Source organism: Rheinheimera texasensis (assembly GCF_964031785.1).
In the GTDB taxonomy this organism is placed as follows: domain Bacteria; phylum Pseudomonadota; class Gammaproteobacteria; order Enterobacterales; family Alteromonadaceae; genus Pararheinheimera; species Pararheinheimera texasensis_A.
Map to the genome: position 1 here is coordinate 115343 of NZ_CAXIRE010000024.1, position 113787 is coordinate 229129.

A 113787-nucleotide genomic window follows, 5' to 3' on the forward strand; every position below is an offset into this window, starting at 1 on the left:
CCAACCGGCTTTAGTCACAGCAGTGCCGTCTGCGATCTGGTTGACTTACAGCAGACTCAGACTCCGTCAGAAAAAATTGTCCAGAAAAAGCCGGAGATTAATGAGCTACCTGTTGCCATTGCCAGGATCAGCTGAATTAAGTCTTTTTCATTACCCATGAAAACATGCCGGTCAAAAAGTGTTGGCCGGTTACGCAGGCTGTTGCATCACTGCGGGTTGTTTCAGGCTCATCTCGTTAGCAGATGCAGGATAAAACCGGGTCTGCTGCCATAACGCCGTTAGGGTTGACTCCCGATACCAGTCCGCCTGTACCAACCAAAGCGCAATAGCTGCCGCGACATCCGGGTAACTGACCTGCACCTGTGGCTGGAAGTGGCGTATGAATTGGTTGATAACCGCGCTGTTTAATGCTGGCTGTGCCGCAGCGAGTTGCAGCTGCTGCAGTGCCAATGCATTACTGGCCTGTTCCGGCTGACCTGCTAAAGGTTTGACCAAAATACGTTTTTGCAGCTGCAATGCTTCGCTGATGAGTTCAAAACCGGCATTGCTGATGACGGCACTGGCCTGAATTAAATCCTGCTTAAACCCCTGAACTGAAGCGGGACAACACTCGATATGGGCTAAGCCATGTGTTGGCTGGCCTACACCGTACAGCCTGAACCGGTATTGCGTTAAAGGTGCCAGCCATTGCAACACGTCTGTGGCAGCTTCAAACGGCAGATACACCAGCACCGGTTGGTCGCTGCAGTCTGGCAGATCAGCGCGCGCAACGTGGATAATGGGTGGCAGCACCAGGCGGCCTTGTTGCTGTGGATGATCAAAATGATGCCAGTGCAGGCCCAAATGAAGCCGGGCTGGGGCAAAAAAGCGTAGGATCTGCCACTGTAACAGGTCCATCCCTGCAAGTGGTGTGGGGGCGGTCAACGCATATTGATGGCCGAGCGCAATCAAAGGCGTGCCCTGGCGCCTTGCAGCCCAGGCGGTGACAGGTTCAAAATCAGTTAACACCAGGTCATACCGGCGGGTTTCCAATTGCCGGATATCTTGCCAAAGCTGACGGATATCCGCTTGCCACAGTGTTTGCCGATGGTCCACTTTACCTGCTTTACTGACAAAGCTCAGGCCTTTGCGCCATTGAAAATCGCCAAACTGTTGCATATCAAAGAGTTGGGCTGCTGGCCTGCCACTAAATAAAAAATCAATATGGATGTCGTGAGCGGCGAGTGCCTGTTGCAGCGCCCGGGCCCGGCTGATGTGACCGTTACCTGTCGCCTGCACGCCATATAACAGTCGCATCGGGTACTCCTTTATTTACCAGACCAGCTCCTTAAAATGCAGCCGGCACATTGAGACATATCTGTCATTGCCACCGATCTCGACCTGTGAACCTGCACGGGCCGCTTTGCCATCCGCGTCGAGCCGGACAACAAAATTGGCTTTACGGCCACAATGACAGATGGTTTTTAATTCAATCAGTTTGTCAGCCCAGGCCAACAACGCCTGACTGCCGGCAAAAGTTTCCCCGATAAAATCGGTGCGAAGACCAAAAGCCAGTACCGGAATGCGCAGGGTATCGACTACATCGGTGAGCTGCCGGACCTGGTTTTTCGTCAGGAACTGCGCTTCATCAATCAGCACACAATCCAGCCGGCCCAGCGATTCACGCAGTGCATTGCAGCGCGCGACAAAATCCAGCTCTTCATCAAACAACAACGCGTCCATCGACAAACCAATACGCGAACTGACTTTACCGATGCCAAAACGGTCATCAAAGGCCGCAGTGAAAATCGCGACCTGCATGCCGCGTTCCTGATAGTTGTACGCACTTTGCAATAAAGCCGTCGACTTGCCGGCATTCATCGCCGAATAATAAAAATACAGCTGCGCCATCGGGCGGACTCCGCGTCAGAAAAAAACGCAGTATACCCAAAGCTGCTGCTTTAACCCAAGATGTGCCTGTCGCGTTGCAGGCAGATGGCAGTGGCATGACATTTTGTCGTAGGCCAGCCATAGCAGGCTGGTTTCATCGCTGCGAATGCTTTAGTCTGGCGGCAAAGATCTCTGAATACAGGAATAAACTCATGGATAAGTATCTGGTCCTTATTATGTTTTTGCAGGTGGCGTTGACCAGCGGCATCATGCTGTTGATGGGAAAACGCCGTTTTGCCGCCGCCCGTAACCGCGAATTTCATCTCAATGCCTTTCGCACTATGGATTTGGCAGGAGCCAATGAAAAAGTGATCACTGCCAGTCGTAATTTCGATAATTTATTGCAAATGCCGGTGTTATTTTTCGCTGGTGTGCTGGCGGTATTGCAGCAACAACAAGCCGATGTCGTTTTTGTCTTGTTGGCGGGTGTGTATGTGGCGCTCAGAGTGTTGCACAGTCTGGTGCATGTCACCAGCAATCAGGTGCGGGTGCGTTTTAACCTGTTTCTATTAAGCTGTGTGGTGCTGTGGGCGTTCTGGCTGCGCCTGGTCGTGGTGATGTGGTAACAGGGCAGCATTATTGATGTGGAATTTATCCGGCTATGCGTTGTTGGCAGTCAGCGCTTTTACTTCAGCCAGTTTATTGCCGGGCAGCTCCGAAATCGTATTGGCGGCTTTGTGGTATCAAGGCTATGACGTCTGGTTGTTATGGCTGGTGGCAACTTTATCTAATGGTGTTGGCTCAGTGTTGAACTGGTGGTTAGGTTCCCAGGTCACCCGGTTTCAGCATAAACGCTGGTTTCCAGCCAGCCCGGAACAACTGCAGCGGGCGCAGCAGTGGAGCTACAAGTTTGGCCCATATGCGATTTTATTCAGCTGGCTGCCGGTAGTTGGCGACCCACTGACAGTGGTGGCGGGCATTTTACGATATCCGCTCTGGCAATTTATCCCGCTGGTGCTCATTGCCAAAGGCGCGCGTTATGGCGTGTTATTACTGGCGGCAGACACTCTGTTAAAAGGACTGGTTTGATGCAGACGAGATGCAACAAATGGCTGGCAGCCTTGATGCTACTGGCGTTATTGCCTGAATGGGCGTTGGCGGCTTCGGCTGAGCCACAGCAAAGCTGGCTGGATATTCCGCAGCAGCAGCTGGTGTATTTGCAGCTCAGCGATGGTGACAAAACAGTCGGGCAGGTGGTGCTGCAGCTTGCAGACCCATTCACACCAAAAACCAGTGCGCGTTTTCGTCAGCTGGTACAGGACCGTTTCTATGATGGACTGGGGTTTTACCGGGTGATTGACCAGTTTGTGTTGCAGGCTGGGTTGCCGGAAGACGAAACGCATCCGGCTAAACTGACGAAATCCTATCCGCCGTTACCGGCTGAATTCAGCTGGCCAATACGCGGCAAAGACTTTTACACGCCAGTGCAAAGCGGCGACATGCTTGCCGAAGAAACTGGTTTTAATCAGGGCTTTGCGGTAGGGCGGGCTAAAGGGCGGGAGTGGCTGATTCATTGTCCGAATCTGGTGAATATGGCGCGGGACGCAAATCCGGCCAGTGCCACCACCGACTTTGCCATTATGCAAGGGCAAGCGCCACGTCACCTGGACCAGAATATGAACGTATTTGGCCGGGTGATTTGGGGGACCGAAGTGCTGAATTTGGTACCGCGCGGCGATAAAGCTGCTGGCGGAATTTTAGGTGTGAAGGCGCGTCGGGGCATGATTGTCAGTGCACGTTTGGGCTCTGAGCTTCCCAAAGCAGCGCAATTGCCGTTGCAGCAGCAACTGACCAACAGCGACGATTTTCAGCAAATGCTGAAGCGCCGCCGGGCACGATCGGATGAGTTTTATCAGGACAAAGGCAACGGTAAGCTGGATATCTGTTATCTCGGTGCGCCGGTGCGGTTAAAAACAGCGCAGTAATAGCAGCCCGATGACAAAGCGCTGGCTGAGAGCCTTGCTTTGCGTCATCATGTGATAGCAAAAAATAACAGCAAAGGTAACTCAGTATGGAATACGCATTGTCCGCGGATGATATTCAAAAAGTCACTAAACTCGATGCCGAACAGCGCTACGAGTATTTTATTAATGCAGTGGCCGATCTGGAACAGATTTGGATCCTGACCGATGACGAAGGTTTTGTGCTGGTCACGGCCGAAGACGAACGTTGTATTCCGGTGTGGCCACACGCCGAAGTCGCCAATCTGTGGATTGAAGGCGATTGGGCCAACTGTCAGGCACAGGCGGTAGATATCGCCACCTGGCTGGATAAATGGACTGCAGGCCTCGATGGCGATGAGCTGATGGTTGCAGTATTCCCACACGCCGACGAACCAGGCATTGTAGTGGAGCCGGGTGAACTGGCCGAAACACTGCTGGAAGCGACGCAGGAAGAAAACGAGCACTGATCATTTTGTGCGCACGCTATTGATAACAATTCGCAATACTATTACAATGAACTTCGTCACCTGGTGCCGGAGTTCATATGTACGTTTGTGTTTGTAAAGCTGTCACTGACAAGACCATCCGCGCGCACGTTGCCGAGGGCATGACCTCGATGCGGGAAATGAAACAATGCTTGGGCGTTGGCAGTCAGTGTGGTAAATGCGTGCAGACCGCACAGGATGTGCTGCAAAAGAGTTTGCAGCAGCAACATTCCACCTTATATATTCCTTGTCAGGTGATCATGCAAAGACCGGCTGCTTAAGCCGGTTTTTTGATTTTATATGCAGTAAATCTGCATTTTTATTGATTCTTGCGTATTTCCTCTGCCTCAGCCGGGTAAAAACGGGCATAATACCGCTTCGTTTTGCCAAAGTCCTGAGGTCATCATGAGTACAGCCCCATCTTCTATTCGCACAGTCGCTATTGTTGGCGGCACCCATGGCAATGAATTCTCCGGTATTTATCTGGAAAAACGCTACCGTAACCAGCCCGAACTGATGGCGCGCAGTAGTTTCAGCTGCAAAACCTTATTTGCTAATCCAGAAGCGCATCAGGCGAATAAACGCTATTTGCACAGTGATTTAAACCGCCAGTTTAAAACCGCCGATTTAGCCAATCCGTTGCTGACCAATTACGAACAAAGCCGCGCCAAAGTGATTAATGCCGAACTTGGCCCTAAAGGCGCAGCAAAAACCGATTTTGTTATTGATTTACACAACACCACCAGCAATATGGGCGCTTGCCTGATTTTGACCCAGCCGGGCCGGATTTATAATTTGCTGGCCGGTTACATCCGTTTAAAAATGCCGGACGCGGTGATTTCACGTGACGAAGACCATTTTGCTGCTGAAGATCACGCGCTGCTCTGTACCGTGGGTACTTATGGCGTGATAGTTGAAGTCGGGCCCCAGCCGCAGTCGGTGTTACGGCAGGACGTGCTGGAACAGATGCACGAGATGACGCAGCATATTCTCGATTTTATCGAGCTGTACAACACTGATGCGTTACCGGCATTACCAAAACGGGTGGAAGCCTTCCGTTACCTGCATTCAATTAAATTGCCGTTAGCTGCCAATGGCGAGCGACTCGGCATGGTGCATAAAAATATCCAGGACCGCGACTATCAGCCGATAGAACCGGGTGCGCCTTTGTTCACTCTGTTTGATGGCACAGTGCTGAATTACGATGGCACTGAGGTGGTTTATCCGACATTTATCAATGAAGCGGCGTATTACGACAACAATCTGGCGATGTCGCTGAATGACAAAGTCTGGATTGAGGTGGAATGATGCTGAAAAAACAAGGCGCCATTGGCGCCTTGTTTGTTTTGTCAGTTACAGCTGCTGGTAACTGGTTTTTTTCTGAATGAGTTCAATCGCATAGTTGTCCGGGTCGCGCACAAAAGCGATTTCCGTAGTGCCGCCTTTGACCGGGCCGGGTTCGCGGCTGATCACGCCGCCACGGGCACGGATTAAATCACAGGCTGTATAGACGTTGTCGACTTCCAGTGCGATATGACCAAAGGCATTGCCGTTGTCGTAGCTGGTCACGCCATAGTTGTAGGTCAGTTCTAACACCGCGCCGCTGGCTTCATCACCATAACCGACAAAGGCCAGTGTGTACTGATACTCCGGATTGTCGGAGGTACGCAGCAAAGACATGCCGAGCACTTCTGTGTAAAAGCTGATGGAGCGCTGCAGGTCACCGACCCGCAGCATAGTGTGCAGTATACGCATTTGATGTTCCTATTCAGTTTTCTGTTTAAACTCGCACAAATCTTCCACCAGACAGCTGCCGCATTTGGGTTTGCGCGCCACACAGGTATAGCGGCCGTGCAAAATCAGCCAGTGATGCACGTCGACTTTAAATTCAGCCGGTACTACTTTGAGTAATTTCGCTTCCACTTCATCGACATTTTTACCCGGTGCAAAATTCATCCGGTTACTGACGCGGAAAATATGCGTATCGACGGCGATAGTTGGCCAGCCGAACGCAGTATTGAGCACCACATTGGCGGTTTTGCGGCCCACACCGGGCAAAGCTTCTAATGCTTCACGGTTTTCCGGCACCTGACCGCTGTGTTGGTCCTGCAAAATCTGACAGGTCTTGATGACGTTTTCGGCTTTGGTGTTAAACAGGCCGATGGTTTTAATGTGTTGTTTGACGCCTTCGACGCCAAGCGCCAGCATTTTGGCTGGAGTAGGGGCGGCGGCAAATAAGCCTTTAGTGGCTTTATTCACGCTGACGTCTGTGGCTTGCGCGGATAGCAGCACGGCAATTAACAGTTCAAACGGGCTGCTGAACTCCAGCTCAGTTTCGGGCTTTGGGTTGGCTGCGCGCCAGCGGCTTAACATCTCAATACGTTTTTCTTTGTTCATCGGTTGCGTTCGCTTAGCTGCTGCTGACCTGGGTGACACGGGCGCGCTGGATGCTGGTTTTTTGCACCTGGCTGGCTTTGCGTCGCGCTTCAATAGCATTCTTCGCGGCGATAAGACATCCCAGTACCAGGAAAGCGCCTGGCGGCAGGATGGCGAGCAGGAAGTGGCTGTCGGCCTGATACAGTTCGATTCTGAGCACGGTTGCCCAGGAACCCAATAATAAATCGGCACCGTCGAACAAAGTGCCCTGACCAAGAATTTCGCGAATGGCGCCTAAAGTGGCCAGCACAGCGCAAAAGCCAGTGCCCATCATCAGACCATCAAAAATCGACGGCAAAACAGCATTTTTTGAGGCAAAAGCTTCGGCCCGCCCAATCACGATACAGTTGGTGACAATCAGCGGGATAAAAATGCCTAAGGATTGATACAGGGCAAAAGTATAAGCGTGCATCAGCAATTCAATGGCGGTCACCACCGAAGCGATGATCATGACAAACACCGGGATGCGGATTTCATTCGGAATGTGCTGGCGGAACAGACTGATCACACCGTTGGTGGCAGCCAGCACCAGCATAGTGGCAAAACCGAGCCCAAGCGCGTTGGTCAGCGACGAGCTGGTCGCGAGCAGCGGGCACAGCCCTAATAACTGCACCAACCCTGGGTTGTTTTTCCACAAGCCGTTACGGATAATCTCTTGATATTGTTGCATATCCACCTCAGGCTGCCGGGCAACCAGCGGTTTGTGCCGCCAGTTCCGGATGCGCTTTGATGTACAGGGCGGCGCGTTTAACAGCACCAACCACAGCACGGGGAGTGATAGTAGCGCCGGTGAACTGGTCGAATTCACCGCCGTCTTTTTTCACCGCAAAACGTTTGTCGTCGGCCGACTCCACTTGTTTGCCGGCGAAGCTTAAAATCCACGGGTGGCGTTTGACTTCAATTTTGTCGCCAAGGCCCGGTGTTTCTTTGTGCGCGATGGTGCGCACACCAAGTACTGAGCCGTCGGCACGAATGGCGGCTAATAAACTGATATTGCCGCTATAACCGTCCGGCGCGACCGTTTCGCTGACGTAGACCTGCTGGCCATCGACCATAGTGCGATAGAGCCGGCTTGGCGCGACACCAAAGGCCTCTGGCGCATTGACGGCCAGGCAATGTTCCAGCAAAGCGTCGTCCTGATGATTCGGTGGCAACACTTCTTTCAGCACTTTCAGTTTTTGTGCCTGCGCCTGCTCGGCAATAGTTGCGGCCGTCAGCTGGTTGACTCCGGCGATCACCGCCACGCAGCCGACGGCAGCAAGGCCCAGCAACAACGCATTTTTACTGACAAACTTCAGCATAAGTTACATCCCCGGCTTGTGGCCGTACGCCCGTGGTTTGGTGTAGGCATCAATCAAAGGCACCGATAAATTGGCCAGCATCACGGCAAAAGCCCAGCCGTCCGGATAACCACCAAAACTGCGGATCACAAACACCAGCGCGCCGATCAATGCACCATAAATCAACCGGCCTTTGGTGGTGGTTGAAGCGGACACCGGATCTGTGGCGATAAAAAATGCCGCCAGCATAGTGCCGCCGCTGAACAGGTGAAACAGCGGGCTGGCAAAACGGTCGCTGTCTGCGAGCCACGCCAGCAGCGATAACAGCGTTAACGAACCAAGCAAAGCCACCGGAATGCGCCACTGGATCACTTTGCGTTGTAGCAGGAATAAACCACCGAGCAAAAAGCCAAGGTTAATCCAGCTCCAGCCAAGACCGGCATAGCTGTCAAACACCGGTTGTTGCAGTGATTCGGTAACGGTTTTGCCGGCGGTTAAATCGTTGCGCAGTGTATCAAGCGCTGTCGCCATGGTCTTGCCATCGACATCGGCTTTGATTTGCGCTACCGAAAATCCCTGACAACTATAACCGCTGAACACCAGGCAAATCGGGTCGGCGCCGGTCACGGCGTGATGCTGCAGTTGGGTCGGGGGCAACCAGCTGGTCATTTGCTGCGGATATGAAATCAGCAGCAGCACATAAGCGGCCATCGCCGGGTTAAATAAATTGTGCCCGAGGCCACCATACAACTGCTTGACCACCACAATGGCAAAAGCAGTGCCGAGCACCACAATCCACCAGGGCGCCGCCGCAGGAATGGCGATAGCCAGCAACAGGCCGGTGACCAATGCGCTGTGGTCTTTTAGCCGCACCAATACTGGTTTGTCGCGCAGTTTCAGCATGGTGGCTTCGCTGACCCAGGCGGTCAGCACCGCCAGCACAATTTGGATAAGCACGGCATAACCAAAAAAATACACCTGCGCCGCGATACCGGGGATGGCTGCCAACGCCACAGTACGCATCAGCGCCGGCGTTTGTGCCAGCGAGTGCTGATGCGGGGAAGAGGCAATACGAAAACTCATGACGGCTGCTCCGGCTCGGTCGGTTTAGATAGTTGTTTTGCTTTGGCTCGCGCGATAGCGGCCGCTATGGCGGCTTTTTTGGCAGCGGCCGGATCTGCTGCTGCACTTTCAGTATTTGCAGTTGCTGGATCTGCAGCAGACGTCATGACTGCCGGCACAGACTGATCTGGAGCTGACCGGACTGGAGCTTTTTGTTCAGGCGCAGCCGTCACTGGCACCGACTCTGCCTGAGCTGATGCGTCAGGCATCGCTGCCGCCTGTTCGGCTAACTTTTTCGCTTTGGCGCGTGCTATTGCCGCAGCCACCGCTGCTTTACGCGGGTCTGCTTCAACCTCCGGCTGCGCTGCAGCAGCCGATTCTGCTGGCGCTGGCTCAGACGTAGCTGAATCGGCCTGTTTTTTCGCCTTGGCGCGAGCTATAGCTGCTGCGACTGCGGCTTTACGCGGGTCGGCTTCAACCTCTGACTGCGATGCGGGGACTGTTGCAGGAGCTGATTCTGCAGGTGCTGGCTCTGGCGCAGCTGTATCGGCCTGTTTTTTCGCTTTAGCCCGGGCAATAGCGGCGGCGACTGCTGCGGCGCGTGGATCTGCCGTACTAGCTTCGTTAGCCGTTGCTACTACCGAAGCTGAGGCCGTTTCTGCCTGCTCAGCTTTAGCTGCCTGATAAGCGCGCGCTTCGGCTTTTTTCCGTTCGCGTTCTGCGATGATTTGTTCTTTGCTCAGCGTTTCATGCGGTTGTTGGTCCTGGCGCTGTTGCGCGGCCAGAATCTGTTGTTTTTGCTGCTCAGCCAACATCGACTGCCGCTGCGCGGCCAGGGCCTGATTGCGCTCTGCGCGTTGCTGTTTGTCGCGTTCGAGCCGCTCTTTGCGTGCTTCAAAGCGTGCTTTAGCCTGCTCGGCTTTTAACTCTTCCCGTGCCAGCTCGCGGATCTCGGCTTTGGCTACCCGGTAATACTGCACCAGTGGAATTTCGCTCGGGCAGACATAAGCACAGGCGCCACATTCAATACAGTCGGCCAGATTGTGTGCTTTGAGCTGGTCATAATCTTTGGCTTTGGCGTACCACACCAGCTGTTGTGGCAACAAGACTGCCGGACACACTTCAGCACAGGCGCCACAGCGGATGCAGTCCATTTCCTCGCCCGGTGCCGGTAATTCGTGCCGGGTTGGCGCAATAATACAGTTGGTGGTTTTTACCAGCGGAATTTGTAAAGTCGGTAAGGTAAAGCCCATCATCGGGCCACCCATAATCACTCGTTGCTGCGGCTCCGGCGCAAAACCACAAGCATCCAATAAAGCGCCAACCGGCGTGCCAACCAGGGCGCGGATATTCTGGCTGTGTTGCAGCGTCTGGCCGACCACAGTGACAATCCGGGAAATCAGCGGAATATCCTCTTCCACTGCCTGAGCGATGGCAAATACAGTGCCGACGTTTTGCATCACGATGCCGATATCCAGCGGCCGCCGGCCGTTGGGCACTTCTTTACTGGTCAGCAGTTTAATCAGCTGTTTTTCACCACCGGACGGGTATTTGGCCGGCACTACGCGCACCAGATAGTCGGCTTTATCGGCACAGGCTTGTTGCATTGCTGCGATGGCCAGCGGTTTGTCGTCTTCAATGCCAATAAGCACAGCTTTGGGATTGAGTAACTTACACAGAATATCGATACCGCGAACGATAGTGCTGGCTTCATGCTGCATCAGCACATCGTCGGCAGTGATATAAGGCTCACATTCGACGGCATTGATAATCAGGTAATCCACCCCAGTGCTGGCGCCGGATTTGATATGGGTCGGGAAACCGGCGCCGCCCATGCCGGCAATACCAGCCTGCTGAATACGCGCCAGCAGATGTGGCCGTTCTGTATGCAGATAATCCAGCGCATGGCGTGGTCGCCATTGCTCCAGCCCATCCGGTTCTAACACTAATGTGGGTTCTGGCAAAGCGGATGGGTGTGCCGATGGATAGGCTTCAATCGCCAGCACTTTGCCAGACGTTGGTGCATGCACCGGTATCGCCATTGCGTTGTCGGCGGCGGTTAACGCCTGACCTTTGAGTACAGTATCACCGGCTTTGACCAGCAGTTTGCCAGCAACGCCAATATGCTGGCGCAGCGGGATATACAAACGTTCTGGTAATGAAATCTGACCGATGGCCACCTGACTGGTCAGTTTTTTCCGTGCCGGCGGGTGGATGCCGCCGTGAAAATCCCACAACTGACCGGATTTAATCTGTTGAAACAATGAAGGCACTTAATTGCTCTCCACAATAGTGACCGGGATCGCCTGTAAATCCCATTTCCAGCGTTCGGTCGTGACCGCAATCGGCACCATATCAATACAATTGACCGGGCAGGGCTCGACGCATAAATCGCAGCCGGTACATTCGTTGCTAATCACCGTATGCATTTGTTTGGAAGCGCCGACGATGGCGTCGACCGGGCAGGCCTGAATACATTTGGTACAACCGATACAGTCGTCTTCGCGGATAAAAGCCACACGTTTAACCGCCGGAGTTTGTGCACTGTCGAGTGCCGGCGCGCTGACACCCAATAAATCGGCCAGCTTTTTGATGGCGGCATCACCACCTGGCGGGCATTTATTAATTGCATCGCCATTGGCAATGGCTTCGGCATAAGGCCGGCAGCCCGGGTAGCCACATTGACCACACTGGGTTTGCGGCAGAATGTCGTCAATCTGGTCGACCAGCGGGTCAGCCTCGACTTTAAAGCGCAGCGCGGCATAACCCAAAATGGCGCCGAAAACTAGAGCCAGCGCGCCAAGCGCCAGCAGGGCAGTGAACATGGACATATCAGGATTTCACCAGGCCGGTAAAGCCCATAAAAGCTAAAGACATCAGGCCCGCTGTCACCAGACCAATAGCAGCACCGCGAAACGGCACCGGCACATCAGCAGCTGCCAGGCGTTCACGCATCGCGGCGAATAGCACCAGCACCAGGCTAAAGCCGACCGCAGCGCCAAAACCGTACACCACGGACTGGAACAAACCATGACTGGCGTTGACGTTCAGTAAAGCCACACCAAGCACAGCGCAGTTGGTGGTGATCAGCGGCAGAAAAATCCCTAATACGCGATACAGTGCCGGACTGGTTTTGTGCACGACCATTTCGGTAAATTGCACGACCACTGCTATGACCAGAATAAAAGTCAGAGTGCGTAAATACGCCAGATCAAGCGGCAGCAGAATATAGCGGTCGACCAGATAGCTACAGAGTGAGGCCAGCGTCAGCACAAAAGTGGTAGCCAGGCACATGCCCAGTGCGGAATCGAGTTTGTTGGAGACGCCCATAAAAGGGCAGAGGCCGAGGAATTTCACCAACACAAAGTTGTTCACCAGGATGGTGCTAATCAGAAGTAAGAAAAATTCAGTCATGATGTGGTCTCACTGCGCAGTGATTGCAGTTTTTTAAGCCGCCAGCGCCTGTGATAAACAGGCTCTGGCAACGCCCTGAGCGTCAGGGGGCGCTATTATGCTCGGTTGTGGCGAAGCAAACAACCGTAACTGTATTGTGGCTATTGCAGCGTTAAATCGGTTGTGGTTTACCGATGTAATAACCCTGAGTACCGTCGATAAACAACGACTCCAGCATTTGTTTCTCTTCCTGCGTTTCGACGCTCTCGGCAAACACACCGACGCCGATGCGGTGTGCCAGATCCACCATTAAGCGGATGAAATACTGATTGTTTTTGTCATCGTCAATATGCCGGGTGTAACTACCGTCCATCTTGATAAAGTCCGGTTTGATGTCGCGGAAAAACTTAAACGACGTCATGCCGGTACCAAATTTTTCCACTGTCAGACGGGCGCCGTTGCGGTGCAGCATATCGATAAAACGTTTGCTGGTTTTTAAATTCTGCTGCATGCCATATTCACTGACTTCAAACACCAGCCGGCTGGCAATAGTGGCATCCTTCAGCAGACGGCGTTCCAGCCAAATCAGGAAGTGGTCGTCATGAATACAGCGCGACGACAGATTCAGACCAAAATACTGGTCCTGCAGGTTTTTGTTTTTGATCGTGCTCAAAGCGGTCTCAACAATCAGCCGGTCCACTTCAATAATTTTGTCGAGCTTTTCGGCCATGGCGAGGAAAGAGGCGGTCGGTAACAGCTGGTCTTCTTCGCTGTAAAAGCGCACCAGCACTTCAGAATAAGTTTTTGCCGTGCGGGACGCCGGTTGAATGAGCTGTACCAGCAGGTTGATTTTGTTGTTTTCCAGCACATCATCAATCACATGGCGCCAGTTCTGGTTGCCAAAACCGAGGGCATTTTGTTCAGCTGAGCCGTCGTCTTTGACCAAATGCCAGCCGTTACTCTGGCGGGTTTGCGCCAGGCTGATCGCGGTATCGGCGATGGCTAACAGCTCACCCAGCACTTTGCCGGTGGCATAATTGACCATGCCGGTATAGGCGACAGAGTCCAGTTCAGCCAGCTTTTGATATTCACTGAGCCGACTTTGCAGTTGTGCACCAAAGTTCTCCGCTTCTTTAGCAGTAATACGCGGCAGAATGATGCCGAAGTCTGAACTATTCAGGCGAAACACTTTAAAGTCGCGGTAGCCGGCTACAGCGCGCTGAATAAGCTCACTGACCGCAATGATATATTTGTCACCTTCATGGTAACCGCGGCTCTGGTTGATATTTTGCAGTTCGGTACAGCGGGTAATGGCAAAAATACCGAAATCAACGTGTTTAGTGTCGCGCAGCGTTTCTTCGTAGAACTGCACAAAACGGTTGCGGTTTGGCAGGCCGGTCACTGTGTCTTTGGCGGCGTCTTCGGTCAGCTGCTGCGCAGACTTTAATAATTCTGCCTGACGTTTTTGGTGGAAATCGGCCACTTTTAATAGCGTCAGCCGCGTTTGTTCAAAGGTATCCGGCAGCTGGATCTCCGGTTGGGTTTTGCTGTCGGTGCTGACAATCTGGTCCAGTGCACCAGCGATTTGACGCGACATTTGTTTTTGTTCGGATTTTTGCCGGACCGGCACGAGACAAAGCGGCAGGATCACTAAAAACAGCGGTAACAGCAGCGTTAACCAGAACTGAGTGACAAAGTGGCTGTCCTGCTCATCCAGGTTGGCTTTAAACACAATACTCAGTTGATTGTCGGCCGAGTTGATTGGGGCATTGTCGCGCTGATAACCAAAAGTTGCCTGCAATTGTTCTGCGCTGGAATGCAGTACTGTGGCGGTATTATGTTCATGCACAATTTTGCCGGCGGCGGTTTTCAGTTGCAGTTGCTGCGGATTCAGGCTGCTGCGGATTTGTTGTACCAGCGCTTGATAGTCTTCACCGGAAAATTGGCTTAGCAGCTGTTTAATCACTTGTTGATGCAGCACATTGACCTGCGCAATGGAACGCGCGGTGTTTTGCAGCAGACTGCTCAGTAACACCACCAGCAACAATACAGCGCAGACGAGCTGGACCAGCCATAAAACCCGGAGATTTTTCATCATTAATTATTCTTATTTCGTTGAATCTGCCATTAAACCAGTAGTCGAGGCGCGTTGCTAGAGCGTGTTGATGTTTGGCGTTTGTTTTTGCATCAACACGCTCTACGTATAACCCTAATTAAAACAAAAAACTGCTGGAAAATAAATGGTGGAACTCAGAATGGTACAAGCGCGGAAAGCAGGAAGTAATCGAAGTAGTGGCTCCCCAGGTTGGACTCGAACCAACGACCTACGGATTAACAGTCCGCCGCTCTAACCGGCTGAGCTACTAGGGAACAGAAAGGTGCGCCAAAGGCGGCTTTGTGTTTGAAGTGTCAGCGTGTGGCTCCCCAGGTTGGACTCGAACCAACGACCTACGGATTAACAGTCCGCCGCTCTAACCGGCTGAGCTACTAGGGAACGCTGAAACACAGAGTGATATTCTTGAAGTGGCTCCCCAGGTTGGACTCGAACCAACGACCTACGGATTAACAGTCCGCCGCTCTAACCGGCTGAGCTACTAGGGAATTGAGAATATCTTGGTTGCTTGAAACAGTGGCTCCCCAGGTTGGACTCGAACCAACGACCTACGGATTAACAGTCCGCCGCTCTAACCGGCTGAGCTACTAGGGAACTGTCTCTGCAACGGGGCGCAATACTAATGCTCCGAAAACAGGCTGTCAACACTTTCACCTGCGCTTTTGGGGCGTTGTGATTCAAGCGCTGCTTCTTTAGCCAAAGCGGCGGATTTGCCGGCATTTTTGTGGTGCTTTGCATAGCGATGCAGCGCAGCTTGCATAGGTGGATCGCCATGCGCTGCAGCGACGACATCGGCAAATCCAGCGTTGACGCGGGCTGGCCGATCTTACTCACAGAAACTGTGGATAACTCTGTGCATGAGCCGTGTTGCCCCTGTGTAATACCAATAAAAATGCGGCCTGCAGCCAGATCAAGATTAAATTGATAAAAAATAAAATCAATATAAAACAATGAGATATAAAACTGCGCAAATGTGAAGTGGGCTGAATAATCCACAAGCCGCTGGATATTTCAGCGATGTTTCAGCTTGTGAACTATTTTTAGGCGCGAACTGCCGGAAATGCCGCCAACACTGTTGGTTACAGAGTTTTTTCCGGATCCGGATAGAGCCGCCGCCGGCTTTTCTCTACAATGGTTGCTTTCTGGTGTTCCGCAGGTATTTATGTCCAGCACTCCCAAAGCAAAAATTGATATGACCCAGGGTGATATCCGGCAAATTCTGACCCGGATGACCATTCCAATGCTGTTTGGCATGATCACACTGATGTCGTTTAACCTCGTTGATACCTTTTTTATCAGTATGCTGGGCACCCACGAGCTGGCTGCGGTCAGCTTCACTTTTCCGGTCACTTTTACTGTGATTAGTCTGGCGATTGGCCTGAGTATCGGCACTTCGGCAGTGATCGCCAAAGCGCATGGCAGTGGCGATACCGCAATGGCGCGGGCCGATGGGCTGGCAGCTTTATGGTTGTCTGCCTATTTGGTCGCGATTTTGTCGCTGATTGGCTATATCGGGATGGAACCGCTGTTCCGGCTGATTGGCGCCACTGATGACACCTTACCTTTTATCCACGACTATATGAGCTGGTGGTTTGCCGGTTCGGTGTTGCTTATTACCCCAATGATCGGCAATGCGGTGCTGCGTGCTGCCGGCGATACCAAAACGCCCAGTTTGATGATGGCTTGCTCGGGCTTGATTAATGCCATCCTGGACCCAATTCTGATTTTTGGCTGGGGCCCGGTACCGGCGATGGGCGTCGAAGGCGCCTCTATTGCCAGTGTGATTTCCTGGGCGGTCAGTTTTAGTTTGATTCTGTATCTGATTATTGTGCGGCGCAAACTGGTGGATGCCGGTCATCAGCGTTTCAGTGAATTTATCCGCATCAGCCGGCGTATTCTGCAAATCGGTTTACCGGCAGCCGGGGCTAACATGCTGACGCCGCTGGCAATGGCAATTTTAACCGCGGTGATGGCCAGCTATGGCGCCCATGCCGTGGCGGCTTTTGGTGTCGGTGCGCGCATTGAAAGTATCGCCTGTCTGGTGGTGCTGGCGCTGTCGATGACGTTGCCGCCTTTTGTCAGTCAGAATTTAGGCGGCTGTCAGCTCGACCGGGTGCAGTCCGGTTATCAGCTGTGTATCCGCTTTGTCTTAAAATGGCAGTTTGCCGTATATGTTCTGCTGGCAGTCACTGCACCTTTTATTGCGCAGGTCTTTTCGACCGAACCTGCGGTCGAGCAGCTGATTTGCTGGTTTATCTGGATTTTGCCGTTGGGCTACGGTTTACAAGGGATTGTGATCCTGACCAATTCTTCGCTCAACGCCTTACATCTGCCAATGCGGGCACTGGCGCTCAGCATAGTGCGGCTTTTTGTATTTTATGTGCCGCTGGCCTGGCTGGGTGGCAAGCTTTTTGGTGTGCTCGGTGTCTACGGCGGGGCGCTGACGGCCAATCTGTTTATTGCGCTGATCGCTTATTTATGGTTTGTGCGTAGTCTGAACGGTTTGCAGCAAGGAGTTGCCGTCGATGTCAAAGCAGTTTGAGTTACATGCGCCTTATCAGCCCGGTGGTGACCAGCCGACGGCGATTGCCCGGCTGGTTGATGGTTTAGAAGCGGGTCTGGCGCATCAGACGTTGTTGGGTGTTACCGGCTCCGGCAAAACTTTTACCATGGCCAATATCATTGCCCAGGTCGACCGGCCGACCTTGATCATGGCGCATAACAAAACGCTGGCGGCGCAGTTGTACGGCGAGATGAAAGAGTTTTTCCCGAACAATTCGGTCGAATATTTTGTGTCTTATTACGACTATTACCAGCCGGAAGCTTATGTCCCGGCCAGCGACACCTTTATTGAAAAAGACGCCTCGATCAACGAACACATAGAACAGATGCGATTGTCAGCGACCAAAGCGCTGATGGAGCGCCGTGATGTCGTGATCATTGCGTCGGTTTCAGCGATTTACGGTCTCGGTGACCCAGAATCCTATATGAAAATGCTGCTGCACCTGCGCGTCGGCGATACGGTGGACCAGCGGTTTATCCTGCGACGGCTGGCGGAGCTCCAGTACCAGCGTAATGACATGGCGTTTGAACGTGCCACTTACCGCGTGCGCGGCGATGTCATCGACATTTATCCGGCCGAATCGGACGAACTGGCGGTGCGCGTTGAACTCTTTGATGAAGAAATTGAACGCATCAGCCTGTTTGACCCGCTGACTGGCGCCATTGACCGCATCGTGGCGCGGTACACCATTTATCCAAAAACGCACTATGTCACGCCGCGGGAAAAAATCCTCGAAGCAGTGGACAAAATCAAAGTGGAGCTGGCAGCGCGGCGCGCCCAGCTGCTGGCGGAAAATAAACTGATTGAAGAACAGCGCATCGGCCAGCGCACTTTGTTTGACTTGGAAATGATGGTGGAGCTGGGGTATTGCTCCGGCATCGAAAACTACTCGCGTTATTTGTCCGGCCGTGCCGAAGGCGAACCGCCGCCGACTTTGCTGGATTATTTCCCGGCCGACGGTCTGATGTTTATCGACGAATCACACGTCACTATTTCGCAAATAGGCGCGATGTTTCGCGGTGACCGGTCGCGGAAGGAAAACCTGGTCAATTACGGTTTCCGTCTGCCGTCGGCACTCGACAACAGACCGCTGAAGTTTGAAGAATTTGAAGCCATAGCACCGCAGCGCATTTATGTGTCTGCGACGCCGGCGGCTTATGAGCTGGAAAAATCCGGCACCGATATTGCCGAGCAGGTGGTGCGGCCGACGGGACTGATTGACCCGGTGATTGAGATCCGCCCGGTTGGCACTCAGGTCGATGATTTGTTGTCAGAGGCGATTCGCTGCGCCGGCCTCAACGAGCGGGTGCTGGTCACTACGCTGACGAAAAAAATGGCGGAGGATTTAACGGATTACCTCGCCAATCACGATATCAAGGTGCGTTATCTGCACTCGGATGTCGATACGGTGGAGCGGGTCGAGATCATCCGTGACCTGCGCCTTGGTGTATTTGATGTGTTAGTTGGTATCAACTTATTACGTGAAGGCCTGGATATTCCGGAAGTGTCCTTGGTGGCGATTCTGGATGCCGACAAAGAAGGTTTTTTACGTTCAGAACGATCGCTGATCCAGACCATTGGCCGGGCGGCCCGTAACGTCAACGGCAAAGCGATTTTATACGCCGACCGTATTACCGGCTCGATGCAACGCGCGATTGACGAAACTGACCGCCGTCGCGCCAAACAGGTGGCGTTTAACGAAGCCCATGGCATCACACCGACGCAAATTCGCAAAAAAATCGGTGATGTGATGGACTTAGGCCAGGACGACGTGGAGCTGCCGAAGGTGGCGGAACACGCCAAACTGATCAAAGGCAAGACGCCTTATCAGGTGCAGGCCGAGATCAAGAAATTGGAAGCGCAAATGCTGCAACACGCGAAAAATCTGGAGTTCGAGCAAGCAGCTATGCTGCGTGATCAGGTCCATGCATTAAAGGCTGCGTTGTTGGAGATTTAAGCAGTTATCTTTGTAACAAAACATGTATAACGCGCATTTTGGCTTGATTGAAAAATGCGCGTTGTTTTTTATCATATTGAAAATTAATAAATAAATATGAATAAATGAACGGTAATCATATTTCAGTTCATTTTCGCGTTCAGATTCAATTAAGTTTCAAAATCATAAAGTGCCCCCGACTTGTTTAACTGCCGGAGGGCACAGTATGAAATCCCGAGTTATTCCTTTTATTGTTTCCGTTTTAGCCTCAACCATCGCAGTCGGCGCCCAGGCGCAAAGTTTCCAGTTCCAGACGGATGCTGATTACAACAGCGCAGACGTAGGCCCGGCTGACGTCAACGGCATGCAAATTCGCCAGCAATATTTCCTGTCACCAATCCAGAATGGTGACAACCAGCCATGGCGCGAAGCGGCTTTTTTAAACCGCAGCAGCAGTGCCAACCTGACTTACAACCGGGTTGAAATCGACGGCGGCAGCGACGAAATGAATGTCAATGCCTGGGGTGTCGGTGGCGAATATATGAGCAACGGCCACGATTTTTATGCCGCTTTAGATGTGAATTTCTTAAACGGTGACAACAGCTTTGGCGCGACCGGCAAGCTCGGTTTCTTTGTGCAGCAAAACTGGTTAGTGGCGCTGGATGTTTATCACACCAATCCGGACAATGAAGGCAGCAGCACCGACTATGGCCTCAGCACCAAAGCCATTGTGCCGGTGATGGATGGCGACCACCTGGTACTGACCGCCAGCTACGCAGATTTTGACGAAGGCAATGGTCACGCCATCGCTGCTGATTATTACATCCGTCCTTACTGGTCTGTTGGTTTAGCCGCGCGTAACGACATGCCAACACTGCAAAACGTATTTGGTGATAGCGTTGAGCTGCGTTCAGAGTATTTTGTCACGCCACAGCTGGCGCTGCGTGGTGCGCTGAGCCGGGTTGACGTCGGTGCTGACGATGAAAACCAGTTTGCAGTAGGTGCCAGCTACCGTTTCTGATTGGTTTTTCTGAGTTCCCAAGCTGATTTTGCCCCGCATCGCGGGGCTTTTTTTGTTTGGTCATTTGCTTCGCAACGGACCAAACAAAATGCAGAAACTGAGGCAACAAAACTGTTCGCTGATCTGAAGGGAAGGACGGCAGCCTCCCTGCAAGTCGGCGCAGCAACTCACTGTTGCCCGCAACGGCGCTTGACAGTAGCTGGCCTTCGTCTGTTATGTTGACTCCTCATTTTGTTCAGCAGCTTATAGCAATTCTGATGCTGCTGTGTTCTGGCAGGATTTCTGATGACCACTCGTGTAATTTTACCTTTGATACTGCTGTCAGCCGGTGCGCTGGCGGCTGATACTTTGCCGCCGTTGTTGCCCTGGCAAGGCACTACTGAAAGCCTGATCCAGCCGAAACACCCCTGGGTGACCCCGGCGGAGCTGACGAATCTGACTGAAACGCCGGATTATGCCGCGACGGTCAGTTACCTGCAGAAGCTGGTGGCCAGCAGTGAGTTGCTGCGGATGGAATCGCTCGGTAAAAGCCCGCAGGGCAGAGATATCTGGTTAGTGAAGGCCAGTATGCAGCCAGATCTGATTGGCAAAGGCACCGGTAAAAGTGGCCGGCCAACCTTGTTGGTGCAGGCCGGTATTCACAGCGGCGAAATTGATGGCAAAGACGCCGGCTTAATGCTGCTGCGCGACATAGTGCAAGGTGGCAAACAACAACTGTTGGCACAGGTCGATTTGTTATTTGTGCCGATTTTGTCCGTCGATGCGCATGAGCGCAAGGGCAAATTTAACCGGATGAATCAACGCGGTCCGGTCGAGCAGGGGTGGCGCAGCACGGCGCAAAACCTGAATTTAAACCGCGATTATGCCAAAGCCGACAGCCCGGAAATGCGGGCTGTGCTTAGCGCAATCAATACCTATCAGCCTGATTTGTATATGGATGTGCATGTCACCGACGGCGAAGATTATCAGTACGACATCACTTACGGCTTTAACGAGCCTTTTGCCAGCCAAAGCCCGAATGGTGCCAGCTGGCTGGCAAGCGTGTACCGGCCGGCGATTGATCAGGCGTTAAGCGCTGCTGGCCACATTCCGGGGCCGTTGGTGTTTGCCGTGGACCCGCTGGATTTTAGTAAAGGCCTGCAAGGCTCAACCGCGACGCCACGATTTTCGCAAGGCTATGGCGATGTGCGGCATTTACCGACCATTCTTGTCGAAAACCACAGTTTAAAACCGTACCGCCAGCGTGTGCTGGGCACTTATGTGTTGCTGGAACAGAGCCTGCAACTGTTAGCGCAACAAGGCAAAGCGCTGCAACTGGCGAAAAAAGCTGACGAAAATGCCCGGCCGCAGCGTCAGGTGTTGTTATTTAAAGCAGCGGAACAGCCAGACCCAATCCCGTTTAAAGGCATCAGCTATGAAACGGCGCACAGCGACATCATCAACGGGCCTTATGTCAAATGGACAGGTCAGGCCAAAGATTACGACGCTTTGCCGGTGTATTGGGAAAAAGTGCCGGCGGTGGAAGTGGAAGTGCCCAAAGCTTATTGGATCCCGCCGCAGTATCAGGATGTGATAACACGGCTGCAAATTCATGGCATTGCCATGACCCGGCTGGAAAAGGCCGGCAGTCTGGAACTGCAGCAACTGAGTGCCGCCAATGCTGAGCTCGCCAACCGTTCTTTTGAAGGCCGGGTTGGTATCAAAGCCAGTTTTAGTCCGGCCTGGGGCGAGTTTGCCTTACCGGCCGGGACGGTGCGGGTCAGCACCGATCAGCCGCTCGGCGCTTTGGCGGTCGCTTTGTTGCAACCGGAAGGGCCAGATTCGTTTTTCAGCTGGGGCTTTTTCCACGGCATGTTTGAACGCACTGAGTACTTTGAGACCTACGCCATGCTGCCCTGGATTGAGCAGGAACTGAAAACCAATAAAAAGCTGGCGGTGGATTTTGCGGCGGCAGTCAAAGCCGATGCAAAGCTTGCCAAAGACGGCCAGGCCCGGCTCCACTGGTTTTATCAGCGTTCACCGTTTTATGACCAGGCTTATCTGAAATACCCGGTGCTGATTGAGCGGTAAGTCAGCATTGTTTTAAACAAAAGGCCCTGTTTTTACAGGGCTTTTGTTATTCTGAACTTAGTTTTGCGCTGGAGTATTCTCAGCGAAATACTCATGGCTGTCAGCGTTTTTCACGGCCTGCGCCGGATTACTCAGCGCCAGTGATTTGGCGGCGGACTGACCATAAGCAATGTCGTCAGTATCGGCGACAACGGTGAAATGACTGGTTTCATGCACGATAGTGCCAGCTTTGGAATCGGTGCCGGTATTGGCCGCTGACCAGAAGGCATTACACAAATAAATCTTGTACGGCTGATTCGGATAGACATAAGCGTAATAAGAGTCGGTGCAGCCACAATCAAACTGCAGCGGCTGATTATTCAGCGCGCTGTTGATTTTATTAAAGTTGCTGCTGACTGTGCTCCAGCGGCTGCTGGTGTAACTGCCAAACCAGGTTTTGTAACGCACCGAGTTGGCACGGCTGGCGCTGGGATAAGTCGACAGATAGTTGTAGGAGCCCGACGCGTAGTTTTTGGCGGAGGCAAGGGCTGTGGCAATCGACGTACGGCGGCTGCTGCTGCAGTTGGCGGCGTAAGATACTGAGCCTGCCAGCGTTACCAGAGCCGGCCACTCAATATCGCTGGCGGCTTTGGCATCCACTTCAATCTGGCGGTAAATCGCATCGGACTGCAGCGCCGGCACCGGCGTATCCACCAGCATTTGTTCGGCCGGCGTCTGTTGCTGCGGCGTCAGTTTTGGCACCACACCGTGCAGTGCCATGGCTTCGACATGATATTGAATTTGATAGTTACCGCTTGCTGGCAGGTCATAAGCGCCAGTCAGTTCAACCTGATACTGCCGGCTTTCGCCGGGCCGCAGGCTGATGTAATCCTGTGCTGAAGGCGCCTGACGTTTGACGCGTTTGCCGGTGTAAGCGGCGTCCTGACCATTCACACTGATATCAAATAAATCTTCCTGCAACCCGTCAGCAGGCGTATACCAGCGCAAAATACGCTGGGTTTTATTGGATGTATTGTGCAGCGTGACGGTCAGACGGACATCGTCGCTGGCCGCAAACTGTTGCTGTGCCGAATCAATAGTCACTGCAATGTCGCCGGCGAAAACGGTGTTTGCTGACAGAGCGGCCAGCAGCGCGGTGGAAAATAAGCTGAGTTTCATACATGTTCCTGTTTTATTGTTGTGTGATCGGGTGCATCCGCACCCGGCTGATCTGTGCTGATCAGTTACATTCAGTTACAGGCTTTTGGCGTCCGGTCTCAAGGGCTTGGGAAAAACATCAGAAAAATATCAAAACTTTCTAATATAAATGCGCATGGCTATATAGGGCCTGCCTGTGCTCGCCGCATTTGCTACCACGGCATTTGCTATCACGGAGTGCGCTTTCGCCTGCCGCTTACAGCGGAAAAAGACCGCTTAACATAAAAAAAACGCGTGCATGCCGGGGCCGCCTTAGATTGCCGCTATCAACGCGATGGCAACCACGAAGGAACCCCTGATGAACACAGCTCCGAAAATTATTGTAAAAACGTTATTGGCCAGCCTGGCGCTGAATTTATGCCCGGTACTGGGCATGACCAACCCTGAGATGCAGCAGAAAATGCAGCAGTTACTGCAACAATCCGCCAAAGCAGACCAACCGGGTTTTGCCGTGCTGGTACGCAAAGGCAAAAACGTGTTAAGCCGTGGCGGCTATGGCATGGCCAATCTGGAACTGGGCGTCCCGATGCAGGCGGATATGAAGTTTCGTATCGCGTCGCAAACCAAACAGTTCACGGCCATGGCGGTGTTGCAGCTGGTGCAGGCTGGCAAGCTGAAGCTGACGGATACGGTGGGCAGCTTGCTCAAAGATTATCCAAAGGTCGGCCGCGATATCACAGTGCATCAGCTGCTGACGCATACCGCTGGCTTGAAAAACCTAAGCCGGCTGCCGGAATTTCGGGAAAACAAACCAAAAGATGCCACGCTCGCCGAAATGGTCGCGTTGTTTTCCAGCTTGCCGCTCGAATTCAAACCAGGCACGCAATTTCGCTATTCCAACTCGAACTATGTGTTGTTAACGGCCATCATCGAGGCGGTGAGTAAACAAAGTTATGCCGATTATCTGCAGCAGCATATTTTCGGCCGGCTCGGCATGCAAAACAGTGGCTATGACAGTGCCGGTACCATTCTGCCAAAACGCGCCAGCGGTTATGAACAAGGCCCGGCCGGGCTGGTCAATGCGCGCATTATCAGTATGACGCGGCCACAAGGCGCCGGCGCTTTGTACAGCACAGTCGATGACCTCAATCTGTGGGATCAGGCGCTTTATACTGACAAAATGGTGAAACAGCCGTTGCTGCAGCAGTCTTTTGTCCGGCACAAATCGCAAGATGGCACCCCACAGCCTTATGGTTACGGCTGGATGATGGCCGATTGGGAAACAGTGCCGACGCAGGAGCACAGCGGTGGTATTGAAGGATTTTCTTCTTATATCATCCGTATTCCGTCAGAGCAGGTTTATGTGACAGTACTGGCCAACAGCGCAGAAGCCGATACTTATAGTCTGGCGCTGAAACTGGCAGCCATTGCCATCGGTAAACCTTTTGAACCCAAAGCCATCAAGCTTTCGCCTGAACAGCTAAAGGGCGTGTCCGGTAGTTACCAGTTTGCCGATGGCGCTGTGCATCACATCCGCCAGCAGGGCGATACGCTGGTGTATCAGGCACCGGAAATGCCGCAGGTCACATTAATTCCCACAGCTGAAGGGCGTTTTTATCTGCAGGGTGATTTCACTTACCTGAGCTTTAATCCGGCCGGGACTCAAATGCAGCTGAATATGCGTGGTTTTCCAGCGCAGGCTGGGAAAAAAGTTGTACCGGCACCCTAAAGGCTTGAAATAAAAAACGCCGGGCTGTGTTGCAGCACGGCGTTTTTTATTGCTTTGAGCGCAGGTAGTCGCCAGGCGCTGCGCTATAAACTCAGCTGCTGGCGCAGCAGCGTACTTTGCCGGCGTGACACTTCAACCTGCTGGCCGGAAGTCAGCACCAATAACAAGCCGCCATTGAGCCAGGCGTCGATGCTGCGAATGGCTTTGAGATTGACCAGCTGATGCCGGTTGGCGCGAAAAAATAAGCCGGGGGCTAAGCGCTGCTCGATATTGCCGAGCGAGCGATACACCAACGGGGCCTGAGCGCCAGCCCAGACTTTGCTGTAATTGCCGATAGCCTCAAACAGTTCAACATCGCCAAGACGCAGCAGAAAACAGCGCTCACCGTCTTTAACAAAAAAGCTGGCGTCAGCATCCAGTACTGGGCCTGACGGGGCCGGCTCCGCAGCGGTTTGCTCCGACTCCCTGTCAGTCGGTGCTGTGAGCGCGGAACCAGTTTCGGCAACAGACCAGCTGAGCTTCGCCAGCGCCGCCGCCAGGCGCGGTGCACTGACTGGTTTTAACAGATAATCCACCGTCGGATAATTAAATGCCTGCAGCGCATGTTCGGCAAAAGCCGTGGTGAAAATGATCCGTGGTACAAACACCAGCTGTGCCAATAAATCAAAAGCGTTGTCGCCGCCGAGGTCGATATCGAGCAGCACCAAATCGGGCTGGCTTTGTTCAATCAGGTCTTTGGCATCCGGCAGATTGGCGGCTTCGCCAACCAGCTGCAAATGCGGATGGTCTGCCAGCAGCGTTTTCAGCTCCAGCCGGGCCAGCCTTGAATCTTCAATAATCACATAACGCATTTAATGCCTGTCCTCGTTGGCCGTGGCGGTCAGTGGCAAAAACAGCTGGGCACGCACAAAATCGCCATCCTGGATTAAAAACAGCTGAGCTTCAGCGCCATACAGCAGCTGCAGGCGCTGACGCAAATTAGTTAAACCGGTGCCGGTGTTGCCTTCAGTCGTCGCGCTTGTTGCTGCCAGTTGCCCCGGATTACAGACTTCGAGCTGCCAGTGGCTTGCATCTAAAGTCCGGGCAGAGATCTGAATACAACCGCCGTCACGTTGCTTGCTGATGCCATGTTTCACCGCATTTTCGACCAGCAGCTGCAGCGCCAGACGCGGCAGCACATAGCTGCGACACTCTGGCGCCAGCTGTAGTTGCCATTGTAAACGCTGTTCAAACTGTATAAACAACAACGCCAGATAAGCATCCAAAACCGCCAGTTCACTGCTAAGCGGCACCAATGCCTGCTGGGAGGATTCCATTTGCGGCTGGATTTGATAACGCAGCACATCGGCAAAATGACTGAGCATCAGCCGGGCGCTGTGCGTGTCTTCCAGAATCAGTGCGCGGATGTTATTGATACAGTTGAACATAAAATGTGGGCTGAGCTGGGCTAACAAACTCTGAAGCTGCGCTTGCGTCATATTAACCTCCAGCGTCTGGCGCAACTGTTCGCTGCGGCGCAAATCCAGCTGCCGGCTTAAGGTCAGATACAACATACTCCAGAACAGATACAGCAGCGCCAGCAGCGGCGCTTTAGAGCCAAGCGGCTGTGCATCAAACCAGTGAAAAGCCGCAGACTGCCAAAACAATGGTAGCTGCGCCAGTGGCCATAACAACCAGTAGTGCAGCACATCGACGCTGAGTGCCGCGATGAGGGCGCTTAATACCAACAAACCAAGCGTCTGCAGCTGGCTGTGCGGCCGGCGACGCCAGTGCCGATAACAGGCCCGCAGCAACAACGAGCCACCAAAGGCTAATGCCAATAACAATAACGCCGGCAAGACATTCTGCAGCGACAACGGCTCGTCGCTGCCCACCAGCAATAGTTGCAGCGTGGCGAATAAGCTCCAGCCGGCGAGCTGATACAACCAGAAGCCACTGGCCTGTGTTGCTTTTTGTGAGTGGGCTTTAGCCACGAAGCCTGGACTTATTCATAATTCAACACGCTGCGGGCACCGCCTTCGGGTTTGGTTTCCACGTTCACGGCCTGGCCATTTTGCAGGCCGTGTTGACCGCGGATCACCACTTTGTCGCCGGGGCGTAGCGCAGATTCCACGATGTAATGCGTGTCCAAAGTCGACAGAATTTTCAGCGGCACCCGTTCGACGTTTTGCTCGCTGCTGACCTTCCAGGTGCGGAACACTTCGCCTTCCAGTTCAATGGCTTCGTTCGGCACTTTGGTGATGGTGTCGGACTGCACCTGCATATCAATTTGTTGCACCTGGCCGACCAGCAAATTACTGCGGTCCTGCGCCGGGTGGTCAAAATACAAGGTCAGATGTTCGGCTTTGGCATCCAGTTGCTGGCTGACTTCGCGTAATTTCAGTGCTTTACCCTGCAGAATAAACTGATGACGTTGCAGCTCGGCATTACTGCTGTAGCTAATCACCGGTAGCAAACACTCCAGCTGTTTATTTTGTGTCGACAGTAGCTGCATGATGGGCTGGCCTTCAACCAGCTGTGAGCCGGGCTCGGAGCTGACACTCATCACCTGCGCATCAAAAGGCGCGAAGTGGCTTAAGCGTTTGTGTTTCATTTGCGCCAGCTGCAGTTCCTGTTCCAGCCGCTGGATTTTCAGCTCAGAACTGTCGAGCTGGAATTTCAGATTATTGATGTCGCTGGCGGCGGTGAGGCCGGATTTACTCAGCCGGTTCATCCGGTGAAATTCTTCACTGGCAAAATTTTTCGCCACCCGCGCCGATTCGATGTCAGTTTTGATGATGTTGATTTGCCGCTGCAGGTAGGCGTCGTCCTGTCTGGCGACCAGCTGGCCTTTTTTCACTGAGCTGCCCACTGGCAACATTTGCAGCAGTTCGGCAGTGGCATGGCTGGAGATACGATAACTTTGTGGTGCTGTGATGGTGCAGTTGAGCGGATGCACCACGGCGGCATGGTGCGCCAGCACCACGTCGGTTAACACGGTTTTGTCGGCAGCAGCGCTGCTAAAAGCCCACAACAAGGCAGAGACGGTAACAAACCGCAAATGATCAGGCTTTAACAACACAAGGCTCCCGATGTCAGTACCACAAGGCTTCTTATACCCAAAAGAGCACTGATTGACCAGCACCGGGCGCGATGAGTTCCCGTCATCATCAGTTAGCCGGCAATTTTTTACGAAATTTCTCAGGCCGGATAACGTCCAAGCAGCGGATGCCAGTCCTGCCAGACTGGCGCTATGCCGCTATTTCTCAGCATTGACGCAATGTCAGCCGGGCTGCGCTCATCGTCGATACTGAACTGCGCCAGGCTTTGGGGGGCCACCACATAACCTCCGGGCTGGGTTTTACTGCCGGCGCTGGCGCTGCAGGCGATACTGGTCAGCAATAAATCACGAAGTGCCGGACTGTCGCGGGTGGAAATACTCAGGCTCAGCTCCGGCGCAAAGATTTTCAGCGCACACAACAGCTGCAGATAATCGCGGTCCGACACGCCGCTCTGTTGCGAGCTTTGGCCGGCACAGGGTTTTAACCGCGGCAGCGCCACCGAAAAAGCCAGCTGATACCAGTGCTGTTGCAGAAAACGCAGATGCTGCGCCAGCACCAGCACGTCGGTGCGCCAGTCGCTCAGCCCCAGCAACACGCCCATCCCGAGCTGTGTGATGCCGGCCTGAGCCACCCGTGCTGGCGCAGCCAACCGGTTGGCCATATCGGCTTTGGCACCAAAGGTATGATGGCGGGCATAACTTTGCGGGTCATAAGTTTCCTGATACAACATCACCGCATCGATGCCGGCGCTGCGCAGCTGCTGATAATCACTGACATCCAGCGGCTGCGATTCCAGCATCAGTTTGGCGACCTGCGGGCGCAGCGCTTCAGTGATTTGCAGCAAATAGTCCAGACCGGCTTTGCGCTGATGTTCACCGGTGACCAGCAGGATTTGCGCAATCCCCAGCGCCTGAATGGCGGCGGTTTCCTGCAAAGCTTCACCGGCAGTTAAAATCCGCCGTTTTACCGCGACACTTCGGGAAAAACCACAGTAACTGCATTCGTTGCTACACAGGTTCGACAGGTACAGCGGCGCAAACAACGACAGGGTACGGCCGCTGCGCTGGCGTTTTAACTGCGTGGCGCGGGCCAGCAGTTCAGGCAGAAATTCGCCGGCGGCCGGGCTTAATAACGCTTGCAGGTCAGCAAAGCTCGGTTTTGCACTGTTAAGTGCCCGTTGCACTGCCGCCCGGTCCGGCAGGCAACTTTGTGCCTTGAGGCTGTCAAACTGCTGCTGGGTCAGCTGAAAAGGCTCAGGTGCTTGTTTTGGTATTAAAAGCGGCATCAGGACAACTCCGCCAATAACCGGGCAAACCGCGGCTCTAACGGACTGCTGGCCTCGGCCCACGATTGTTTCATCCCAAGGCCACTTTGCTGTGCCAGTACACCGGCTTCCACTGCCAAACGAAACGCCTGTGCCATCAGAACCGGATCTGCGCTTGAGGCAATAGCGGTATTGACCAGCACCGCATTGGCGCCGAGTTCGAGCGCGAGCGTGGCGTCCGACGGCGCGCCGATGCCGGCATCAATAATCACCGGAATATTGGCCTGCTCGATAATAATCTCCAGCATGGCGCGGTTTTGCAGGCCCTGATTGGAGCCAATCGGCGCACCAAGCGGCATCACCGCGGCGCAGCCGGCTTGTTCCAGCTGTTTGCAATGTAGTGGATCGGCGCTGCAATAAGGCAACACGACAAAACCCAAATTGCACAGCTGCTCGGCGGCTTTGAGGGTTTCGCGCGGGTCCGGCAGCAGATATTTGGGCTCCGGGTGAATTTCTAATTTCAGCCAGTGCGTGCCGACCGCTTCACGCGCCAGCAGCGCCGCTTGCACCGCTTCTTCGGCAGTGCGGGCGCCTGAGGTATTGGGTAATAACTGCACACCAAGTGCCTGCAGCGGGCTGAATACATCATCCAGTGGCGCCCCGGGTTGCAGGCGTTTGAGCGCCAGTGTCACCAGTTCAGTGCCACTGGCCTGCACGGCCTGCTGCATCTGCAAAGCACTTTGAAACTTGCCACTGCCAAGCAGCAGGTGGGAGTGAAAGGTCTTTCCGGCAATCGTCAGCATGTTAACCTCCGGCAACCAGCTGAAAAATTTCGATATGATGGTCTGTTTCTTCCGGCAATTGGGTTTGCGCCCACAAAGTCCGCGGCAACAGTTGCCGGTTCAGCACCAACGCGACGCCTTGCTTCGGCAGCGCAAGTTGCTCCGCCAGGTCCGCCAGCGTGGCGGCTTGCAGCAGGCTTTTTTGTTGATTGATATACAGCATCAAACTGCTCCTTCTAAAGCAGAACCAACGCCGCAGCAGGCGCAATCTGGGTTCTGGTGTAGCGGATACCAGTGAAAACCGATGTGATTCTCGCTAGCAGCAAAGCGGCCGTAGTGCCCAAAGGGCAACGGATTTGCCTGCCCAAAGGGCACTGGATTTGCCTGCCCGAAGGGGATTGGATTTGCCTGCCCGAAGGGCACTGGGTTTTCCTGGCCGCAGGGGACTGCGTCTGGGGTGTCAGCGGGACCAGCCTGTAAATACTGCAACAACAGCCAGGCCAGTTGCTGCGCGGTCAAAGTCACCAGCGCCGGGTCTACACCGATGCTTCGGCAGTTTTGCAACACTTGCCAGTCGGGGTCGACCAGACACTGGTAACAGGCGCTGTGGGGATTGAGCAGATACAACTGCGCCGAAGTGCCGCTGACGGCGCCGGCAAACAGCGGTTTGCCGCTCTCTCGCGCCAGCCGGTTTAGCTGCAGCCGGGTCGGCAAATTGTCACTGCAATCAACCAGCACATCGCAGTCGGCGGCAAGTTCACGTAGCTGTTGCGCATCCGGCCGGCCCTGATGCACCAGCAGTAATGGATGCGGGTTGTGCTGGCGCAGCCGCGCTGCGGCAACTTCGGCCTTGGGTTTACCAACATCGTTGCTTTGATACAGGCTCTGGCGCGGCAGATTGGATAATTCGACGACATCACCATCAATCAGTGTCAGGGCGCCGACGCCGGCGCTGACCAAAGTGCTGGCCAGCGGGCAACCGAGCCCGCCGAGGCCCAGGACCAGCACCCGCGCTTGTTTCAGCCGGGTTTGACGTTCCAGGCCGTCATCGCCGAGCATCAGGCTGCGGCTATAGCGGATAAATTCGCTGTCAGATAATGTCATAAGGGCTTTCTCCGGCCGGTACCTGATGCCACAACTGCTGCAGTTGTTCGCAGCGCGCCCGGATATCCTTGGCTTCTACCACAGTCCGCACCATTGCCACGCCTGACAGCCCCAAAGCGCGCAGTTGCGGCAAATGCGAGGCGTCAATGCCACCAATGGCGACGGCCGGGATCTGTTGTTGCTGGCAAAGCCGTTGCTGGCGGGCCAGCAGGCGCAGACCTTGCGGGATAGAGGGCATGTCTTTGGTTGGGGTAGCAAAAACATGACCCAGTGCGATGTACGAAGGCCTCAGCTGCAGTGCCTGCAACAGCTCCAGATAGCCGTGAGTAGAAATGCCCAGACGCAGGCCGGCGTGATGGATAGCTGTTAAATTGGCTGTGAACAAATCTTCCTGGCCAAGATGCACACCATAAGCACCCAGCTCCAGCGCAAGTTGCCAGTGGTCATTGATAAACAGTTGCAGCTGATGTTGCTGACCAAAGGCAATAGCGGCCTGCAGTTGCTGGCGCAGTTGCACCGAAGTGCCCGTTTTCACGCGCAGCTGCACGGTGCGAAGACCGGCCGCGGCAACGTCCACCAGCTGACTGAAATTGCTGACGACCGGATAAATGTCCGGTGCCTGCTGCAGCGGCGCAAAGCCAGTGCTGTTGATACTGGGAGCGCCAGCCAGTGGCCCACGCAAAGTCATACGGTCTTGCGGTTGCAATGTCAGCGGCCAGCCGGCCCGGCCAAGCTGAAATGGTTTTGTCGCGGGACGCTGCAGGCATTGTTGTAAGTAAAGACTTGCCAGCACGAATGCATCAGGCAGCAACATCGGTTGTGCCAAAGCACAGGCCAATGCCGTGGCAAAGCTGCAGCCGGTGCCGCGCCAACTGCCGGTTAGCCGGTGTTTTTCCAGTTGCAGTGCGCTTTGCGGCGCGCCGGCTGACAAAGCGTTGTTCAGCGCCTGGGCCGGCCACAGTTTAAAGCTTTGCGTTGCCGCCGGATGCAGATACAACTTTTCAAAAAGCGACTCGCCACTGCCATGACCGTCTTTGCACCAGATGGCTTTGACGCCGCCGGCCAACAACAGCTGGACCGCAAGCTGTGCCTCCGCATCGGCGGGTAAACCGGCCAAAGCCCGTAGTTCAGGTCCGTTCGGCGTCAGCACGTCGGTTAGCGCCAATAAAGGCGCGAACGCGGACGGACTCAAGCGTTGCAGGGCGCCACCCGAGCTTGCCACTTGCACCGGGTCAACAATGATCCAGACCTGCGGCTGTTGTTGCCTGAAGGCATTCAGCCAGTCGATCAGCAGCTCCAGCGTAGCAAGGTCCGGCACCAGACCTATTTTTATCGCCACCGGCAGCGGTTGGCCCGGGGCCGTCAGGGCATCCAGCTGGGACTGCAGTACCGCAGGCGAAACCGGATTCACCGCCAGCACCGCCGTCTGATGCTGTGCAGTTACCGCGGTCAGCACAGTGGCGGCCGGCACTTGCAAATCCTGCGCTGTGACCAAATCCGCCTGAATGCCGGCCAAAGCACTGCAATCCGAGCCGCCGATGAGCCAGATCAGGCCGGGTTCAGGCTGGTGCATCGGCGCGCTCCAGTGGTGCTGCTGACAAAGTACTGGCTTTGACCGTTTGATTCAGTTTCATCGAGCAGAATTTTGGCCCGCACATGGCGCAAAATTCAGTGTCGGCACCTTCCGGCAATGCTGCCTGGTAATAAGCTTTGGCGGTATCCGGGTCGAGCGATAAATGAAATTGGTCCAGCCAGCGGAATTCATAGCGCGCTTTGGATAAAGCGTTGTCACGCAGCTGTGCGCCGGGATGGCCTTTGGCCAAATCAGCGGCATGCGCGGCAATTTTGTAGGCAATCAGCCCTTGTTTGACATCTTCTTTATCCGGCAGGCCCAAATGCTCTTTGGGCGTGACATAACACAGCATGGCGCAGCCAAACCAGCCGATGAGCGCCGCACCTATGCCGGATGCGATATGGTCATACCCCGGCGAAATGTCAGTGATAAGCGGGCCTAAAGTGTAAAACGGCGCGCCGTGACAATGTTGCAGCTGCTCGGTCATATTGGCTTGCACCAATTGCAGCGGCACATGGCCCGGGCCTTCAATCATCACCTGTACATCATAGTGCCAGGCGATTTTGGTCAACTCGCCCAAGGTGCGCAGTTCGGCAAACTGAGCTTCGTCATTGGCATCGGCGACACAGCCGGGACGCAAGCCATCGCCGAGGCTTAATGACACGTCATACTGGGCACAAATCTGACAAATCTCGGCAAAATGCTGATAGAGGAAATTTTCGCTGTTCTGAAGCTGGCACCACTGCGCCAGAATAGCGCCGCCGCGCGACACAATGCCGGTGATGCGTTTTGCCGTCAGCGGAATAAAATCTTTTAACACACCGGCGTGAATGGTGAAGTAATCGACGCCTTGCTCGGCCTGTTCAATTAAGGTGTCGCGAAAGAGTTCCCAGCTCAGTTTTTCTACATCACCGCGCACTTTTTCCAGTGCCTGATAAATCGGCACTGTGCCAATCGGCACCGGCGAGTTGCGTAAAATCCACTCACGGGTCTGGTGAATATGCCGGCCGGTGGATAAATCCATCACGGTATCGGCGCCCCAGCGCACCGACCACAGCAGCTTTTCCACTTCTTCTTCGATACTGGAACTGACCGCTGAATTGCCGATGTTGGCATTCACCTTGACCAGAAAATTGCGGCCGATAATCATCGGCTCTGCTTCCGGGTGATTGATATTGGCCGGCAAAATGGCGCGGCCGGCGGCGATTTCGCTGCGGACAAATTCGGCGTCGATTTGCGCCGGAATGCCGGCACCAAAACTTTCACCGGCATGTTGTGGCGCTAAATCGACGGCAGCCTGCTGCTGGGCGGCACGCGCCATATTTTCTCTCAGGGCGACAAACTGCATTTCCGCCGTGATGAGGCCAGCACGGGCGTAAGCCAGCTGAGTGGGTCTTTTACCGGGTAAGGCCTGACGCACCGCATGACTAAACTGGCCTTGCTGTGCATCCAGTTCCACCGCAAGCGCGGAAAGTGGAGAAGCACAAGGCTCTGTATCGTCACGACCGGCTATCCAGCCGGCCCGAAGTTTTGGCAGACCACGGCTGACATCGGCCTGATAAGTTGGATCACCATAAGGCCCGCTGCAGTCATAGACGGGCACTGGCGCATTGGCGCTGCCATCCGGCGATGGATGTAACGCCACTTCACGACAAGGTACCGCAACCGTGCCATCTTCACTTTGCAGGTAAATCCGGCGGGAACCGGTATAAGCAGCGGTTTTAAAATCGACAATAAACTGGCGCGCCGCTTCGCGTTTATCGCGACGATTCAGCTGTGGCGCCGTTTGTGATGTAGTTGTGCAGTCAGACATAGCAAGCTCCAATAAAGTTGAGTTGCTTGTCCGGAGTGGGGCAGATGTGTGTTGCTGTGCCGGCTGCATTGAAGCGCCGGGGGCGACACACATTTGATAGAAAGTCAGTGCAGCTGGATAAGCTCCGGGAAACTCCGGTGAAAAATCCAACAGCACAGACAACTGCAGATCTGCGGCGCGCTCGCATACAGCAACACCTTCTCTCAAAGGTTTGGCACTGTATGGATCTGTTGCAGCAGGGTTGCAGTGATCCCCTTGTTTCCCTTCGCAGGTTCTAACCTGATCAGGTTCAACGGTATCCGCTTTCGCGGTCTCAGCCCAATGGGCACTCCGACAAGTGCGCGCAGTATAAGCAAAAAAATTTGCGGCTGGCAAATGCTGTGTTGTTGCATTTGTGTATTTCGTGTTTCATATTGGTACAACAATCATCCAAGGAGAGTGGCGATGAAAGCAGGGACGAGCTGTGTTGGGATGTTGTTATTGGGCAGCCTGTTGTTTCCGCTGCAGGCGCTGACGGCAAATGCCGAGCCAGTAGGCGCAGAGTCAACAATCGCGGCACCTGCCGGGCAATACAGTTATCACGATTTATTGCAAAAAGCCGTGCTCGCGACCGGCTCTCCGGTGCGCTACAACTACTCCACAGACTCCCCCGATATCAATAGCCGGATCAAATCAGTGATCCGTCGCAGTTCTTATGATGGCAGCCGGTTTTTGTTTGAAGCTTTTGTGAAATATCCGGAGTTATTGCCGGCGCTTCGGCAGGTGCGGGACGACATGCTGGCAATGTCCCCAAAGCTGCTGGAGACCCGCAGTACCGACGAGCAACTGGCTTACTGGCTGAATTTGCACAATGTGCTGGTGATTGACCATATCGCCCATCTGTATCCGAAGAAATTCTTAGATGATTTGTACCAAGGCGAACAGCCCTGGGCAACGCAGCGGCTGTATCGGATGGGCGATGAAACGCTGAGCCTGACTGATATTAAATTTCACAAAGTACTGCCGCTTTCGGCCGGTCGCACCGACGTGATTTATGGTTTTTATGAAGGTTATATCAGCGGCCCCAGTATCCGCAGCGAGCCTTTTACCGGTAAAAAACTCAAAGTACAGCTGAAAGAAAATGCCGTCGAGTTCGTCAACACCAGTCGTGGTTCTTATCCGGAATATGGTACCAGTTTTCGCGCTTCCGGTTTTTATCAGCGCCATCAGGCGTTTTTTCCGAATTTCCCTTATGACTTAAAATCGCACCTGCAGCAGTATGTCAACGTCGATGAGCAGGATGCACTGGCCAAAACCGATGTGGTCACCGCTGATATCAACGACTGGCGTATCGCTGACATTTACGGCACCGTGCGCCGGTCGAACAGCCGAAGTTTCGATGCCGAATTTGTCATGGATACCAGCAAGCGCAAAGGCGAACTCAGTGCCATTAGTAATCCGCTGCGCCTGGACGGTAAACAAATGCATCAGCTGAAAATGCTGCGTAAACGGCAGCAGGTAAAAGAAGGCAAAGTCGATATTATCGATTTGCCGGCAGAAGAAAAAACTGCAACGGCAAAACCGCAGCAATAGACGGGTAGCCATTTGTGCACAGCAAAGGCTGTCACATTGGGGGCCTGCGAACTCCATTGACAGCCTTTTGATATTCCTATGATAAACCCCGGACTTTTTACTGATATTTTTCCAGTCACCATGCCGGATTTTTTCCCTTTGTTAGGCTCAGCAAGCAGCGTTTTGCTGCGCCTGAACATGGAACAAAGAGGCTCAATGATGAACATCAAACATAAAATCACCCCGTTTTGTTGTGTCCTGCTATTGTCTGCACCTGTACTGCAAGCCAGTGAAAGCCCGGACGCCAGGTTGCCACAGCTGAACCCTGCCAGCAGCGCTTTGATTTACAGCTACGACGAAATGTTTCACTTTGATATCGAGCAATATCTGGCCAGCCAGGCCCCGCATCTGTTGCCTTATGCGGAAGTGATCTCGCACTGGGCCGGTTACAGCAGCATCAGTCCACGGGTGTTATTAACCCTGATTGATTTGCAAAGCCAGTTGATCAGCACGCCGGATCTGGCTTTATTACAACAACCGCTGGCGGGGCTCAGTTCGGCAAATGGTTTTAGTGCGCAGTTACAGGATGTGGCGGATCAGCTGGCCACGCGGTTGTATCAACGCGAGGCCGCTGCCAGTGAATTTGCTACAGCGCCGGCCGCAGCACTGAGTTATCTGTTTGGCGCGGATAACAACAAAGGCTTAGAGGTTTCGCAGCTTCAGGCGGACAAGCTGTCGAAGTTTACTCAGCGTTATCAGCAATTATTTGCCGAAGCTTACCAGCCAGCGCCGGCTAACAGCACGGCGGATAGCAGCATGCAAAACATCACGACGCTGGCCGGTCCTGCCAATGGTTTTCTGCAATTTCCGTTTCCGCTTGGGCAAAGCTGGCATGTCGGTGGCGCTCATACCAATACCGGCAGCGGCAATTATCCGATGTCGTCGCTGGATATGAGCATCGGCGGTGGCTGGGGCAGCAATCAGTCCAATACCTGGGTGGCGGCCTCAGCGGCTGGCAGTTTTAAACGCCATTCGTCCTGTTTTGCTGAAGTGGTGCATAGCGGCGGCTGGTCGACCACTTATTACCATTTGATGAACATCCAGTACAACACCGGCGCCAATGTGGCGAAAAATACCAAAATCGCCAATCCGGCCAACACCCAGCCTCAGGCTTTGTGTAACGGCGGTTCGTCCACCGGGCCGCATCAGCACTGGAGCCTGAAACAAAATGGCAGCTGGGTGCATTTAAATACGGTGTATTTATCCGGCTGGCAAATTACCGCGACCGGCAGCAGTTATGACACCAACTGCACAAGGTTTTATCTGACGAAAAACGGCGTGAAAAAATGCTCAGGTTTTTTTAATCACTGACAGCAAAAGCAACGACCAGTTGCAATTAAAAAAGGCCTGACATTTCAGGCCTTTTTACGTTGGAACCTGTCTATCAGCGCTGTGTTGCTGCTTTCATGCCCCGGACAAAATCGCCCAGTTGTTGTAATAACACTGCAGGCTCAGCCAGGTGTTTTTCAATCAGCTGCACTATCGCTGAGCCGGAAATAGCACCGGCCGCACCTGAATCCAAAGCTGCTTTGACGTGTTCAGGTTTGGAGATTCCAAAACCGAGCAGTGCTGGCGCCGCGTGATAGCTGCTGAGTTTGCTGAGCATTGCATCGGCCGGCATTGCGGCTGCGGTTTCAGTGCCGGTGACGCCGGCGCGTGATAACAAATAGGTGTAACCACGGCCGTAAGAGGCCAGTTCCTTTAAAGTGTCGTCGCTGGCGTTTGGTGTGGCGATAAAAATTGGTGCAATATCCGATGCCAGTGCCGCCTCGCGAAAGCGCCGGCTTTCTAATAACGGCACGTCGGCAATCAATACCGAATCAACACCAGCTGCTTTGGCCTGCTGATAAAAATGGCTGATGCCACGCGCCATCACTAAGTTGGAGTAGAGCAGGAGGCCAATTGGCAAATCCGGCGCATAAGCCCGTACTTTGGCGATAATGGCAAATGCATCAGCTGGCGTGACGCCTGCGGCCAAAGCGCGGATATTAGCACCCTGAATGGTCGGGCCATCGGCGATAGGGTCAGAAAACGGGATACCGAGTTCTAATGCATCGGCACCGTTGTCCACCAGCGTTTTGATGATGTCAAAAGACAAATCTGCTGTGGGGTCACCCAAGGTCACAAATGGCACAAAAGCGCCCTGATTAGCCGCTTTTAAGCGGCTGAACATCTGGTCATAACGTTGCATCAGTGGGCACTCCCTGTAGTTTTTGCTTGTGCGGCCAGCACCGACATCACATGGCCTAAGTCTTTGTCGCCACGGCCGGATAAGTTCACCAGCAGCACCAGCGGCGCTGTCGCGGTTTTGGCCATTTTTAACGCGTGCGCCAGGGCGTGTGAGCTTTCCAGCGCCGGGATAATGCCTTCCGATTTGGCCAGTAACTGGAAGGCCTCTAACGCTTCGTCATCGTTAATGGCGACATATTCAGCGCGGCCAATTGAGGATAAATAAGTATGTTGCGGGCCGACGGCCGGATAGTCGAGGCCGGCGGAAATGGAGTAGGACTCTTCAATCTGCCCGTCGGCGGTTTGCATAATAGCGGTATAAGCGCCATGCAAAATACCAAAACTGCCAGTGGAGAGCGCCGCGCCATGCTGATGGGTATTGATGCCCATGCCGCCCGGTTCTACGCCAATCAGCCGCACACCGTCTTCCTTGATAAAATCAGCAAACATGCCGATGGCATTGGAACCACCACCAACACAAGCCAGTACGGCATCCGGCAATTTGCCTTCAGCCGCAAGGATTTGTTGTTTGGCTTCTTCACCAATCATCTTTTGGAATTCGCGCACTATGGTCGGGAACGGATGCGGGCCAGCGGCGGTGCCGAGCAGATAATGACTGGTGGCGTAGCTGGCGGACCAGTCGCGCATCGCTTCGTTGACCGCATCTTTTAAAGTGCCGGAGCCGGCGGTGACCGGAATAACAGTCGCGCCCATCAGTTTCATCCGGAATACGTTTGGTTGCTGGCGCTCAATGTCCTTGGCACCCATATAAATTTTGCAGTTAAGGCCCAAAAGGGCGCAGGCTAAGGCCGTGGCGACGCCATGCTGACCGGCACCGGTTTCCGCGATAATGTCTTTTTTGCCCATACGCTTGGCGAGTAATGCCTGACCCAGCACCTGATTGGTTTTGTGCGCGCCGCCGTGTAATAAATCTTCGCGTTTTAAATAGATTTTCACCAAAGGATTGGGGGAAATATTCCGCGTTAATGTCAGCGGCGTTGGCCGGCCGGCGTATTCGTTTAACAGCTGCTGGAACTCGGCTAAAAAGGCCGGGTCCTGCTGTGCGTCAATAAAAGCCTGCTCGAGTTGCAGCAGGGCCGGGACTAACAACTCCGGCACAAACATGCCGCCGTAGTCACCAAAATAAGGGTTAAGCTTGGGTGCTGTCATCACTGGTTTCTCCGAAACTGAAAGCTCTGATACGTTGAAATGCGCTGGTAATTTTGGCCGGATCTTTGACGCCGGGCGCCGATTCCAGACCTGAATTCATATCGAGGCCGCTGGCGGCCGTTTTTAAGGCGTGCTGGACGTTGTCGGGATTTAAACCGCCGGCCAGCATCACGGGTTTATGTAAAATGCGCTCGCCAAGCAAACTCCAGTCAAACGACAAACCGGTGCCGCCGGGAATACCGGGTTGGTAAGCATCGAGTAAAATCCGGTCGGCGTTGTGGCTAAACTGCGGCAGCGTGTCTTTCACGCGATAGGCCTGCCAAATCTCACAGCCTTTGGGTAATAAAGTTTTTAAACTGGCGATATAACTTTCGTCTTCGTCACCATGCAGCTGCACTGCCGCAAGCTGTAATTCACGCGCCACCAAGGCCACCTGCGCTGGCGCTTCATTGACAAAAACCCCGACAAAACGTAAGGAAGCGCTGTCGCGAATGGTTTTGGCTTGTTCAAGCGTGACAAAACGCGGTGACGGCGGATAAAAAATCAGCCCGCCGTACACGGCGCCGGCTGCCGCGACTTGCTGCGCCTGCTCTGGTGTCGTCAGGCCACAGACTTTATGCTCGCCACGGGTTAAGGCATGTACAGCACGGTCTAAGTCCGGCTCGGCCATTAAAGAGCTGCCAACCAAAAAGGCGGTCGCCACTTTACCGAGCTGACGCACCTGATGGTTAAAATAGATGCCGGATTCGCTGACCAAAGGCGTGGACGGCGGTACCAGCCGCGCCAGGCGGAAACTGGTGTTTAAATCCGTCTCCAGTGTGCGCAGGTTACGGTTATTGATGCCAATCAGTTCAGCTTTCAGGGCGACTGCGCGCAGCGTTTCGTCTTCGTTACTGACTTCAGTCAGCACTGTCATGTTCAGGCGATGTGCCAGTGCCGCGAGCTGCTGATACTCGGCATCATCCAGCACTGACAGCATCAGCAGGACTGCATCGGCACCGCAAGCGCGGCCGCGGTAAATCTGATACTCGTCAATGATAAAGTCTTTGTGCAGCAAAGGCTGGTCGACCAAACCGCGCATGGTTTTCAGGTAATCGTAACTGCCCTGAAAAAACTTTTTGTCGGTCAGCACCGAAATACAGTCGGCATATTTGCCATAGACGCCGGCGATTTCTTTTAGGTCAAAATTGGCGCGGATCAGGCCTTTGGATGGCGATGCCTTTTTGCATTCCAGGATAAAACGTGCGCCAGGCGCGGTCAGTGCTTTGAGGAAATTGCGCTGGGTTGGCACCACATCGGCGATAAAACTCTCCAGCGGCAGCGCGATTTTATCTTCGGCCACTTCAATGGTTTTATGCGCAATGATGGTTTGCAAAATATTCGGTTTGGCTGATGAAGCCGTTGTGGAAGCTGGTGTTGCTGTCGGATTAGTTGCCATGACTGGCCTCCCGGAACTGCTGTAAGGTGGTCATTGCCTGATCTGTTGCAAGTAGCGCAAGCACGGCTTGGGTATTGGTTGCTAAATCTTCGCCCTGGCCGCAAATTTTCAGCATGGCCGCGACATTGGCGGCGATGGCAGCCCGATGCGGCTGTGGTGCTTTGCCAGACAGAATATCGCGGCTGGCCTGGGCGTTTTCCGCCGGTTTTCCGCCGCGTAATGCTTCGAGTGGCACTGGTGTCAGGCCAAAATCGGCGGCGGTTAAACGGAACTGATGGACCTGACCGTCACGCACTTCACAAACTTCGGTCACGCCATGCAGCGCTATCTCGTCGCAGCCTTCACCATGTACCACCCAGGCGCGCTCGACGCCAAGTTGTAACAGCGCCTCTGCCAATACCGGGCACAGCGCTTTGTCGTAGACGCCGAGTAATTGAAACTTGGGCGCCGCCGGGTTTAACAAAGGCCCCAGCAAATTAAACAAAGTGCGGGTCTTCAGTGCGGTTCGCACTGTCATCGCATGGCGAATGCCGCTGTGATACACAGGCGCAAATAAAAAGCTGACACCGGCCTGTTGCAGCGTGCGGGCGGCGGTCTCTGGGCTCATCTGGATGTCGATACCCAGTTGTTCCAGCAAATCGGCCGAACCACTTTGCGACGACACACTGCGATTGCCGTGTTTGGCCACTTTTAAACCGATGGCCGCCGCCACAATAGCGGCAGTGGTGGAAATATTGATGGTATTGCTGCCATCACCGCCAGTGCCACAGCAGTCGATAACCGGCAGGCCGGTCGCTGGCAGTGGCGTCGCGGCGGCGCGAAAAGCTTTGGCGGCACCGGCGATTTCCAGCGCGGTTTCGCCTTTGAGTTTCAGCGCCGTCAGCACAGACGCCAGCACTATCGGGTCAATATCCCCGCGTGCGACGGCGGCAAAAAAGGCTTCGCTGTGCGCTTCGGTTAAGGACTCGCGGTTCAGCAATTGGCTGATGGTCGCCAGTTCGAGCTCACGTGGGGTTAAACTTTCAGTCATGCAGTGGCCCCTTGTGTCAGAAACGCCAGGCTTTGTGCCAGCAGCGGTTTACCTTGCGTGGTCAGGATCGATTCCGGGTGGAACTGATAACCCAGCGCTTTATGTTCGCTGTGCAGTACTGCCATCGGAATATGCTGATAGTTAGCAATCACCTGAAGGCAAGCGGGCACTTCGGTGGCCATTAAGGAGTGATAACGCGCCACGGCAAAAGGCTTCGGCAAACCGGCAAACAGCGGGTGATCAGCCAGTTCAATCAACGAGGTTTTACCATGCACAGTTTCACCGGCGCGGCCGACGACACCACCATAATGCTCGACTAAGGCCTGATGACCGAGGCAAATCCCCAGCATCGGAAAACGCCCGGCACACAGGCGAATGAGCTCTGGCATCGAGCCGGCATCTTTTGGCGCGCCAGGGCCTGGGGACAGCAACAGCACCACAGGTTCGCTTTCCTGACACATCTTGTCGAAGATATAAGCCGCCGGCACCGTATTGCGATACAGCTTCAGCGTGCAGCCCAGCTGCGCCAGCTCGTCCACCAGGTTGTAAGTAAAAGAGTCTTTGTTATCCAGTAAATACACCAGGCTCATAAGGCACCTCCTGTGCTTTGCGTTTGCACACTGTCGGCTGAATGCGCCGCCAGAATGGCGCTTAACACTGCTTGTGCTTTGCTGCGAGTTTCTTCGGTTTCAGCCTGTGCCACACTGTCAAACACCACACCAGCGCCGGCTTGCACCGAGGCGACGCCGTTTTGCACATAAGCACTGCGAATCACAATGCAGCTGTCAAAATCACCGTTGCCGGACAAATAACCGACGGCGCCGCCGTAGCTGCCGCGTTTTTTACCTTCGACCTGACGAATCAGTTCTGCCGCCCGCACTTTCGGCGCGCCGACAAGAGTCCCCATATTCATACAGGCCTGATAAGCATGCAGCGCATCGAGTTCTGGTTTTAAGGTGCCGACCACACGCGAGACTAAATGCATCACATAAGAATAGCGGTCGACTTTAAGCAGCTCTTTGACATAACGGCTGCCCGGCACACTGATGCGCGCCACGTCGTTACGGGCTAAATCGACCAGCATCAGATGTTCAGCTTTTTCTTTTTCGTCTTGGCGCAGTTCCAGTTCAATCCGGCTGTCGAGGTCGCGATCGAGTTGTCCTTTCGCATTAAAACCGCGGCGGCGGGTACCGGCAATGGGATAAATCTCAACCTGACGGCTGGTGGCGTCAAATTTCAGTGCCGATTCCGGTGAAGCGCCAAATAACACAAAAGCCGGGTCCTGCAGGTAAAACATATAAGGGCTGGGGTTTTGTTGTTTTAACCGCGCGTATGCGGCCAGCGGTGACGGGCAAGGCAGACTGAAACAGCGGCTGGGCACCACCTGAAACACGTCGCCGGCAACAATATTGTGTTTGAGCTGTTCGACTTGTGCGCTGAATGCTGCGTCGCTGATGTCCACTTTCAGCATGTCGGCACTGACGGCCTGACGCGCTTCCAGTACCGGATTAAATTGACAGCCACCTTGTAACACCCGATTCAGTTGCTCAAGGCGTTTACCAATGCCAAAGCAACTTTGCATCGCCTGCTCGCCACAAAATACGTTGCCAACCAGCCGGGCTTGTTGGCGTTGATGGTCGAGCACTAACAGCGTTTCGGCCAGATAAAACACAAAATCAGGGCAGGCATTGTTGCCGACCGGCACGTCCGGCAGCAGTTCGGCACTTGCGACATAGTCGTAACCGATGACGCCACCCAAAAATACCGCAAAAGGCTCATCACTGTGGCTGCATAAGCTTTGTTGCAAGGTGCGCAGTACAGACAGCGGCGTTGGTGCTAATAATCGGCTGGCTTCATCGCAGAGTGGGTCTGGCCGGCTGAACTGCACACTGAGGCTGTTGGTGCTGCGCGCTAACTGCGCCAGGCCTTGCAGTTTGTCTTCTAGAAATTGCAGCAGTGGTAAACCGTTGTCGGAGACGGCGTCGACCCGGACCTCAAGGTCCTGGCATTCAATGCGCAGCGCCGCGTCCAGCAATAACAAAGTCTTTAAATTGTCTTTGCTGTCAATTTCGGCCGATTCAAGCAGCAGGCTATACGGGCTCAGGCGGCTTAATTGCTGATAACAACCCAAAGCGTCGCTTTGGTAGGGGATGGCGGTGGCAATAGATGCAACTTCGCCTGGTGTTTGTGTGATATGACTGAAAATCATCCGGAATTTCCTGTAAACCCGCGTCTAGTTGTGCGGGCGGTCAGCTGACCTTAATAAAAACGACAATAATCCAAAGCCGGGCCACAATTGCCCTTCGAAAATTGCCACCATCGCCAGGAAATCAGTGCTGTTGTGCTCATTGTTTACTCCACGCTTTAAAAATTTGTGAGTCCAGATACGACAAAGGCCCGTTTTGGAAAACGGGCCTTTGGTTTTTTGGCATACACCACCAACACACGCCCGTTAAGGAGTATGCCACCACCAGATGATTGGCTGAGTTGTCAGCTGAATAAGGTTAAGGTGCATGGGGTATCCGGTTATTTGTCTGACATTGAGTCTTGCGTCTATAAAACCGCAATTTGCCTGCCGGCGTCAAGCAAAAATCGGCAGGAATTGAAAATAAAAGCGTAAAGACGTCTGAAAGTCTATTTATTCAATAAGCAGCAGGCGCAGCTTTTGCGCTGGATCAACACGGCAGTTGTCCCAAGGTATACAGTGAGATGGTGATCACTGAGCATGGCTTTGGAGCTGAATCATGTCTGAGCAACACCAATTGTTAGTCGATTTACAACAGCAATTACAACAACGCTTGGCCGCCGTGCAACGCGATTTACGGCAACATCATGAGGCTGACAGCGCCGAGCAGGCGCAGCAACGTGAAAATGACGAAGTGTTGCAGCAGCTGGAGCAGCAGTTGCAACGCGAGCTGTTGCAACTGCATCTGGCACTGGACCGGCAACAGCGTGGCGAATACGGTTTATGTGAGCAATGTGGCGAAGTGATTGCGCCGGCGCGGCTGAAACTCCTGCCATTTGCGCTGCGCTGTCAGCACTGTGCCTGATTGAATAGCAGGGTGTATGACATAGCCGCAGCCAAGCTTCTGTGGCACAATTGACAGCTCTGCGCGGCTGAATCAACGCGCTTCACGTCAATTGAGTCTTTCATGAAATTTGATCTGCACAGTCACACCTTTTACTCCGACGGTATGCTCAGCCCCGCCGAATTACTGGCAAGAGCCATTGAGCGCAAAGTCGATGTGCTGGCGATCACTGACCATGACACTTTATTAGGCCTGGCGCCGGCCCATGCCGCTATCGCCGAACAGCAATTACCGCTGCAGCTGGTGAACGGCGTGGAGATCTCGACCAGCTGGTACGAATTTGAGATCCATATCGTTGGCCTTGCCATCGATCCCACAGATACACAGCTGCAACACCGATTGGCCAGTCAGCAGGAACGCCGGCTGGAACGGGCCCGCGAAATGGCAAGACGCCTGACCAAACACAATGTGCCGGATTGCCTCGACGCTGTTTTGGCGCTGGCCAACGGCGGCGCTGTGACCCGCACGCATTTTGCCCGCCATCTGATGAATATTGGCAAAGCCAGCTCGATGGCCGGAGTGTTTAAACATTATCTCGCGCGCGGCAAAGCCGGTTATGTGCCAAATAACTGGGTGAGCCTGGTAGAAGCGGTGCAGTGGATCCATGACGCCGGTGGTATTGCGGTGCTGGCGCATCCTTTGCGCTACAACCTCAATGGCAAATGGCTGACCAAGTTAATGCGTGAATTTGCCAGCGCCGGTGGTGATGCCGCCGAAGTGGCGAGCTGTCAGCTGACGCCGGTGCAAAAACGTGATGTCTGGAGCTTATGCCAGCAATTTGGGCTGGTGGCTTCGCAAGGTTCGGATTTCCATCAGCCAACCGACTGGAGCGATTTAGGCCGTGGGCTTTATCTGACCGATGATATCCGCACCGTCTGGCAACAATTTCCGGCGCTTTTTCCACAACCAAAGCCGCAGCCAGAGCTGCAGCCAGAATCACCCGCTGAAAGCTCTGACAAGCCACAACTTTGCAGCTAAGCTGTAGCAACAGGCAGCAAATTCGTTTTAAGCTGCTGATCTTCAGTCATTTTCAATGCTTGCCACCGGCAATAAGGATAAAGGCATGAGCCAGTTTTTTTATGTGCATCCGGAAACGCCGCAAAGCCGGCTGATGAAGCAGGCCGTACATATCATCAAACAAGGTGGGGTGGTGATTTATCCAACTGACAGTGGGTATGCGCTCGGCTGTCAGCTGGGTGATAAAAACGCGCTGGAGCGGATCCTGCAAATCCGCCATATCAGCGGCGAGCACCATTTCACTATTATGTGCCGCGATTTAAGCGAATTATCTCTTTATGCCAAAGTGGAAAATACCGCGTTCCGGCTGATTAAAAACAACACGCCAGGCGCTTACACTTTTATTTTGCGTGGCACTAAAGAAGTGCCACGGCGTTTACTCAATGAAAAGAAAAAAACTGTTGGTCTGCGCATTCCGGATCACAAAATCGCCTTGGCGCTTTTGGCTGAATTAGGCGAGCCACTAATGTCCAGCTCACTGATTTTGCCAGGCCGTGAATTTGCTGAATCGGATCCAGAGGAAATGCGTGACCAGCTCGAGCGTCAGGTCGATTTAATCCTGCATGGCGGCATTCTGGCCGGTCACCCGACCACGGTGATTGATTTGTCCGACGACCATCCGGTGGTGGTGCGCGAAGGCGCCGGCGCCGTGCAGCCATTTTTATAGCAGCCCGGTTTATGTCTTTAACAAATCAGACCGAGGCAGAAACACTCAGCTCGCTGACCGTGCAACAAGTGTTGCCGCTGGCGTTTGTCCGCGGTGAAGCGGTGCTCGAGCGGCCGGAAGATTTGTTTATTCCGCCCGATGCGCTCGAAGTTTTGTTAGAGGCCTTTGAAGGTCCGCTGGATTTTTTGCTGTACCTTATTCGCCGCCACAAATTTGATATTGTTGATTTACCGGTCAATGAAATCACGCTGCAGTACATGGAATATATCAACCTGATGCAGGAGCTGAATTTTGAACTGGCCGCTGAATATCTGGTGATGGCGGCAATGCTGGCGGAAATTAAATCGCGGTTGCTGTTACCCAAACGTGAAGCGGAACAAAGTGAAGAAGTGGACCCGCGCGCAGAATTAGTACGCCGGCTGCAGGAGTATGAGCAGTTTAAACTGGCCGCAACCCAGCTCGATGCGATGCCACGCCAGGAACGGGATTTTTTCCAGACACACGCTGCATTGGCCGACAACTTTGCGCCTTATGTCATAGAGCCAGAAGTGAGCCTCGCTGAATTGGTGCTGGCGCTGCAGGATGTATTCAAGCGCACCAAAGATTTTCAGCATCATCAGATTAAAAAAGAACAGCTGTCGACGCGGGAGAGGATGAGCCGCATTCTCGAATTGCTGCGTCAGCAGCCGGTGCTGGCTTTTGGCCAGTGTTTTGCCGCACAGGAAGGCCGGCAAGGCGTGGTCGTGACATTTTTAGCCGTGCTGGAGCTGGTCAAAGAGAAGCTCATCACACTGACGCAGGTGGAATCTTATGGTCAGATCCACCTGAAATTGGCATAATAAGCGGCCGTTTTGGCCCACCTGAACAGGTGGCCGTGACGGGGTGAACAGAAGGTGCGCAGATGGCGACAAAAATTCAGGATGATCAGCTGGTCCAGCTATTAGAAGCCTGTTTATTTGCCAGCGAGAAACCGCTGAGCCAGACTGAGCTGCTGGACACGGTGCTGGCGGATTTTCAGCTCAGTAAAAAACGTCTGCAGGCGGCTTTGACCCGACTGGAGCAGGACTATCAGGGCCGCGGCATCGGTTTGGTGGAAACCGCCAGCGGCTGGCAGTTCCAGACCAGACCAGAGTGGAGCCCTTATCTTGCAAAGCTTTGGCCTGAACGTTCACCGCGTTATTCCAGAGCTGTCTTAGAGACGCTGGCGCTGATTGCTTATCGCCAGCCTATTACCCGCGGCGAAATTGAAGAAGTACGCGGCGTGTCGGTCAGCAGCCAGATCATGCGCACTTTGCTCGACCGCGGCTGGGTCAAAGTGGTGGGGCACAAAGAAGTGCCAGGCCGGCCCGGTTTATATGCCACCACCAAGGAATTTCTCGATTATTTTGGCGTGAAACGGCTGGATCAGCTGCCGCCATTACCGGAACTGGCCCCGCTTGGGCCTTTATTTAAATCAAATCCTGAACACTAAATCTTTAAACACAGTCGAGATGACTGAGGAGTCGCAAACATGAGTGAAAAGTTACAAAAAGTCCTGGCCCGCAGTGGCGTCGGCTCGCGCCGTGAAATGGAAACATTTATCAGTGCCGGCCGTGTCACCGTCGATGGCAAAGTCGCCCATCTGGGCGACCGGATTAATCCGAATCAGCTGGTGCGTGTCGATGGCCACCCGGTCAAACTGGCGGCGGAAGAAGAACAAGTCTGCCGCGTCATCGCTTATCACAAACCGGAAGGTGAAATTTGTACCCGCACCGATCCGGATGGCCGTCCGACCGTTTTTGACCGCTTACCCAATATCCGTGGCGCCCGTTGGATTGCGATAGGCCGCCTCGATATTAATACTTCAGGTTTATTACTGTTCACTACCGACGGTGAGCTGGCGAATCGTTTAATGCATCCGAAATTTGAAGTGGAACGCGAATACTCAGTGCGGGTTTTTGGTGAAGTCAATGATGCTATTATTCAGCGTTTGCGCATTGGGGTTGAACTGGAAGACGGCAAAGCCAACTTCAAAAAAATCAAAGCCATGGGTGGCGAAGGTGTTAACCGCTGGTTTAATGTAGTGTTGACTGAAGGCCGCAATCGGGAAGTGCGCCGGATGTGGGAATCACAGGGCACTGTAGTCAACCGTTTGATCCGCATCCGTTATGGCGATTTGTTATTACCAAAACATTTACCGGCCGGTGGTTACACCGAATTTGGTCTGGAAGACGTAAACTACCTGCGTAAGCTGGTGCATTTGTCACTGGAAACTGAATCGCTGGCGAAGCCGGAAGACCGGGATGAACGCCGCCGCCGCATGGCATCGATAAAACGCGCGGTGCGTAAACATCAGGTCAATCAGAAGCTGGTCGAGAAAGGTGAAAAGCCGGCACCTAAACCAAAAACGGAAAAAGCCCGCAGCGATGAGAAAAAGCCGGGCAAAACCCCGTTTAAAGGCAAAAGCCGCACCCGGATCTAAACCGGCACTAACAATGCAATCCGCTGTTTTAATACAGGAGAATACATGAGTTTTATCGGAATTTTTGTGGCGCTCGCCTGTATTATCGGCGGCAATTTGCTTGAAGGCGGCCACCCGGGCGCCTTACTGAATTTACCCGCCTTTTTAATTGTGGTTGGCGCGACCTTTGGTGCCGCCCTGACCCAGTTTCCGTTCCATGTGGTGGGCGGCGTCGGTAAACGCTTTATTTGGTTTATTCTGCCGCCAAAGCGGGACTTACTTGAGCGCAGTCTGTTGCTACAGGAATTGGCCAATCTGGCGCGCAAAGGTGGTTTTCTCGCGCTGGAAGAAAAGCTGGATGACTTGCCAGATCCTTTCCTGAAAAAAGGCCTGTCAATGCTGGTCGACGGTTTTGATAAAGACCGCATTATCGATACGCTTGAAGATGACATTGAATTTGAATATGAAGATGTTGAGCTGACTGCCAAGTTTTTTGAAGCCATGGGGGGCTATGCTCCGACGATGGGGATTATCGGCGCGGTACTGGGGTTGATCCATGCCATGGGTCTGCTGGATAAGCCTGATGAGCTCGGCGGGGGTATCGCGGTCGCTTTTGTCGCCACTATTTATGGTGTGGCTTTCGCCAACCTGCTGTTTTTACCCTTTGGCAACCGGGTTAAATTATTTGCCCATGAAATCAAACACTACAACATGATGACGCTGGTCGCGATTGGCAGTATTGCTGATGGTGTCTCACCCCAGCAGCTGGCATCTCGCTTAGATGGTTATGTCGGAGGCCATGGTGGCAAAGAAAGCAAAGAAGCCTGAACCGCCGGAGAATCATGAACGTTGGCTGGTGTCCTTTGCCGACTACATGACGTTATTGTTTGCGCTCTTTGTGGTGTTGTATTCCTTTGCGATGGCGAAACAATCTGAATACAACGCCATGGTCAAAGCCTTTATGGATTCGATGGGCCAGGTTGGCCTGATTTCGCGGCCTTCAGGCTCGCCGGTGTTAGAGGGCGGTAACGGTATTCTGGACAAACAAAAAGATGTTGCCGTTGAAACCAAAGAAGAAACCCCGGCGCAGCTGATTGCCAGTGAAGCGCCGCCTATTCCGGAACAAGCAATAGATTTAAACGTCGGCAACGCCAAAATCAGTGCACCCATCGATTTACACAAAGACGAAACCGCCGCGTTACTCAGTCAGCAAAAAGATCAGGACGAATTGCTGGGGAAACTGCGTAACAGTCTGGATAACAAGCGGGTAGAGATTGAAGCGCTTGGTCAGCAGATCATTATCCGGATCAACGACAAAGGCCTGTTTCCGGCCGGTTCAGCGAATTTGCAGCCACAGTTTAAGCCGGTGCTGAATGATATAGCTGCAGTGCTGGCCGATGTGCCGGGTGAGATCACTGTAACCGGGCATACCGATGACAGTATCAGTGACATTGAAGGCCTCTATACCAGTAACTGGCAGCTGTCGGCATTACGCGCTGTCGCGGTGGTCGAACAGATGTTGCATCATCATGCATTAGACGGACATCGGGTGATAGCACAAGGCCGTGCTGATACGAAGCCCCGTTTCCCAAATGACTCTGCCGAAAACCGTGCGAAAAACCGCCGGATAGAAATTGCGATTTTGCAGGGAAGTGTGGATGAAGGCGGCACTATCGATGTCAAGCCTGCGGATAAGGCCAAATCGACTGGAACAGCGAAACCTGCTGGTGCGGAGCAGCCTGGCGCAGCACCGCAGCCTGTCAAGCAACCGTCAAATCAGTCTGCAGCAACACCTAAACCGGCGGAAAACAGCAAAGCGGGTTCCAATTAAAACGCCAGCCTGGTTGGCTGGCGTTATTGTTGACAACTGTGCAATTGCAGCGGGTTCAACGCAGTAAATCCTGACCGGCAAGGGTCAATAATAAATGTCTGAGCTTTGATGAATTTGCGGTTCGTCCTGTAACTCATCAAAGCTGACCGCGAAATGCCGGCTCTGATCATGTAAGTCTGACAGATAAACTGCTCTGTCCTGCGCGTCAATCCAGCTAACCACGCCGGCGCCTTTTTTGCTTTGACACACCATGCCTAATTTGAGCTCTTGTACGTTCATCATTGGCCTCCTGTTTAATTGACAGAACTGTAACGTTAGACGTTTTTTTGTACAGATGTGTGATCCGACCAGTGCTTTGGGAAGCTAAGCTACGCATTTTCCACTCAATTTATTTTTTTGCTATGGCATGATGCACTGCGACCTTGCAAGCAGACTGTCACAGGAACATAAACGATGTGTAATAAACAGGAAGAAGCAATATCTCTATACCGGGCACTGCGCTGCAGCCTGGTGCTTTTTTGCTGGCTGAGCGGATTATTTGTGTCGCCGCTGGCTCTGGCCGCATCTCTGGCCGACAGCCAGCACAGCCATTACTCGACGGTGTTGCAACAACAACGCCGTTATCAGGTGAGCTTGCCGGAACGTTATCAAAGTTCTACGCGTCGGTATGCCGTGTTGTATCTGATTGATGCTGATTTTCAGTTTGAACATGTCGCAGCAACAGTCAGGCAACTGGCGCGCGCCGGCCGCATAGCGCCGCTGATAGTGGTGGGTGTTGCCACCAACGGCACCAGTGATTATCAGCATAAAACCAGTTGGCTGACTGCAGATTTGCCCGGTTCTGGCGGTGCGGAAGCGATGCTGCAATATCTGCGCTCTGAACTACAGCCAGTGATCAACACGCAGTATCGGACCAGCGGTCAACAAGCCTTATTGGGCTATTCGCTCGGCGGATTATTGAGCTTACAAGCCCTGTTGCAAGGTGAGGGCACCTACTCGGCGTTTTATGCGTTAAGCCCAAGCGTCTGGCTGGATAATCAATCGATCGTTAGCCGCTTTTCGCGCGCGGCTCTGACAACATTGCCGGCGTCGCGTTTGTTTATCAGTCTGGCCAATGAAGAGGGTATGGGCGTGCAGGAACTGCGCAGTCAATTGCAGCAGCAGGCGCCGGCGAAGTTGCAATGGCAATTTGCGCATTTCCCGGCAGAGACGCATTACAGCATGGCGCTGCCGGCGCTGACCGCTGCGCTACAATGGGATTTTGCCGGCCATTTTGTCGATTTTGCCCAGCTCCTGCAGTTTTCCGATTACGCTGCCGTGCTGGATTATTTTGCCAAGAGGCGCCAGCACTGGGCCGGTTATCAGTATGACTGGCTGCAGGCTTACACTATCGCCAAGTATCTGTGGGTCAGTAACCAATGGCCGCAGGCCGAACAGTTATTGCAACAAACGGAGCAAAGGCTACCCGGCAGTAGTAGCGAACTGCGGGTACAACTGGCAAAAGTGCTGCTGAAAAAACAACAGGCCAAATTGGCGCTGCAGTTGCTGCAACAGGCGCCACAACCTGAGTATCACGACTGGCACAAACAAATGGCGGATGCTTATGCCGCTTTGCAGCAACCCAAGCTTGCCCTGCAGTATCAGCAACAGGCCGAAGCGCTGGTTATCTCGCAGCAGCTGGAACCCTGGGAATATCAGGAACTGGAACCGGGAACTTACCGCTGAAGGCGCCTGTGCTTCAGCTTTTAAAATCAATCTTTTGATGAATATTGACCCAGTTTTCCGGAAATTTGCCCTGTAGTACGTAAGAGAAAGCGATGAGTTCGGCGATCAGTACATAAAGCTCCGGCGGGATTTGGTCACCCAGTTCCATCCGTTGCAGTAGCTGATTCAGTTGCTCGTCTTCGTGGATCAACACGCCATGCTCGCGTGCCAGTGCGATAATGTCGGCAGCGAGGTCGCCATGACCTTTGGCGATGATTTTAGGCGCATTTTTGCCGTCATAATGCAGCGCGACGGCGCTTTGTGGTTTGTCACTCATACCCGCACCTGCAATAAACTGGTGCCACGCTGATACAGATGGTCCGGAATTTTACCAAGCTGGCAGCCGGCTTCGGCAACCTGTAAGCCTTGCATCGTCAGGCGGTCTTTAAACAGCGGTAAAAATTGCCCGGTATCCAACACAGTTTTTTCATTATCGGCGTAAAACTGCAGGCTGACTTCTTTGCCAATCAGCCGGACCTGTACCAGCATCTCACCTTGCTGACCTAAATCGAACTTCATCGTCAGCTGCCAGCAACGTTGGCCGCTGCGCTGCTCGGCGCCTTCGGCTTCGCGTTCGCTGACGGCCAGTTCAGCAAAGCGGCTGGCACCGTTTTGCAACAGCGGCAGCTGAATGAGCAGTTGTTCCGGCCTTTGCGGCTGCGCCGGTGTGGCCTGTTGCTCCAGATTGGCAATTTGCGCGCTTTGCAGTTGGCTGCTGTGGCCGGACAACTGACGCAGCAACTGGGCACTCTGGCTGCGATCGAGCTGGCCAATCAATTGCTGCAGTTTTTCTTTTTGCGGCGGATTTTGCCGCTCTGCCGGTAGCTGTGCGCCTAACCTACCGAGTAACAGTTGAATTGCAATGGCCAGCCCGCCGGCGACACTGGCTGGCTGTGTTGGTGTTTGCAGCGGGCTGAACTGCAGCGCTGCGTTAATTTGTTGCATCAATTGTTGTTGGTTTTGTAGTTTGGCAGCATCCGGATGTTGGGCGCGCAGCTCCTGTAACACCTGCCGGACTGCTGCCGGCAATGCCGGGCTGTCAGCTAACAGGTCAGCTGAACTTTGACTCAGTGGCAGCCATTGCCGCCATAAATCGCGACTGTCCGTTTGCAGCTGCTGTGACGCCGCAGTAGTGCCGGATTGAACCGGTAAAAACTGAAATGGTCGGCTGATTTCACTGACCGACAGCTTCAGCTGCCGCGCTTCAGCCTGCGGCGTCAGCTCAAGCTGGATTTGCTGCGCTGCCGGTTGTTTTAATTGCCACTGCCAACTTTGCACACTCTGCGCCGGCCCCTGAACTTTTGCCTGCGCCAACCAGTGTTTCACTTCGCTGCCAAGCTGTTCCGGCCAGCTCGCTTTGGCCAACTGCGGCAACAGTTGCTGCACAATGGCAGGTTTTAATAACACAGGGAAATGGCTGCTTTCAGTGTCGCGCGTTTTTGCATGTGAAGTGATCGGATTATCCGCCGCAGCGGCTTGGGGTGTTGCCCCTGTAGATTTGCGCTGTGGTTCTAACTGCAAGCTGATTTTAAGCTGGCCTTGCTCCGCACTCATTTGCAAACGGGCGGGTTGCACTTGTTGTTCTGGCCAGTGTTTCGCTTCTGGTAACGCGGTGAGGTCAATCAGCAGCGGCTGGCCTTGCCCAAGTTGGATCTGTAACTGCTGGCCCTGACGCGATACCTGCACTGGCCACTGCATGCTCAGATTGTCTGATTTGGCACTTTGTTGCTGCGCCTGCACACTGAAATGCTGCTGTGGGCTTGGGGCCGGTTGCTGCAACAACTGCAGTAGTTGCGCAGCCTGCAATGGAATGGTCAGCGTTTTACCGGCCAGACGTAACGTCAGCTGGATTTGATCGGTGCCCAGTGGCTGCAACTGGACAAAAACTCTGGTTTCAGTGGCTTTGCCGGTGGCAGGAGGGGAGCCTGTACCGACGGCATCGTCCCTGGCGGCATTGCTGCTTTGCGCGCTGGCCATGTTCTGGGGGGCCGTGTTCTGGGTGGCTGGCGTCGCGGCCGCTATCAGTTGCTGCGCCGTTTGCAAAATCTGCTGCGCCGTGTTGGTGGGGAGTGCCACTTGCAACGGCCCTTGTGGTGTCTGAATGCTGAGGCGGGCGTCCTGGTCGCGGCCAATTTGCAGCAAGGCCTGATACAGCTGCGACGAGTCCAGCTTCAGGCTTTGTTCAATTTTTGCACCACTGCCAATTTGCAGCAGACTGTCGATATTGATCTGGTTCATATTTCAGGCGCTTAGCCTGTCCGCAGAGTGAACGCACATTCGTATTCTAACGCCAATATGCTAATATGCCCGCGTTTTTTTCCGCGTCCACAGGTCGTAGTTGCTGATGTTATTGTCTGCCCGTCAATTAAGCTGCATCCGTCAGGATCGAGTGCTGTTTGAACAGCTCGATCTGCAATTGCATGCCGGCGAAGTGCTGCAAATTGCCGGCAAAAACGGCGCGGGGAAAAGCTCATTATTGCGTATTCTGGCTGGTCTTTCCGACCCGGAAGACGGCGAGATTTGGTATCAACAACAACCTTTGTCGCAAAGTGCCGATGATTATGCCGATAATCTTTGTTTTATCGGCCATCTGGCCGGTGTGCAGCCCCAGCTCACCGCACTGGAAAACCTCGCCTTCTGGCGTGCCTGTTTTGCCTTAACACCAGCGGATGATTGGGTATTATTGGCTCAGCTGGGTTTAGCTGGCCTTGAAGATATCCCTTGTCAGCAATTATCCGCCGGCCAACAACGCCGGGTGTCGTTGGCGCGGCTCTGGTTAACCACAGCGCAAATCTGGATTTTAGATGAGCCCTTTACCGCGCTGGACCAAAGTGCCATCGCGGCCTTGACCAGGCGCATGGCCGCGCATTGTGCTGCAGGCGGTGCTGTGTTGCTGACGTCACACCAGCCGGTTGAAGTACCGGGCCATCCTGTGCGCCAACTGACTTTGGAGTACCGCTGGTAATGAGCCATGTCGCCGTATTTCGCGCTACTTTTCAACGGGAACTGAAACTCTTAGCCCGGCAAAAAGCCGACTGGGTCAACCCCTTGTTATTCTTCATTATTATCCTGACTTTATTCCCACTTGGTGTCGGTGCCAAACCGAATTTATTACGCGAAATCGCGCCTGGCGTGATTTGGATAGCGGCATTGTTGTCGGTGTTATTAGGCGCCGAACGCCAGTTCCGCCAGGACTATCGCGACGGTGTGTTAGAACAATTAGTCGCCGCGCGTTCGCCGTTGCTCGGTTACAGCCTGGCAAAAATCGCTGCCGGCTGGCTGGGCAGTGGCTTGCCGCTGATTGTAGTGTCGCCGCTGCTGGCGCTGTTTCTCGGTTTATCGGCCGAGGCTTTAACCGCAGTGGTGCTGACTTTATTGCTTGGCACGCCACTGTTAAGTCTGCTGTCGGCACTCGGCGCGGCGTTGACCTTGTCCGCCGACAAAGGCGGGATTTTATTGGCGCTGATTATTCTGCCTCTGTATATTCCGTTACTGATTTTCGCCAGCGCAGCGGTGGAGCAGGCAAGCTTTGGCCTGAACTATCAGGCGCAACTGGCCGTACTGGCTGCGATGTTATGTGTGGCGCTGGCGCTGGTGCCGCTTGCGGTACAAAAAGCATTAAAACTGAACGTGGGGTGATATGTTTAAGTGGCTTGATCCATATGCAAAACCACAAGTGTTATTTGCAACCTTACTTTGGTGGCAACGTTGGTTAATGCCGCTGTCTGTTGTGGTCTTACTGCTGGGCACGGTTTGGGGCCTGGGGTTCACGCCGGCGGATTATCAGCAAGGTGATTCCTACCGCATTATTCACGTGCATGTGCCGGCCGCGATTTGGTCGATGGGCGTCTACGCCTGGATGGCGATCGCAGCTTTTATCGCCTTAGTCTGGCAGGTGAAAACTGCACAGTGGGCCATTGGCGCTATGGCGCCGATTGGTGCTGTGTATACGCTGATTGCGCTTTTTACCGGTGCAGCCTGGGGCAAACCGATGTGGGGCACCTGGTGGGTCTGGGATGCGCGTTTAACTTCTGAACTAATTCTGTTGTTTTTGTTTTTAGGCGTAATGGCGCTGCAAAACGCCTTTGCCGACCGTCAGACCGGTGACAAAGCGGCTTCCGTGCTGGCGGTGGTTGGTGTGGTCAATCTGCCGATTATTCACTACTCGGTGGAGTGGTGGAATACGCTGCATCAGGGCGCCACTATTACCAAATTTGCCAAACCGTCGATGGACCCGTCGATGCTCTGGCCGCTGCTGATTTGTATTCTGGGTTTTGCGCTGTTGTTTGGCGCTTTAACCTGTTTGCGGCTGCGCACCGCGATATTGCAGCATGAAGCGCACCGGCCCTGGGTACGGCAATATGTACAGGAGCAGCAACATGCCACAGTTTAATTTTGCCTCCTTTGCCGATTTTCTGGCGATGGGCGGTTATGGCTTTTTTGTCTGGCTGTCGTTTGGCGGCAGTGTCGCTGTGTTATTGGCGCTGGGTGTTTACAGCAAAAGACAACAACAACAGTTTATTCAGCAACAGGCGAGTCGCGCCGCCCGTGAAGACCGGGTGCGGCAACATACGCAGGAGCAACAATGAATCCACGTCGTAAACAGCGGCTATTGGCCGTCAGCGGTATTCTGGTGTTATTAAGTGGCGGCGTCGGCGCGATGTTGTATGCGCTGAACGAAAACGTCGATTTGTTTTATACGCCGTCACAGCTGATTGATGGTCTTGGCGAAGAGAAGAAAAAACCGGTGGTCGGGCAACGCCTGCGCATTGGTGGCATGGTGGTCAAAGGCTCAGTGCGCCGCGACGAACACAGCCTGAAAGTCAGCTTCGATCTGGTCGACACCGGCCCCATTGTCACCGTGCATTACGACGGCATTTTGCCGGACTTGTTCCGCGAAGGGCAGGGTATTGTCGCGCAAGGAACTTTGCTGGATGCCACCAATATTCAGGCCACTGAAGTGCTGGCCAAACACGATGAAAACTATATGCCACCTGAAGTTGCTGAAGCCGTCAAAGGCATCAAACATGTGGCACCGAAACAAACTTACCCGGCAGGTACGCCCTGATGATTGCTGAAGTCGGACATCTCGCGCTTTGTTTTGCCCTCGCTTTATCGCTGATCCTGGCGTTATTTCCACTCTACGGCAGTTATAAAGGTGCCGCTGGCCCGGTGTTATTAGCCCGCCCGGCCGCGGTGTTATTGTTTTTACTGACCGCAGTGTCGTTCGCCGCACTCTGTTATGCCTTTTGGATCAACGACTTCACTGTGGCTTATGTCGCCAATAACTCCAACAGCATGTTGCCCTGGTATTACCGCTTAACGGCGGTGTGGGGTTCGCATGAAGGCTCGATGTTGTTATGGGTGTTAATGTTGTCCGGCTGGACAGCGGCAGTCGCGTTGTTGTCGAACAGCCTGCCACTGATTTTGCAGGGCCGTATTCTTGGTGTGCTGGGTTTTGTTAACGTCGGTTTTTATGCCTTTGTGCTGCTGATGTCGAACCCCTATGAACGCACTTTGCCGTTTTTCCCGGTTGATGGCCGTGACCTCAATCCGCTGCTACAGGATTTTGGCATGATCATCCATCCGCCGTTGCTGTATATGGGCTACGTCGGTTTTGCCGTGTCTTTTGCTTTTGCCATCGCAGCATTGCTGGGTGGGCGTTTTGACGCCAACTGGGCGCGCTGGGCGCGGCCCTGGACATTAGCCGCCTGGTTGTTTTTAACGCTCGGCATCATGCTGGGCAGCTGGTGGGCGTACAACGAATTGGGCTGGGGCGGCTGGTGGTTCTGGGATCCGGTGGAAAACGCTTCTCTGATGCCCTGGTTAGTCGGTACCGCTTTAATCCATTCATTGGCGGTCACGGAAAAACGCGGCACATTTAAATCCTGGACCGTGCTTTTAGCCATTGCAGCGTTTTCGTTAAGCCTGCTCGGGGCTTTTTTAGTGCGCTCTGGGGTACTGGTGTCTGTGCATGCTTTTGCCACAGATCCGAGCCGCGGTTTGTTTCTGCTGGCGTTTTTGCTGGTTGTAGTCGGTGGCTCGCTGTTGCTGTACGGCCTGCGTATGCATGCGGTGCGCTCTCAGGCGCGTTATCAGCTGTTTTCACGCGAAGTGCTGCTGTGGGGCAATAACGTCTTCTTGTTGACCGCCACGCTGGTGGTGTTTCTCGGCACTTTGTATCCGCTGTTTCACAAAGAGCTGGGGCTGGGTTCTATCTCCATTGGCGAGCCGTTTTTTAACTCGATTTTCCAGTATCTGGCTATTCCTTTTGCGCTGCTACTGGGCCTCGCGCCCTGGGTGCGCTGGAAACAACAGCAATGGCAACCACTGTTAAAGCCGCTGGGTTTGTGGCTGGTCGGTGCTTTAGTGCTGGCTGTGGGCGTGCTTAGCATGTACCAGAGCCCGGCCGCCAATCTGGCGCTGCTCGGCCTGTTATTGGGCGCCTGGGTGACTATGGCGACTATCGGCGAAATTCAGCAAAAAGCCGCCCAGCTCGGTGGTGTGCCCGGTTTATTTAAACTGCAGGCCAGTCACTGGGGCATGGTGCTGGGGCATTTGGGTTTTGCCATGTTGGTGGTCGGTATTGCGATGACCAAAACCTTCAGCGTCGAAAAAGATGTGCGGATGAAGATTGGCGACAGTGTCGAACTCAATGGCTACACCTTTATGCTCAGTGAAGTCTATGCATTAAATGGCCCGAATTACGGTGGTCAGGCAGCAGAGCTGGAAGTGTTCCAACACGGCGAAAAAGTCACGCATCTGCACGCCGAGAAACGCTTTTATCCGGTGACGCGTGCTGTGATGACCGAAGCTGCGGTGCATGCGCGCTTAAGCCGTGATTTATATGTGGCACTGGGTGAAGAATTATCCGGCCCGTCCTGGGCGCTACGGGTTTATGTCAAACCTTATGTCCGTTGGATTTGGCTTGGTGCCATTCTGATGGCTTTGGGTGGCCTGGTGTCGTTGTCGGATAAACGTTACCGGCGTAAAGCCGTGAAGGCGGACACAGGAGCACAAGCCCATGCGTAAAGCGATGTTTTATGTGCCTTTGGCGGCTTTTTTAGCGCTGTCCCTGTTTTTGTTGAGCGGGCTTTTTTCCGACCCACGCGACCACGGCTCGGCACTCATTGAAAAGTCGCTGCCGGCGTTTTCATTGCCAGATCTACAACAACCGACACGATTAGTGACGGCAGCCGATTTAAAAGGCGAAGTGACGCTGCTAAACGTCTGGGGTTTGTGGTGCCCGACCTGTAATGCTGAGCTTGGCTTTTTAACTGAGTTACGTCAGCAGGGTGTCAGAATCGTCGGGCTTTATTATGTGCAGCCGGTCGATGCAAGTTTTGGCGATACTTTTGATATCAATAAATTACGTCTGGATGTGCAGGATAAACTGGCGGAGCAGGGTGACCCGTATCTGTTAAATATCGTCGATGAAAAACGCTCGCTGATTTTTGATTTAGGCGTGACCGGCGCACCTGAGACCTTTTTAATCGACCGTAACGGCGTGATCCGTCATCACCATGTGGGGGATATTAACCCACAGAACTGGCCGAAAATTCAGCAGCTCTATCAGCAATTACAGCAAGGAGGCAGCGATGCGCCTTAATGGATTGCTGTTGACTGCGTTGTTGTTGGCGTTGCCGGCCAGCGCGACCGAAGAGTTGCTGCAGTTTGAATCTGCTGAACAACAACAGCTGTATCGTCAGCTGACCGCTGAGCTGCGTTGTCCGAAATGTCAGAATCAGAATATTGCCGACTCTAACGCTGTGGTTGCAGTCGATATGCGTAATAAAACGCTGGAGCTGGTGCGTCAAGGCCAAAGTCATGACGAAGTGATCGACTACATGAAACAGCGCTACGGTGATTTTGTGCATTATCAGCCGCCGTTTCAGCTCAGTACTGTGTTGTTGTGGTTATTGCCGCTGCTGGCAGTGCTGTCGCTGGGCTGGACTGTGTTTCGCCGCAGCAACAGCAGTCAAACCGCTATTGTTGACAATGCCAATGAGCCGTCTGACCACAGCGACTTAGATGCGCAGCTACAAGCAATGATTGACGAAGCGACCGCCGCCAACCGGCAGCAGCCGAAGGAGTAACAGGCCATGTTGATGAATTTAGCGATAGTGGCGGCCCTGTTGCTGGCAGTATCTGCGTTGATGTTATGTTGGCCACGGCAGATGAAAGCCGGCCAGCAACTGGACCGCAAAAGTTTGTTTGCCGAAAAGCTGGCGCTGCTATCTGATGCCCGCGAGCAGGGGGAGCTGTCCGAGCAGGATTTTGCGCTCGCGGCGGCGGAGCTTAAAAGTCAATTTCTGGCGCCATTGCCGGACGCACAACAATTGCAGGGCCAGTCAACCCGTAGTGGCTGGCTGGCGTTTGGCTTGTTACTTATTTTGACAGCGGCTGGTTATGCGTTGACCGGACAATATCGTGAGTTGCAGCACTGGCAACAGGCGCAGGACAATCTGGCTGGTTTTGGCGAACGGGCCTTGCTGGGTAAAGGCGAAGCGCTCAATGAAGCAGAACTGTCGCAGTTTGCGCTGGCGCTGCGCACCAAACTCGCTGACAGCGGCGATGATGCAGTGGCCTGGTTTGTATTAGGCCGCATCTGGTTTAGCCAGGGCCAGGTGCCGGAATCCATTGAAGCTTTTGAAAAAGCATTGAGTATGACGCCGGAGCGTACCAACTTGCTGATTAGCTATGCTCAGGCATTGCTGGTCGAAGGCTCGGAAGACAATGTCAAAAAAGCCGCAAAAAGTTTAGGTGTGGTGCTGAGTAAAGATGCCGGTAATATCGATGCGCTGTCGATGTTGGCTTTAATCGCCCAGCAGCGTGGTGATGTCAAAGAAGCCCGCGCCGCCTGGGAAGTGTTACTGGCACAATTGCCCAAAGACGACCCGCGTTATGCTCAGGTGCAACAACAGTTGGCGCAGCTAGCGTCTCAACAACATATGCCGCAACAGCAAGCGCCTCAACAGCAAATGTCTCAGCAACAAGCAGAGCAGCAAAGCGCCGAAACACCGGCTGGCCCTGTGTTAACAGTGACTTTGACCATTCCGCAGGCGGTTGCTGATGCCAATGCCGGTGCGACTTTGTTTGTGTTTGCCCGCGCCACCGAAGGCATGCCGTTGCCGGTTGCCGTGCAAAAACTGACGGTGAAAGCCGGCACCATGCAGGTTCAGCTCGATAACAGCCACAGCATGCAAAGCGGTTGGAACTTATCCGCAGTGAAAAGCGTCACAGTGGGGGCGCGTATCAGCCGCAGCGGTTCAGCCACGCCGGACCCGACTGATTTGCAGCTAAAATCGGCGGCATTAAGCTTGTCGGCAACGCCGCAGCAGGTCGATTTGAGTTTCTGACCACCGACAAGCATTAATAACTGAGTGAAAATACGGCAAAATCGCGCAAAAACTGTAGTGAGCAGTGATCCGCGATAGCGGCGCAGGGTATAATCCCGCGCCTTTTTTTCTTATTGCAACAGGACGCAACATGCATTTCATTAAAACTGCAGCGCTGCTGCTGACGCTGTTACTGGCAGGTTGTGCCAGCAAACCAGAATCGGCCGAGACGGCATCCAATGACCCGCGGGACCCGCTGGAGTCGGTCAACCGCAAGACCTGGACCTTAAACTACGAATATCTCGACCCGTATTTGCTGCGTCCGGCCACAGTTGGTTATATGACAGTGACGCCAAAACCAGTGCGCACCGGTTTGGCCAATATGGTACAAAACCTCGATGAACCGGCCAGTTTTATCAATGCTGTGTTGCAAGGCAAACCAAAAAGCTCAGCCATTTCGGCCGGCCGTTTTCTGGTCAACAGCACCGTCGGCGTGCTGGGTTTCTTTGATGTGGCCTCACATTTTGAATTACCGTTGCAAAACGAAGATTTCAGTCAGACGCTGGGCGTCTGGGGAGTCGGCCACGGCCCTTATCTGATGGTGCCGGGCATGGGCCCAACCACAGTGCGCGACGCCACAGGCCGGGTCGTTGATAACCTGTATTTCCCGCTGGCGTTATTAAACACACCACTGTCGATTGGCCGCTTTGTCATTAGCGCGCTCGATGGCCGCGAACAGCTGATGGCACAGGAAAAGCTGTTAAACGATTCACTTGATCCTTATCTGTTTGTCCGTGATGCTTATTTCCAGCGTCAGGATTACAAACAATATGACGGCAATCCGCCGCAGGCTGAAGTCGATGAAGAGGCGTTAGAAGCCTTTATCGAATAGCCGGTTGCCGCAACAGCCGGGCTGACCAGTGCAGCCCGGCTTTTCATTTCTGCTCAGCTGCGGTATAAACGGCTGGCAAAAATCAGAAACACCCGCGTCTTATAATTATTAGAAACAGGAAACCACCATGACCCAATCCCCTGTGACTCAGCCACAGCCTGCGCTGCTGTGCTGCAAGATGAACCGGAGCTGCCGATGAATCACGTAGCAGCTAAACAATTTGATACGCTGTGGGGCCACCCCAAACCGCTGTGGATGTTATTCATGGCAGAGTTCTGGGAACGTTTTGCCTTCTACGGCATCCGCTGGGCGTTAACGCTGTATATCGTCGCGCAGTTTTATGAAGGTAATGCCGCCGGCGAAGCTGACGCCAGCCGTTATTACGGCGCTTACCTGGCGCTGGTGTATGCCACCGCTATTTTCGGCGGTTATGTCGCGGACCGGGTGATTGGTTACCAGCGTTCGATCTTACTCGGCGCTGTGGTGATGTCGATCGGTCTCTTTATGATCATGATCCCAAGCCTTGAGCTGTTCCTGCTGGGCCTTGCGGTGATTGTGGTTGGTAACGGTCTGTTTAAGCCGAATATTTCTTCGCTGGTTGGTCAGCTGTATGAACAAGGTGATGACCGTCGTGACCGTGGTTTCACCATTTTTTATATGGGGATTAACCTCGGCGGTATGTTGTCACCGTTAATTACCGGCTGGTTAGCCAGTGAAATTTTTGGCACGCCACAACATCAGAACTACAAAGCAGTGTTTGGCGCTGCTGGTGTGGGGATGTTGTTAAGCACCATCTGGTTTTATATCGGCCGTGCCCAGTTAAAAGGTATCGGCATGGTGCCGGAAGATAAACCAGCCGGCAAAATGCTGGCTTATGTGATTGCCGGTGTAGTCGTGGCAGTGCCTACTGTTTATTTCCTGATGGCCGGTATGGGCGCACAAACATTGGCCTGGGTGCTGGGTGTGCTGTTTGTCATCGTCGCGCTGATGCTGTTGGTCGAAGGTAAACAAAACGGTACTGTGCAAATGCACCGCGTCTGCGCGCTGTTGCTGTTGTTCGGCTTTAATGTGACCTTCTGGATGTTCTTTGAGCAGGCCGGCAGCTCGTTTAACTTCCTGGCGCAGAACCTGGTGAATCGCGATGTATTCGGCGATGCCAGTTTTATTTTCCCGACCGGCTGGTTCCAGTCAGTCAATTCACTTGCCATCATTGTGTTTGCCCCAATTATCAGTGCGGTCTGGTACTTCACCAGTAAACGTAAAATGGAGCCAACTATCCCATTTAAGTTTGGCTTAGGTTTGTTGGGCAACGCTTTAGGCTTTTTAGTGCTGATGTTCGCCTTGACCCAACTGGTGGATGGCAATGGCCTGATCCCAATGTGGCCGCTGGTGCTGTGTTATGTGCTGCAGTCCATTGGTGAGTTGTGCCTGTCGCCGATAGGTCTGTCGATGGTGACCAAGCTGGCACCGGTGCGCTATGTTGGCCTGGCAATGGGCGCCTGGTTCTTGTCGGTGGCGACTGGTAACAACTTATCAGGCTTGCTGGCCGGTGAAATTTCCGGTGAAACCGGCATGACAGTCGAATCTGCGTTAGCAGGCTTTAGCTTCAGCTTCTACCTGTTGTTAGGCGCTGCTATCGTGCTGCTGCTGATTTCGCCGCTGATTAATAAACTGATGCATGGCGTGAAATAACGCTGCAGCTTTAATCGTAAACGAATAAAAAAAGCGCCGGTTGGCGCTTTTTTTATGCCCAATTCAGGGCCGTGTGGGGCGTATTTACAACTGCAACTGCCGCCGCGCCTGCGCCAATAAAGGCCGCACTAAAGCAAAAGTGACGGGCCTTGTCAGCAGCGGGTACAGCAGTACCAGCGCCAGCGCAAAACCAAGGCCTTGCCAGATGGTGTCAGCGCGGGCGATCAGCATAAAAGGTGGGATCAACACACAAAGCTTCCAGATATTGAGGATAAGCTTCTGTGGCGTCGGCAGCTGATCGGCGGCCCGGCGCAACACCGCCATGCGGTCACGGAAGTTCAGTTGCTGCAGTTCAGGTAAAGCACGACTGTTCCAGAACATAACATACCTTTATTCAATCAATTTACCGGTTATACGCGGTAGTGGCTGCCGCAGATTAGCCAGAATCAATCCCGCCAAAAACCGCGTCGCCGGAAATAACAAAGGCCGGTACGCCGGCCTTTGCATGATGTAGCCTCAGGTTAAGCGAGTTTGGCCAAAATCTCTGTTACCACGTCATCAATCGCCAACAGCGATTTTTCGCCGCTGCGACGGTTTTTGTATTCGACCAGACGCTCGTCCAGATTGCGCTCACCAATCACGATATGATGCGGCACTCCGAGCAGTTCCATATCAGCGAACATCACACCTGGGCGCTCTTTACGGTCATCGAATAACACTTCCACACCGGCCGCGGTCAGTGCTTTGTACAGTGCTTCGGCGGTGTCCTGAATGCGCACCGATTTGTGCATATTCATCGGCACTAAAGCGACCTGGAACGGTGCAATGGCCGCTGGCCAGATGATGCCGTATTGGTCGTGGTTCTGCTCAATCGCCGCCGCGACAATACGGGACACACCGACGCCATAACAGCCCATCGTCATGATCTGATGTTTGCCTTCTTCGTTCAGCACGCCGGCTTTCATCGCTGCGGCATAACGGTCGCCGAGCTGGAAGATATGCCCGACTTCAATACCACGTTTAATCACTAAGTTGCCTTTGCCACAAGGGCTTGGATCGCCTTCAACGACGTTGCGAAGATCTGCCACTTCATATTGCGCGATGTCACGGTCGAAATTAACACCGGTTAAGTGATAACCATCTTTGTTGGCACCACAAACAAAGTTAGCGGCGACAGCTGCACTGCGATCAGCAACGATGCGGATGGACAGGCCAACCGGACCCAGCGAACCGGCAGATGCGCCGGTGACGGCACGGATATCAGCTTCAGAGGCAAAAGTCAGCGGGCTTTGGATGCCTGCCAGTTTTTCAGCTTTGATTTCGTTTAACTCATGGTCACCGCGTAATAACAGCGCGACCAGTGGCTGCGGGCCTTTGTCGTCCACAGGTTCACCGTACACCAGCAGGGTTTTGATAATTTGGCTGGCATCGACTGAGAGTAATGCCGCAACTTCAGCAATAGTGCCGGCATTTGGCGTGGCGATTTCAGTCACTGCGGCTGTAGCTGCCGGGCGTGGCGTCGCTGGCGCCAGCGCTTCGGCTTTTTCGATGTTGGCGGCGTAGTCGCTGGCATCAGAAAACACAATCGCATCTTCACCCGATGAGGCCAACACGTGGAATTCGTGCGAAACGGCACCACCGATGGCGCCGGTGTCAGCTAAGACCGGACGGAATTCGAGGCCCAAACGGGTAAAGATATTGCTGTAAGCCTGATACATCGCCTGATAAGTTTTTTCCAGACATTCCTGGCTCAGGTGAAAAGAGTAAGCGTCTTTCATCAGGAATTCACGTGCGCGCATCACACCAAAACGTGGCCGGCGTTCGTCGCGGAATTTGGTCTGGATTTGATATAAATTCAGTGGCAGTTGTTTGTAGCTGCTGACTTCTTTGCGCACCAGGTCGGTGATGACTTCTTCATGGGTTGGACCAAGCACAAAGTCGCGCTGGTGGCGGTCTTTAAAACGCAGTAATTCTGCGTCCATTTTTTCCCAGCGGCCAGATTCCTGCCAGAGTTCAGCCGGTTGTACCATCGGCATCAGCACTTCAATAGCGCCGGCTTTATTCATTTCCTCGCGCACAATGGCTTCAACTTTGCGCAGCACCCGGATACCGTTTGGCAGCCAGGTGTACATGCCGGATGCTTCACGACGGATCATGCCGGCACGCAGCATCAACTGATGGCTGATAATCTCGGCATCGGCCGGCGTTTCTTTTAAGGTGGATAACAGGTACTGACTGGTGCGCATTGCTGAGTTCACTCTGAAATACAAATAATTTGGCCCTATTCTAACAAGGGGTTTAGTCGGGCAGAAGGGTGATTTGCTGTTTTCTCAGGCCTGATTGCACTTGCTGGCCCGTGCCCATACCGCCAAGACTGTAAATCACGCCATCGATTTCGATGAGATTTCGCAGGTCCATCACCGCGGCACTGGTTTTACCCAGCCGCCACTTTTGGCTACTCAGCTGATATAACCAGACTTTATCGTCCGGTTCAGCTGGTTTGCCGTTGTAACCGATGCCGTTGAAATTGTAAGGCGTGGTGCTGCCACCGATAAATGCCAGATAACGTTCGCTTTCTATAGAAACAGGTAGTGCGGCCTGGCGGTAACGTGCGGTGCCGGTTGGATGCGGGATTGCTTTCCAGCTGATTTTGCGTGCATTGCTGCGGTCTATATCGCCACGATAACAGGCCGGGCTTGCGACGTAGCTGCGCTCGCCCGCCGGATTTAACGCGGTGGCAACGCCGTCGCAAACCACCATGACATTGCCGTCAATTGCCGCGGCATGGCCAAACACCGGAGTGCCGGAAAAAGGTGTCGCCTGTGACCATTTCTGCGTGAAGTTATCAAATACCTGCACCAGATTGATATTACCGTCGTTATGCCAGCCGCTGACGAGGTAGATGTAGCGATTTTGATAGGCAAGGGCGACACTGTCATCGACGGCCACCGGCATATCCGGCAATTTGGTGTAATTCTTACTGATCACACTAAAACGATAGCTGTCCGGCTGGGTCACTTCTGTACCATCGCGGGCCACCGAATAACCACCAAACAGATAAAAGTTTTGTTCCAGCACAGTCGCCGTCATTGCCAGGCGGCTATTGTGGCCAAGGCTATTGGGTACATTCGGCAGTTTTTGCCAGCTGCTGTCGCCGGAGATCAACATCCAGGCTTTACTGTGCGCATCGGCAGCGGTTTTACCTTCACCAAGGCCGGCGAAACTGGCGATATAAGTTTTGCCACGGATAGTGGTGGTTAATACCGGATTATTACTGACCGGCTCCGGTAACGGCGGTAGTGTCTGCGCCAGAGCTGGCGTTAGTAGCATTGGGCTCAGCAGCAACGTCTTCCGCAGGGAGTACAAAAATGTCGGTAACGTGATTGTGGTTGCCATCGACTGTCCATTTGATGTTGTAGTGATACAAAGTCATACCATAAGTTTGTAAGTCTTCGCGCTGTTTTTTATAGGGTGGCCGCGGGTCCTGTTTCAACACTTTTTCAATAAACAGTTGCAGGTGCGGATATTGTTGCTGCTGCTGACAAAAAGCTGCGGCCGCATCGCTGAAACTGACTGTCATCGCCGTTTCTGGTGCCGCGTCGGCAAAACCACCCAACGCATCTGGTAAAGAATCTGAATAGGGCAGATACGGCTTGATGTCTAATACGGGGGTACCATCAAGCAGATCAATGCCGGATAAATGTAATACCAGTAATTCGCCGCGCCGGCTGACCCCTTCCAGTTTGACCACAGACAAACCAATCGGATTGGGCCTGAAGGTGGCGCGGGTGGCGAAGACGCCTTTTTTGGTATTACCGCCAAGGCGCGGTGGCCGCACCATGGGTGACCAGCCTTTGTCTGCGGTTTCATGAAACACAAACACCAGCCACAAATGCGAAAAAGCTTCGATGCCGCGCACTATCGCATCATCGGCATAAGGTGGGTGCAGTACCAGTTCGCCGCGCGCTTCCGGAATAAGGCCTGGCTGGCGTGGAATGGCAAATTTCTGTTTATAAGGCGACTGGATAAATCCGAGCGCCGGGAAGTTAAATGTCAGGTCCATGGGCAGAACAACAATCTCTGGCTGGTATCTTCTGACATTATCCGGTGCCGCCGGGCAAACAACAAGGTTCAGCCGCTTTGGAAGCAGAAGTGCTTGCTCTTGGCTGTCTGGGTGTCTAGAGTGATTTTTTGCCAATGAAGTAGAGAATTGTGATTCGATGGAACAGAAAACACTTTTAATTGAATGCCCGGATTCAAAGGGGCTTATCGCACAAATTACCAATATTTGTTACAAACATCAGCTGAATATCACCCGTAATACTGAATACGTCGACCCGGATTCCGGCCGCTTTTATATGCGCACTCAGCTCGAAGGCATATTTAATGATCATACATTGTTGCTGGACCTGGACCGCGCTTTGCCACAAGGCAGTGAACGGCAATTAGTCGGCACGGCAAAAAAACGGGTGGTGATTCTGGTCACCAAGGAAGCACATTGCCTCGGCGATATTCTGATGAAAGTGTTTGATGGATCGCTGGAGCTGGATATTGCTGCGGTGATTGGTAATCACCCACATTTGCAGGCACTGACCGAGAAATTCGACCTGCCTTATCATTTTATTGATCATCAGGGCGTAAGCCGGGTAGAGCATGAACAATTATTGGCGGCGCAGATTGCAGAGTATCAGCCGGATTATCTGGTTCTGGCCAAGTTTATGCGCGTATTAAGCCCGGATTTTGTTGCGGCCTATCCAAACCGAATCATCAATATCCATCATAGTTTTCTACCGGCGTTTATCGGTGCTCATCCTTATCGCCAGGCCTTTAATCGCGGCGTGAAAATCATCGGCGCAACCGCGCATTTTGTCACCGATCATCTGGATGAAGGGCCAATCATCAAGCAAATGGTAACTAATGTTGATCATACATATAGCGCAAAAGATATGGCAAAAGCCGGTCGTGATGTGGAAAAAAATGTGCTGACCAAAGCGCTGGAACTGGTGGTCGAAGACCGGGTATTTGTACACGGCAATAAAACCGTCATACTCTGAAAAAAATAGCTTAAGGATCCGCGATGCAGCCAAGATCAGTAGAATTTCGTTTTCTGGCCGAACCAACCCATGTCAATTTTGGCGGCAAAGTGCATGGTGGCATGGTCATGAAATGGCTGGATCAGGCCGCTTATGCTTGCGCCGCGCGCTGGAGCGGGCTGTATTGTGTCACTGTGTCGGTGGGGACTATTCGTTTCCGCCGGCCTATTCTGGTCGGTCATTTAGTGGAACTGGAAGCCAAAGTGGTGCACACCGGCAGTACCAGCATGCATATTTTCGTACAGGTTCGTTCCGGCGACAGTAAAAGTGGCGAGCTGGCGGAAACCAATCACTGCATCATCACTTTTGTGGCACTGGACGAGCAGGGCAATACCGCAAAAGTCCCAGCCTGGGTGCCCGAAACGGCTGAGGATAAGTTTCTCGAACAATATGCCATTCAAATGAAACAGTTTTCTCAGACTGTCGAACAGCAAATGCTGGATTTCTATCAGGAGCAACAGCATGCAACTTAAAACGTTTTGGCTCATTACGTTGATATTTGTAACTGGGTCTTTGTCAGCCGCAGAGCAGGCCACTCTCAGCGCTGAACTGGAGCCACTGCGGTCTTATATCGGTAAAACCTGGCGAGGTCTGTTGTCACAGCCCGGCCAGCCTGAGATGATTGATATCAGCCGCTGGGAGCGGGCGTTAAATGGCACTGCGATTAAAATCAGCCATTCAGTGAATCAGGGGGAATACGGCGGCGAGACCATGTTGTTTTATGATAAAAAACAGCAGTCGCTGGTTTATTATTATTTCACCACTGCCGGTTTTTATACACATGGCACTATGTCGGTAGATAAGAAAACTCAGACACTCACGGCGGAAGAAACGGTGGAAAACAATGCCAAAGGCATCACTAAAGTCCGCTCGTCATCCAAGTTGTCTGAGAACACCCTGACAACGACTGCAGAATATCTGCAACAGGGGAAGTGGGTGGCGGGCCACAGTGCCGTCTACAAAACGGCACCGGACGCGCAAGTGGTATTTAAGTAATTATTTGTCTTTCAGGTCGTCAGTCATATCCAGCGCATAGATATTGTCGATTTGCTCGGCACTGGAGTGGCTGACTTTTAAATCTTTCACCCGGCCGTTGCGCAGACTGTATACCCAGCCGTGGACTGCCAGTTCCTGGCCGCGGTCCCAGGCATCCTGCACCACACTGGTGTGACACACATTACGCACTTGCTCCATAACATTGAGTTCGCACATGCGGTTTTGCCGCTCCGCTTCCGTTTCCAGTGCCTCAAGTTCAGCTTTGTGTATGGTGTAAATATCTTTGATATTACGCAGCCAGTTATCCACCAGGCCGACTTTTTGTTTACTGATAGCTGCATTGATGCCACCGCAGCCGTAATGACCGCAGACGATGATATGTTTCACTTTCAGTACATCGATGGCGTACTGCAACACAGACAAACAATTGATGTCCGCATGCAGCACCAGATTGGCGACGTTACGGTGCACAAACAACTCACCTGGCAATAAACCGACAATATCATTGGCCGGCACCCGGCTGTCAGAACAGCCGATCCACAGATACTCAGGTGCTTGTTGTGCCGACAATTTCTTGAAAAATCCTGGCGCTTCCCGCTCGATACGGTCAGCCCATGCTTTATTGTTTTCGAACAAGTGTTGTAAAGATTGCATCTCAGATCCCCGGGCAAATTTGGGCTAAGATACCTGAATTCGGCTCAAATGCCAGCACCGACCAGCTGAGGCTCTTGTAACCGCTGTGGAAATTATTGTATCCCCATTTCTTTTTTTATTTAATATCACTATGATGTCGGCAGATATTATATCGCTAACATAGAAGGTTCGCTGTATGTCATTATTACTTGATAAACGTGAGTTAAAAAAAGCAGCAAAAGAGTTGTCTGTATTAAAATTACAGGAAGTAATTGATGTATTGAAATCGGTACTGGATGAGCGGCAAAAAGAATCTGAAGTCCTGGAAAAAGTGCGTGAATTCGCCCGTGCTCAAGGCTTCACACTCGAACAGCTGGGTTATAAATTAAATGCCGAAGGCACCGTTGTATTAAATCAGGAAGAAGAAGTACAACAAGATGATGCCAAACGCCCGGTGAAACCGAAGTTCAAAACAATCAATAAAGAAAGTCAGTTCTTCTACGTTGAAAATGGTCAGTTGCAGTTGCTGAAAACCCATACGATGAAAAAAGCACTGAACGACAAAGGTATTGACGTAGTTCCTTTCTCAAAAGTTGAGAAGAAATATGTGAAACAGATCGACGCTCTGTTAACTGAAGCAGGTAGCCAGGCGCTGCTGAACTACAATGCTAAAGTTGACGTGTGGAATGAGTGGGCTGCGGCGCACCATGAAGAGATCCTGAATAAGCGTTAATAAAGTGCGCGAAATATCAGATAAAAAAACAGGAGCTTTTAAGCTCCTGTTTTTTTATGCCTGATCGTGATGGGGGGCCGGTTACTTCGGCTGCGCATCCAGCGACTGGCCATTGATATGCACGCTTTGGTCTGACATCAGATACAGATACAGCGGCATAATCTCGGCCGGCGTTTTGAGCAGGCGCTGATCTTCACCCGGATAAGCGGCATTGCGCATTTTGGTGCGCGTGGCGCCGGGATTGATACAGTTAGTGCGGATAGTTGAATGCTCGTACTCATCAGCAATCAGCTGCATCAGCCCTTCGGTGGCAAATTTTGATACGGCATATGGCCCCCAGTAAGCGCGGGCTTTTTTACCGACGCCGGATGACGTAAAAATCAGGGAGGCCCGTGGCGCCAACGCCATCACCGGTAATAACGCCTGTGTCATCAGCATCGCGCCTGTCACGTTGACCTGCATAATTTTCTGCCAGGTCTCCAAATCAATATGCTCAAAAGGCGTTAATACGCCTAGCATACCGGCATTGTGCAACAGACCATCGAGTTTGCCGAATTCTGCTTTAATAGTATTCGCCATGTCGGTGTAATGCTGTTTGGTGGCGCCGTTTAAATCCAGCGGCACTATCGCCGGCTCCGGCGCACCGCTGGCGACGATTTCATCGTATACGGCTTCGAGTTTTTTGGTGGTTTTGCCAAGCAGGATCACGGTCGCGCCGGCTAGAGCAAAAGAAAGAGCGGCCTGGCGGCCAATACCGTCACCGGCACCAGTGACTAAAATCGTTTTACCTGCCAGTTCATCTGGCTTTGCCTGGAAATTATGCATGAGAAAACAACCTGTGCAGCTGCTGAAATCGCGCGCAGAATACAGGGTTGTCGGGCTTTTTGCACCTTTCTTCAGAGAACTGCAGTTTAGCCCTAGCGAATTTTTTCTGATTGGGTTAAGTTTAACTGGTCGTAGCTGTTACCAGTCTACACAAAGGAATTTTAATCTGCAGCCTAGCTAAGCTGTGGAAATATAATAAAAAATCAGGACACGGGGAGAACGTATGAAGAAGCTTCTGATTAGCCTGGCGGTGACCAGCGCGCTTGGGCTGACCGGCTGTGGTGGTGACTCACTGAATGATATCAAACAAGATACGGCGAATAACGACCAGGTTCTGGTTCCTGCCAGCCGTGTGGTGTTTGACCCTACCGCCAGTAAAGTATCTGTGCCGAATGACTTGTTGTTCCAGGGGACAACCGACGGCACTTTAGTGATGCCGGGTGAAGCCGCAGCCACACCTAATTACACAGATCCACAAACCGCATTAGGTGCGCTGGACGGCTGGTCAACCCAGAATCCATTTAGCATCGAACTGGCCTTTGCCGGTGGTGTCAGTCTGGACGCTGCCAGTGCTGCACGCCCTGACTCAGTGCGCCTGGTTGAGGTGTTAATGGGCGACCCTGCTTCGGCTGATGCTTCTTGCCGTACTGTACCGCGTGGCGTAGCTTGTAAAGCCGTTGGCCAACTCACTTTCGGTCAGGATTTTGTCACCAAGGCCGTGGGCAATAATGTCGCGGTGATCCCGTTAAAACCATTAAAACCTGCCACCACTTACATTCTGGTGCTGACAAATAATCTGAAAGATTCTGAAGGCCGCAGTGTGCTGCCATCCACCACCTATGAGCTGGTGAAACAGGATCTGGCAACGATGCCACTGGGTTCTGAAGCGCAACGTGCGTTGCAGGGCGTGATTAACAGTTTCGAAAATGTGGTGTCGACCCAATCTATTGCTAAAGAGTCGATTATTTACACTGCGGCTATCACCACTCAATCCACTGCAAACGTACTGGCCACAGTGAAACAGCTGATGCTGCCAAGCGCACTCAATGGCAATACACCGCCGAAAGTCGTAGTGCAGAATACCGGTAAACTGGTGTCGGATATTTTATTCCCGGGCGCCACTATTCCGGACAATCCGGCTGACCCCCGTTTTGCCTTTAAACTGGCGCAATATTATGCCGGTACTATCGCTCTGCCTTATTACCTGGGGGTTTCTACTGCAGCTGCGCCAACAGGCGCACTGAATACACGCTGGACCGGCCGCTGCGACAGTGGCGCGATGATCGCCGGATTAACAGATGCCCAAAAAGCTGCGCTGGAAGCAGGCATCACCACGCCGGCACAACTGCAGAACGATGCCGTCTGTAAAGGCGCCAGCGGTGGTGCTTTACGCGATTTTGGTATCGATAAACAACGTCACCTGACCAAGTTTAACGTCGTGCCAAAAGTTAATTCAGTGCAGACGCTGCAAGTGCAGATGACAGTCCCTGTTGAAGCATTTGGTCTGAAAAAACCAGCCACAGGCTGGCCTGTAGTGATTTTGCAGCACGGTATTACTGGCTGTAAAGAAAGCATGCTGGCCATCACTGGTGCATTATCATCACAAGGTTTTGCCACAGTCGCTATCGACCATCCACTGCACGGCAGCCGTGGTTTTGATGTGAACGGCGATGGCAAAAAAGATGTTACCGCATCTGGTGCTTATTGTCAGGAATCTGGCAATGCCACAGTGTATATGAACCTGGCGGATATGCTGGTCACCCGCGACAACCTGCGTCAGAGTATCGCTGACATGCTGGGCCTGCGTTTAGGTCTGAATTTCAACAACACCGCAGGCTTGCTGAATACCCAGGACGTGCAGTTCATCGGTCACTCGTTAGGCGCTATCACTGGTGCCAGCATGGTGGCTCTGGCCAATGCGTCAACCGGCATTCCGACAGCGGATGCCTTATACAAAATTAAAGCCAGCACGCTGGCGATGCCAGGTGGTGCTGTTGCCAATTTCCTGTTGGAATCACCGGAATTCGGTAACACCATTAAATCAGCGGTGATGCTGGGTTCTGCCACTTTGTCACCAGGCTTTAAAGCTTATGTCGATGCACAGAAAGTTTGTGTGGACGCGGCGACTTATGCTGGTTGTGCGGCCCGTTTTGTCGACGGTTATCTGGCTGATTTGACTGCCAAAGGCCAGGTTGCAGCACTAACTGCCATCAGTGCAACTCTGAGCCAGTTTGTGTTTGCTGCTCAGACTATTACTGATGCCGGCGACCCGAACAACTACGCCGCAATGCATGTGGCTGGTAAAACACCAGTGCATATTCTGGAAGTGGTTGGCAACGGTGGCACTAATAAGTCTGACCAGGTGATCCCGAATCAGGCGGTGAACATGCCACTGGGCGGTACTGAACCACTGGCCCGTCTGTTGGGCGCAGCCAGCCTGCCAGCCAAAGCCGGTGCCTATGTGTTAGACCGTCCGTCTATCGCCCGCTTTACTGAAGGCGATCACGCATCGATTCTGAGCCCAACGGCGAGCGCTGCAGCGACCGCAGAAATGCAGCGTCAGACGGTGTCATTCTTCGTTAATCGTGGCGCAGGCATTCAGGTGACGAATGCTGCAGTGTTAAAAGCACAATAATTTTGTTCCTGACGAAAAAACCCGGCGCCGCCGGGTTTTTTTTCGCCTGCTGAACACTATTGTATTTGTAGGTTTAAAGGTGTGTTTTACCACTTCGCCAGTCTTACAGGCGTGACTATGCGGCCTGGGCGCAGACGCGCTAGAATGCAACTAAATCAATCATTTGAGGATCTTCTGTGGAATTTTTACTGGAATACGGCATGTTTTTGGCCAAAACCCTGACCCTCGTGCTGGCAATAGGCGCGGTGATCGTGATGGTTGTGGTCGCCTCGGTGAAACCAAAAGCGCGTAAAGGTGAGCTGTGTTTTGATGATTTGTCGGAAGAGTATCAGCATTTACAGGCCGATTTGCAGCAACAGCTGCTGGATAAAAAAGCTTATAAGCAGTGGCAAAAACAGGCAGAAAAAGCTGAAAAACCGCAGCACCGGCTTTTTGTCATCGACTTTAACGGCAGTATGGATGCACATGAAGTCGATGCGCTGCGTGAGGAAGTGACCGCGGTGCTTGCCGTCGCCAGTAAAGAGGATGCAGTGTTGGTCCGGCTGGAATCGGGTGGTGGGGTGGTGCATGGTTATGGTCTGGGCGCATCGCAGTTAGAGCGGGTGCGACAGAAAAATATCGCACTGACCGTTGCGGTCGACAAGGTTGCCGCGAGCGGTGGTTATATGATGGCCTGTATTGCCGACAAAATTATCGCAGCGCCTTTTGCCATTCTTGGCTCTATCGGTGTGATCGCGCAGTTGCCGAACTTCAATAAATTACTGAAAAAAAATCATATTGAATTTGAACAATTCACCGCCGGTGAATTTAAGCGCACTGTCACTGTGTTTGGCGAAAATACCGAAAAAGGCCGGGAGAAATTTCAGCGTGAACTGGAAGAAACCCATGTGTTGTTTAAGCATTTTGTGCAGCGCCACCGCCAGCAACTGGATATCGACGAAGTGGCCACCGGTGAGCATTGGTTTGGTTATCAGGCACTTGATTTAAAACTGGTCGATGCGCTTTGTACCAGTGACGATTATCTGATCACCCAATTAGCCGAACGTCAGGTGTATAAAGTGCAGTATAGGGTGCGCAAGTCGCTGGCGGAAAAAGCCGGTCTGACCGCAGCAAGCATTGTCAAAAGCAGTCTGCAACAACTGCAGCAATTGACGTTTTGGCGCTAAGATGCAGCAGGATTTCTGGCTGCAATGCTGGCAGCAAAATCAGCTGGGCTGGCAACAGGATGAGGCGCATCCGCTGCTGCGGTCTGCACCGTCAGACTGGTTGAATGCCAGTCCGGTGTTTGTGCCTTTGTGTGGCAAGTCGCCAGATTTATTGTTTTTGGCGCAGCAGGCGCCTGTGGTTGGTGCTGAGTTATCTGAGATCGCCTGTCGGGACTTTTTTACAGAAAATCAGCTGCAGGCAACGCGCGCAGAGGCCGGCGAATTTGTCTGTTACAGTGCTGCCGAGATTAAGCTGTGGCAAGGCGACTTTTTTGCCATGCAGAGTGCACAAGTTGCCGAATGCCGGCGCATTTACGACAGAGCAGCACTGATCGCATTACCGGCACCGATGCGCCGTGACTATGTCAACCAACTGCGGGCTTTAATGCCAACGGCTGATCTGTTGCTGCTGAGCCTGGAGTATCCGGTGGGCGAAAAAAACGGTCCGCCTTTTAGTGTGCCGGCTGAGGAGATCACCCGGTTGTTCGGCTTTGCTGAGGTCACACTGCTGCAGCAACGTGATCTGACCGGACAAGGCTTTGCCAGACGTCGTTTTGACACAACCTACCTGACAGAGACCAGTTGGCGCATCCGGTGGTGATGAGCACATCAGTGCGCTGCGGTACAGCAGGTACTCGAAATAAAAAAGCCGGCAAATGCCGGCTTTTTAGTGATGCAAAGTTCCGTCGGTTTTTTTAACGGCTGACAACGTCAGCTGACCTGACCGGCTTTGGGATCGTTGTAAACAGTTTCGTCAAAGCAGTTTTCACTTTTGCCGACCAGACAGGACACCATCGCATCACCGGTGATATTCACCGCGGTACGGGTCATATCCAGTAATCGGTCCACGCCAATAATCAGCGCAATGCCTTCAACCGGCAGGTTAACCTGTTGCAGCACCATCGCCAGCATGACCAGACCGACGCCCGGCACACCGGCTGTACCTATAGATGCCAGTGTTGCGGTCAGTACAACTAATAAATAGTCGTTGAAAGTCAGGTCAATACCATAAACCTGCGCGATAAATACGGTGGCAACGCCCTGCATAATCGCAGTGCCGTCCATATTAATAGTGGCGCCCAGCGGAATAGTGAATGAGGCAACTTTGTTGTCGACACCGAGTTTTTGCGTGGTCGTGGTCATGTTGCTGGCGATCGTTGCGTTACTGCTGGATGTACTGAATGCGAACAGGGCCGTTTCTTTCATTTTGCTGAAAAACATCAGTGGATTGAGGCGGGCGGCAAAAGCCAGGAATGCGCCGTACACGATAAATCCATGAAACAACAAGACAAAAATAACCAACGCAAAGTATTTGATCAGATTGGCCATATCACCCAGATCCAGAATGGTGAACTGCTTGGCCATCAGGAAAAACACGCCGTAAGGAGAGAAATGCATGACTATACCCACCAGCTTCATCATCGCGGTGTTGATATCTTCAAACATCAGCCGTAAACGTTCACCAGCGTCACCGGATAATGCCAGCGCCACACCAAACAGCACGGCAAACACAATGATCTGCAGCATTTCGCCTTTGGCCATTGCATCAATCGGGTTGCTTGGGAACATATTAATAAAAACCTGAGCGATACCAGGCGCTTCGCCCGGGTTAAAGCTGCTGCTCAGTTGCATATTGACGCCTTCACCAGGTTTTATCAGGGTGGCGAAGAACACAGCGATTGCGATAGCAAGAGCGGTAGTCAGGATATACAGGCTCATCGACTTACTGCCGATCCGCCCCAGCGTTTTGATGTCTTTCAGTGAACTGGTGCCACAGATCAGTGACACGAGCACCAGCGGTACTACCAGCATTTTTAAGCTGGCGATAAAAATCTGTCCGCCGACATGAAAAAAACCATCAATAAATAACGCTTTGATCCCAAAGCTAAATATTCCTGCATCGACCACGCGCTCGGCCTGGCCATCTAACAGAAATTTGAACAGAGTACCGACAAGAATGCCGATAGCCATCGCGAGCAGAATTCGCGTGGTCAGATTGTATTTTGTGTTTGTAGTCATCTGGGCACATGGGTTATAACAGAGTTAAGGACGGCGTAATCTAGCAGTTTCTGAACTAAAAGAAAAATTTGTGCTTTGGCCTCGGTAAATCCTCGCAGCCGCGCGGGTTAATCGGCTAAGCTAGGAAAAGTCATAAATTCTAATGAAAATAGCCAGCTAGGGAGAGTTTTCATGCGAAACATCCGGCAACTTCTCGTTGCGTTTCTGATGAGTGTTGTAGTCGCTTGTGGTGGGGGGGGAACTCTGGACAGTGGTGGTACACCAACAACGCCCGTGATCACACTTGCAGCGACCGTAGAACCATCCAACGTTTTAACTCAAACATCCAATATCACCGTCAAAGTGAAAGTGACATCTACCACTGGCGTGTTGTCTGGTAAGCTGGTGACTTTTACGTTAAGTGACGCTGGGCTTGCTACCTTTAGCAATCAGGCTGGCACGGCACTGACAGATGCGTCCGGTGTGGCAAGTATTCAGCTGTTTGTCGGTGCCAAAAGTGGTGCCGGTACCGTGACAGCAACCTTAGATAGTGGAGAAAAGACCTCCGTAGGCTTCACCTCGGAGGGCAAACTCGATTCGGCGGATATTCTGACGTTGAGTGCAGATTTAGTTGCCGGCAATAACGGTAACGCCAATGCTCCATGTGGTGCCAGAGAAGTGAGTCGCGTCTGTCAGCCACAAGTCAAGGTCAAATTAGTCTCGGCTCAAGGCAAGTCGATGCAAAACCGGCAGTTAAAACTGACTATCCCTGCGACTGATGTCAATAAGGCTTCTTTTAGCGGTGGTGCTGCCACTATCACAGTGTCTCTAGATGCTGCAGGTCAGGGCGCCGCCACTCTTAATGTTGGTACCGAAGCCAATGATGGCCGTGTTGAAGTCACAGTGGTTGATGCTACCGGCGTCAGCCCGGTATTCACTGGATTCAGCTCTAAAGGCGATTATTATTCCGTCACGCTGCTAGCAAATAAATTACAGCTTGGAACCGGCAATGTCGATTTCATCGAACTAACAACGCTGGTCAGGAACCCTGGCAATGTGGTAGTGAAAGGAGCAAAAGTCGAATTCTCCACTGAGAGTCTGAGTAATACCGAACTGCAAATTGATTCCGATATCACTGCAGCCGACGGCACCGCCAAAGCAAAATTAACCAGTAAAAGTGATTTCAAACGCCGCACTGTCAAAGTGCAGTCGTCTGTCGGGAAGCAAATGTCTGAAGCGCTGCTGATTCAGATAGATGGCAACAAAATTGAGATCCAAAAACCCGATTCTGTAGTGCTGGAATCACAATCAGACGTGTTTTTAACCTTGACGGATTCTGCCGGCAATGCGATCCCCAATGCGGCTATTGCGGTCGAGTCGCAACTTGGCAACTTGTTTGCGCTGAGTCCGGCAAGCGCTGCTTCGGTGTTTAACAGCAAGTTCACCGGGACCACAGATGTATCCGGCAAATTAAAGCTTGTAGTCAAAGCAGCAAAAGTTGGTGACGACACTATTACCGTGAGCACATTAAACTCCAGTACTACCAGCCGATTAACTGTGAATGGTGATGCCTTTGCATTTACGCCTGCGTCTCAGACCGCACTGGAAATTGATATTGCCCCGGCCAAAGCAGATAAAAAGCTGGATGTGCTCTGGAGTAGCAATAACACTGCTGTGGTCGGGCAGAATGTGCGGTTTATTTCAAACCGTGGTGTGTTACTGGGGGCTGCAACAGCGACGCCGCAGTTTACCAACCCACAACCGCTAATCGCGTTAACTGACGCCAACGGCGTTGCCAGTGCTTTTGCTTATTCTGAGTTCACCGGATTTGCTTCGGTCGAAGCGACCGCCATCCGGGATGGGAAAAGTATTGCTACGGCGCGGCGTGATATTGAATTTGTCTCATCTGATGCACAAAAAATTGAGGTGCAGGTTGCCCCGGCTCAGGTTGCCATTAGTGAGCGTGCGGCAGTCAGAGCTATCGTTCGCGACAGCAAAAATAACCCGGTAAAAAATAAACGAGTGGTTTTCCAGCTGGATAAATCCAGCGGTGGTGTGATAAATCCGGTCGAAGCCATTACTAACTCACAAGGGGTGGCTGTGACAGAGTTCATTGCAGACCAGACCACAGGAGCAAATACCGGCGCTAATCTGAATATCCGGGCTTATGTGATGGATGTGCCTGCGGTAAGCAATAGCACGCCAGTTGCTGTCGGAAACAGAACCCTGTCATTCCGCTTTGGAACCGGTAATGCGATTTCAAAACCCAATGTGAGTACTTACAGCAAGCAGTTCTCGGTAATTGTGACTGACTCCAGCGGGAACCCGGTACCGAATCAGGCGTTGAATGTTGCAGTGTTGCCGGTCGCGTATAACCACGGTTATTGGCGCAAAGAGCCGTTGGTTGGCACCTTTGTCAATTGGGCGCCAGAAGTGACGAAATCTTGTGTGAGTGAAGATGCCAACAATAACGGTATTTTGGATGCCGGTGAAGATATCAGTGGTGACGGTCAGTTAACGCCATTAAATGTGGCAAAAGTTGAAAAGTCAGTGACGTCTGGCCCTATTACTTCAGATTTATCTGGTGTGGCGACCTTCAATCTGGTTTACCCACAAGATTATGGTGCCTGGACTACAGTCCGAATTATTGTCAGTGGTTTTGCTGACGGCACTGAAAACGTGTCAAGCCGCTTATTTACTTTACCGGTCAGTGCTGAAGATACCGGTGATGAAAAAGTTCAGCCAGTGGCTAACGCATTTGGTTTTGACGGAACTTGCATTGAGCCATAAACTCAGCACTCACTAACTCTGAAAACGGCTCCGGACAGGAGCCGTTTTTATTTGCGCAATACAATACAGTGTTCTCCCGCAGCGATGCAGAAATCAGGGCTATGCAGTTAATTTGAATATGCAGTCATGGCCTTTAGCTGTGTCCTATCGCTGGCAGTTGACAGCGGCACACAGCTCGTTTTAGCTGGTGAATAAAGTGATTTTGCTGCTTGCCTGTATCGTGGTTTTAATTTCAACTAACTGAAAATAAATATAAAAAAATTTATTTAGTTTTGATACTGAAGCTTCGGATGTTGCAGCAATCGCCAATAATGCCAGAGAAACAGCAGAACCGGCAAAAAGCTATATTTGCATAACTATTCGCTATTGAGCGACACGTAACTGAATTATTCGCAGTAAAACTATGGAGTGCCCCATGTCGACATCCACAGAGTTATTTCTCCAAACCGCCAGCCAATGCCTGTGTCCGCCGGGGGATGGCGTTTTTACCGTCAATACGGCAAAAGAGCGCAAAGCATTATTACGGGCCGAATTGTTTGGCGAGACCACAGATGTCCGTGCCGAGTGGCTGGCTGGACTGACGCGTTTCGCTGAGTCACCAGCGCCTGCTGCCATCCTGGGCATCAGCTCAGACTGCGGCGGCGGTATTTTGCGCGGTGCCAACTGGGGGCCGTTGTTTTTACGTCTGGCGTTGTTACAGCAGCAACGCCGCAGTTATCCGGCCGACCTCGGTGATATCCGGGTGATCCCCCATCTGCTGCATGACAAATACCTGAACAGCGAAACTATCACCAACTGTCGCCAGGCGTTGTACCAAAATGCACAGGCAGATTTGCCGGTGAGCCCGTTGTCGTTAACTGAGCAAATAGCCGACTTGTTTTACCAGACCTTTCCGGGTAAAGGCATTTTTGGCATTGGTGGTGACCATTCGGTCAGTTATCCGCTGACCAAAGCCTATTTAAAAGCGCGCCGCGCTGCCGGTATCCGCACTGCGATAATCCATTTTGATGCGCACACTGATTTATTGACCGAGCGGCTTGGCATTGATTTATGTTTTGGCTCCTGGTGTACCCATATCCTCCAATATCTGCCAGCGCCGTCGCATTTGATTCAGTTAGGCATCCGCTCCAGCGGCAAGCCCAAAACGCACTGGGAAAGCACATTTGGTGTGCGCCAGTTCTGGGCCAATGAAATCCGCGAGCAGGGCGCAGCGGCTGTCGCAGCGCAAATCGTGGCACAGTTAAAAGCTGCCGCGGTGGATGAGCTGTACGTCAGTTTTGATATCGATGCGCTGGATGCAGAATATGCTGCGGCGACCGGCACGCCGGAAACCGGTGGCATGACACCGGATGAAGCACAGCAAATTCTGGCCATCTTACGTCGGCATTTCCGGGTTGGCGCTGCCGACATGATGGAGATTGCGCCATTTACCGACAGTACCGGGCAGGGGGCTGTAAGCTCAGCGCAGACGCTTAAAGTTGGCGCTGAACTTTCCGCCGTTTTACTCGACGCTATCTGTCAACATCCGGTCCGTTAAAGGCCGTTTTGTCGCAGTTCCTGGCCGGGAAATGACAAAAATCACGGCCCGACCGCATCGGGCCTGATTTGCCGCCTTTTGTCTGCGCTGCTGGATAAAGCAGCAATCAAGCCACGAAAAACCAGCTGTCGGAGACAATTGTGCAGCTGGCTACTTGTCACAACCTCCGTTTACGGATATACGTTAAAAAGCAAAAAAGACTACTGAATTTTTTAATAGGGACTCCTGCACTCCAATGGCGAAATCTCTGGTCATCGTCGAATCCCCGGCAAAGGCAAAAACTATCAACAAGTACCTGGGTGCTGATTACATCGTAAAAAGCAGCGTCGGGCATATCCGTGATCTGCCTTCCAGCAGTTCCAGGGACAAAACCAAAGCAAGCGACAGTAAACTCAGCAAAGCTGAAAAAGACTATCTGGCGTTGGTGGACCGGATGGGGATAGATCCGGCAAACGGCTGGAAAGCCCGCTATGAAATTCTGGAAGGCAAAGAAAAAGTTGTCCGGGAATTAAAACAATTAGCGGAAAAGGCCGACACTGTTTACCTGGCAACGGACTTGGACCGCGAAGGGGAAGCCATCGCCTGGCACTTGCAGAGTATTATTGGCGGTGACGCCAGCAAGTTTAAACGCGTGGTGTTTAACGAAATCACCAAAAACGCCATTAAAAATGCCTTCACTGAACCTGGTATTGTCAATCAGGACCGCGTGGATGCACAGCAGGCGCGGCGCTTTTTAGACCGCGTCGTCGGTTTTATGGTCTCGCCACTGCTGTGGAAAAAGGTCGCGCGTGGCTTGTCCGCCGGTCGGGTGCAATCAGTGGCCGTGCGGCTGGTGGTCGAGCGCGAGCGCGAGATCAAAGCTTTTGTGCCGGAAGAATACTGGACTGTAGATGCCGACGTGCGTAATCCGCGTCAGGCGCAGCTGCGGCTTGAAGTCGCCCGTCAGGCTGGTAAAGCCTTCCGGCCGGTCAATCAGCAACAAACTGATGCTGCTGTGGCGTTATTACAGCGCGCGGCGTATCAGGTCACTGATCGTGAAGACAAACCTTCAAGTTCCAAACCTCAAGCGCCATTTATCACTTCAACGCTACAACAGGCGGCCAGTACGCGCCTAGGCTACGGCGTGAAAAAAACCATGATGCTGGCACAACGTTTATACGAAGCCGGCTACATCACTTATATGCGTACCGACTCGACGAACTTGTCGGCCGAAGCCGTCGGTGCAGTGCGTGATTTTATCGTGCAGCAGTTCGGTAAAAATTATCTGCCGGCTGAGCCATTAAGTTATGGCAGCAAAGCCAATGCGCAGGAAGCGCACGAAGCGATCCGGCCTTCCGACGTCAATGTGCAGGCCTCAGCTTTGAGTGATATGGAAGTGGACGCCAAGAAGCTGTATGAGCTGATTTGGCGTCAGTTTGTTGCCTGTCAGATGCCACCTGCGCTTTATGACGTCACCAATATCACAGTGCAAGCCGGTGAGTTTGAACTGCGGGCCAAAGGCCGTGTGCTGCGTTTTGATGGCTGGACCCGGGTACAACCGGCACAGAAACGCAAAGACGAAGAAGAAAACGAATTACCGGATGTCAAAGTCGGCGAAGTATTAAGCCTGGAGCAGTTATTACCGGCGCAGCATTTTACCAAACCACCGGCGCGTTACAGCGAAGCCAGTCTGGTGAAAGAGCTGGAAAAACGCGGTATTGGCCGGCCTTCGACTTATGCGGCAATTATCTCCACCATTCAGGAACGCGGTTATGTCAAAGTCGACAATAAACGTTTTTATGCCGAAAAAATGGGTGAGATTGTCACAGACCGGCTGGTTGAGAACTTCAGCGACCTGATGAACTACGACTTTACCGCCAACATGGAGCTGAAGCTTGATGATATCGCCAATGGCGAGGCGGCTTGGCGCAAGGTGCTGGATAACTTCTATGCCGATTTCTCCAAGCGGCTGCAAGTGGCCGAAGGCGACAGTACCGAAGGCGGCATGCGCACCAATCAGTTTGTGCTGACCGACATCGACTGTCCGACCTGTGGCCGTAAAATGGGCATCCGCACCGCCAGTACCGGCGTGTTTTTGGGTTGCTCCGGCTACAACCTGCCGCCAAAAGAACGCTGCACCACCACGATGAACCTGACGCCAGGTGATGAAGCGGTATTAGTTGCAGACGAAGAAGAGCTGGAAACCGAAGTGCTGCGCCACAAAAAGCGCTGCGCCAAATGCGGTACTGCGATGGACCCGTATTTGCTGGATGAGACCCGTAAACTCTATGTCTGCGGTAACAACCCGGGCTGTGACGGTTATCTGGTCGAAAGCGGCGCCTTTAAAATCAAGGGTTATGACGGGCCACTTATCGAATGCGAAAAATGTGGCTCGGACATGCAGTTAAAATCTGGCCGTTTTGGTAAATACTTCGGCTGCACCAATAGCGACTGTAAAAATACCCGTAAACTGCTGCGTAACGGCGAAGCTGCGCCGCCAAAAGAAGACCCGGTGCATTTACCGGAGCTGCGCTGTGAAAAGTCTGATGCATACTTTGTGCTGCGTGATGGTGCTGCTGGTTTGTTCCTGGCCGCGTCAACTTTCCCGAAAAGCCGGGAAACCCGTGCACCGCTCGTCGCTGAGTTGCAACGTTTTAAAGACCGCATGATGCCGAAGTTCCATTATCTGGCGGCGGCACCGGCTCAGGATCCGGCCGGCAACGCAACAATAGTGCGCTGGAGCCGCAAAACCAAGCAGCAGTATGTGATGTCGGAAAAAGACGGCAAAGCAACCGGCTGGATGGCCTGGTATAAAAACGGCCAGTGGGTGGAAGGCAAAGCTGACGCCTGATCCGCAGCTTTAGACAAAACAAAGTCCCGCATGCGGGGCTTTGTTGTTTGTGCGAATGCTGAAGTGATAATAAGACGGGTTAGAGGACTACCATTTTCTTTTCGGCGCGAACAACACATCGAGGTCGTTGTTTTCCTGTTCGGCTTTTTTCTGCCGGTCCCGCAGGTTGCCTTCTTTCAACTCTTCGGCAATTTCTTGCAGGATGCTGTTCATTTCTGAGCGGCGTGACTGCACATATTCATCGACATGGCTGGCGTTGCTGAGTGTCACCAGAGCTTTTTCATAACATTGACGCGCAGAACCCAGCAACTGATTGGCTCTGGCCTGATTGCCACGTTTGATTTGGCTTTCAACATTAATGCGTAGTTGCAGGTTCTCGAGCCGACGGTCTTCCTGGATCACCAGTTGAGTATCAATATTGCCGCGGGCGTGTTCGGCACGCAAAATAGTCCTGAGCTTTTTAATACCCTGGATCATGCTGATAATTTGTTTGTCGTTATCGGGCAGACTGATATTTTCTGAACCGCCCGAACCTTCTTTGGTCAGCTCTGACAAGCGTTTTTCAGTATCGGCCAGCCGGCTTTTTAAATCGCGGGAACCGGGTTCCAGTTCGACCATGGCTTTGAGGGTATAGACGATGCGGGTCAGCAGCATTTGTACTATCCCCGGCGTCAATGGCACGTTGGCGGCGTTCAGCAGGATCTCTTCGGTATCTTCCAGCATGCCCCGCAGTTTACTGAATTCGGCGCGTTTTAACGTGGCCAGTCGTTCTTTGTGCTGCTGCATCGCGCTGGCGACCACAGAGATCACCAATAAGCCAATGAAAAGCACCACAATTACTGTAAAAGCCATCTGAACCTCTGCTTTGGTCTTACCTTCGCATCTTAAACAGAAACGCGGCAAAATACCAATCTTTGCACTGGTGCTGTTTGTAAAACGAGACGGTTTCATCCGCCGTCCGCTCACAGCCTGAACTGATTAATTTTACGCTGTTTTTTGCATCACGGCAGAATTAAACGGAACACAGCGCCACCGAATTCACCGCCATTGGATAATTCAATACGACCGCATTGCTGCCGGTTACGGTGTGCCCGTGCAATCATATGAGCAAAAAACAAGCCAAGCCCGGTGCGGCCAGCGGCCAGATTCAGATTATTGATGCCTTCATCACTGTTATCCAGCATGTCCGGCGGATAACCTGAGCCGTCATCATGTAGCTCTATCACGAGTTGCTGTTGTTGTAGACTGGCTTTTAATAACAAACGGCTGGCCGAATACCGCAGCGCATTGACGAACATATCGTTCAGCAGGTTACTGACGAGGTCATTGTCAAAAAACCAACTCAGCCGGGCGGGGCAGTCTTTGGTGACTTCAATATGGCGTTGCTGACTGTATAAGGCATTTTTCAGCAGGATCTCGTCGCACAAATCGTCGACATTGTATTCGTCCATGTGTAGCGGCAACTGATCTTTTTCAATGCGGTACAGCGACAGCAGCTGCAGCAAATTGGTATTAAGGCGGGTAGCCTCGTAATGAATGCGGCCAAGCTCCTGACTCGCTGAGATGGATTTTTCCGCCAGCTCTTGTTGCAGCACGTCCATCGACTGGATCAGCATACACAATGAGTTCTTCATGTCGTGCACGCCGGACGCCAGCACAGTCGCGAAATCTATTTCAGGATGTTCCACCACATGCTCCTGTGAAGTTCAGTGATTTGAAGGAAAAAGTACTACAGTCTGATTGGTTTTTTAGCTACTATTAGTTATACATAAATAAAAAACAATGAATCGTTGGAATAATTAGCCCGATTTATTATTGCCATTGGCCGTCAACCATGGAAAGCCTGACCGATGAAATTACAACAGCTCCGTTATATTGTCGAAGTGTTAAACCATAACCTGAATGTGTCGGCGACGGCAGAAAGTCTGTATACGTCACAACCCGGCATCAGTAAACAAGTGCGGATGCTGGAGGACGAATTAGGTATTCAGGTGTTTGGCCGCAGCGGCAAACATCTAACCCATGTCACACCTGCCGGGCGCGATGTGATTGAAATCGCGCAGCAAATTCTGGCTAAAGTCGAAAGTATTAAAGCGGTAGCGAAGGAACATACTTTACCCGATCAGGGCAAACTCAATATAGCCACCACACATACTCAGGCCCGTTATGCGCTGCCTGGCGTTATTGGTGGTTTTATCAAGAAATTCCCCAAAGTGTCGTTGCATATGCATCAGGGCACGCCACAGCAGATCTCAGAAGCGGCATCCCGTGGTGAAGCCGATTTTGCCATTGCGACTGAAGCTATGCATTTATTCAGCGATTTGGTGATGCTGCCTTGTTATCACTGGAACCGCAGCGTGATCGTGCGCACCGACCACCCGCTGGCGAATTTACAGCGCAAAATCGAAATTGAAGATGTAGCGCAGTACCAGATTGTCACTTATGTATTTGGCTTCACCGGCCGCTCCGAGCTGGACCGCGCTTTTGGCGAAAAAGGCCTGGAGCCGAAAATTGTCTTCACAGCGACCGATGCCGATGTGATTAAAACTTATGTCCGGCTCGGTCTTGGCGTCGGAGTCATCGCGTCGATGGCGATGGATAAAACGCTGGATACTGATTTGGTCGCTATTGATGCCAGTCATTTATTTGCGGCGTCGACCACCAAAATCGGCTTCAGAAAAGGCACATTCCTGCGCACTTATATGTATGATTTTATTGAGCGTTTTGCCCCACATCTGACCAAGGACGTGGTTGAGCGCGCCAATATGCTGCGTAATCAGGAAGAAATCGACCGGATGTTTGCCAAGTTTGAATTGCCGGTGCGTTAAGCGCTATTGAGACTTACAATTGAAACTTAAAAAGGACAGCATTAGCTGTCCTTTTTGTTTTAGCCATCCAGATGTTGATATGTCTAAATAAAGTGGGTACAGTGCATGTTAATCAGGGTTCCTGCTGCAGAAGGTGATGCATGCAACTGGATTTTAAGCTGCTCAAAACGCTGCGCGCTTTGGCACAAACCGGCTCGCTGCAAGGCGCGGCCAGCCGGTTATTTGTGACGCAATCCGCGTTATCGCACCAGTTAAAAGATATTGAGCAGCAGCTTGGCGAGCCACTGTTTGTGCGCAAATCGCAACCTCTGCAATTCAGCTGGCAAGGGCAGCTGTTATTGCAGCTGGCAGATGAGGTGCTGCCAAAAGTCGAAGCGGTGCAGCAGCAACTGCGCCAGCAACCTGGCCTGCCGGCCCAGCTACGCCTGACGGTCGAATGTCACGCTTGTTTTCATTGGCTGTTACCGGCTGTCAAAGCGTTCCGCTTGCAATATCCGCAAGTGAACCTGAGTCTGGATACAGAGATTGAGCATCATGCCATTGAAGCCATGCTGGCCGGCGAGTTGGATTTAGTGCTGACCACTGACGCGCGGTTGCCGCGTCAGGTTTGCTATCAGCCGCTGTTTGAGCTGGAACTACTGGCTTACCTGGCGCCTGAGCATCCGCTTGCGGCGAAGCCCTGGCTGACGCCGGCTGATTTACAAAACGCGCGCTTACTTAGCTACCCAATTCCGCCGGAGCGGCAGGATTTGTTTCGGTATTTTCTCAAAGATCTGGAATTTAGGGGTGAACGCCGGCAAGTGGCGCAGGCCAGTCAGATGTTACAGCTGGTCGCCGCCGGCGAGGGGATTGCGGTGTTACCGTTGTGGCTGGCCGAACCATTTTTAAGCCAAGGGCTGATTGTGACGAGGCCACTTGGGCCACAAGGTTTAAAACGCACTATGTATCTGGCGAGCCGGCGTGGTGATAACCACAGCGCCGTGCAGGCGCTGTATCAGCTGCTGCAGCTCCATGCACCGGTTCAGGCTTCGTAGGGCAGCGGATCAGTGGCTTGGTTTAACTGAAAGGCTTCCAGCCGTTCGGCGCAAGAGCCGCATTTACCACAGGCTTTGGCCCGGCCGTTATAACAGGTCCAGGTTTTGCTGTAATCCAGCCCCATCGCGAGGCCGTCGCGCAGGATCTCGATTTTGGTCTGTTTCAGGTACGGGCTGATAATAGCTACAGGTTCATAGTTGGCGACCTGACAAACATCATGCATCTTCTGTACGAATTCAGGCCGGCAATCCGGATAAATAAAGTGATCCCCGGAATGGGCACCGTAATACACAGCCTGTGCGTCAAGCGACACGGCATAACCCACCGCCAGCGAAATCAAAATCATGTTGCGATTAGGCACTACAGTGGATTTCATGTTGTCGGCGGCGTAGTGGCCTTCCGGTACTTCGATATCCGAGGTCAGAGAGGAGCCACCAATCAGCTGGTTAATCGCTGAAATATCAACAACCTTGTGATTGATGCCGAGTTCTGCACAAACCGCTTTTGCACATTCCAGTTCACGGACATGGCGCTGGCCATAATTAAACGACAGGGCAAAAACTTCATGCCCGTCTTTGATGGCCTTGTGTAATACGGTAAAAGAATCCATACCACCGGAATAAATCACAACAACTTTTTGCGGCATCTGGCAAGCTCCCGTTATAATGGCCAACAAATTTGGGGCGCGCATTGTACTGCAATTCAGCCCGATGCTAAAGGAAATCCAAGCACTGTGTATAAAGTCAATGAAATCTTCGAAACCATTCAGGGTGAGGGTAGTTATACTGGTACGCCGGCGATTTTTGTCCGGCTGCAGGGCTGTCCGGTCGGTTGCGCCTGGTGCGACACCAAACATACCTGGGAAATTGTGCCGGATTTATTGATTGCGCTCAGTGACACCAGCAGCAAAAAAGCCGAGTCGGATCATTGGGCCAATGCCAATGCTGACGATTTGCTGGCGTTATTCCGCAGCCGCGGTTATCGCGCCCGCCATGTGGTGATCACCGGTGGCGAACCTTGTATCTATGATCTGAACCCACTGTGTGAACTGTTGCATGCCAACGGCTACAGCAGCCAAATCGAAACCAGCGGCACTTTTGAAATTCTGGCACCGGCGTCAACCTGGGTCACAGTCTCGCCCAAGGTGAATATGAAAGGCGGCTACCCGGTACTGACCAGCTGTCTGGTGCGCGCCAATGAAATCAAACATCCGGTGGCGATGGAAAAACACATCGAAGAGTTGCAAGCGCTTTTGCAATCGTTTGATAGTTCGGGAAAATTAATCTATTTGCAACCGATCAGCCAAAAGGCAAAGGCCACAGCGCTGGCTATCGATATGTGCAAACAACACAACTGGCGCCTCAGTGTGCAGGTGCACAAATACCTCGGCATTAACTAGTTCATTGCGTCTGGCGCTTGTTCTGTTGACTGCTGCTCACTGAGCCATTCCTGTAACATATCAAGGGTCGGACCCGGCTGGTCGGCACTCAGTAGTTCAAATTTTAACTGTGGCGGCATAGTCAGCACTTCCAACCAACGTTGTGCCAGCCAGCTGGCGTTGTGCCAGTCTGGTGACGGGTATAACGCCGCCAGTTGTGGATTTTGCTGATAAACCTGTTGCAGCGCGGGCACCAGAGGCCGTGCAGCCGCACTGATTTCCAGTTCAGACCATTGGGGTAAGGCTTCCGTCTGCGCAATATGCAGCTGGTCCGCTTCCTGCCAGCGTTTGATAATGCGCTGGCGCTCCACCCCTTCGATGGTAATACCCAGCAGTCCATCTGGCAGCTGACAAAAATCGATGATGCGGACTAAAGTCACCAGCGGGAAGATGCGCGCCTGATGTTGTTGATGGACATAAGGGTTGAGCAAAGCGCTGGCAAAAGGGCGTTGCTGCGCCTCGCGAACCAGGCGCTGATAACGCGGTTCAAATACCCGCAGTTGCATCCGGCCGTGCGGTAACACAATCTGGCTTAACGGAAATAACGCAATCGTTTGGGACATAAACAACACTCTGATCCTGACTGTGGCGTGATACGGTGTAGTTCTGTCGCTGGATTTGTGTTTGCCGGCTGAAAATCTGGCATTTTTTTGTTATGTTGGTCATAAGACGTCAGCAGAGGTTGTGCCCGTTATGATAAAACTTCAGTGCGTCCGCAACTCGGCGAACAGCATCATGCATCTGGTTTTACTGCTGATGTCCTGTTTCGCAGGACTGGCCGGGGCTGAGGGTATTAAATCGCTGAACGTGCTGTCACCGCCACTGAAAGCTGCGGTCAGTGACACCAACGCCGTCCCCTTTGCGATTTTTAATAGCGGTGGCCATTTATCCGGCGGCATGGCCAAAGATATTCTCGATAAAGTAGCGCTGGAACTACGCAGTCAGGTGCAGTATTTGGATATCCCGCGGGCCCGGCTCGAACCCTGGTTGGTGGCTGGTGATGCTGAAGTCGGTTGTTTTCTCAATCCGGACTGGGTCAGCCAGCCGCAACGTTTTGACTGGACTGATACTTTGTTTTTCAGCCGGCAATTGATTATCCGTCGCAGTGACAGCGCCCCCATCCGCCGCTTGGCTGATCTGTATTACAAAAGAGTCGGCACCACTTTTGGTTTTATTTATCCGGAATTACAACAGGCGTTCAGTGAACGGCTGATTGTGCGGGATGATGCGCACTCACTGCAAAGTAACCTGAAACGACTGGCGCAGCGCCGGCTCGACGCGGTGATGGCGGTCGACCTGAGTTACTTTTATCTGCTGGATCGCCAGCAGTTCGACACCGAGTTTGTTGCAGAGCCGATTTGGAGTGAGCCGCCCGGAGTTTTTTGTGCGGTGAGCCAGCAATCACCACGACGCCAGGCGATTTTACGCGCTTTTAGCCGGCTAAAAGCGCAAGGCGTGATTGAGCAGCTCATTCAGAAATACAAAACGGGTGGACCGGCTTAGCGGCCAACCGGATCATCTTTTAGTTTCGGAATTTTTAAACCCAACTCTTTACCGCGATCGCGGGCGTAGTAGGTGCAGCCGTAAAACATCAGACTGGCAAACAGCACTTCGGCCAGTGCCAGATAAAAAGCCATTCCACCGCTGACCCACATATGTGTCAGGCCGTGCACAAAATAAATCATCACAATAAAATTGGCCCAGGCAAAGGTATAGGCTTTACCCTGCCAGATCCCTTTGAGCGGTAACCACAGCGGGCCCCATAGCAGCGCCAGTAACACCCGCGAACTGCCAAGCTCAGGTGGTGACAGCCACAGCACCCAGGCCGGGATCAGTAAAAACAGCGCCAGATAACCCAGCTGCCCGATGCGCAGCAAACGTCGGGTGGATGGCGCCAACGGCGCCTGTTGTTCAAATAACACTTTCATTGTAGTTTCCCGGCAAAGCGGGCCAGCCGCTTGCCAAATTCGAGACAGAGGTGATGTTCGTGGGTGGTTAATCCACTGCTGGTGCCGTGGCTGGTGACCTGGGTCGGGCCATAAGGCGTACCGCCACTTTGAGTCTGATGCAGCGCCGGCACATCATAAGGCTGACCGAGCAGGACCATGCCGTGGTGTAACAGCGGCAACATCATGCCCAGCAGATTGGCTTCCTGGCCGCCATGCATTGAAGACGATGAGGTAAACACACCGGCCGGTTTATCAATCAAAGCGCCTTGCAGCCAGAGATCTGAGGTTTGCTCCCAGAAGTATTTCATTTCTGAACTCATCTGACCAAAACGCACCGGACTGCCTACAGCCAGTGCGTCTGCCTGCACCAGTTCGGCTTTTGTCACGACCGGGTGAGCGGGCGGCGGATCTGCTGGCCAAGGGGCGACGCAACGCAACATCGCCTCAGCTGCGGCGCTCTGCACACCTACGGCGATTTTTTCGGCGAGCCGCTGCACTGAGCCATGCCGCGAATGATACAAAATCAGTACCTTTGCCGGCATTACAGCAGTTCCAGCAACAACTCGGGCGGACGCGCCACTACGGCTTTATCTGGCCATTCAACAATAGGGCGTTCAATCAGTTTGGGGTGCTTGATCATTGCAGCGATCAGCTGTTCGTCAGTCAGCGCCGGATTGTCCAGGCCTAACTGGCTGTATTCTGCTTCTTTGCTGCGTAACAACTGCCGGGCTTGAACACCAAGCTTTTGCAGCAGTGCCTGCAAAGTCGCCTGATCCGGTGGGGTTTCGAGGTAATACACCACTTCAAACTTCAGACCGCGTTCTGTCAGCAGTGCCAAAGCCTCCCGGCTTTTTGAACAGCGGTTATTGTGGTAAATCTTCAGCATCTTGGTCTCAGTTTAATTGTTTTAACCGGGTGAATTCGGCCTGCCATTGCTTTTTCTTCGCCTCCAGCCGGCGGCTTTCCAGCTTGTCGGTGGCGGCTAACCGGTTCAGAGATTCATTAATATCATCAATAGCTTTGGGATAAATCGCCAGCTGATAATACAAATCTGCGCGGGCTTCAAAATACTTTGCCATATCATTCATCGATTTATAGGTATCGATCAGCATTTCATACGCCAGATAGGTATCAGGCTTGAAATACAGCAGATTTTTCAGCAGGTGCAGCGCCAGGCGTTCGGATTTCGCCGCCAGCGCCGCATTGGCGTAGTTCAGTGTGATCACCTGATTATTCGGCCGCAACAGATATTCCTGCTCAAGTAACTGCAGCGCCTTTTCGCTGCGGCCAGACTGAATGTAGACGTCGGTGATGGCATCGATATAAAACAGATTTTTGTCGTCATGCGCGCGCAGTTTCAACAAAATTTGCTCCGCCGCACTGACATCGCCATTGTCAAATAAAGTCAGCGCCAGGCCATATTGATTGGCTTTAGTATTGCCGCCAGGCGTCGCGACCTTTTTCTGAAAATGAGCCAGCGCATCTTTGCCTTTTAACTGATAACGGGCCCAGATCCGGGCTTTAGCCAGCGCGAAATCGCTGCTGTCAGGGACAAAACGCCGCTCGAATTGTTCGGCACGCACCCGGGAGTCACTGATCCGCGCCTGTGACAGCGGGTGAGTATATAAAAACGCCAGCTGGGTATTACTAAAACGGGTCTTTTCGCTGAGCTTGTTAAAAAATTCCGGCATGGCATAAGGGTCATAGCCGCCTTTGGCCAGTAACTGAATACCGATGCGATCTGCTTCCTGCTCATTGCTGCGGGTAAAATTAATCGCCTGCTGCGCAGCGACGCCCTGAGTGGCCATCAGACCCGCCATACCTGCTTCCGGATTGGCAATGGTCAATAAAATCGAGCCCAGTAAAGATGCCAGGGTGAGCGGTGCATTCTGCGATTTTGCTTCGACTGCGCGGGCGATATGGCGCTGCGTCACGTGCACGATTTCATGCGACATCACCGACGCGAATTCACTTTCACTGTCGGCGGCAGCCAGTGTGCCTGTATTTGATACAATATTGCCACCAAGCATGGCAAAGGCGTTAATATCCGGGCTGTTGACCCAGGAAAATGAAAAAGGAAAACGCACACCTTCCGCTTTGGCAACCAGCGCCTGGCCCAGTGTGTGCAAATACTCGTCTAATAACGGGTCGTTGACCATCGGCAGCTGTGCGCGGGTTTGTTTGAGCATCATGTCACCGATAATTTTCTCTTTTTCCGGTGACAAACTGGAGAAGGCATTAGTGCCTAAATCAGGCAAAGTGGTGGGGTTTACTGCCGCCGCGGTGAGGGGCAACACGAACATCGAACAAAACGCAATTTTCAGGAGATACGTCATCTACTTCTTCTGCTCACCTTGTAAACCGGATTTTAAACCTTGCAGCTGCAGGGCATCAGCATCGGCCTGACCCAGACGTTTTTCCTGTGCTTCAAAAAACGCCTTGATGGTGATGCCTTCAACTTTCTGCACATTGAGATGTTGCTGCATGAATTGAATCACTTTATGCACCGTTTTGTGCGCATGCAGGATCAGTGCGAAGTCGGCATCGTCGCCGTGTTCAAAGTAATATCCGATAAATTTATGTAACTGGTTGACCCGTAACAATAAGCGCATTGATACCGGGTCCCACAAATTGAACTCCATCAACCGGTTGCCTTTGACATACTGGTCAATCTCCTGGTCTTTGGCATACGGGATAGCATGAAGTTCAAAGCCGCGTTCAGAAAAAACCTGATACAGCGCAATACGCGGTTTATTGTCGCAATGGATCTCATTGTTGTCATCGATATAGCCGCCCAGTAATTGCAGATTCCAGTTGCGTTTATCGATGATTTTTTTCACGGCGGTATCAAAACCATGCGTCAGCATGCCTTCTGATTCGCCCAGTGACTGCGACACCATATGATAAAACGGCGGCAATTCACCCCAGTTAATCTGTTTTTTGTACCAGTTGATGTCTTTCAGCGATGGATTTGGCGGTAATTTGTGTTTGTTGCCATGTTGCGACATGAACTATTCCTCCTGGCCGCGCCGGATGGTAGGTTTTTCGGCCGCGTCGTCGGCAAATTCCGGCAAAAGCAGCTGTTTTGTCATAGAGTTAAAATGTATCACAACTTCTGCGGCTGTTGGGTAGCCGGCGAGGCATTTCCAGCGCGGACAGTGTTTATTCTGGCGGGAACCGTGACTACAAGCAAGACAGACCTGCAGGCAGGAGTATCAAATGCGTAATATCTGGCCACCACTGTTGCGCAGCGCTGCGGGATCTCCGGCATTTCTGCTGTTGGTTCACATCTTGGTGTTGTTGGGAATTGCGCTGTTTTTCGCCGATGTGTTGTTGCCGGCTTTTCTGGCTCTGTGTGGTGCTTATGTGCTGGAACGCCCGGTATTGTGGCTGCAGCGCCTGCCGATGCCGCGGGGTTATGCTGTGGCGCTGACCATGCTGGCACTGATCGCGTTGTTGTGGTGGTTGCTCGCGATGTTGTTGCCACTGGTGTGGCAGCAGGGGCAGGCTTTTTGGCTGGCTCTGCCGGAGCTGGCAGCAACGGGTCGGTTGTATCTGGATCAGTTTTGGCTGGCACAGCCTGGTTGGCTCAGCGAACGTCAGCTGACGTTGTTACTGCAGCGGCTGGAAGGGCAAAGCCTGAATTTCCTCAATACAATTCTGGCCTCGTCACTGACCGGTGTTGCCGGTGTGTTTTATCTGTTGGTGTACCTGGTGTTGTTACCGATGATGATGTTTTTTCTGCTCAAAGATAAAACAGCTTTGCTGACTGGTTTGCAACAGCAGTTCCCTACCAGCAGTGCTCTGTTAAAACCGGTTTGGCAAAAGTTGGATCATCAGCTGCTGGGCTACATTCAGGGAAAGCTGTTGGAGCTGGTCTTGCTGGCGCTGAGCTGTTATTTGCTGTTCAGCCTGTTTGCTCTGCCATACGCCTTGTTGCTGGCGCTGTTGGTTGGCTTGTCCGTGTTTATCCCATATCTGGGAATAGCCGTAGTGACTGTGCCTGTGGTGTTGGTGACAATCAGTCAATGGGGGCTCAGCAGCACCAGCAGCTGGATTTTATTCAGTTATCTGTTGTTGCAGCTGCTGGACGCTTACATTCTGGTCCCGTGGTTATTTGGTCGGGTAGTCGATATCAATCCGTTTTACATCATGCTGGCGGTGCTGGTATTTGGGGGTCTGTTTGGCTTTTGGGGCGTGGTGCTGGCTATTCCGCTGGCGTCGCTGTTAAAGGTGTTGCTACAGGCTTTTGTGCCTGGTTCTGAATAGCCGGCAGGTGGTATTTTTGCCACAGCAAATGAAACATGCCGGCGCGATATTGTTGCTCCAGCATCTGCTCCAGTTTGGCCGCCAGCTGAAAGTTAGGCGATTGACGCGAGAATGCCATATAACCGCGAATATTCTGATTTACATGATACGGCTGGCGCTTTAAGTCGCTGAGTTGCAGGCCGGCCTGAGCAAAAGATCCTTCGGCTGTCTGCTCAATGGTAATGGCGTAATCGGCGCGGCCTTTATGCACAAGCTCCAGCGCTTTGGCTTCAGAATTGACCGGGACTCTTTCAAAATCAGCAGCCTGATCAAAAGCAGGAAAATAAGCGGCGTCGCGCATCACAGTGACGCTGTGGCCGCTTAAATCCGCCACGGAATGAATGTCATGGTCTTGGCCGTGCCGGCTATAAAAGACAAAAGAAGAAACAAAATTCATCATGGCCGGCTGAATAAAATGCAGGTAGCTTTCGCGCTCATCCGTTTTAATCAAACCTGCCACGATATCAACTTCGCCCTGTTCAGCCAGTTTCAGGCAGCGTGGGAAAGGGCAGGTGACGATTTCAATGCGAAGCCCAAGCTGACGTGCTGCCGGTTTCAGCAAATCCAGCGACAAACCATGAGGTTCAGCAACGTCTTCGGTAAAATAATAGGGTGGGCTGTGGTACATCGCGAGTTTCAGCACCGGCATGTCTGCCCGCAATGGCGGCGCAGCGAACAACGGTGTCAGTGCCGACGGCAGCAGACAGAACAGCAGGACTAACAAGCTTTGTTTGAACATAGTGAGCATACGCACCTGACTTCTGAGTGGCCGCTGACTTTGTCGTGATCCTTGCGGAAATCTGTCCTGTAGAGAGGTCCTTAGAGTAACTGAAAACTGAGCTGGATTCCAGCACTCAGTTGCCTTGGCATACCGGGTTCAAAGGCGCGGCCAGAACTCTGGTTCACTACTACAGCGCCAACGTACTGCTGATTGGTCAGATTCTGCGCAGACAAATCAAAGCGCCATTGCATAACGCCGGCTTGAGCTGACCAGCCGGTCTGTAGGTCAAACAGGCCATAACCCGGAGCAAACTGTGCATGACGGTCATCGACCGCGACCCGGCTGAGCCGACGATAACCCGCTGCAGCAAACCAGTGCTCGCCAGGCGCGAAACTCAGCCGCAGCGCATGTTGGTTACTGGCGACGCCGGGCAATTGCAGGCCATGGCTGGGTTCTGCCGGATTCTGGTACACCGCATCCAGATAACTGTAGCTGTATTCCGCTTGCCAGCCCGAAGACCAGCGCTGCGCCATGCTCAGTTCTGTACCATAGCGTCTGGTGCCGGCAGCATTTTTAAATACGGTCCGACCACCGCTGCTGATGTCAACGACCAGTTCATTGCTGCTAGTCAAATAAAACACATCAAACTGGACCTGACTGCGTCGGCCGTTATTATCCTGCTTCAGCCATTTTAAACCGCTGTCCCACTGCCGGTTTTGCGCGGCTTCTAACTGCAGGTTGAGGCCACTGCCATTGCGCTGATACGCCATTTCAGTCAGGGTCGGGCTTTCAAAACCACGACCTGAACTGGCATGCCAGGTCAATTCATCGGTGAGCTGATAAGAAAAACCAAGCGCGTGGGCATGGCCTTGTTGGCTTTTTTCGCCGCTGTCATCCGGATTGCCCGGCACTATAAAAAAGTCCTGACTGGAAAATTTCAGAAATGCCAGCCGGCCACCGGCAAACAGCGATAAAGCGGGCGTCAGCGCATAACTCAGGCGCAGTGTGGCATCCTGACTGCGACTGTCACTGCGATCGTCGCGACGTAACGCGCCGGCCTGACCAAACTGATTGACATAGCCCTGGCGCTCATCACGGCTTTGTTCGTGGCTCAGCCCCCATTGCAATGCCAGTTGTTGCCATTGGTGTTGCTGTTGCCATTGCAAGCCGGCCATTTGCCGAGATAGCTGCACTATGCCGCCGGCGCTGGTAATAGCTTCACCGCTTTGGGTTAAAAACTGATTGATTTGCCGTGAAGTCAGATAACTACTGAACTGCCAGTCGCTGCTTTGCAAACTGATACCAGCCTGTTGCTGGCGGGTGCTTTTGTGGCTGTCAAAACGACTCGCTAATGCTGAGGTTTGCTCAGGGTTCGTTTGCCATTCGGTCAGCGTTAAGGCGCCGGGGTCATCGAGCCTGGGGTCGCGGCTCCAGTCAAACCGGGCATTAAGCCGGATATCATCGCCAAGCTGCCATTGCTGTTTCCACAGAGCAGCCTGACGTTCAGCGCGATTGTGTGGGCGGGTCCCCTGAAAGTCAGCTTGCTGCAGCATCAGGGTGCCGAAATCGCTGTCAGCGCGCAGCAGTTGCTGGCGCATGGTGCTGCTTTGTTGTTGCTGCAGCTGCAGCAGACCCGGCTCGGTCGGTTTGCTGTCAAAAGCCACCACGCCGCCGGCTGCATTGCCATACAAGGCGGCAAACGGGCCTTTGAGTACAGACACTGCAGCGAGATCGGCTGTGAATAAAGCACTGGGTTGGGTCTGCCCATCCGGCGTGGTGAGCGGAATGCCATCCAGCGTCATGCGCAGGCCTCTGACGCCAAAGCTGCTGCGACTGCCAAAGCCACGCAGACTGAGGCGGCTGTCCTGCGCCAGATTAGAACGTACATCGACCTGCAGACCGGCGATGCCTTGCAACAGCGCCAGCGCGTCAGTTTGCAGTGCCGGATTGAGCGGCTGCACACTGAGCGCGGCCGGGTTTTGCAACCAGCTCACGGGTAAAGGGCCGGTGCGCACCGCGATCCGTTCAATGGGATCCGGTGCGGTTGCATAGAGTAAATCCGTGCCGGCAGGCAATGTCGCACTGCCCAGCAACGTCATACTGCTAACGGGTAACCACAACAGCATTGGATCAGCCGGCTGGGGTCAGGCGTAACACTGCGCCTTTGTCTTCGTCGGTCAGCAAATACACAGCACCGTCCGGTGCGACTTCGACATCCCGAACCCGCGCACCAATACGGATGCGTTCTTCGTGGCTGACTTTGTCGTCTTTGATTTCCAGCCGTACCAGTTGGCCGAATTTCAGTGAGCCAACCAACAGATTATTTTGCCATTTGCTGAACATAGCGCCGCGATAAAACAACATGCCACTCGGGGCAATTGACGGCACCCAATAATGCAGCGGCTGTTCGAGGCCTGCTTTGCTGGTGGTGCCGATCACACCACCGCCATATTCTTCACCATAAGTGATTAGCGGCCAGCCGTAGTTTTTACCGGCAACAGTGATATTGATTTCATCACCGCCTTGTGGACCGTGTTCATGGGTCCAGAGCCTGCCTTTGTCATCCAAAGTGGCCCCCTGAATATTGCGATGCCCATACGACCAAATCAGCGGTTGGGCTTTGCTCTGAGCTGCGAGCACGTTACCCGGCGCCGCTGCGCCATCTGGTGTGATGTGCGCGACTTTACCGACTAAAGTTGATAAATCCTGCACCAGTTCGCGTTGATTGCCGCGATCGCCCATAGTCACAAACAGACTGCCATCGGCCTGTTGCACCAGCCGGCCACCAAAGTGGTATTTGCTGTCGACTTTGGGCGTCTGACTGAAGATGACTTTGAAGTTTTTCAGTGCCTGACCGTCCAGCGTGGCGCGGGCGACTGCGGTGCTGTTGGTGTTATCAGCACCAGGTTCGGCGTAGCTTAAGTAAATAGTCTGATTTTTAGCGAAATCTTTGTCGGTCAGCACATCGAGCAGACCGCCCTGGCCGGCCACAACAATTGCCGGTAAGCCACTGATGGGCGCACTGAGCTGGCCGCTTTTGTCGATATAACGCAGCCGGCCATCACGTTCTGTCACCAGCAAACGGCCATCCGGCAGCACACTGATGCCCCAGGGATGGGCTAAATCGGTGGCGACAGTATCTATCCGCAAGTTGCCCTGTTGGCTTGCGACAAAAGCCGGATCTGCGGCAACAACACTACTCAGAATGGCAAGCGCCAGCATAGAAATACGCATCAAGATCTCCTTAAACTTTCAGGCCTTCAGCCAGCATCGCTCGTTGCACTGCAGGCCGCGCCAGCACCCGCTGCTGAAACTGTTGTAATTGCGCGTATGGTGTCAGATCTACCTGAACCATCCGTGCCCAGCCCAATACCGTAAACAAATAGGCATCTGCGACGGTAAAATAATCGCCAAGCAGAAAGTTTTGTGCGCCCAAAAGCGCTTCGGTCTGACTGAGACGATGCGACAGCCGTTGACGAGCGGCTTCTTTAGTGACATCCGCAGCGGTTGGGTCAAACAGCGGCGAGAAATTCTTATGCAGTTCAGTGGCGATAAAATTCAGCAGGGACTGCAGGCGATACCGGCCAAAGCTGCCATTGGCCGGAGCCAGATTGGTCGCCGGCGCCTGGTCAGCAATGTATTGCAACAGGGCCGGGCCTTCGGTCAGCAGTTCGCCGTTTTTCAGCTGCAATGCCGGCACATAACCCTGTGGACAAATCTGGCGGTAATCACTGCCGTCGGGCAGGGTTTTGCTGCGCAGGTCGACCCGGATAATTTCATGTTTAAGTCCGGCCTCTTCCAGCGCAATATGGGAAGCCAGCGAACAGGCGGCAGGGGCAAAATATAACTTCATAACAAGGCTCCTGAGCCGGTGGCAGGCCACCGGGATATGAATGTAACCACGCTTATAGCGCGTTCAGCACTACCTCATGATGGTTGCTGGTTTTAAAAGTATCAAATACCTGGCTCACCACACCATCCTGTTCAATCAGAAAGCTGATGCGGTGAATGCCATCGTAAATTTTTCCCATGAACTTCTTCTCGCCCCAGACGCCAAAGGCCTCAGCCAGCTGATGCTCCGGGTCGGACAACAGCATGAAATTGAGCTGGTCGCGTTCGACAAACTTCGCCAGGCTTTTCACCGGATCTGTGCTGACACCCACAGCCACGACATTTTTCGCTGACAGTTCAGCCTTGATATCACGCAGCCCACAAGCCTGCACGGTACAGCCCGGCGTCATGGCTTTTGGATAGAAATATAACAGCACCCGGTGATTGGCCAGCAGGCCTTTTAAGGTTGTCTGCTCACCAGACTGATTCAGTAACGCGAAATCCGGGGCCGGCTGACCGGCAGCTAAAGTTTGCATAAACACTCCTGTATGTAAGGCGCTTAGCTTTGCAGCTCAAAGCGGCCTTGCAGTTGCATCTGATTAAATTTAGCCTGCAACAGGCGTTTGATTTTGTCGCTGTCGAGGCCTTGCGGTAACTGCACTGTCATCACGGTATGGGTTTGCGGCGGCTGTGCCGGGTCCGATTGCAGCGTCTCAGATTTCAGCGCGCCGATATAGACCTGGTGTTCTGCCAGCAAACTGGAGATAGCGCCTAAAGTGCCGACGCGATCAATCCCTGTGTATTCGACAATATAAGGTGCCGACAAGGTCGGCAATGTGCAGGCGCTGGTACGTTTGGACATCGTCAGCAGATCAAGCTCAAAAGCCGAGCTAGGCAGCAGATATTCGATTTTGCTGATCGCCGCGGCGTCACCGGACAGCAGCATAATAAAGGTAAATTCGTTACCAAAAATGGCCATCCGGCTGTCGACGATGTTGCAGTTGCAGTCAGTGACCAGCCGGGCCAGCTGACTGACGATCCCTGTACGGTCTGTACCTATGGCTGTAACGACCAGTTGTTGCGGCATGAGCGTGCATAAATCCGAAATCAAGAAGGCCCGGAGTGTAACATAATCCTTTGAAATTTCATCAGGAACGGAACGTGCGCTTGTGTTAAGACCGCGCCGTCATTAATATGAGCAGCCTGATTTTTATGGAGCTGCAGTTAAAATGTTCAGTGGTAGTCACGTTGCCCTTATCACCCCAATGTTTGAAGATGGACAGGTGGATTACCCAAGCCTCAAACGGCTGCTCGATTATCAGTTAAATAACGGCACCGATGGCCTGATCATCATGGGTACCACAGGCGAAGCTGCCACCATCGAATTCGCTGAACAATTAACTGTGCTGCAATTTGTTATCGACCATGTGCAGGGACGTTGCCAGGTTATCGCCGGCAACGGTTCTAACAGCACAGCAGAAGCTGTCGAAAAAACCAAAGCGCTGGATAAAATGGCGATTGATGGTTTCCTGACTGTGACGCCTTATTACAACAAACCGACCCAAAAAGGCATGTTGGCGCATTTCGGTGCAGTGGCCGCAGCCACTGACAAACCAGTGCTGCTCTACAACGTTCCTGGCCGCACTGGCGTTGATTTATTGCCGGCGACTGTGGCGGAGCTGTCAAAGATCAGCAATATCACCGGCATCAAAGAAGCTACTGGCAATCTTACGCGTTTACGCGACATACAGGCGCTGGTCGGGGCGGATTTTGCGCTGCTGAGCGGCGATGACGCCAGTGCCTGTGATTTCCTGCTGCAGGGCGGGCACGGCGTGATTTCAGTCACCACCAACGTGGCGCCAAAAGCCATGTCAGCGATGATTAGTGCCGCCCGCTCCGGTGACAGTGTCAAGGCGAAAAGCGTTGACAGCACTTTGCAACCACTGCACCGTGACCTCTTTATCGAAAGCAACCCGATCCCGGCCAAATGGGCGCTGCTGCGCCTGGGGCTGATTTCGTCGGATTTTGCCCGTTTACCTTTGACACAGCTGGAACCAATTCACCAGCCCGTAATCGAACAAGCGCTGCACGCAGCGCAGCTGTAACCGAATTTTTGACAATTTCTTCAGTAGGAGTGCTTAGGTGCATTATTGGATCCCTGGCGCAGTAGCAGCCACTTTGTTGTTATCTGGCTGTTCTTTGTGGCCCGCCGCAGAAAAAACCGCTGTTAATGAACAGCGTATCGCCGATTTAAAAATCCCGGCCGGCTTAAAAGCGCCAAAAAAACCAGGTCAATACGATTTACCGGCCAAAGTAGCATCTGGCGTCGCGCCAGAACAAATGGACCTGCGGGCACCAATGCAGGTATTGGCTGTGGCCACTAACGCGCGGGTGGAAGAAGAAGAAAAAGAAGCCCGGGTCTGGTTTGAACGTTCAGAGTTCACCGGCGACCTGATGCCTTATTTACAGAACAACATCAACAGCTATTTCAGCAAAAACAGCATCGAAGTGAACCAGCCAAAACAACTGGAATGGCAGACCGGCTGGGTCAGCGAATATCAGGAAACCGGCTGGTGGCTGTGGAAAGGGCAGGAATTAACCCAACAAAGTAAGTTCAGCGTGCAATTAGAGCCACGCAGCCACGGCCGCACTATCGCAGTGCAGGTCAAACTGCTGGAACATAAATACACCGACGAGACGCAAAAACTGACGCCAATCAGCCAGCGCCGCGAAGAAGTGCATTTTTTAAACCGCATTATCGACCACGTTGCGACTGTTGAACTGGCGGCCATTCGTGAAGCCAAAGCCAAACTGCCGGATGTTCTGCTGACGCGCGCCGTCAACGACAAACAGGAACCAGTGATGCTGACGACCCAGCCAATTGACGTGGCCTGGTCGCAGCTTGAACTGCTGCTGGAAAAAGTCGGGCTGGAAGTGACAGATCTTAACCAGTCGGATTATGTCTATTACGTTAAGTACGTCAAAGCCGAACAAGGTTTCTGGGACAGCATCTGGGGTGATGACGCATTACCTGAGTTACCGCTGACCGCTGGTGAATATCAGTTATCGCTTGGCAAAACCGATAAAGGCACTGCGATTAAGATCAAAGACAAAGACGGCAAAGTGTTGGACCAAACCACCTTAGACGCCGTGTACGAAGTCTTTGCTGCAGCGATCCGCCAGGGCAAACTGGAACTCTGATCTGAGATTCCGGTGACAGATAAAAGCGCGAAGTCTCTGACTTTGCGCTTTGTTTTTTGGCAAAACCGCAGTGTATTGCGGCACAATATGTGTTCTTTATTCCAGCTGGTCACCGTTGTTTGAGTGCAACTGACCAGCGCCAGACTGTGCATTGCACACTGGTCTGAATCAGCGGAGTTTTTATCATGCCAACCCCTACTATGCCTGGTCGTATTAAGCGTCTGCTCCATGCTGCTTTACTGGTATCTGCGGTGCTGAACACGCAGGCCAAAGCAGCGGAACTGACCGATTTGTATCAGGCGAAAGTGGCGGCAGGGCAGAGTCAGTCGCAGTGGCAACGGCAAGCCTTGCAAGACGTGTTGGTCAAACTCACCGGCGGCGAAGCGATACTTGGCCAGGCCGGCATCGCGGACGCGTTGAAAAACAGTGGTCAGTTTGTCGTGCAGTTTCAACAGGTGCAGCAAGATGGTCAGTCGCAGTTATTAGTCACGCTCGACGGCCAGAAAATTACTCGCCTGCTGCAAAGTCTGCAGATCCCAGTGTGGGGGCCACGCCGGCCTGATGTGCTGTTATGGCTGACCGAGCGGCCGGTTGAGACACCGCAGTTTGTGTTAAGTCCGGAACATCCGCTGCGTAAAGCACTGCTACAGCAAGCCGGCCGCTACGGCCTGAGCCTGCAATTCCCGCTTTATGATGAAACCGACAGTGCTCTGGTCAATGAAACTGCCAGCTGGGGCGGCGACTGGGCATTGTTGCAACAGGCGTCCGGGCGGTATCAGGCCACTGAAGTCTATAACCTGTTGTTTGATCAGCTGACCGACGCCAGCGGCTTAGTACAGTTCCGTCTGACCTGGCAGCAGCTGCTAGACGGCGCCGTGCAAAGTAAAGAGCTGCTGAACGCCGATGCCATGGCGCTGGCGCAGCAGTTCTGTGCGGAACTGGCCGCGGCGCAGGCCTCGCGTTATGCCGTGCGCATCAGCGCCGGTGGTGATGCCGCCTCCGGCAGCCTGCAACTGACCTTTGACGGGGTCAGCAGTCTGAGCGATTTAGTGGCACTGCGGCAATTATTCAGCAGTATGTTGACTGTGCGCGAGCATCAGCTATTGCAGTATCAGGCCGGACAGGCCGTGTTGCAGCTGCAGCTCGCCGCCAGTCCCGATGAGTTTTACCGCGCCTTAAGTCTGGTCAAAGAACTGACGCCGCAGCCAGAGGCTGTTGCGCCTGAAACTGTCACATCTGAGCCTGTCGCAGCAGATACCGCAGCTGGCCAGCCGGCTGAAGGTGCACCTGCAGCTGAAACCCCGGCGGCATCGCCAGTGCAGAACTCAGGCGAACTGACCGATGCCGAAGCGGCGATGGAAGCCGCGTTGGCGGGCGGACAGCCTGAGCCGGTGGCGGGTACGACAGATCCTGCGTTGCCCCAGTTAGGTGGACCGAGTTCTGCTAGTGCAGCGCTGGTGATCAGCAGCCGTTATTTGTTCCGTCGCCAATAATGCAAACGCCGATGCAGCCGACGCAGTTTACGCTTGCAGTGACTTTGCCGGACGACGAAACTCTGCATAGCTTTTACGGTGCAGACAGCAGTCCGGCCGTGGCTTATATCCGTCAGTACTTGCAGCCTGAAACGTCAAATAGCGGCAAGCCGCAGCCGCCGGTGTTTGTGTTTGGCGCATCTGGCAGTGGCAAGTCTCACTTGCTGTATGCCGCCTGCGTGCAGGCACAGGAGCTGGGCCTCACCAGTCAGTTGCTGGCGCTCGATGAATTTGCCCAGTACAGCCCACGGATGCTGGATAATCTGGAGCAGCTCGACCTGGTTTGCCTGGATAATATCGGCGCGGTCGCCGGTGATTCACACTGGCAGGTGGCCTTGTTTGATTTGTACAACCGCCTGGCTGAACATGGTAAAAAACTGATCATTGTCGCCGACGACCAGCCGACCGCGCTTGGCTTTACACTGCCGGATTTGGTCTCTCGCTTACAGGCTTGTACTGTGTTTCAGCTGCGGCTGCTCAGCGATGATGACAAACAAAAACTGCTGCAGCAAAAAGCCCGGGTGCGCGGTTTAGATTTGCCCGACGAAGTCGCGCGTTATTTGCTAAACCGCCAGCAACGGGATATCCGCGCCCTGGTTGATACCCTGGATTTACTCGACAAAGCCTCGATGGTGCATCAGCGCCGGCTGACCATTCCTTTTGTCAAAGACGTTTTGGCTGCGACTTTGCCCGCCACAGAGCTCTGATCTGCTGGTTTTTCCGGCGATTTGCTAAAATTTTCCTCGACTTGGCGCGCCCAAAAGCGGCGAAATTGTTGTAAAATCACCGGTTTTAGCAAACTGGCTGGTCTGAGGAAAATCATGAACCTATCTGCCATCTTAGACAGCGCATTACAGGCGGTTGCCAACGCCGCCGATGTGAATGCGCTCGAAGACGTCCGCGTTGAGTATTTCGGCAAAAAAGGCAGCATCACCGAGCTGTTAAAATCCTTAGGCGCGATGGACGCTGAAGCCCGCAAAGTGGCGGGTGCGCAAATCAATGAACTGAAACAACAAGTCCAGGACGCTTTAAACGCCCGCCGCGATGGCATGCAGGCCGCAGTGCTGGCGCAAAAACTGGCGTCTGAGCAAATCGACGTGACACTGCCGGGCCGCAGCATCGAGCAGGGTGGTTTACACCCGGTCACGCGCACTATTCGCCGCATTGAAACCTTTTTTGGCGAACTCGGTTTTGAAGTCAAACATGGCCCGGAGATCGAAGATGATTTCCACAACTTTGATGCGCTGAATATCCCTGAGCATCACCCGGCCCGTGCTGATCACGACACTTTCTATTTTAATCCAAAGCTGATGCTGCGTACGCAGACTTCAGGCGTGCAAATCCGCACCATGGAAACTGAACAGCCGCCGCTGCGGATCATCTCTCCAGGCCGCGTTTACCGGAACGACTACGACATGACGCACACGCCAATGTTCCACCAGGTCGAAGGTCTGATGGTCGACAAAAATGTCAGCTTTACCGAGCTTAAAGGCATTTTGCACGACTTCCTGAACAACTATTTCGAAGAAGACTTACAGATCCGCTTCCGTCCGTCATTTTTCCCGTTTACTGAGCCTTCGGCCGAAGTGGACGTGATGGGCAAAAACGGTAAATGGCTGGAAGTATTAGGATGCGGCATGGTGCATCCGAACGTGCTGCGTTCGGTCGGTATTGACCCTGAAGTTTACAGCGGTTTTGCTTTTGGCATGGGCGTGGAGCGTCTGACCATGCTGCGTTATGGCGTCACCGACTTGCGTTCATTCTTCGAGAATGACCTGCGTTTCTTAAAACAATTTAAATAAGCCGGAGCAAAACAATGAAATTCAGTGAATCCTGGTTACGGGAATGGGTCAACCCGGCGTTATCGACGCAGGAACTGGCCGAACAGATTTCAATGGCCGGCCTTGAAGTCGACGGTATTGATGCCATTGCAGGTAGCTTCAGCGGTGTGGTGGTTGGTCATGTGGTTGAATGTGGCCGCCATCCGGAAGCCGACAAATTACAGGTGACCAAAGTAGACATCGGCAGCGGTGAGCTGCTGGACATCGTCTGTGGTGCTGCCAACTGCCGTCAGGGCTTAAAAGTTGCGGTCGCCACTGTCGGCGCTGTGTTACCGGGCGATTTTAAAATCAAAGCGGCCAAATTACGCGGCCAGCCGTCTAATGGCATGTTGTGTTCTTTGTCTGAACTTGGTATGGCTGAAAGCTCCGAAGGCATTATCGAATTGCCAGCGGACGCGCCACTGGGTAAAAACATCCGCGAATATCTGCAGCTAGATGACAATGCCATTGAAGTAGACTTGACGCCAAACCGGGCGGACTGCCTGGGTATGCTGGGCCTGGCCCGTGAAGTCGGCGTACTGAATAAACTGGACGTCACGAAGCCGGCTATCGCTGCAGTGACTCCAGCTATTGATGAGACGCGCACTATCACGTTACAGGCGCCAAAAAGCTGCCCGCGTTACCTGGGGCGGGTGATCCGCAACATCAACGTTGGCGCGTCAACGCCGCTGTGGATGGTGGAAAAATTACGCCGCAGCGGTATCCGCTCTATCGACCCGGTGGTAGACGTGACCAACTACGTGCTGGTGGAACTCGGTCATCCGATGCATGCCTTTGATTTGGCGAAAATCGACGGCGGCATTGTGGTGCGTCTGGCCAAACCGGAAGAGAAACTGGTGCTGCTGGATGAAAGCGAAGTCACGCTGAATCCACAAACTTTAGTCATTGCTGATGCGCAAAAAGCTTTAGCCATGGCTGGTATTTTTGGTGGCCTCAACAGTGGTGTCACCAAAGACAGCCGCGATATTTTCCTCGAAAGTGCGTTTTTCGCGCCAACAGAGATGGCTGGCCGTGCCCGCCAATATGGTTTGCACACCGACGCTTCACATCGTTATGAACGCGGTGTAGACCCGGAACTGCAACGCACCGCGATGGAGCGGGCGACTGCGCTGTTACTGGATATCGTTGGTGGCGAAGCCGGTCCAATTGTTGAAGCGAAGTCTGATGAGCATCTGCCAAAAGCCGCACAAATCACGCTGACCCGGCAGAAGCTGGACCGCATTCTTGGTATCCATATCGACACTGCGACCGTCAGCGAGATTTTCACCCGGTTAGGTTTTGCCGTAACCGAGCAATCCGACAGCTGGCAGGTGACAGTGCCGACATATCGCTTTGATATTTCTATCAGCGAAGATTTGATTGAAGAAGTTGCGCGGGTTTACGGTTACAACAGCATTCCAAATGTGGCGCCTGTGGCATCGCTGGCGATGCGCGACCACCATGAAGCCGACATTTCAGTGCATAGCCTGCGCGATTTGCTGGTTGACCGTGGTTATCAGGAAGCCATCACTTACTCCTTTGTTGACCCGAAAGTGCAGCAAGTGTTGTTCCCTGGCGTCGAAGCATTAGTGCTGCCAAACCCAATTTCTGCTGACATGTCAGCGATGCGCTTAAACCTGTGGCCAGGCCTGCTGCAGGCTGTGCAGTACAACCAAAACCGTCAGCAAAACCGTATTCGCCTGTTTGAATACGGCCTGAAGTTTATCCCGGATGCCACTGCTGAAGGCGGTGTGCGTCAGGTGCCGGTGATCGGCGGTATTATCGTGGGCTCTTATGGCAACGAACACTGGACTATCGCAGAACGTGCAGTAGATTTCTATGATGTCAAAGGCGACGTCGAAGCGCTGCTGAGCAAAACTTCAGCCGCCGATGAATTCAGCTTTGCCAAAGGCGAGCACAGCGCATTACATCCGGGCCAGACGGCTGCGCTGCTGCGTAACGGTCAGCAAGTTGGCTTGTTGGGTGCGCTGCATCCGGAAGCCGAACGCAAGCTCGGCATTAAAGGCAAGGCCTTCCTGTTTGAACTGGAGCTGGCGGCAATTGGCGACAAGCACATTGTTTCTGCTCAGGAAATCTCAAAATACCCGGCAAACCGCCGCGATTTGGCAATTGTAGTGAAATCTGATGTGCGTTTTTCAGATATCCTTGCTACTATAAGAAAAGTTGGCGGAAATCAACTAGTTGACCTAAAGTTGTTTGACGTGTACACAGGTCAGGGCGTGGCAGACGGCATGAAGTCGCTGGCAATCGCTTTGACCCTGCAGGACAAGACGCGGACCCTGGAAGATAAAGACATCCAACAAGTGGTGGCTTCCGTGGTGCAGGCCCTTGGAGATGAGTTCAACGCAACGTTGAGGGATTGAGAATGGCGCTTACCAAAGCCGATTTAGCAGAACGTTTATTTACTAAGTTTGGCATCAGCAAACGCGACGCCAAAATGATAGTAGAGGCATTTTTTGAAGAGATCCGCCTCGCCCTTGAAACCGGCGATCAGGTCAAACTATCAGGCTTTGGTAACTTTGACCTGCGGGTGAAAAATCAGCGGCCGGGTCGTAACCCGAAAACTGGTGAAGACATTCCAATCTCTGCCCGCTGTGTGGTGACATTCCGCCCGGGTCAGAAATTAAAAAGTCGGGTAGAAGTCGGCACTGCCAAAAAATAACGGCAGAAACTGCAGCAAAAAAAGCGCAATGGCTATGCCAGTGCGCTTTTTTTTTGCCGGAAAACCGCCAGTCAAATCGCTGATCTGCATAAATATTTCACGGACTACTGATCCAACAACCGGGCAGGATTGTAATGACCCCATCATCTGAATTGCTCCACGTGACTATGAAACTGAAAATTGGTATCAGTGCCTGTGTCCTCGGCCAGAAAGTACGCTTTGACGGCGGGCACAAACAATCCGAATTTTGTACCGCAACTTTATTACCCTTCGCTGATTTTGTGCCATTTTGCCCGGAGCAGGCGCTGGGTATGGGCGTACCGCGCCCGGCGATCCGGCTGATGAAAAATGCTGCTGAGCAAATCCGTCTGGTCAATAACAAAGATGCCAACATCGACCATACCGATGCGATGCATGCGCTTTGTGACGAACGGCTGCCACAAATGGCTGATTTTTGCGGTTATATCGTTTGCGCCAAATCACCGAGCTGTGGCATGGAGCGCGTGCGTTTGGTTGATGAAAAAGGTGCACAGCTCGGCAAAGTCGCAGTCGGGCTTTTTACTCGCGAACTGATGCAGCGTTACCCTTGGCTACCGGTGGAAGAAGATGGCCGGTTGCTCGATGCCGGCATCCGCGAAAGTTTCGTCACGCGGATTTACGCCTTAGCGCATTGGCAGCAGCTGATGGCGGACGGTTTTAGCATCGGCAAGCTGGTGAAGTATCACAGCCAATATAAGTTTGTGTTACTGGCGCATCACCCTGTGGCGTATCGCGAATTAGGCCGTTTAGTCGCGCAAGGCAAGCTGTTTGCGCCAGAGGAGTTGGCAAACCGCTATCTGGTCGCGATGCAGCAGGCGCTGGCACAACCAACGACGCGGAAAAATCACGCCAATGTGCTGATGCACCTGCAGGGCTTTTTCAAAAAAGTGTTATCCAGTGAGGCCAAGGCTGAGCTGCTGCAGCTTATTCATCAATACCGGCTCGGTCATATTCCGCTGCTCGCGCCACTGACGTTATTAAAACATCATCTGCGGTTGCATCCGGACGATTATGTCGCGTGTCAGCGTTATTTACAGCCGTTCCCGACTGAACTTGGAGTGCGGGTATGAGTGCTTTCCAGCTGGTGTGGCTGCGCAACGATCTGCGTCATTATGATAACGCTGCGCTTTTTGCCGCTGCACAAACCGGTTTGCCGGTAGTGGCTGTTTTTGTCGCCACGCCGCAGACCTGGCAGCAACACGACATGGCACCGATCAAGCAGGATTTAGTTCGCCGCCGGGTACTGGTGCTCAAAAATGAGCTGGCCTCGCTTGGCATCCCGCTGCTGGCTATTGAAGCGCAGCGTTACAGCGACTGTGCCGCGATTTTGCAAAAACTTGCCGGGCAAGGTGCGGCCGGGCTTTATGCTCAAACCGAGTATGAGCTGCGTGAACAGGCGCGTGATCAGGCCGTCACTGCGGCCATGAATGCTATCGGCGTGCCTTGTTTCTGGTATGACAGCCAATGTGTGATGCCGCCGGGTTCAGTGCGCAGTAAAACCGGCGACATTTATAAAATTTTTACCCCATTTAAGAAAACCTGGCTGGCACAGCTGCAATATAAAGGTGTGCAGGTGCTGGGGAAGCCTCAGGTACAAAGCAGTGTGCAACTGGATGAGACTGGCTTGACCCCGATGCTTCCAGGAGATAACAGCTCCGCAGCCTGGCCGGTGGCCGAGCAACAAGTGCTGGATTTACTGCGTAGTTTTTGTCGTGAACGGGTGCAAGACTATCAGCAGGCGCGTGATTTCCCGGCCATTGACGGCACTTCGACCTTGTCGCCGTATTTTGCCATTGGCGTGGTGTCGGCGCAGCAGGCGGTTGCGCGGTTGCAGGCGGAAGCCAACACCACGATGTGGCAGGACAGCAGCGGCGCCGCGGTGTGGTTGTCCGAACTGATTTGGCGGGAATTTTATAAACACATTCTGGTGGCGTATCCGCAGCTGATTAAACACCGGGCCTTTCAGGCCGACACTGAAGCCATTGTCTGGGGCAATAACGAGGCCTGGTTTGCCGCCTGGTGTGAAGGCCGCACCGGTTATCCGATAGTCGACGCAGCAATGCGCCAGCTCAATCAAACCGGCTGGATGCACAATCGTCTGCGGATGATCACGGCGAGTTTTCTGGTAAAAGACTTACAAATCGACTGGCGCTGGGGCGAGCGTTATTTTATGTCGAAGCTGATTGACGGTGAATTTGCCGCCAACAATGGTGGCTGGCAGTGGGCGGCGTCAACAGGCACTGAT

The 113787-nt window shown here is 53.0% G+C and carries 111 protein-coding genes, 4 tRNA genes and 1 riboswitch (2 of these 116 only partly in view); of the genes, 58 read left to right on the forward strand and 57 right to left on the reverse strand.

Features of this window, described 5'->3' with window-relative positions; genetic code table 11:
- On the forward strand, nt 1–135 hold the final stretch of the coding sequence (locus tag ABNT34_RS19085) for a nucleoside-diphosphate sugar epimerase/dehydratase (RefSeq protein ID WP_348734495.1). It extends 1824 nt beyond the left edge of the window; only the last 135 of its 1959 coding nucleotides appear in the window; its start codon lies off the left edge, out of view; it ends in the stop codon at nt 133–135.
- Between the two features lie 54 nt (nt 136–189).
- Here the strand turns inward: ABNT34_RS19085 and ABNT34_RS19090 are convergent, their stop codons facing one another.
- Both ABNT34_RS19090 and ABNT34_RS19095 read right to left on the reverse strand, forming a co-directional pair.
- A complete protein-coding gene (locus ABNT34_RS19090) occupies nt 190–1296 on the reverse strand; it encodes an MJ1255/VC2487 family glycosyltransferase (protein WP_348734496.1) in 1107 nt (368 codons plus the stop codon).
- Nucleotides 1297–1311: 15 nt separating this feature from the next.
- Nucleotides 1312–1890: a thymidine kinase gene (locus ABNT34_RS19095; RefSeq protein WP_348734497.1), complete on the reverse strand. Its 579-nt coding sequence runs from the start codon at nt 1888–1890 to the stop codon at nt 1312–1314.
- A gap of 191 nt (nt 1891–2081) precedes the next feature.
- Between ABNT34_RS19095 and ABNT34_RS19100 the strand changes: the two genes are divergently transcribed.
- The 6 genes from ABNT34_RS19100 (at nt 2082) to ABNT34_RS19125 (ending at nt 5665) form a co-directional block, all read left to right on the forward strand.
- Nucleotides 2082–2495 (forward strand): MAPEG family protein, encoded by a 414-nt coding sequence (locus ABNT34_RS19100; RefSeq protein ID WP_348734498.1) that lies wholly within the window; start codon nt 2082–2084, stop codon nt 2493–2495.
- A 16-nt stretch (nt 2496–2511) separates the two neighbouring features.
- Nucleotides 2512–2958, forward strand: a complete 447-nt coding sequence (locus ABNT34_RS19105; protein WP_348734499.1) for a YqaA family protein — start codon at nt 2512–2514, stop codon at nt 2956–2958.
- Nucleotides 2958–3854, forward strand: coding sequence for a peptidylprolyl isomerase (locus ABNT34_RS19110; protein WP_348734500.1), 897 nt, complete (start codon nt 2958–2960; stop codon nt 3852–3854). Before ABNT34_RS19105 ends, ABNT34_RS19110 begins: the two co-directional genes overlap by 1 nt.
- 86 nt (nt 3855–3940) lie before the next feature.
- Nucleotides 3941–4339, forward strand: a complete 399-nt coding sequence (locus ABNT34_RS19115; RefSeq protein ID WP_348734501.1) for a DUF2750 domain-containing protein — start codon at nt 3941–3943, stop codon at nt 4337–4339.
- A gap of 77 nt (nt 4340–4416) precedes the next feature.
- Nucleotides 4417–4638: a (2Fe-2S)-binding protein gene (locus ABNT34_RS19120; RefSeq protein WP_348734502.1), complete on the forward strand. Its 222-nt coding sequence runs from the start codon at nt 4417–4419 to the stop codon at nt 4636–4638.
- A gap of 124 nt (nt 4639–4762) precedes the next feature.
- Entirely contained in the window at nt 4763–5665 is a 903-nt protein-coding gene (locus ABNT34_RS19125; RefSeq protein WP_348734503.1) for an aspartoacylase, read from the forward strand.
- 45 nt (nt 5666–5710) lie between these two features.
- Here the strand turns inward: ABNT34_RS19125 and gloA are convergent, their stop codons facing one another.
- From gloA to ABNT34_RS19195, 14 genes are all read right to left on the reverse strand, one after another.
- Nucleotides 5711–6112, reverse strand: a complete 402-nt coding sequence (gene gloA / locus ABNT34_RS19130; protein ID WP_031571174.1) for a lactoylglutathione lyase — start codon at nt 6110–6112, stop codon at nt 5711–5713.
- A gap of 9 nt (nt 6113–6121) precedes the next feature.
- Nucleotides 6122–6754, reverse strand: coding sequence for an endonuclease III (gene nth, locus ABNT34_RS19135; RefSeq protein ID WP_348734504.1), 633 nt, complete (start codon nt 6752–6754; stop codon nt 6122–6124).
- A gap of 13 nt (nt 6755–6767) precedes the next feature.
- Nucleotides 6768–7463, reverse strand: a complete 696-nt coding sequence (locus tag ABNT34_RS19140) for an electron transport complex subunit E (protein WP_348734505.1) — start codon at nt 7461–7463, stop codon at nt 6768–6770.
- A 7-nt stretch (nt 7464–7470) separates the two neighbouring features.
- A complete protein-coding gene (gene rsxG, locus ABNT34_RS19145) occupies nt 7471–8094 on the reverse strand; it encodes an electron transport complex subunit RsxG (protein WP_348734506.1) in 624 nt (207 codons plus the stop codon).
- A 3-nt stretch (nt 8095–8097) separates the two neighbouring features.
- Entirely contained in the window at nt 8098–9156 is a 1059-nt protein-coding gene (gene rsxD / locus ABNT34_RS19150) for an electron transport complex subunit RsxD (protein ID WP_348734507.1), read from the reverse strand.
- Entirely contained in the window at nt 9153–11408 is a 2256-nt protein-coding gene (gene rsxC, locus ABNT34_RS19155) for an electron transport complex subunit RsxC (protein ID WP_348734508.1), read from the reverse strand. Before rsxC ends, rsxD begins: the two co-directional genes overlap by 4 nt.
- Nucleotides 11409–11966 carry an electron transport complex subunit RsxB gene (gene rsxB, locus ABNT34_RS19160; RefSeq protein WP_348734509.1) on the reverse strand — a complete coding sequence of 186 codons (558 nt, stop codon included), beginning with the start codon at nt 11964–11966 and terminating at the stop codon, nt 11409–11411.
- Between the two features lies 1 nt (nt 11967).
- A complete protein-coding gene (gene rsxA / locus ABNT34_RS19165; RefSeq protein WP_348734510.1) occupies nt 11968–12549 on the reverse strand; it encodes an electron transport complex subunit RsxA in 582 nt (193 codons plus the stop codon).
- A 151-nt stretch (nt 12550–12700) separates the two neighbouring features.
- Nucleotides 12701–14626, reverse strand: coding sequence for a GGDEF domain-containing protein (locus ABNT34_RS19170; protein ID WP_348734511.1), 1926 nt, complete (start codon nt 14624–14626; stop codon nt 12701–12703).
- A 195-nt stretch (nt 14627–14821) separates the two neighbouring features.
- Nucleotides 14822–14898, reverse strand: a tRNA-Asn gene (locus ABNT34_RS19175).
- A 47-nt stretch (nt 14899–14945) separates the two neighbouring features.
- A tRNA-Asn gene (locus ABNT34_RS19180) sits at nt 14946–15022 on the reverse strand.
- 30 nt (nt 15023–15052) lie between these two features.
- A tRNA-Asn gene (locus ABNT34_RS19185) sits at nt 15053–15129 on the reverse strand.
- Nucleotides 15130–15158: 29 nt separating this feature from the next.
- Nucleotides 15159–15235: transfer RNA gene (locus ABNT34_RS19190), tRNA-Asn, on the reverse strand.
- 25 nt (nt 15236–15260) lie between these two features.
- Nucleotides 15261–15401 (reverse strand): hypothetical protein, encoded by a 141-nt coding sequence (locus tag ABNT34_RS19195; RefSeq protein WP_348734512.1) that lies wholly within the window; start codon nt 15399–15401, stop codon nt 15261–15263.
- Nucleotides 15402–15803: 402 nt separating this feature from the next.
- Here ABNT34_RS19195 and ABNT34_RS19200 point away from each other — a divergent pair, with 402 nt between their 5' ends.
- The 4 genes from ABNT34_RS19200 to ABNT34_RS19215 all read left to right on the forward strand — a co-directional run bounded on the left by ABNT34_RS19200 (nt 15804) and on the right by ABNT34_RS19215 (nt 22231).
- A complete protein-coding gene (locus ABNT34_RS19200; RefSeq protein WP_348734513.1) occupies nt 15804–17183 on the forward strand; it encodes an MATE family efflux transporter in 1380 nt (459 codons plus the stop codon).
- Nucleotides 17167–19161 carry an excinuclease ABC subunit UvrB gene (gene uvrB, locus ABNT34_RS19205; protein ID WP_348734514.1) on the forward strand — a complete coding sequence of 665 codons (1995 nt, stop codon included), beginning with the start codon at nt 17167–17169 and terminating at the stop codon, nt 19159–19161. Before ABNT34_RS19200 ends, uvrB begins: the two co-directional genes overlap by 17 nt.
- A 205-nt stretch (nt 19162–19366) precedes the next feature.
- Nucleotides 19367–20161, forward strand: coding sequence for a putative porin (locus ABNT34_RS19210; RefSeq protein WP_348734515.1), 795 nt, complete (start codon nt 19367–19369; stop codon nt 20159–20161).
- A gap of 285 nt (nt 20162–20446) precedes the next feature.
- Nucleotides 20447–22231 (forward strand): M14 family metallopeptidase, encoded by a 1785-nt coding sequence (locus tag ABNT34_RS19215; protein ID WP_348734516.1) that lies wholly within the window; start codon nt 20447–20449, stop codon nt 22229–22231.
- Between the two features lie 57 nt (nt 22232–22288).
- Here the strand turns inward: ABNT34_RS19215 and ABNT34_RS19220 are convergent, their stop codons facing one another.
- On the reverse strand, nt 22289–23389 hold the full coding sequence (locus ABNT34_RS19220) for a M35 family metallo-endopeptidase (protein WP_348734517.1): 1101 nt from the start codon (nt 23387–23389) through the stop codon (nt 22289–22291).
- Between the two features lie 337 nt (nt 23390–23726).
- On the opposite strand from ABNT34_RS19220, the gene ABNT34_RS19225 reads away from it, so the two are divergent.
- Nucleotides 23727–25097 carry a serine hydrolase domain-containing protein gene (locus tag ABNT34_RS19225; RefSeq protein ID WP_348734518.1) on the forward strand — a complete coding sequence of 457 codons (1371 nt, stop codon included), beginning with the start codon at nt 23727–23729 and terminating at the stop codon, nt 25095–25097.
- An 83-nt stretch (nt 25098–25180) separates the two neighbouring features.
- Here ABNT34_RS19225 and ABNT34_RS19230 read toward each other — a convergent pair whose 3' ends face one another.
- From ABNT34_RS19230 to thiC, 9 genes are all read right to left on the reverse strand, one after another.
- Nucleotides 25181–25948 (reverse strand): LytTR family DNA-binding domain-containing protein, encoded by a 768-nt coding sequence (locus ABNT34_RS19230; RefSeq protein ID WP_348734519.1) that lies wholly within the window; start codon nt 25946–25948, stop codon nt 25181–25183.
- Nucleotides 25949–27070: a histidine kinase gene (locus ABNT34_RS19235; protein ID WP_348734520.1), complete on the reverse strand. Its 1122-nt coding sequence runs from the start codon at nt 27068–27070 to the stop codon at nt 25949–25951.
- An 11-nt stretch (nt 27071–27081) separates the two neighbouring features.
- On the reverse strand, nt 27082–28155 hold the full coding sequence (locus ABNT34_RS19240) for an efflux RND transporter periplasmic adaptor subunit (RefSeq protein WP_348734521.1): 1074 nt from the start codon (nt 28153–28155) through the stop codon (nt 27082–27084).
- A gap of 122 nt (nt 28156–28277) precedes the next feature.
- Nucleotides 28278–29423, reverse strand: a complete 1146-nt coding sequence (gene thiH / locus ABNT34_RS19245) for a 2-iminoacetate synthase ThiH (RefSeq protein WP_348734522.1) — start codon at nt 29421–29423, stop codon at nt 28278–28280.
- Nucleotides 29423–30205 carry a thiazole synthase gene (locus tag ABNT34_RS19250; RefSeq protein WP_348734523.1) on the reverse strand — a complete coding sequence of 261 codons (783 nt, stop codon included), beginning with the start codon at nt 30203–30205 and terminating at the stop codon, nt 29423–29425. Before ABNT34_RS19250 ends, thiH begins: the two co-directional genes overlap by 1 nt.
- 1 nt (nt 30206) lies before the next feature.
- Entirely contained in the window at nt 30207–30407 is a 201-nt protein-coding gene (gene thiS / locus ABNT34_RS19255) for a sulfur carrier protein ThiS (RefSeq protein ID WP_348734524.1), read from the reverse strand.
- Nucleotides 30407–31288 carry a HesA/MoeB/ThiF family protein gene (locus ABNT34_RS19260; protein WP_348734525.1) on the reverse strand — a complete coding sequence of 294 codons (882 nt, stop codon included), beginning with the start codon at nt 31286–31288 and terminating at the stop codon, nt 30407–30409. Before ABNT34_RS19260 ends, thiS begins: the two co-directional genes overlap by 1 nt.
- Nucleotides 31275–32861 carry a thiamine phosphate synthase gene (locus tag ABNT34_RS19265; RefSeq protein ID WP_348734526.1) on the reverse strand — a complete coding sequence of 529 codons (1587 nt, stop codon included), beginning with the start codon at nt 32859–32861 and terminating at the stop codon, nt 31275–31277. The genes ABNT34_RS19260 and ABNT34_RS19265 overlap by 14 nt, the downstream gene beginning before the upstream one ends.
- On the reverse strand, nt 32848–34674 hold the full coding sequence (thiC, locus tag ABNT34_RS19270) for a phosphomethylpyrimidine synthase ThiC (RefSeq protein WP_348734527.1): 1827 nt from the start codon (nt 34672–34674) through the stop codon (nt 32848–32850). The genes ABNT34_RS19265 and thiC overlap by 14 nt, the downstream gene beginning before the upstream one ends.
- Before the next feature lie 242 nt (nt 34675–34916).
- Nucleotides 34917–35017, reverse strand: a riboswitch (TPP riboswitch).
- Nucleotides 35018–35118: 101 nt separating this feature from the next.
- On the opposite strand from thiC, the gene ABNT34_RS19275 reads away from it, so the two are divergent.
- Both ABNT34_RS19275 and ABNT34_RS19280 read left to right on the forward strand, forming a co-directional pair.
- Complete coding sequence (locus ABNT34_RS19275; RefSeq protein WP_348734528.1) at nt 35119–36246, forward strand: DUF547 domain-containing protein; 1128 nt, start codon at nt 35119–35121, stop codon at nt 36244–36246.
- A gap of 195 nt (nt 36247–36441) precedes the next feature.
- Nucleotides 36442–37596 (forward strand): M23 family metallopeptidase, encoded by a 1155-nt coding sequence (locus ABNT34_RS19280; RefSeq protein ID WP_348734529.1) that lies wholly within the window; start codon nt 36442–36444, stop codon nt 37594–37596.
- Between the two features lie 73 nt (nt 37597–37669).
- On the opposite strand, the gene trpA is transcribed toward ABNT34_RS19280, so the two are convergent.
- The 6 genes from trpA to ABNT34_RS19310 are packed head-to-tail and all read right to left on the reverse strand — an operon-like array spanning nt 37670 to nt 44361.
- On the reverse strand, nt 37670–38476 hold the full coding sequence (gene trpA, locus ABNT34_RS19285; protein WP_348734530.1) for a tryptophan synthase subunit alpha: 807 nt from the start codon (nt 38474–38476) through the stop codon (nt 37670–37672).
- Complete coding sequence (trpB, locus tag ABNT34_RS19290) at nt 38476–39684, reverse strand: tryptophan synthase subunit beta (protein ID WP_348734531.1); 1209 nt, start codon at nt 39682–39684, stop codon at nt 38476–38478. The genes trpA and trpB overlap by 1 nt, the downstream gene beginning before the upstream one ends.
- Entirely contained in the window at nt 39665–41122 is a 1458-nt protein-coding gene (gene trpCF / locus ABNT34_RS19295; protein ID WP_348734532.1) for a bifunctional indole-3-glycerol-phosphate synthase TrpC/phosphoribosylanthranilate isomerase TrpF, read from the reverse strand. The genes trpB and trpCF overlap by 20 nt, the downstream gene beginning before the upstream one ends.
- A complete protein-coding gene (trpD, locus tag ABNT34_RS19300; protein WP_348734533.1) occupies nt 41112–42152 on the reverse strand; it encodes an anthranilate phosphoribosyltransferase in 1041 nt (346 codons plus the stop codon). The genes trpCF and trpD overlap by 11 nt, the downstream gene beginning before the upstream one ends.
- Nucleotides 42149–42742: an aminodeoxychorismate/anthranilate synthase component II gene (locus ABNT34_RS19305; protein WP_348734534.1), complete on the reverse strand. Its 594-nt coding sequence runs from the start codon at nt 42740–42742 to the stop codon at nt 42149–42151. Before ABNT34_RS19305 ends, trpD begins: the two co-directional genes overlap by 4 nt.
- Nucleotides 42739–44361, reverse strand: a complete 1623-nt coding sequence (locus tag ABNT34_RS19310; protein WP_348734535.1) for an anthranilate synthase component 1 — start codon at nt 44359–44361, stop codon at nt 42739–42741. Before ABNT34_RS19310 ends, ABNT34_RS19305 begins: the two co-directional genes overlap by 4 nt.
- 535 nt (nt 44362–44896) lie before the next feature.
- Here ABNT34_RS19310 and ABNT34_RS19315 point away from each other — a divergent pair.
- From ABNT34_RS19315 to ABNT34_RS19350, 8 genes are all read left to right on the forward strand, one after another.
- On the forward strand, nt 44897–45202 hold the full coding sequence (locus ABNT34_RS19315; RefSeq protein WP_348734536.1) for a TraR/DksA C4-type zinc finger protein: 306 nt from the start codon (nt 44897–44899) through the stop codon (nt 45200–45202).
- Nucleotides 45203–45304: 102 nt separating this feature from the next.
- The gene (locus tag ABNT34_RS19320) at nt 45305–46219 is read left to right on the forward strand and encodes a PHP domain-containing protein (RefSeq protein WP_348734537.1); all 915 of its coding nucleotides are present in this window, start codon (nt 45305–45307) and stop codon (nt 46217–46219) included.
- 85 nt (nt 46220–46304) lie between these two features.
- Nucleotides 46305–46925: an L-threonylcarbamoyladenylate synthase gene (locus ABNT34_RS19325; protein ID WP_348734538.1), complete on the forward strand. Its 621-nt coding sequence runs from the start codon at nt 46305–46307 to the stop codon at nt 46923–46925.
- Between the two features lie 11 nt (nt 46926–46936).
- Entirely contained in the window at nt 46937–47764 is an 828-nt protein-coding gene (locus ABNT34_RS19330; RefSeq protein ID WP_348734539.1) for a segregation/condensation protein A, read from the forward strand.
- A 62-nt stretch (nt 47765–47826) separates the two neighbouring features.
- Complete coding sequence (gene scpB, locus ABNT34_RS19335; RefSeq protein WP_348734540.1) at nt 47827–48396, forward strand: SMC-Scp complex subunit ScpB; 570 nt, start codon at nt 47827–47829, stop codon at nt 48394–48396.
- A 39-nt stretch (nt 48397–48435) separates the two neighbouring features.
- Nucleotides 48436–49386, forward strand: coding sequence for a 23S rRNA pseudouridine(2605) synthase RluB (rluB, locus tag ABNT34_RS19340; RefSeq protein ID WP_348734541.1), 951 nt, complete (start codon nt 48436–48438; stop codon nt 49384–49386).
- A gap of 45 nt (nt 49387–49431) precedes the next feature.
- The gene (locus ABNT34_RS19345) at nt 49432–50193 is read left to right on the forward strand and encodes a flagellar motor protein (protein WP_348734542.1); all 762 of its coding nucleotides are present in this window, start codon (nt 49432–49434) and stop codon (nt 50191–50193) included.
- Nucleotides 50168–51196: a MotB family protein gene (locus ABNT34_RS19350; RefSeq protein ID WP_348734543.1), complete on the forward strand. Its 1029-nt coding sequence runs from the start codon at nt 50168–50170 to the stop codon at nt 51194–51196. Before ABNT34_RS19345 ends, ABNT34_RS19350 begins: the two co-directional genes overlap by 26 nt.
- An 84-nt stretch (nt 51197–51280) precedes the next feature.
- Here ABNT34_RS19350 and ABNT34_RS19355 read toward each other — a convergent pair whose 3' ends face one another.
- Entirely contained in the window at nt 51281–51475 is a 195-nt protein-coding gene (locus ABNT34_RS19355) for a hypothetical protein (RefSeq protein WP_348734544.1), read from the reverse strand.
- 174 nt (nt 51476–51649) lie between these two features.
- On the opposite strand from ABNT34_RS19355, the gene ABNT34_RS19360 reads away from it, so the two are divergent.
- Nucleotides 51650–52921: an alpha/beta hydrolase-fold protein gene (locus ABNT34_RS19360; protein WP_348734545.1), complete on the forward strand. Its 1272-nt coding sequence runs from the start codon at nt 51650–51652 to the stop codon at nt 52919–52921.
- A gap of 13 nt (nt 52922–52934) precedes the next feature.
- Here the strand turns inward: ABNT34_RS19360 and ABNT34_RS19365 are convergent, their stop codons facing one another.
- Both ABNT34_RS19365 and ABNT34_RS19370 read right to left on the reverse strand, forming a co-directional pair.
- Entirely contained in the window at nt 52935–53237 is a 303-nt protein-coding gene (locus tag ABNT34_RS19365; RefSeq protein ID WP_348734546.1) for an EscU/YscU/HrcU family type III secretion system export apparatus switch protein, read from the reverse strand.
- Nucleotides 53234–55198 (reverse strand): hypothetical protein, encoded by a 1965-nt coding sequence (locus ABNT34_RS19370; protein ID WP_348734547.1) that lies wholly within the window; start codon nt 55196–55198, stop codon nt 53234–53236. The genes ABNT34_RS19365 and ABNT34_RS19370 overlap by 4 nt, the downstream gene beginning before the upstream one ends.
- 106 nt (nt 55199–55304) lie before the next feature.
- Here ABNT34_RS19370 and ccmA point away from each other — a divergent pair, with 106 nt between their 5' ends.
- From ccmA to ABNT34_RS19425, 11 genes are all read left to right on the forward strand, one after another.
- Nucleotides 55305–55925 carry a cytochrome c biogenesis heme-transporting ATPase CcmA gene (gene ccmA / locus ABNT34_RS19375; protein ID WP_348734548.1) on the forward strand — a complete coding sequence of 207 codons (621 nt, stop codon included), beginning with the start codon at nt 55305–55307 and terminating at the stop codon, nt 55923–55925.
- A complete protein-coding gene (gene ccmB / locus ABNT34_RS19380) occupies nt 55925–56599 on the forward strand; it encodes a heme exporter protein CcmB (protein WP_348734549.1) in 675 nt (224 codons plus the stop codon). The genes ccmA and ccmB overlap by 1 nt, the downstream gene beginning before the upstream one ends.
- 1 nt (nt 56600) lies before the next feature.
- Nucleotides 56601–57353, forward strand: a complete 753-nt coding sequence (locus ABNT34_RS19385; protein ID WP_348734550.1) for a heme ABC transporter permease — start codon at nt 56601–56603, stop codon at nt 57351–57353.
- Nucleotides 57340–57549, forward strand: a complete 210-nt coding sequence (gene ccmD, locus ABNT34_RS19390) for a heme exporter protein CcmD (protein WP_348734551.1) — start codon at nt 57340–57342, stop codon at nt 57547–57549. Before ABNT34_RS19385 ends, ccmD begins: the two co-directional genes overlap by 14 nt.
- Complete coding sequence (gene ccmE, locus ABNT34_RS19395) at nt 57546–58028, forward strand: cytochrome c maturation protein CcmE (RefSeq protein WP_348734552.1); 483 nt, start codon at nt 57546–57548, stop codon at nt 58026–58028. Before ccmD ends, ccmE begins: the two co-directional genes overlap by 4 nt.
- Nucleotides 58028–59992 carry a heme lyase CcmF/NrfE family subunit gene (locus ABNT34_RS19400; protein ID WP_348734553.1) on the forward strand — a complete coding sequence of 655 codons (1965 nt, stop codon included), beginning with the start codon at nt 58028–58030 and terminating at the stop codon, nt 59990–59992. The genes ccmE and ABNT34_RS19400 overlap by 1 nt, the downstream gene beginning before the upstream one ends.
- Nucleotides 59985–60569: a redoxin family protein gene (locus ABNT34_RS19405; RefSeq protein WP_348734554.1), complete on the forward strand. Its 585-nt coding sequence runs from the start codon at nt 59985–59987 to the stop codon at nt 60567–60569. The genes ABNT34_RS19400 and ABNT34_RS19405 overlap by 8 nt, the downstream gene beginning before the upstream one ends.
- The gene (locus ABNT34_RS19410) at nt 60559–61056 is read left to right on the forward strand and encodes a cytochrome c-type biogenesis protein (protein ID WP_348734555.1); all 498 of its coding nucleotides are present in this window, start codon (nt 60559–60561) and stop codon (nt 61054–61056) included. Before ABNT34_RS19405 ends, ABNT34_RS19410 begins: the two co-directional genes overlap by 11 nt.
- Before the next feature lie 6 nt (nt 61057–61062).
- The gene (gene ccmI / locus ABNT34_RS19415) at nt 61063–62319 is read left to right on the forward strand and encodes a c-type cytochrome biogenesis protein CcmI (RefSeq protein WP_348734556.1); all 1257 of its coding nucleotides are present in this window, start codon (nt 61063–61065) and stop codon (nt 62317–62319) included.
- A gap of 130 nt (nt 62320–62449) precedes the next feature.
- Nucleotides 62450–63190, forward strand: a complete 741-nt coding sequence (locus tag ABNT34_RS19420; protein WP_348734557.1) for a VacJ family lipoprotein — start codon at nt 62450–62452, stop codon at nt 63188–63190.
- 195 nt (nt 63191–63385) lie between these two features.
- Nucleotides 63386–64882 (forward strand): peptide MFS transporter, encoded by a 1497-nt coding sequence (locus tag ABNT34_RS19425; RefSeq protein ID WP_348734558.1) that lies wholly within the window; start codon nt 63386–63388, stop codon nt 64880–64882.
- An 84-nt stretch (nt 64883–64966) separates the two neighbouring features.
- Here ABNT34_RS19425 and ABNT34_RS19430 read toward each other — a convergent pair whose 3' ends face one another.
- From ABNT34_RS19430 to tsaA, 4 genes are all read right to left on the reverse strand, one after another.
- Entirely contained in the window at nt 64967–65263 is a 297-nt protein-coding gene (locus ABNT34_RS19430) for a DUF6170 family protein (protein ID WP_348734559.1), read from the reverse strand.
- A 140-nt stretch (nt 65264–65403) separates the two neighbouring features.
- Complete coding sequence (locus ABNT34_RS19435; RefSeq protein WP_348734560.1) at nt 65404–67128, reverse strand: proline--tRNA ligase; 1725 nt, start codon at nt 67126–67128, stop codon at nt 65404–65406.
- 52 nt (nt 67129–67180) lie between these two features.
- The gene (locus tag ABNT34_RS19440) at nt 67181–68212 is read right to left on the reverse strand and encodes a galactose oxidase (RefSeq protein WP_348734780.1); all 1032 of its coding nucleotides are present in this window, start codon (nt 68210–68212) and stop codon (nt 67181–67183) included.
- Nucleotides 68154–68945, reverse strand: a complete 792-nt coding sequence (gene tsaA, locus ABNT34_RS19445) for a tRNA (N6-threonylcarbamoyladenosine(37)-N6)-methyltransferase TrmO (RefSeq protein WP_348734561.1) — start codon at nt 68943–68945, stop codon at nt 68154–68156. Before tsaA ends, ABNT34_RS19440 begins: the two co-directional genes overlap by 59 nt.
- A 157-nt stretch (nt 68946–69102) precedes the next feature.
- Here tsaA and purU point away from each other — a divergent pair, with 157 nt between their 5' ends.
- The 3 genes from purU to ABNT34_RS19460 are packed head-to-tail and all read left to right on the forward strand — an operon-like array spanning nt 69103 to nt 70971.
- On the forward strand, nt 69103–69936 hold the full coding sequence (gene purU, locus ABNT34_RS19450; RefSeq protein ID WP_348734562.1) for a formyltetrahydrofolate deformylase: 834 nt from the start codon (nt 69103–69105) through the stop codon (nt 69934–69936).
- Nucleotides 69937–69959: 23 nt separating this feature from the next.
- Nucleotides 69960–70448: an acyl-CoA thioesterase gene (locus ABNT34_RS19455; protein WP_348734563.1), complete on the forward strand. Its 489-nt coding sequence runs from the start codon at nt 69960–69962 to the stop codon at nt 70446–70448.
- Nucleotides 70438–70971, forward strand: a complete 534-nt coding sequence (locus ABNT34_RS19460) for a hypothetical protein (protein WP_348734564.1) — start codon at nt 70438–70440, stop codon at nt 70969–70971. The genes ABNT34_RS19455 and ABNT34_RS19460 overlap by 11 nt, the downstream gene beginning before the upstream one ends.
- Here ABNT34_RS19460 and can read toward each other — a convergent pair whose 3' ends face one another.
- Nucleotides 70972–71625: a carbonate dehydratase gene (can, locus tag ABNT34_RS19465; RefSeq protein WP_348734565.1), complete on the reverse strand. Its 654-nt coding sequence runs from the start codon at nt 71623–71625 to the stop codon at nt 70972–70974. It abuts the gene before it with no gap.
- A gap of 175 nt (nt 71626–71800) precedes the next feature.
- On the opposite strand from can, the gene ABNT34_RS19470 reads away from it, so the two are divergent.
- Nucleotides 71801–72337, forward strand: a complete 537-nt coding sequence (locus ABNT34_RS19470) for an H-NS histone family protein (RefSeq protein ID WP_348734566.1) — start codon at nt 71801–71803, stop codon at nt 72335–72337.
- Nucleotides 72338–72418: 81 nt separating this feature from the next.
- On the opposite strand, the gene ABNT34_RS19475 is transcribed toward ABNT34_RS19470, so the two are convergent.
- Entirely contained in the window at nt 72419–73162 is a 744-nt protein-coding gene (locus ABNT34_RS19475; protein WP_348734567.1) for a YciK family oxidoreductase, read from the reverse strand.
- Between the two features lie 223 nt (nt 73163–73385).
- Between ABNT34_RS19475 and ABNT34_RS19480 the strand changes: the two genes are divergently transcribed.
- From ABNT34_RS19480 to ABNT34_RS19490, 3 genes are all read left to right on the forward strand, one after another.
- Nucleotides 73386–75797: a VolA/Pla-1 family phospholipase gene (locus ABNT34_RS19480; protein ID WP_348734568.1), complete on the forward strand. Its 2412-nt coding sequence runs from the start codon at nt 73386–73388 to the stop codon at nt 75795–75797.
- A gap of 176 nt (nt 75798–75973) precedes the next feature.
- Nucleotides 75974–76963, forward strand: coding sequence for a protease SohB (sohB, locus tag ABNT34_RS19485; protein WP_348734569.1), 990 nt, complete (start codon nt 75974–75976; stop codon nt 76961–76963).
- Between the two features lies 1 nt (nt 76964).
- On the forward strand, nt 76965–77603 hold the full coding sequence (locus ABNT34_RS19490; RefSeq protein WP_348734570.1) for a thiopurine S-methyltransferase: 639 nt from the start codon (nt 76965–76967) through the stop codon (nt 77601–77603).
- Nucleotides 77604–77713: 110 nt separating this feature from the next.
- Here the strand turns inward: ABNT34_RS19490 and ABNT34_RS19495 are convergent, their stop codons facing one another.
- Nucleotides 77714–79021, reverse strand: coding sequence for a dicarboxylate/amino acid:cation symporter (locus ABNT34_RS19495; protein WP_348734571.1), 1308 nt, complete (start codon nt 79019–79021; stop codon nt 77714–77716).
- Between the two features lie 171 nt (nt 79022–79192).
- Between ABNT34_RS19495 and ABNT34_RS19500 the strand changes: the two genes are divergently transcribed.
- From ABNT34_RS19500 to topA, 3 genes are all read left to right on the forward strand, one after another.
- Entirely contained in the window at nt 79193–81790 is a 2598-nt protein-coding gene (locus ABNT34_RS19500; RefSeq protein ID WP_348734572.1) for a hypothetical protein, read from the forward strand.
- Between the two features lie 415 nt (nt 81791–82205).
- Nucleotides 82206–83327: an arginase family protein gene (locus tag ABNT34_RS19505; RefSeq protein WP_348734573.1), complete on the forward strand. Its 1122-nt coding sequence runs from the start codon at nt 82206–82208 to the stop codon at nt 83325–83327.
- 235 nt (nt 83328–83562) lie between these two features.
- On the forward strand, nt 83563–86157 hold the full coding sequence (topA, locus tag ABNT34_RS19510) for a type I DNA topoisomerase (protein ID WP_348734574.1): 2595 nt from the start codon (nt 83563–83565) through the stop codon (nt 86155–86157).
- A gap of 87 nt (nt 86158–86244) precedes the next feature.
- Here the strand turns inward: topA and ABNT34_RS19515 are convergent, their stop codons facing one another.
- Together ABNT34_RS19515 and ABNT34_RS19520 are read right to left on the reverse strand one after the other, a co-directional pair.
- Nucleotides 86245–87009 carry a hypothetical protein gene (locus ABNT34_RS19515; RefSeq protein WP_348734575.1) on the reverse strand — a complete coding sequence of 255 codons (765 nt, stop codon included), beginning with the start codon at nt 87007–87009 and terminating at the stop codon, nt 86245–86247.
- 149 nt (nt 87010–87158) lie between these two features.
- A complete protein-coding gene (locus ABNT34_RS19520; RefSeq protein WP_348734576.1) occupies nt 87159–87845 on the reverse strand; it encodes a HAMP domain-containing sensor histidine kinase in 687 nt (228 codons plus the stop codon).
- A gap of 162 nt (nt 87846–88007) precedes the next feature.
- Here ABNT34_RS19520 and cysB point away from each other — a divergent pair, with 162 nt between their 5' ends.
- Together cysB and ABNT34_RS19530 are read left to right on the forward strand one after the other, a co-directional pair.
- Nucleotides 88008–88985, forward strand: a complete 978-nt coding sequence (gene cysB / locus ABNT34_RS19525; protein ID WP_348734577.1) for an HTH-type transcriptional regulator CysB — start codon at nt 88008–88010, stop codon at nt 88983–88985.
- A gap of 140 nt (nt 88986–89125) precedes the next feature.
- Nucleotides 89126–90019 (forward strand): LysR substrate-binding domain-containing protein, encoded by an 894-nt coding sequence (locus ABNT34_RS19530; protein WP_348734578.1) that lies wholly within the window; start codon nt 89126–89128, stop codon nt 90017–90019.
- Here the strand turns inward: ABNT34_RS19530 and queC are convergent.
- The gene (gene queC, locus ABNT34_RS19535; protein WP_348734579.1) at nt 90007–90666 is read right to left on the reverse strand and encodes a 7-cyano-7-deazaguanine synthase QueC; all 660 of its coding nucleotides are present in this window, start codon (nt 90664–90666) and stop codon (nt 90007–90009) included. The two genes, ABNT34_RS19530 and queC, sit on opposite strands and share 13 nt — an antisense overlap.
- Before the next feature lie 87 nt (nt 90667–90753).
- Between queC and queE the strand changes: the two genes are divergently transcribed.
- Complete coding sequence (queE, locus tag ABNT34_RS19540; protein WP_348734580.1) at nt 90754–91419, forward strand: 7-carboxy-7-deazaguanine synthase QueE; 666 nt, start codon at nt 90754–90756, stop codon at nt 91417–91419.
- Here the strand turns inward: queE and ABNT34_RS19545 are convergent.
- Nucleotides 91416–92021: an LON peptidase substrate-binding domain-containing protein gene (locus tag ABNT34_RS19545; RefSeq protein ID WP_348734581.1), complete on the reverse strand. Its 606-nt coding sequence runs from the start codon at nt 92019–92021 to the stop codon at nt 91416–91418. The two genes, queE and ABNT34_RS19545, sit on opposite strands and share 4 nt — an antisense overlap.
- A 172-nt stretch (nt 92022–92193) precedes the next feature.
- Here ABNT34_RS19545 and ABNT34_RS19550 point away from each other — a divergent pair, with 172 nt between their 5' ends.
- Entirely contained in the window at nt 92194–92961 is a 768-nt protein-coding gene (locus tag ABNT34_RS19550; protein WP_348734582.1) for a transporter substrate-binding domain-containing protein, read from the forward strand.
- Here ABNT34_RS19550 and ABNT34_RS19555 read toward each other — a convergent pair.
- From ABNT34_RS19555 to ABNT34_RS19575, 5 genes are read right to left on the reverse strand one after another with little or no spacing between them, the layout of a single operon-like run.
- Nucleotides 92958–93386, reverse strand: a complete 429-nt coding sequence (locus ABNT34_RS19555; protein WP_348734583.1) for a DUF2069 domain-containing protein — start codon at nt 93384–93386, stop codon at nt 92958–92960. The two genes, ABNT34_RS19550 and ABNT34_RS19555, sit on opposite strands and share 4 nt — an antisense overlap.
- On the reverse strand, nt 93383–93949 hold the full coding sequence (locus ABNT34_RS19560) for an NAD(P)H-dependent oxidoreductase (RefSeq protein WP_348734584.1): 567 nt from the start codon (nt 93947–93949) through the stop codon (nt 93383–93385). The genes ABNT34_RS19555 and ABNT34_RS19560 overlap by 4 nt, the downstream gene beginning before the upstream one ends.
- Nucleotides 93949–94293: an arsenate reductase (glutaredoxin) gene (gene arsC / locus ABNT34_RS19565; RefSeq protein WP_348734585.1), complete on the reverse strand. Its 345-nt coding sequence runs from the start codon at nt 94291–94293 to the stop codon at nt 93949–93951. Before arsC ends, ABNT34_RS19560 begins: the two co-directional genes overlap by 1 nt.
- 7 nt (nt 94294–94300) lie before the next feature.
- Nucleotides 94301–95743 carry a M48 family metalloprotease gene (locus tag ABNT34_RS19570; RefSeq protein WP_348734586.1) on the reverse strand — a complete coding sequence of 481 codons (1443 nt, stop codon included), beginning with the start codon at nt 95741–95743 and terminating at the stop codon, nt 94301–94303.
- Nucleotides 95744–96415 (reverse strand): hypothetical protein, encoded by a 672-nt coding sequence (locus ABNT34_RS19575; protein ID WP_348734587.1) that lies wholly within the window; start codon nt 96413–96415, stop codon nt 95744–95746.
- Nucleotides 96416–96626: 211 nt separating this feature from the next.
- Here ABNT34_RS19575 and ABNT34_RS19580 point away from each other — a divergent pair, with 211 nt between their 5' ends.
- Entirely contained in the window at nt 96627–97676 is a 1050-nt protein-coding gene (locus ABNT34_RS19580; protein WP_348734588.1) for an AI-2E family transporter, read from the forward strand.
- Here the strand turns inward: ABNT34_RS19580 and ABNT34_RS19585 are convergent.
- The 6 genes from ABNT34_RS19585 to ABNT34_RS19610 all read right to left on the reverse strand — a co-directional run bounded on the left by ABNT34_RS19585 (nt 97615) and on the right by ABNT34_RS19610 (nt 103354).
- The gene (locus tag ABNT34_RS19585; protein ID WP_348734589.1) at nt 97615–98454 is read right to left on the reverse strand and encodes a transporter substrate-binding domain-containing protein; all 840 of its coding nucleotides are present in this window, start codon (nt 98452–98454) and stop codon (nt 97615–97617) included. The two genes, ABNT34_RS19580 and ABNT34_RS19585, sit on opposite strands and share 62 nt — an antisense overlap.
- An 80-nt stretch (nt 98455–98534) precedes the next feature.
- On the reverse strand, nt 98535–100562 hold the full coding sequence (locus ABNT34_RS19590; RefSeq protein WP_348734590.1) for a TonB-dependent receptor: 2028 nt from the start codon (nt 100560–100562) through the stop codon (nt 98535–98537).
- 4 nt (nt 100563–100566) lie between these two features.
- Nucleotides 100567–101670 (reverse strand): PQQ-dependent sugar dehydrogenase, encoded by a 1104-nt coding sequence (locus ABNT34_RS19595; protein ID WP_348734591.1) that lies wholly within the window; start codon nt 101668–101670, stop codon nt 100567–100569.
- A 10-nt stretch (nt 101671–101680) separates the two neighbouring features.
- Nucleotides 101681–102289, reverse strand: a complete 609-nt coding sequence (gene gstA, locus ABNT34_RS19600; RefSeq protein ID WP_348734592.1) for a glutathione transferase GstA — start codon at nt 102287–102289, stop codon at nt 101681–101683.
- A gap of 52 nt (nt 102290–102341) precedes the next feature.
- Nucleotides 102342–102803 (reverse strand): thioredoxin-dependent thiol peroxidase, encoded by a 462-nt coding sequence (gene bcp / locus ABNT34_RS19605; RefSeq protein ID WP_348734593.1) that lies wholly within the window; start codon nt 102801–102803, stop codon nt 102342–102344.
- A 23-nt stretch (nt 102804–102826) separates the two neighbouring features.
- Entirely contained in the window at nt 102827–103354 is a 528-nt protein-coding gene (locus ABNT34_RS19610) for an ACT domain-containing protein (protein WP_348734594.1), read from the reverse strand.
- A gap of 142 nt (nt 103355–103496) precedes the next feature.
- Here ABNT34_RS19610 and dapA point away from each other — a divergent pair, with 142 nt between their 5' ends.
- The 9 genes from dapA to phrB all read left to right on the forward strand — a co-directional run.
- Nucleotides 103497–104372: a 4-hydroxy-tetrahydrodipicolinate synthase gene (gene dapA, locus ABNT34_RS19615; RefSeq protein ID WP_348734595.1), complete on the forward strand. Its 876-nt coding sequence runs from the start codon at nt 103497–103499 to the stop codon at nt 104370–104372.
- 37 nt (nt 104373–104409) lie between these two features.
- Nucleotides 104410–105468, forward strand: a complete 1059-nt coding sequence (gene bamC / locus ABNT34_RS19620; RefSeq protein WP_348734596.1) for an outer membrane protein assembly factor BamC — start codon at nt 104410–104412, stop codon at nt 105466–105468.
- A 185-nt stretch (nt 105469–105653) separates the two neighbouring features.
- On the forward strand, nt 105654–106961 hold the full coding sequence (locus ABNT34_RS19625) for a DUF2066 domain-containing protein (protein WP_348734597.1): 1308 nt from the start codon (nt 105654–105656) through the stop codon (nt 106959–106961).
- 11 nt (nt 106962–106972) lie between these two features.
- Nucleotides 106973–107707: a DnaA regulatory inactivator Hda gene (gene hda / locus ABNT34_RS19630; protein ID WP_348734598.1), complete on the forward strand. Its 735-nt coding sequence runs from the start codon at nt 106973–106975 to the stop codon at nt 107705–107707.
- 114 nt (nt 107708–107821) lie between these two features.
- Nucleotides 107822–108802 carry a phenylalanine--tRNA ligase subunit alpha gene (gene pheS / locus ABNT34_RS19635; protein WP_031570964.1) on the forward strand — a complete coding sequence of 327 codons (981 nt, stop codon included), beginning with the start codon at nt 107822–107824 and terminating at the stop codon, nt 108800–108802.
- A gap of 14 nt (nt 108803–108816) precedes the next feature.
- On the forward strand, nt 108817–111204 hold the full coding sequence (pheT, locus tag ABNT34_RS19640) for a phenylalanine--tRNA ligase subunit beta (RefSeq protein ID WP_348734599.1): 2388 nt from the start codon (nt 108817–108819) through the stop codon (nt 111202–111204).
- 2 nt (nt 111205–111206) lie between these two features.
- Nucleotides 111207–111503, forward strand: a complete 297-nt coding sequence (gene ihfA / locus ABNT34_RS19645) for an integration host factor subunit alpha (RefSeq protein WP_031570961.1) — start codon at nt 111207–111209, stop codon at nt 111501–111503.
- Nucleotides 111504–111637: 134 nt separating this feature from the next.
- Entirely contained in the window at nt 111638–112612 is a 975-nt protein-coding gene (locus ABNT34_RS19650) for a DUF523 and DUF1722 domain-containing protein (protein WP_348734600.1), read from the forward strand.
- Nucleotides 112609–113787: the 5' portion of a deoxyribodipyrimidine photo-lyase gene (gene phrB / locus ABNT34_RS19655; protein ID WP_348734601.1), read on the forward strand. It continues 285 nt past the right edge of the window; 1179 of the gene's 1464 nt are visible here — the first part of the coding sequence; it begins with the start codon at nt 112609–112611; its stop codon lies beyond the right edge, outside the window. Before ABNT34_RS19650 ends, phrB begins: the two co-directional genes overlap by 4 nt.

Bases quoted from the DNA above. Each gene is read 5' to 3' on its own strand.
- ABNT34_RS19090 (WP_348734496.1), bottom strand. From the start codon at position 1,296: ATGCGACTGTTATATGGCGTGCAGGCGACAGGTAACGGTCACATCAGC.
- ABNT34_RS19095 (WP_348734497.1), bottom strand. From the start codon at position 1,890: ATGGCGCAGCTGTATTTTTATTATTCGGCGATGAATGCCGGCAAGTCG.
- ABNT34_RS19100 (WP_348734498.1), top strand. From the start codon at position 2,082: ATGGATAAGTATCTGGTCCTTATTATGTTTTTGCAGGTGGCGTTGACC.
- ABNT34_RS19105 (WP_348734499.1), top strand. From the start codon at position 2,512: ATGTGGAATTTATCCGGCTATGCGTTGTTGGCAGTCAGCGCTTTTACT.
- ABNT34_RS19110 (WP_348734500.1), top strand. From the start codon at position 2,958: ATGCAGACGAGATGCAACAAATGGCTGGCAGCCTTGATGCTACTGGCG.
- ABNT34_RS19115 (WP_348734501.1), top strand. From the start codon at position 3,941: ATGGAATACGCATTGTCCGCGGATGATATTCAAAAAGTCACTAAACTC.
- ABNT34_RS19120 (WP_348734502.1), top strand. From the start codon at position 4,417: ATGTACGTTTGTGTTTGTAAAGCTGTCACTGACAAGACCATCCGCGCG.
- ABNT34_RS19125 (WP_348734503.1), top strand. From the start codon at position 4,763: ATGAGTACAGCCCCATCTTCTATTCGCACAGTCGCTATTGTTGGCGGC.
- gloA (WP_031571174.1), bottom strand. From the start codon at position 6,112: ATGCGTATACTGCACACTATGCTGCGGGTCGGTGACCTGCAGCGCTCC.
- nth (WP_348734504.1), bottom strand. From the start codon at position 6,754: ATGAACAAAGAAAAACGTATTGAGATGTTAAGCCGCTGGCGCGCAGCC.
- ABNT34_RS19140 (WP_348734505.1), bottom strand. From the start codon at position 7,463: ATGCAACAATATCAAGAGATTATCCGTAACGGCTTGTGGAAAAACAAC.
- rsxG (WP_348734506.1), bottom strand. From the start codon at position 8,094: ATGCTGAAGTTTGTCAGTAAAAATGCGTTGTTGCTGGGCCTTGCTGCC.
- rsxD (WP_348734507.1), bottom strand. From the start codon at position 9,156: ATGAGTTTTCGTATTGCCTCTTCCCCGCATCAGCACTCGCTGGCACAA.
- rsxB (WP_348734509.1), bottom strand. From the start codon at position 11,966: ATGTCCATGTTCACTGCCCTGCTGGCGCTTGGCGCGCTGGCTCTAGTT.
- rsxA (WP_348734510.1), bottom strand. From the start codon at position 12,549: ATGACTGAATTTTTCTTACTTCTGATTAGCACCATCCTGGTGAACAAC.
- ABNT34_RS19170 (WP_348734511.1), bottom strand. From the start codon at position 14,626: ATGATGAAAAATCTCCGGGTTTTATGGCTGGTCCAGCTCGTCTGCGCT.
- ABNT34_RS19195 (WP_348734512.1), bottom strand. From the start codon at position 15,401: ATGCAAGCTGCGCTGCATCGCTATGCAAAGCACCACAAAAATGCCGGC.
- ABNT34_RS19200 (WP_348734513.1), top strand. From the start codon at position 15,804: ATGTCCAGCACTCCCAAAGCAAAAATTGATATGACCCAGGGTGATATC.
- uvrB (WP_348734514.1), top strand. From the start codon at position 17,167: ATGTCAAAGCAGTTTGAGTTACATGCGCCTTATCAGCCCGGTGGTGAC.
- ABNT34_RS19210 (WP_348734515.1), top strand. From the start codon at position 19,367: ATGAAATCCCGAGTTATTCCTTTTATTGTTTCCGTTTTAGCCTCAACC.
- ABNT34_RS19215 (WP_348734516.1), top strand. From the start codon at position 20,447: ATGACCACTCGTGTAATTTTACCTTTGATACTGCTGTCAGCCGGTGCG.
- ABNT34_RS19220 (WP_348734517.1), bottom strand. From the start codon at position 23,389: ATGAAACTCAGCTTATTTTCCACCGCGCTGCTGGCCGCTCTGTCAGCA.
- ABNT34_RS19225 (WP_348734518.1), top strand. From the start codon at position 23,727: ATGAACACAGCTCCGAAAATTATTGTAAAAACGTTATTGGCCAGCCTG.
- ABNT34_RS19230 (WP_348734519.1), bottom strand. From the start codon at position 25,948: ATGCGTTATGTGATTATTGAAGATTCAAGGCTGGCCCGGCTGGAGCTG.
- thiH (WP_348734522.1), bottom strand. From the start codon at position 29,423: ATGCCGCTTTTAATACCAAAACAAGCACCTGAGCCTTTTCAGCTGACC.
- ABNT34_RS19250 (WP_348734523.1), bottom strand. From the start codon at position 30,205: ATGCTGACGATTGCCGGAAAGACCTTTCACTCCCACCTGCTGCTTGGC.
- thiS (WP_348734524.1), bottom strand. From the start codon at position 30,407: ATGCTGTATATCAATCAACAAAAAAGCCTGCTGCAAGCCGCCACGCTG.
- ABNT34_RS19260 (WP_348734525.1), bottom strand. From the start codon at position 31,288: ATGACATTATCTGACAGCGAATTTATCCGCTATAGCCGCAGCCTGATG.
- ABNT34_RS19265 (WP_348734526.1), bottom strand. From the start codon at position 32,861: ATGCACCAGCCTGAACCCGGCCTGATCTGGCTCATCGGCGGCTCGGAT.
- thiC (WP_348734527.1), bottom strand. From the start codon at position 34,674: ATGTCTGACTGCACAACTACATCACAAACGGCGCCACAGCTGAATCGT.
- ABNT34_RS19275 (WP_348734528.1), top strand. From the start codon at position 35,119: ATGAAAGCAGGGACGAGCTGTGTTGGGATGTTGTTATTGGGCAGCCTG.
- ABNT34_RS19280 (WP_348734529.1), top strand. From the start codon at position 36,442: ATGATGAACATCAAACATAAAATCACCCCGTTTTGTTGTGTCCTGCTA.
- trpA (WP_348734530.1), bottom strand. From the start codon at position 38,476: ATGCAACGTTATGACCAGATGTTCAGCCGCTTAAAAGCGGCTAATCAG.
- trpB (WP_348734531.1), bottom strand. From the start codon at position 39,684: ATGACAGCACCCAAGCTTAACCCTTATTTTGGTGACTACGGCGGCATG.
- trpCF (WP_348734532.1), bottom strand. From the start codon at position 41,122: ATGGCAACTAATCCGACAGCAACACCAGCTTCCACAACGGCTTCATCA.
- trpD (WP_348734533.1), bottom strand. From the start codon at position 42,152: ATGACTGAAAGTTTAACCCCACGTGAGCTCGAACTGGCGACCATCAGC.
- ABNT34_RS19305 (WP_348734534.1), bottom strand. From the start codon at position 42,742: ATGAGCCTGGTGTATTTACTGGATAACAAAGACTCTTTTACTTACAAC.
- ABNT34_RS19310 (WP_348734535.1), bottom strand. From the start codon at position 44,361: ATGATTTTCAGTCATATCACACAAACACCAGGCGAAGTTGCATCTATT.
- ABNT34_RS19315 (WP_348734536.1), top strand. From the start codon at position 44,897: ATGTCTGAGCAACACCAATTGTTAGTCGATTTACAACAGCAATTACAA.
- ABNT34_RS19320 (WP_348734537.1), top strand. From the start codon at position 45,305: ATGAAATTTGATCTGCACAGTCACACCTTTTACTCCGACGGTATGCTC.
- ABNT34_RS19325 (WP_348734538.1), top strand. From the start codon at position 46,305: ATGAGCCAGTTTTTTTATGTGCATCCGGAAACGCCGCAAAGCCGGCTG.
- ABNT34_RS19330 (WP_348734539.1), top strand. From the start codon at position 46,937: ATGTCTTTAACAAATCAGACCGAGGCAGAAACACTCAGCTCGCTGACC.
- scpB (WP_348734540.1), top strand. From the start codon at position 47,827: ATGGCGACAAAAATTCAGGATGATCAGCTGGTCCAGCTATTAGAAGCC.
- rluB (WP_348734541.1), top strand. From the start codon at position 48,436: ATGAGTGAAAAGTTACAAAAAGTCCTGGCCCGCAGTGGCGTCGGCTCG.
- ABNT34_RS19345 (WP_348734542.1), top strand. From the start codon at position 49,432: ATGAGTTTTATCGGAATTTTTGTGGCGCTCGCCTGTATTATCGGCGGC.
- ABNT34_RS19355 (WP_348734544.1), bottom strand. From the start codon at position 51,475: ATGAACGTACAAGAGCTCAAATTAGGCATGGTGTGTCAAAGCAAAAAA.
- ABNT34_RS19360 (WP_348734545.1), top strand. From the start codon at position 51,650: ATGTGTAATAAACAGGAAGAAGCAATATCTCTATACCGGGCACTGCGC.
- ABNT34_RS19365 (WP_348734546.1), bottom strand. From the start codon at position 53,237: ATGAGTGACAAACCACAAAGCGCCGTCGCGCTGCATTATGACGGCAAA.
- ABNT34_RS19370 (WP_348734547.1), bottom strand. From the start codon at position 55,198: ATGAACCAGATCAATATCGACAGTCTGCTGCAAATTGGCAGTGGTGCA.
- ccmA (WP_348734548.1), top strand. From the start codon at position 55,305: ATGTTATTGTCTGCCCGTCAATTAAGCTGCATCCGTCAGGATCGAGTG.
- ccmB (WP_348734549.1), top strand. From the start codon at position 55,925: ATGAGCCATGTCGCCGTATTTCGCGCTACTTTTCAACGGGAACTGAAA.
- ABNT34_RS19385 (WP_348734550.1), top strand. From the start codon at position 56,601: ATGTTTAAGTGGCTTGATCCATATGCAAAACCACAAGTGTTATTTGCA.
- ccmD (WP_348734551.1), top strand. From the start codon at position 57,340: ATGCCACAGTTTAATTTTGCCTCCTTTGCCGATTTTCTGGCGATGGGC.
- ccmE (WP_348734552.1), top strand. From the start codon at position 57,546: ATGAATCCACGTCGTAAACAGCGGCTATTGGCCGTCAGCGGTATTCTG.
- ABNT34_RS19400 (WP_348734553.1), top strand. From the start codon at position 58,028: ATGATTGCTGAAGTCGGACATCTCGCGCTTTGTTTTGCCCTCGCTTTA.
- ABNT34_RS19405 (WP_348734554.1), top strand. From the start codon at position 59,985: ATGCGTAAAGCGATGTTTTATGTGCCTTTGGCGGCTTTTTTAGCGCTG.
- ABNT34_RS19410 (WP_348734555.1), top strand. From the start codon at position 60,559: ATGCGCCTTAATGGATTGCTGTTGACTGCGTTGTTGTTGGCGTTGCCG.
- ccmI (WP_348734556.1), top strand. From the start codon at position 61,063: ATGTTGATGAATTTAGCGATAGTGGCGGCCCTGTTGCTGGCAGTATCT.
- ABNT34_RS19420 (WP_348734557.1), top strand. From the start codon at position 62,450: ATGCATTTCATTAAAACTGCAGCGCTGCTGCTGACGCTGTTACTGGCA.
- ABNT34_RS19425 (WP_348734558.1), top strand. From the start codon at position 63,386: ATGAATCACGTAGCAGCTAAACAATTTGATACGCTGTGGGGCCACCCC.
- ABNT34_RS19430 (WP_348734559.1), bottom strand. From the start codon at position 65,263: ATGTTCTGGAACAGTCGTGCTTTACCTGAACTGCAGCAACTGAACTTC.
- ABNT34_RS19435 (WP_348734560.1), bottom strand. From the start codon at position 67,128: ATGCGCACCAGTCAGTACCTGTTATCCACCTTAAAAGAAACGCCGGCC.
- ABNT34_RS19440 (WP_348734780.1), bottom strand. From the start codon at position 68,212: ATGCTACTAACGCCAGCTCTGGCGCAGACACTACCGCCGTTACCGGAG.
- tsaA (WP_348734561.1), bottom strand. From the start codon at position 68,945: ATGGACCTGACATTTAACTTCCCGGCGCTCGGATTTATCCAGTCGCCT.
- purU (WP_348734562.1), top strand. From the start codon at position 69,103: ATGGAACAGAAAACACTTTTAATTGAATGCCCGGATTCAAAGGGGCTT.
- ABNT34_RS19455 (WP_348734563.1), top strand. From the start codon at position 69,960: ATGCAGCCAAGATCAGTAGAATTTCGTTTTCTGGCCGAACCAACCCAT.
- ABNT34_RS19460 (WP_348734564.1), top strand. From the start codon at position 70,438: ATGCAACTTAAAACGTTTTGGCTCATTACGTTGATATTTGTAACTGGG.
- can (WP_348734565.1), bottom strand. From the start codon at position 71,625: ATGCAATCTTTACAACACTTGTTCGAAAACAATAAAGCATGGGCTGAC.
- ABNT34_RS19470 (WP_348734566.1), top strand. From the start codon at position 71,801: ATGTCATTATTACTTGATAAACGTGAGTTAAAAAAAGCAGCAAAAGAG.
- ABNT34_RS19475 (WP_348734567.1), bottom strand. From the start codon at position 73,162: ATGCATAATTTCCAGGCAAAGCCAGATGAACTGGCAGGTAAAACGATT.
- ABNT34_RS19480 (WP_348734568.1), top strand. From the start codon at position 73,386: ATGAAGAAGCTTCTGATTAGCCTGGCGGTGACCAGCGCGCTTGGGCTG.
- ABNT34_RS19490 (WP_348734570.1), top strand. From the start codon at position 76,965: ATGCAGCAGGATTTCTGGCTGCAATGCTGGCAGCAAAATCAGCTGGGC.
- ABNT34_RS19495 (WP_348734571.1), bottom strand. From the start codon at position 79,021: ATGACTACAAACACAAAATACAATCTGACCACGCGAATTCTGCTCGCG.
- ABNT34_RS19500 (WP_348734572.1), top strand. From the start codon at position 79,193: ATGCGAAACATCCGGCAACTTCTCGTTGCGTTTCTGATGAGTGTTGTA.
- ABNT34_RS19505 (WP_348734573.1), top strand. From the start codon at position 82,206: ATGTCGACATCCACAGAGTTATTTCTCCAAACCGCCAGCCAATGCCTG.
- topA (WP_348734574.1), top strand. From the start codon at position 83,563: ATGGCGAAATCTCTGGTCATCGTCGAATCCCCGGCAAAGGCAAAAACT.
- ABNT34_RS19515 (WP_348734575.1), bottom strand. From the start codon at position 87,009: ATGGCTTTTACAGTAATTGTGGTGCTTTTCATTGGCTTATTGGTGATC.
- cysB (WP_348734577.1), top strand. From the start codon at position 88,008: ATGAAATTACAACAGCTCCGTTATATTGTCGAAGTGTTAAACCATAAC.
- ABNT34_RS19530 (WP_348734578.1), top strand. From the start codon at position 89,126: ATGCAACTGGATTTTAAGCTGCTCAAAACGCTGCGCGCTTTGGCACAA.
- queC (WP_348734579.1), bottom strand. From the start codon at position 90,666: ATGCCGCAAAAAGTTGTTGTGATTTATTCCGGTGGTATGGATTCTTTT.
- ABNT34_RS19545 (WP_348734581.1), bottom strand. From the start codon at position 92,021: ATGTCCCAAACGATTGCGTTATTTCCGTTAAGCCAGATTGTGTTACCG.
- ABNT34_RS19550 (WP_348734582.1), top strand. From the start codon at position 92,194: ATGCATCTGGTTTTACTGCTGATGTCCTGTTTCGCAGGACTGGCCGGG.
- ABNT34_RS19555 (WP_348734583.1), bottom strand. From the start codon at position 93,386: ATGAAAGTGTTATTTGAACAACAGGCGCCGTTGGCGCCATCCACCCGA.
- ABNT34_RS19560 (WP_348734584.1), bottom strand. From the start codon at position 93,949: ATGCCGGCAAAGGTACTGATTTTGTATCATTCGCGGCATGGCTCAGTG.
- arsC (WP_348734585.1), bottom strand. From the start codon at position 94,293: ATGCTGAAGATTTACCACAATAACCGCTGTTCAAAAAGCCGGGAGGCT.
- ABNT34_RS19570 (WP_348734586.1), bottom strand. From the start codon at position 95,743: ATGACGTATCTCCTGAAAATTGCGTTTTGTTCGATGTTCGTGTTGCCC.
- ABNT34_RS19575 (WP_348734587.1), bottom strand. From the start codon at position 96,415: ATGTCGCAACATGGCAACAAACACAAATTACCGCCAAATCCATCGCTG.
- ABNT34_RS19580 (WP_348734588.1), top strand. From the start codon at position 96,627: ATGCGTAATATCTGGCCACCACTGTTGCGCAGCGCTGCGGGATCTCCG.
- ABNT34_RS19585 (WP_348734589.1), bottom strand. From the start codon at position 98,454: ATGTTCAAACAAAGCTTGTTAGTCCTGCTGTTCTGTCTGCTGCCGTCG.
- ABNT34_RS19590 (WP_348734590.1), bottom strand. From the start codon at position 100,562: ATGCTGTTGTGGTTACCCGTTAGCAGTATGACGTTGCTGGGCAGTGCG.
- ABNT34_RS19595 (WP_348734591.1), bottom strand. From the start codon at position 101,670: ATGCGTATTTCTATGCTGGCGCTTGCCATTCTGAGTAGTGTTGTTGCC.
- gstA (WP_348734592.1), bottom strand. From the start codon at position 102,289: ATGAAGTTATATTTTGCCCCTGCCGCCTGTTCGCTGGCTTCCCATATT.
- bcp (WP_348734593.1), bottom strand. From the start codon at position 102,803: ATGCAAACTTTAGCTGCCGGTCAGCCGGCCCCGGATTTCGCGTTACTG.
- ABNT34_RS19610 (WP_348734594.1), bottom strand. From the start codon at position 103,354: ATGCCGCAACAACTGGTCGTTACAGCCATAGGTACAGACCGTACAGGG.
- dapA (WP_348734595.1), top strand. From the start codon at position 103,497: ATGTTCAGTGGTAGTCACGTTGCCCTTATCACCCCAATGTTTGAAGAT.
- ABNT34_RS19625 (WP_348734597.1), top strand. From the start codon at position 105,654: ATGCCAACCCCTACTATGCCTGGTCGTATTAAGCGTCTGCTCCATGCT.
- hda (WP_348734598.1), top strand. From the start codon at position 106,973: ATGCAGCCGACGCAGTTTACGCTTGCAGTGACTTTGCCGGACGACGAA.
- pheS (WP_031570964.1), top strand. From the start codon at position 107,822: ATGAACCTATCTGCCATCTTAGACAGCGCATTACAGGCGGTTGCCAAC.
- pheT (WP_348734599.1), top strand. From the start codon at position 108,817: ATGAAATTCAGTGAATCCTGGTTACGGGAATGGGTCAACCCGGCGTTA.
- ihfA (WP_031570961.1), top strand. From the start codon at position 111,207: ATGGCGCTTACCAAAGCCGATTTAGCAGAACGTTTATTTACTAAGTTT.
- ABNT34_RS19650 (WP_348734600.1), top strand. From the start codon at position 111,638: ATGACCCCATCATCTGAATTGCTCCACGTGACTATGAAACTGAAAATT.